This window comes from Rhizobium sp. 01N447_2 (assembly GCF_056399245.1).
Genome location: NZ_JBFTQY010000014.1, coordinates 115343 through 228054 on the forward strand (window position 1 = coordinate 115343; position 112712 = coordinate 228054).

110 protein-coding genes and 2 pseudogenes (1 of these 112 cut by a window edge) are annotated in these 112712 nt (G+C 60.8%); 50 read left to right on the top strand and 62 right to left on the bottom strand.

Features of this window, described 5'->3' with window-relative positions; genetic code table 11:
• Positions 1-5: 5 nt before the first annotated feature.
• The 5 genes from AC1ECN_RS11600 to AC1ECN_RS11620 form a co-directional block, all read right to left on the bottom strand.
• A complete protein-coding gene (locus AC1ECN_RS11600; RefSeq protein ID WP_130662061.1) occupies positions 6-710 on the bottom strand; it encodes a hypothetical protein in 705 nt (234 codons plus the stop codon).
• Positions 710-2986: a polysaccharide biosynthesis tyrosine autokinase gene (locus tag AC1ECN_RS11605; RefSeq protein WP_018073790.1), complete on the bottom strand. Its 2277-nt coding sequence runs from the start codon at positions 2984-2986 to the stop codon at positions 710-712. The genes AC1ECN_RS11600 and AC1ECN_RS11605 overlap by 1 nt, the downstream gene beginning before the upstream one ends.
• 51 nt (positions 2987-3037) lie before the next feature.
• Positions 3038-3742, bottom strand: coding sequence for a hypothetical protein (locus AC1ECN_RS11610; RefSeq protein ID WP_029767213.1), 705 nt, complete (start codon positions 3740-3742; stop codon positions 3038-3040).
• A gap of 80 nt (positions 3743-3822) precedes the next feature.
• A complete protein-coding gene (locus AC1ECN_RS11615; protein WP_032988630.1) occupies positions 3823-5034 on the bottom strand; it encodes an SLBB domain-containing protein in 1212 nt (403 codons plus the stop codon).
• Between the two features lie 288 nt (positions 5035-5322).
• On the bottom strand, positions 5323-6747 hold the full coding sequence (locus AC1ECN_RS11620) for an O-antigen ligase family protein (protein ID WP_024319422.1): 1425 nt from the start codon (positions 6745-6747) through the stop codon (positions 5323-5325).
• Between the two features lie 308 nt (positions 6748-7055).
• Here AC1ECN_RS11620 and AC1ECN_RS11625 point away from each other — a divergent pair, with 308 nt between their 5' ends.
• A complete protein-coding gene (locus tag AC1ECN_RS11625) occupies positions 7056-7655 on the top strand; it encodes a transglutaminase-like cysteine peptidase (RefSeq protein ID WP_024319421.1) in 600 nt (199 codons plus the stop codon).
• Positions 7656-7924: 269 nt separating this feature from the next.
• Positions 7925-9253 carry a UDP-glucose dehydrogenase family protein gene (locus AC1ECN_RS11630; protein WP_018073786.1) on the top strand — a complete coding sequence of 443 codons (1329 nt, stop codon included), beginning with the start codon at positions 7925-7927 and terminating at the stop codon, positions 9251-9253.
• A 119-nt stretch (positions 9254-9372) separates the two neighbouring features.
• Here the strand turns inward: AC1ECN_RS11630 and AC1ECN_RS11635 are convergent, their stop codons facing one another.
• Positions 9373-10164, bottom strand: a complete 792-nt coding sequence (locus tag AC1ECN_RS11635; RefSeq protein WP_130672969.1) for a metallophosphoesterase — start codon at positions 10162-10164, stop codon at positions 9373-9375.
• Positions 10165-10806, bottom strand: a pseudogene (locus AC1ECN_RS11640) (TolC family protein); the annotation flags it as partial.
• Positions 10807-11138: 332 nt separating this feature from the next.
• Here AC1ECN_RS11640 and AC1ECN_RS11645 point away from each other — a divergent pair.
• Entirely contained in the window at positions 11139-11342 is a 204-nt protein-coding gene (locus tag AC1ECN_RS11645) for a KTSC domain-containing protein (RefSeq protein WP_018446824.1), read from the top strand.
• A 206-nt stretch (positions 11343-11548) separates the two neighbouring features.
• Here AC1ECN_RS11645 and AC1ECN_RS11650 read toward each other — a convergent pair whose 3' ends face one another.
• The 3 genes from AC1ECN_RS11650 to ung all read right to left on the bottom strand — a co-directional run bounded on the left by AC1ECN_RS11650 (position 11549) and on the right by ung (position 13939).
• Positions 11549-12154: an alpha/beta hydrolase gene (locus AC1ECN_RS11650; protein WP_130662064.1), complete on the bottom strand. Its 606-nt coding sequence runs from the start codon at positions 12152-12154 to the stop codon at positions 11549-11551.
• 11 nt (positions 12155-12165) lie between these two features.
• A complete protein-coding gene (locus AC1ECN_RS11655) occupies positions 12166-13098 on the bottom strand; it encodes a VOC family protein (RefSeq protein ID WP_130672971.1) in 933 nt (310 codons plus the stop codon).
• Positions 13099-13237: 139 nt separating this feature from the next.
• On the bottom strand, positions 13238-13939 hold the full coding sequence (ung, locus tag AC1ECN_RS11660) for a uracil-DNA glycosylase (RefSeq protein ID WP_027689247.1): 702 nt from the start codon (positions 13937-13939) through the stop codon (positions 13238-13240).
• 237 nt (positions 13940-14176) lie between these two features.
• Here ung and AC1ECN_RS11665 point away from each other — a divergent pair.
• From AC1ECN_RS11665 to AC1ECN_RS11675, 3 genes and pseudogenes are all read left to right on the top strand, one after another.
• A pseudogene (locus AC1ECN_RS11665) lies at positions 14177-15589 on the top strand (phosphomannomutase); the annotation flags it as partial.
• Positions 15590-15640: 51 nt separating this feature from the next.
• Entirely contained in the window at positions 15641-17068 is a 1428-nt protein-coding gene (locus tag AC1ECN_RS11670) for a mannose-1-phosphate guanylyltransferase/mannose-6-phosphate isomerase (RefSeq protein ID WP_018074644.1), read from the top strand.
• Positions 17069-17186: 118 nt separating this feature from the next.
• Positions 17187-17492, top strand: a complete 306-nt coding sequence (locus tag AC1ECN_RS11675) for a hypothetical protein (RefSeq protein WP_027689248.1) — start codon at positions 17187-17189, stop codon at positions 17490-17492.
• A 57-nt stretch (positions 17493-17549) separates the two neighbouring features.
• Here AC1ECN_RS11675 and AC1ECN_RS11680 read toward each other — a convergent pair whose 3' ends face one another.
• On the bottom strand, positions 17550-18506 hold the full coding sequence (locus tag AC1ECN_RS11680; protein WP_130672973.1) for an endonuclease/exonuclease/phosphatase family protein: 957 nt from the start codon (positions 18504-18506) through the stop codon (positions 17550-17552).
• A 246-nt stretch (positions 18507-18752) separates the two neighbouring features.
• Here AC1ECN_RS11680 and AC1ECN_RS11685 point away from each other — a divergent pair, with 246 nt between their 5' ends.
• The gene (locus AC1ECN_RS11685) at positions 18753-19769 is read left to right on the top strand and encodes an NAD-dependent epimerase/dehydratase family protein (RefSeq protein WP_018073778.1); all 1017 of its coding nucleotides are present in this window, start codon (positions 18753-18755) and stop codon (positions 19767-19769) included.
• Between the two features lie 78 nt (positions 19770-19847).
• Here AC1ECN_RS11685 and AC1ECN_RS11690 read toward each other — a convergent pair whose 3' ends face one another.
• Complete coding sequence (locus tag AC1ECN_RS11690) at positions 19848-20162, bottom strand: hypothetical protein (RefSeq protein WP_130672974.1); 315 nt, start codon at positions 20160-20162, stop codon at positions 19848-19850.
• A 226-nt stretch (positions 20163-20388) separates the two neighbouring features.
• The gene (locus AC1ECN_RS11695) at positions 20389-20541 is read right to left on the bottom strand and encodes a hypothetical protein (protein ID WP_018073776.1); all 153 of its coding nucleotides are present in this window, start codon (positions 20539-20541) and stop codon (positions 20389-20391) included.
• Between the two features lie 395 nt (positions 20542-20936).
• Here AC1ECN_RS11695 and AC1ECN_RS11700 point away from each other — a divergent pair, with 395 nt between their 5' ends.
• The 6 genes from AC1ECN_RS11700 to AC1ECN_RS11725 all read left to right on the top strand — a co-directional run bounded on the left by AC1ECN_RS11700 (position 20937) and on the right by AC1ECN_RS11725 (position 27151).
• A complete protein-coding gene (locus AC1ECN_RS11700) occupies positions 20937-21638 on the top strand; it encodes a CerR family C-terminal domain-containing protein (protein ID WP_130664976.1) in 702 nt (233 codons plus the stop codon).
• Positions 21635-22648, top strand: a complete 1014-nt coding sequence (hlyD, locus tag AC1ECN_RS11705; RefSeq protein WP_130672975.1) for a secretion protein HlyD — start codon at positions 21635-21637, stop codon at positions 22646-22648. The genes AC1ECN_RS11700 and hlyD overlap by 4 nt, the downstream gene beginning before the upstream one ends.
• Entirely contained in the window at positions 22645-24390 is a 1746-nt protein-coding gene (locus AC1ECN_RS11710) for an ATP-binding cassette domain-containing protein (RefSeq protein WP_130672976.1), read from the top strand. The genes hlyD and AC1ECN_RS11710 overlap by 4 nt, the downstream gene beginning before the upstream one ends.
• Positions 24387-25514 (top strand): ABC transporter permease, encoded by a 1128-nt coding sequence (locus AC1ECN_RS11715; protein ID WP_130662070.1) that lies wholly within the window; start codon positions 24387-24389, stop codon positions 25512-25514. The genes AC1ECN_RS11710 and AC1ECN_RS11715 overlap by 4 nt, the downstream gene beginning before the upstream one ends.
• 1 nt (position 25515) lies before the next feature.
• Positions 25516-26625, top strand: a complete 1110-nt coding sequence (locus AC1ECN_RS11720) for an ABC transporter permease (RefSeq protein ID WP_130656055.1) — start codon at positions 25516-25518, stop codon at positions 26623-26625.
• 130 nt (positions 26626-26755) lie between these two features.
• Positions 26756-27151 (top strand): DUF1236 domain-containing protein, encoded by a 396-nt coding sequence (locus AC1ECN_RS11725; protein ID WP_018481635.1) that lies wholly within the window; start codon positions 26756-26758, stop codon positions 27149-27151.
• Positions 27152-27244: 93 nt separating this feature from the next.
• On the opposite strand, the gene AC1ECN_RS11730 is transcribed toward AC1ECN_RS11725, so the two are convergent.
• The 4 genes from AC1ECN_RS11730 to AC1ECN_RS11745 all read right to left on the bottom strand — a co-directional run bounded on the left by AC1ECN_RS11730 (position 27245) and on the right by AC1ECN_RS11745 (position 30198).
• Positions 27245-28288 carry a Gfo/Idh/MocA family protein gene (locus AC1ECN_RS11730; RefSeq protein WP_075225024.1) on the bottom strand — a complete coding sequence of 348 codons (1044 nt, stop codon included), beginning with the start codon at positions 28286-28288 and terminating at the stop codon, positions 27245-27247.
• A gap of 9 nt (positions 28289-28297) precedes the next feature.
• Complete coding sequence (locus AC1ECN_RS11735) at positions 28298-29083, bottom strand: ThuA domain-containing protein (RefSeq protein WP_130672977.1); 786 nt, start codon at positions 29081-29083, stop codon at positions 28298-28300.
• Positions 29084-29274: 191 nt separating this feature from the next.
• Complete coding sequence (locus AC1ECN_RS11740; RefSeq protein WP_130672978.1) at positions 29275-29616, bottom strand: SMR family transporter; 342 nt, start codon at positions 29614-29616, stop codon at positions 29275-29277.
• A gap of 18 nt (positions 29617-29634) precedes the next feature.
• The gene (locus AC1ECN_RS11745) at positions 29635-30198 is read right to left on the bottom strand and encodes a TetR/AcrR family transcriptional regulator (RefSeq protein WP_130672979.1); all 564 of its coding nucleotides are present in this window, start codon (positions 30196-30198) and stop codon (positions 29635-29637) included.
• A gap of 168 nt (positions 30199-30366) precedes the next feature.
• Here AC1ECN_RS11745 and AC1ECN_RS11750 point away from each other — a divergent pair, with 168 nt between their 5' ends.
• Both AC1ECN_RS11750 and AC1ECN_RS11755 read left to right on the top strand, forming a co-directional pair.
• Complete coding sequence (locus tag AC1ECN_RS11750; protein ID WP_130672980.1) at positions 30367-30756, top strand: group II truncated hemoglobin; 390 nt, start codon at positions 30367-30369, stop codon at positions 30754-30756.
• Positions 30757-30759: 3 nt separating this feature from the next.
• Positions 30760-31131, top strand: a complete 372-nt coding sequence (locus AC1ECN_RS11755) for a DUF423 domain-containing protein (RefSeq protein ID WP_018073762.1) — start codon at positions 30760-30762, stop codon at positions 31129-31131.
• 377 nt (positions 31132-31508) lie between these two features.
• On the opposite strand, the gene hmuQ is transcribed toward AC1ECN_RS11755, so the two are convergent.
• The 5 genes from hmuQ to AC1ECN_RS11780 all read right to left on the bottom strand — a co-directional run bounded on the left by hmuQ (position 31509) and on the right by AC1ECN_RS11780 (position 34434).
• A complete protein-coding gene (hmuQ, locus tag AC1ECN_RS11760; protein ID WP_018073761.1) occupies positions 31509-31823 on the bottom strand; it encodes a heme-degrading protein HmuQ in 315 nt (104 codons plus the stop codon).
• 9 nt (positions 31824-31832) lie between these two features.
• On the bottom strand, positions 31833-32105 hold the full coding sequence (locus AC1ECN_RS11765; RefSeq protein WP_018073760.1) for a hypothetical protein: 273 nt from the start codon (positions 32103-32105) through the stop codon (positions 31833-31835).
• Positions 32102-32509, bottom strand: coding sequence for a DUF2325 domain-containing protein (locus AC1ECN_RS11770; protein ID WP_027689261.1), 408 nt, complete (start codon positions 32507-32509; stop codon positions 32102-32104). The genes AC1ECN_RS11765 and AC1ECN_RS11770 overlap by 4 nt, the downstream gene beginning before the upstream one ends.
• A gap of 108 nt (positions 32510-32617) precedes the next feature.
• Entirely contained in the window at positions 32618-33955 is a 1338-nt protein-coding gene (locus AC1ECN_RS11775; RefSeq protein WP_130672981.1) for an energy transducer TonB, read from the bottom strand.
• A 56-nt stretch (positions 33956-34011) separates the two neighbouring features.
• A complete protein-coding gene (locus tag AC1ECN_RS11780) occupies positions 34012-34434 on the bottom strand; it encodes a hypothetical protein (RefSeq protein WP_130662832.1) in 423 nt (140 codons plus the stop codon).
• A 176-nt stretch (positions 34435-34610) separates the two neighbouring features.
• Between AC1ECN_RS11780 and hemP the strand changes: the two genes are divergently transcribed.
• From hemP to AC1ECN_RS11815, 7 genes are all read left to right on the top strand, one after another.
• The gene (hemP, locus tag AC1ECN_RS11785; protein WP_018073757.1) at positions 34611-34793 is read left to right on the top strand and encodes a hemin uptake protein HemP; all 183 of its coding nucleotides are present in this window, start codon (positions 34611-34613) and stop codon (positions 34791-34793) included.
• Between the two features lie 8 nt (positions 34794-34801).
• Positions 34802-35851 carry a hemin-degrading factor gene (locus AC1ECN_RS11790; protein ID WP_130672982.1) on the top strand — a complete coding sequence of 350 codons (1050 nt, stop codon included), beginning with the start codon at positions 34802-34804 and terminating at the stop codon, positions 35849-35851.
• Positions 35852-35862: 11 nt separating this feature from the next.
• A complete protein-coding gene (locus AC1ECN_RS11795; RefSeq protein WP_130656063.1) occupies positions 35863-36792 on the top strand; it encodes a heme/hemin ABC transporter substrate-binding protein in 930 nt (309 codons plus the stop codon).
• A 2-nt stretch (positions 36793-36794) separates the two neighbouring features.
• Positions 36795-37907, top strand: coding sequence for a FecCD family ABC transporter permease (locus tag AC1ECN_RS11800; RefSeq protein WP_130656064.1), 1113 nt, complete (start codon positions 36795-36797; stop codon positions 37905-37907).
• Between the two features lie 31 nt (positions 37908-37938).
• Positions 37939-38733, top strand: a complete 795-nt coding sequence (locus tag AC1ECN_RS11805; protein WP_130673551.1) for a heme ABC transporter ATP-binding protein — start codon at positions 37939-37941, stop codon at positions 38731-38733.
• Between the two features lie 147 nt (positions 38734-38880).
• Positions 38881-39225: a DUF883 family protein gene (locus tag AC1ECN_RS11810; protein ID WP_017965788.1), complete on the top strand. Its 345-nt coding sequence runs from the start codon at positions 38881-38883 to the stop codon at positions 39223-39225.
• A gap of 9 nt (positions 39226-39234) precedes the next feature.
• A complete protein-coding gene (locus tag AC1ECN_RS11815) occupies positions 39235-39636 on the top strand; it encodes a hypothetical protein (RefSeq protein WP_130672983.1) in 402 nt (133 codons plus the stop codon).
• A 257-nt stretch (positions 39637-39893) separates the two neighbouring features.
• Here the strand turns inward: AC1ECN_RS11815 and AC1ECN_RS11820 are convergent, their stop codons facing one another.
• Entirely contained in the window at positions 39894-40451 is a 558-nt protein-coding gene (locus AC1ECN_RS11820; protein ID WP_477953025.1) for an RNA polymerase sigma factor, read from the bottom strand.
• A gap of 9 nt (positions 40452-40460) precedes the next feature.
• On the bottom strand, positions 40461-40667 hold the full coding sequence (locus AC1ECN_RS11825; RefSeq protein ID WP_024319398.1) for a NepR family anti-sigma factor: 207 nt from the start codon (positions 40665-40667) through the stop codon (positions 40461-40463).
• Positions 40668-40935: 268 nt separating this feature from the next.
• Here AC1ECN_RS11825 and AC1ECN_RS11830 point away from each other — a divergent pair, with 268 nt between their 5' ends.
• The 4 genes from AC1ECN_RS11830 (at position 40936) to preA (ending at position 46017) form a co-directional block, all read left to right on the top strand.
• Entirely contained in the window at positions 40936-41730 is a 795-nt protein-coding gene (locus AC1ECN_RS11830; RefSeq protein WP_003542253.1) for a response regulator, read from the top strand.
• A 193-nt stretch (positions 41731-41923) separates the two neighbouring features.
• Positions 41924-42919, top strand: a complete 996-nt coding sequence (locus AC1ECN_RS11835; protein ID WP_197727438.1) for a sensor histidine kinase — start codon at positions 41924-41926, stop codon at positions 42917-42919.
• A gap of 407 nt (positions 42920-43326) precedes the next feature.
• Positions 43327-44688, top strand: coding sequence for an NAD(P)-dependent oxidoreductase (locus AC1ECN_RS11840; RefSeq protein ID WP_130672985.1), 1362 nt, complete (start codon positions 43327-43329; stop codon positions 44686-44688).
• Between the two features lie 15 nt (positions 44689-44703).
• Positions 44704-46017 (top strand): NAD-dependent dihydropyrimidine dehydrogenase subunit PreA, encoded by a 1314-nt coding sequence (preA, locus tag AC1ECN_RS11845; protein ID WP_130672986.1) that lies wholly within the window; start codon positions 44704-44706, stop codon positions 46015-46017.
• A gap of 76 nt (positions 46018-46093) precedes the next feature.
• Here preA and ftrA read toward each other — a convergent pair whose 3' ends face one another.
• A complete protein-coding gene (gene ftrA, locus AC1ECN_RS11850; protein WP_130672987.1) occupies positions 46094-47095 on the bottom strand; it encodes a transcriptional regulator FtrA in 1002 nt (333 codons plus the stop codon).
• A 68-nt stretch (positions 47096-47163) separates the two neighbouring features.
• Between ftrA and AC1ECN_RS11855 the strand changes: the two genes are divergently transcribed.
• The gene (locus tag AC1ECN_RS11855; protein WP_018073746.1) at positions 47164-47574 is read left to right on the top strand and encodes a rhodanese-like domain-containing protein; all 411 of its coding nucleotides are present in this window, start codon (positions 47164-47166) and stop codon (positions 47572-47574) included.
• Between the two features lie 57 nt (positions 47575-47631).
• Here the strand turns inward: AC1ECN_RS11855 and AC1ECN_RS11860 are convergent, their stop codons facing one another.
• Complete coding sequence (locus tag AC1ECN_RS11860; RefSeq protein ID WP_130672988.1) at positions 47632-48654, bottom strand: zinc-dependent alcohol dehydrogenase family protein; 1023 nt, start codon at positions 48652-48654, stop codon at positions 47632-47634.
• 101 nt (positions 48655-48755) lie between these two features.
• Between AC1ECN_RS11860 and AC1ECN_RS11865 the strand changes: the two genes are divergently transcribed.
• From AC1ECN_RS11865 to AC1ECN_RS11875, 3 genes are all read left to right on the top strand, one after another.
• Positions 48756-49655, top strand: a complete 900-nt coding sequence (locus AC1ECN_RS11865) for a LysR family transcriptional regulator (RefSeq protein ID WP_130672989.1) — start codon at positions 48756-48758, stop codon at positions 49653-49655.
• Positions 49656-49796: 141 nt separating this feature from the next.
• Positions 49797-50333, top strand: coding sequence for a biliverdin-producing heme oxygenase (locus AC1ECN_RS11870; protein ID WP_130672990.1), 537 nt, complete (start codon positions 49797-49799; stop codon positions 50331-50333).
• Positions 50330-52897: an HWE histidine kinase domain-containing protein gene (locus AC1ECN_RS11875; protein WP_130672991.1), complete on the top strand. Its 2568-nt coding sequence runs from the start codon at positions 50330-50332 to the stop codon at positions 52895-52897. The genes AC1ECN_RS11870 and AC1ECN_RS11875 overlap by 4 nt, the downstream gene beginning before the upstream one ends.
• Positions 52898-52902: 5 nt before the next feature.
• On the opposite strand, the gene AC1ECN_RS11880 is transcribed toward AC1ECN_RS11875, so the two are convergent.
• Positions 52903-53580: a TetR family transcriptional regulator C-terminal domain-containing protein gene (locus tag AC1ECN_RS11880; protein WP_018073741.1), complete on the bottom strand. Its 678-nt coding sequence runs from the start codon at positions 53578-53580 to the stop codon at positions 52903-52905.
• A gap of 276 nt (positions 53581-53856) precedes the next feature.
• Between AC1ECN_RS11880 and AC1ECN_RS11885 the strand changes: the two genes are divergently transcribed.
• From AC1ECN_RS11885 to hydA, 3 genes are read left to right on the top strand one after another with little or no spacing between them, the layout of a single operon-like run.
• Positions 53857-55110, top strand: a complete 1254-nt coding sequence (locus tag AC1ECN_RS11885; RefSeq protein WP_130672992.1) for a Zn-dependent hydrolase — start codon at positions 53857-53859, stop codon at positions 55108-55110.
• Complete coding sequence (locus tag AC1ECN_RS11890) at positions 55110-55694, top strand: endonuclease domain-containing protein (protein ID WP_130672993.1); 585 nt, start codon at positions 55110-55112, stop codon at positions 55692-55694. The genes AC1ECN_RS11885 and AC1ECN_RS11890 overlap by 1 nt, the downstream gene beginning before the upstream one ends.
• A 2-nt stretch (positions 55695-55696) precedes the next feature.
• Positions 55697-57151: a dihydropyrimidinase gene (hydA, locus tag AC1ECN_RS11895; protein ID WP_130656075.1), complete on the top strand. Its 1455-nt coding sequence runs from the start codon at positions 55697-55699 to the stop codon at positions 57149-57151.
• A gap of 58 nt (positions 57152-57209) precedes the next feature.
• Here the strand turns inward: hydA and AC1ECN_RS11900 are convergent, their stop codons facing one another.
• Entirely contained in the window at positions 57210-57623 is a 414-nt protein-coding gene (locus AC1ECN_RS11900; RefSeq protein WP_018073737.1) for a cupin domain-containing protein, read from the bottom strand.
• A 94-nt stretch (positions 57624-57717) separates the two neighbouring features.
• On the opposite strand from AC1ECN_RS11900, the gene AC1ECN_RS11905 reads away from it, so the two are divergent.
• The 6 genes from AC1ECN_RS11905 to AC1ECN_RS11930 all read left to right on the top strand — a co-directional run bounded on the left by AC1ECN_RS11905 (position 57718) and on the right by AC1ECN_RS11930 (position 66672).
• The gene (locus AC1ECN_RS11905; protein WP_020397631.1) at positions 57718-58494 is read left to right on the top strand and encodes an ABC transporter ATP-binding protein; all 777 of its coding nucleotides are present in this window, start codon (positions 57718-57720) and stop codon (positions 58492-58494) included.
• A 58-nt stretch (positions 58495-58552) separates the two neighbouring features.
• Positions 58553-59482 (top strand): ABC transporter permease, encoded by a 930-nt coding sequence (locus tag AC1ECN_RS11910; protein WP_018073736.1) that lies wholly within the window; start codon positions 58553-58555, stop codon positions 59480-59482.
• Complete coding sequence (locus tag AC1ECN_RS11915; protein WP_130662093.1) at positions 59479-60606, top strand: ABC transporter permease; 1128 nt, start codon at positions 59479-59481, stop codon at positions 60604-60606. The genes AC1ECN_RS11910 and AC1ECN_RS11915 overlap by 4 nt, the downstream gene beginning before the upstream one ends.
• Positions 60607-60664: 58 nt before the next feature.
• A complete protein-coding gene (locus AC1ECN_RS11920) occupies positions 60665-61636 on the top strand; it encodes an ABC transporter substrate-binding protein (RefSeq protein WP_018073734.1) in 972 nt (323 codons plus the stop codon).
• 506 nt (positions 61637-62142) lie between these two features.
• Positions 62143-63333 (top strand): efflux RND transporter periplasmic adaptor subunit, encoded by a 1191-nt coding sequence (locus AC1ECN_RS11925; protein WP_130672994.1) that lies wholly within the window; start codon positions 62143-62145, stop codon positions 63331-63333.
• Between the two features lie 12 nt (positions 63334-63345).
• Entirely contained in the window at positions 63346-66672 is a 3327-nt protein-coding gene (locus AC1ECN_RS11930) for an efflux RND transporter permease subunit (RefSeq protein WP_130672995.1), read from the top strand.
• Positions 66673-66876: 204 nt separating this feature from the next.
• Here the strand turns inward: AC1ECN_RS11930 and ureG are convergent, their stop codons facing one another.
• The 18 genes from ureG to AC1ECN_RS12020 form a co-directional block, all read right to left on the bottom strand.
• Positions 66877-67488 (bottom strand): urease accessory protein UreG, encoded by a 612-nt coding sequence (ureG, locus tag AC1ECN_RS11935; RefSeq protein ID WP_017965817.1) that lies wholly within the window; start codon positions 67486-67488, stop codon positions 66877-66879.
• A gap of 190 nt (positions 67489-67678) precedes the next feature.
• Positions 67679-68350 carry an urease accessory protein UreF gene (locus AC1ECN_RS11940; RefSeq protein ID WP_018073730.1) on the bottom strand — a complete coding sequence of 224 codons (672 nt, stop codon included), beginning with the start codon at positions 68348-68350 and terminating at the stop codon, positions 67679-67681.
• Positions 68351-68356: 6 nt separating this feature from the next.
• Positions 68357-68992: an urease accessory protein UreE gene (gene ureE / locus AC1ECN_RS11945; RefSeq protein WP_018073729.1), complete on the bottom strand. Its 636-nt coding sequence runs from the start codon at positions 68990-68992 to the stop codon at positions 68357-68359.
• Positions 68993-69078: 86 nt separating this feature from the next.
• Complete coding sequence (locus tag AC1ECN_RS11950) at positions 69079-69942, bottom strand: GGDEF domain-containing protein (protein WP_018073728.1); 864 nt, start codon at positions 69940-69942, stop codon at positions 69079-69081.
• Positions 69943-70273: 331 nt separating this feature from the next.
• Positions 70274-70945, bottom strand: coding sequence for a TIGR02117 family protein (locus AC1ECN_RS11955; protein WP_075225008.1), 672 nt, complete (start codon positions 70943-70945; stop codon positions 70274-70276).
• A 30-nt stretch (positions 70946-70975) separates the two neighbouring features.
• On the bottom strand, positions 70976-72688 hold the full coding sequence (ureC, locus tag AC1ECN_RS11960; RefSeq protein WP_130672997.1) for an urease subunit alpha: 1713 nt from the start codon (positions 72686-72688) through the stop codon (positions 70976-70978).
• 3 nt (positions 72689-72691) lie between these two features.
• Positions 72692-73315: a hypothetical protein gene (locus tag AC1ECN_RS11965; RefSeq protein WP_024319379.1), complete on the bottom strand. Its 624-nt coding sequence runs from the start codon at positions 73313-73315 to the stop codon at positions 72692-72694.
• A 16-nt stretch (positions 73316-73331) separates the two neighbouring features.
• The gene (locus tag AC1ECN_RS11970; protein WP_018073724.1) at positions 73332-73739 is read right to left on the bottom strand and encodes a lysozyme inhibitor LprI family protein; all 408 of its coding nucleotides are present in this window, start codon (positions 73737-73739) and stop codon (positions 73332-73334) included.
• Between the two features lie 22 nt (positions 73740-73761).
• Positions 73762-74067: an urease subunit beta gene (locus AC1ECN_RS11975; protein ID WP_024319378.1), complete on the bottom strand. Its 306-nt coding sequence runs from the start codon at positions 74065-74067 to the stop codon at positions 73762-73764.
• Positions 74064-74327 (bottom strand): DUF1272 domain-containing protein, encoded by a 264-nt coding sequence (locus AC1ECN_RS11980; RefSeq protein WP_130672998.1) that lies wholly within the window; start codon positions 74325-74327, stop codon positions 74064-74066. Before AC1ECN_RS11980 ends, AC1ECN_RS11975 begins: the two co-directional genes overlap by 4 nt.
• Positions 74328-74337: 10 nt before the next feature.
• Positions 74338-74640 carry an urease subunit gamma gene (locus tag AC1ECN_RS11985; protein WP_003561955.1) on the bottom strand — a complete coding sequence of 101 codons (303 nt, stop codon included), beginning with the start codon at positions 74638-74640 and terminating at the stop codon, positions 74338-74340.
• Positions 74641-74751: 111 nt separating this feature from the next.
• Positions 74752-75573, bottom strand: coding sequence for an urease accessory protein UreD (locus tag AC1ECN_RS11990; protein WP_020051339.1), 822 nt, complete (start codon positions 75571-75573; stop codon positions 74752-74754).
• Between the two features lie 151 nt (positions 75574-75724).
• The gene (gene urtE / locus AC1ECN_RS11995; RefSeq protein WP_003542323.1) at positions 75725-76420 is read right to left on the bottom strand and encodes an urea ABC transporter ATP-binding subunit UrtE; all 696 of its coding nucleotides are present in this window, start codon (positions 76418-76420) and stop codon (positions 75725-75727) included.
• 256 nt (positions 76421-76676) lie between these two features.
• Complete coding sequence (urtD, locus tag AC1ECN_RS12000; RefSeq protein WP_020397630.1) at positions 76677-77432, bottom strand: urea ABC transporter ATP-binding protein UrtD; 756 nt, start codon at positions 77430-77432, stop codon at positions 76677-76679.
• A 5-nt stretch (positions 77433-77437) separates the two neighbouring features.
• Positions 77438-78601, bottom strand: a complete 1164-nt coding sequence (gene urtC / locus AC1ECN_RS12005; protein ID WP_018073720.1) for an urea ABC transporter permease subunit UrtC — start codon at positions 78599-78601, stop codon at positions 77438-77440.
• Entirely contained in the window at positions 78598-80235 is a 1638-nt protein-coding gene (gene urtB / locus AC1ECN_RS12010) for an urea ABC transporter permease subunit UrtB (protein ID WP_130672999.1), read from the bottom strand. Before urtB ends, urtC begins: the two co-directional genes overlap by 4 nt.
• A gap of 115 nt (positions 80236-80350) precedes the next feature.
• Entirely contained in the window at positions 80351-81643 is a 1293-nt protein-coding gene (gene urtA / locus AC1ECN_RS12015) for an urea ABC transporter substrate-binding protein (RefSeq protein ID WP_018073718.1), read from the bottom strand.
• A gap of 193 nt (positions 81644-81836) precedes the next feature.
• Entirely contained in the window at positions 81837-83741 is a 1905-nt protein-coding gene (locus AC1ECN_RS12020) for an acid phosphatase (protein WP_024319376.1), read from the bottom strand.
• 179 nt (positions 83742-83920) lie between these two features.
• On the opposite strand from AC1ECN_RS12020, the gene AC1ECN_RS12025 reads away from it, so the two are divergent.
• Positions 83921-87307 (top strand): hybrid sensor histidine kinase/response regulator, encoded by a 3387-nt coding sequence (locus AC1ECN_RS12025; RefSeq protein WP_130662097.1) that lies wholly within the window; start codon positions 83921-83923, stop codon positions 87305-87307.
• Positions 87300-88220, top strand: coding sequence for a response regulator transcription factor (locus AC1ECN_RS12030; protein WP_017965834.1), 921 nt, complete (start codon positions 87300-87302; stop codon positions 88218-88220). The genes AC1ECN_RS12025 and AC1ECN_RS12030 overlap by 8 nt, the downstream gene beginning before the upstream one ends.
• A gap of 134 nt (positions 88221-88354) precedes the next feature.
• Here AC1ECN_RS12030 and AC1ECN_RS12035 read toward each other — a convergent pair whose 3' ends face one another.
• From AC1ECN_RS12035 to AC1ECN_RS12065, 7 genes are all read right to left on the bottom strand, one after another.
• Positions 88355-89326 (bottom strand): 2-hydroxyacid dehydrogenase, encoded by a 972-nt coding sequence (locus AC1ECN_RS12035; RefSeq protein ID WP_130673000.1) that lies wholly within the window; start codon positions 89324-89326, stop codon positions 88355-88357.
• Between the two features lie 135 nt (positions 89327-89461).
• Entirely contained in the window at positions 89462-90583 is a 1122-nt protein-coding gene (locus AC1ECN_RS12040; protein WP_003542332.1) for a branched-chain amino acid ABC transporter substrate-binding protein, read from the bottom strand.
• Positions 90584-90703: 120 nt separating this feature from the next.
• Positions 90704-91057: a DUF6867 family protein gene (locus tag AC1ECN_RS12045; protein ID WP_003561969.1), complete on the bottom strand. Its 354-nt coding sequence runs from the start codon at positions 91055-91057 to the stop codon at positions 90704-90706.
• A 19-nt stretch (positions 91058-91076) separates the two neighbouring features.
• Positions 91077-91820, bottom strand: coding sequence for an ABC transporter ATP-binding protein (locus tag AC1ECN_RS12050; protein ID WP_018243304.1), 744 nt, complete (start codon positions 91818-91820; stop codon positions 91077-91079).
• Positions 91820-92695, bottom strand: a complete 876-nt coding sequence (locus AC1ECN_RS12055) for an ABC transporter ATP-binding protein (RefSeq protein WP_012758697.1) — start codon at positions 92693-92695, stop codon at positions 91820-91822. The genes AC1ECN_RS12050 and AC1ECN_RS12055 overlap by 1 nt, the downstream gene beginning before the upstream one ends.
• The gene (gene livM, locus AC1ECN_RS12060; protein WP_018073713.1) at positions 92695-94086 is read right to left on the bottom strand and encodes a high-affinity branched-chain amino acid ABC transporter permease LivM; all 1392 of its coding nucleotides are present in this window, start codon (positions 94084-94086) and stop codon (positions 92695-92697) included. Before livM ends, AC1ECN_RS12055 begins: the two co-directional genes overlap by 1 nt.
• Positions 94087-94090: 4 nt before the next feature.
• Entirely contained in the window at positions 94091-94993 is a 903-nt protein-coding gene (locus AC1ECN_RS12065) for a branched-chain amino acid ABC transporter permease (RefSeq protein WP_017965841.1), read from the bottom strand.
• 546 nt (positions 94994-95539) lie between these two features.
• Between AC1ECN_RS12065 and cysQ the strand changes: the two genes are divergently transcribed.
• Both cysQ and AC1ECN_RS12075 read left to right on the top strand, forming a co-directional pair.
• Positions 95540-96337, top strand: a complete 798-nt coding sequence (cysQ, locus tag AC1ECN_RS12070; RefSeq protein WP_130673001.1) for a 3'(2'),5'-bisphosphate nucleotidase CysQ — start codon at positions 95540-95542, stop codon at positions 96335-96337.
• 637 nt (positions 96338-96974) lie between these two features.
• Complete coding sequence (locus AC1ECN_RS12075; RefSeq protein ID WP_130673002.1) at positions 96975-97700, top strand: sugar transferase; 726 nt, start codon at positions 96975-96977, stop codon at positions 97698-97700.
• A 32-nt stretch (positions 97701-97732) separates the two neighbouring features.
• Here the strand turns inward: AC1ECN_RS12075 and AC1ECN_RS12080 are convergent, their stop codons facing one another.
• Positions 97733-98479, bottom strand: a complete 747-nt coding sequence (locus AC1ECN_RS12080) for a helix-turn-helix transcriptional regulator (protein ID WP_130673003.1) — start codon at positions 98477-98479, stop codon at positions 97733-97735.
• A 400-nt stretch (positions 98480-98879) separates the two neighbouring features.
• On the opposite strand from AC1ECN_RS12080, the gene sciP reads away from it, so the two are divergent.
• Entirely contained in the window at positions 98880-99155 is a 276-nt protein-coding gene (gene sciP, locus AC1ECN_RS12085; protein ID WP_007533628.1) for a CtrA inhibitor SciP, read from the top strand.
• A gap of 23 nt (positions 99156-99178) precedes the next feature.
• Here the strand turns inward: sciP and AC1ECN_RS12090 are convergent, their stop codons facing one another.
• Positions 99179-99745 carry a paraquat-inducible protein A gene (locus tag AC1ECN_RS12090; RefSeq protein WP_197727414.1) on the bottom strand — a complete coding sequence of 189 codons (567 nt, stop codon included), beginning with the start codon at positions 99743-99745 and terminating at the stop codon, positions 99179-99181.
• Positions 99746-99800: 55 nt separating this feature from the next.
• Here AC1ECN_RS12090 and AC1ECN_RS12095 point away from each other — a divergent pair, with 55 nt between their 5' ends.
• A complete protein-coding gene (locus AC1ECN_RS12095) occupies positions 99801-100079 on the top strand; it encodes a GNAT family N-acetyltransferase (protein ID WP_017965846.1) in 279 nt (92 codons plus the stop codon).
• Positions 100080-100543: 464 nt separating this feature from the next.
• Here the strand turns inward: AC1ECN_RS12095 and AC1ECN_RS12100 are convergent, their stop codons facing one another.
• Entirely contained in the window at positions 100544-100852 is a 309-nt protein-coding gene (locus AC1ECN_RS12100) for a flagellar export protein FliJ (protein ID WP_477953042.1), read from the bottom strand.
• Positions 100853-101106: 254 nt separating this feature from the next.
• Between AC1ECN_RS12100 and ctrA the strand changes: the two genes are divergently transcribed.
• On the top strand, positions 101107-101808 hold the full coding sequence (gene ctrA, locus AC1ECN_RS12105) for a response regulator transcription factor CtrA (protein ID WP_003542362.1): 702 nt from the start codon (positions 101107-101109) through the stop codon (positions 101806-101808).
• Positions 101809-102047: 239 nt separating this feature from the next.
• Here ctrA and AC1ECN_RS12110 read toward each other — a convergent pair whose 3' ends face one another.
• Both AC1ECN_RS12110 and chpT read right to left on the bottom strand, forming a co-directional pair.
• Positions 102048-102410: a response regulator gene (locus AC1ECN_RS12110; RefSeq protein WP_003542364.1), complete on the bottom strand. Its 363-nt coding sequence runs from the start codon at positions 102408-102410 to the stop codon at positions 102048-102050.
• Between the two features lie 120 nt (positions 102411-102530).
• Complete coding sequence (chpT, locus tag AC1ECN_RS12115; RefSeq protein WP_130673005.1) at positions 102531-103178, bottom strand: histidine phosphotransferase ChpT; 648 nt, start codon at positions 103176-103178, stop codon at positions 102531-102533.
• A gap of 194 nt (positions 103179-103372) precedes the next feature.
• On the opposite strand from chpT, the gene AC1ECN_RS12120 reads away from it, so the two are divergent.
• Both AC1ECN_RS12120 and AC1ECN_RS12125 read left to right on the top strand, forming a co-directional pair.
• Positions 103373-103960, top strand: a complete 588-nt coding sequence (locus tag AC1ECN_RS12120; RefSeq protein ID WP_018073704.1) for a DUF1134 domain-containing protein — start codon at positions 103373-103375, stop codon at positions 103958-103960.
• A gap of 116 nt (positions 103961-104076) precedes the next feature.
• The gene (locus tag AC1ECN_RS12125; RefSeq protein WP_130673006.1) at positions 104077-105237 is read left to right on the top strand and encodes a coiled-coil domain-containing protein; all 1161 of its coding nucleotides are present in this window, start codon (positions 104077-104079) and stop codon (positions 105235-105237) included.
• A 97-nt stretch (positions 105238-105334) separates the two neighbouring features.
• Here AC1ECN_RS12125 and AC1ECN_RS12130 read toward each other — a convergent pair whose 3' ends face one another.
• Positions 105335-106159 carry a TrmH family RNA methyltransferase gene (locus AC1ECN_RS12130; RefSeq protein ID WP_130673007.1) on the bottom strand — a complete coding sequence of 275 codons (825 nt, stop codon included), beginning with the start codon at positions 106157-106159 and terminating at the stop codon, positions 105335-105337.
• A 7-nt stretch (positions 106160-106166) separates the two neighbouring features.
• The gene (locus tag AC1ECN_RS12135) at positions 106167-106553 is read right to left on the bottom strand and encodes a hypothetical protein (RefSeq protein ID WP_130673008.1); all 387 of its coding nucleotides are present in this window, start codon (positions 106551-106553) and stop codon (positions 106167-106169) included.
• Between the two features lie 43 nt (positions 106554-106596).
• Between AC1ECN_RS12135 and AC1ECN_RS12140 the strand changes: the two genes are divergently transcribed.
• Together AC1ECN_RS12140 and rpoH are read left to right on the top strand one after the other, a co-directional pair.
• Positions 106597-107622: an RluA family pseudouridine synthase gene (locus AC1ECN_RS12140; RefSeq protein WP_130665001.1), complete on the top strand. Its 1026-nt coding sequence runs from the start codon at positions 106597-106599 to the stop codon at positions 107620-107622.
• A gap of 189 nt (positions 107623-107811) precedes the next feature.
• The gene (rpoH, locus tag AC1ECN_RS12145; RefSeq protein ID WP_003542378.1) at positions 107812-108720 is read left to right on the top strand and encodes an RNA polymerase sigma factor RpoH; all 909 of its coding nucleotides are present in this window, start codon (positions 107812-107814) and stop codon (positions 108718-108720) included.
• A gap of 122 nt (positions 108721-108842) precedes the next feature.
• Here the strand turns inward: rpoH and AC1ECN_RS12150 are convergent, their stop codons facing one another.
• Positions 108843-111356, bottom strand: a complete 2514-nt coding sequence (locus AC1ECN_RS12150) for a hypothetical protein (RefSeq protein WP_130673009.1) — start codon at positions 111354-111356, stop codon at positions 108843-108845.
• Between the two features lie 60 nt (positions 111357-111416).
• Positions 111417-112712 carry the 3' portion of an adenylosuccinate synthase gene (locus AC1ECN_RS12155; RefSeq protein WP_130665003.1) on the bottom strand. It continues 3 nt past the right edge of the window, so 1296 of the gene's 1299 nt are visible here — the last part of the coding sequence; its start codon lies off the right edge, out of view; its stop codon occupies positions 111417-111419.

Below are 112712 nucleotides of genomic sequence, written 5' to 3' on the forward strand. Positions count from 1 at the left end.
GTGATTTACTCGCTGCAACGCTGTCGGAACCGCGCCGTCGCAGCCTCTCCAACGCTCGTCCAGGTTTGATCGAAGATTGGACGAAGCTGTGGGCTAATCTCTTTTATCGTAGCGTTGACCCTGCAACGATCGCCCAGTTTCAGCATCGTCGTAAGATCGCTATCGAGCGCGCTCTTTGCCGCGGCAAGCGTTGCATCGGTAAAATCGTTCCAGAAATAAAACCGCGTCAGAATCATCACCTGGTCGTGGGGGGCGAGCACAACCGAACGCTTCATCATTCCCGCAATCGCGACCGGCTCTTCCGCAATTGTCGACTGCACGGCCGCAAGGCGAAGCCAAAAATTGCTGTTCGTCGGCATGCACGAAAGCGCATACCGCAGATACTCGCGCGCACTCGACGCTGCAACGGCCCAGGCGTCGTAGTTGACATTGACATTCTGCCGATCGAGTTGCGCCAGAACGAGGGTTACGCCAGCAGCCACAATGTCTGATCGGCAATAATGTCCGTCAACGACGTCGACACTACGCACCGCATATTTGGTCACGACTTCATCCGCGACCGTCTCTCCACGCTCGATCCTTTCGGCGACGATCGAGATGCTGGCCGTTCTTATCGAAGCGGAGAGCTCTCGACCGGCCAGCACCACAAAGACGACGGTGACGATAACGAAAGCGATCCTGGTAACCGAAACGAACTGACCGCGGAACATCAGCTTTCGGTATAGTATCGCGAATAACGCTTATAATAATACTCGCTCGAACCGAACGTCCGGTAAAGTTTCATCTGCGACGGGTCGACCTTGGTCAATATAGTACCGACGCATTTCGCATAGAGTTCCGGCTCGGAAAGCAGGGTCGACTGCACGACCTTGCGCGATGTCTTTCCCCACTCGATAACGAAAACCACCGCATCCAGCTTCGAATTGATGGCGCGTGCATCCACAACCGGCGCCAAGGGCGGCAGGTCGACGATAATATAATCGAAGCTTTGACGTGCCGTTTGAAGAAGCTGATCCATGCCGCGTGACGCAAGCAGCTCCGACGAATGCGGAACACGATACCGTGCCACCGTCGGCAAAAATGCGAGCTTTGTTTTGGGATCGAGAAGGATCAGATCCTTGAGCGGTCGGCTGTCAACGATCGCCTCGAGCAAGCCGGCCTCGGCATGGCGGCCGATCGCCCGGGTGGCACCGGGATTGCGCATGTCGCCGTCGATAAGCAGGCAACGCGCACCCTGCATTGCCAGGAGCTTGGCAAAATTGATGGATGTCGTCGACTTCCCCTCGCCGGGCAAGCTCGACACGACGCCGATGACCTTGCAGCGCTGATCGGCAGCACTGAGGTCGATGGCTATCTTGGCGCTTCGAAGCGTCTCGGCAAATGCCGAGAGCGGATGCTCCTCGACATAGGTCGTGGTCTTCCCGCCCCTGGCAATGCTTCGCGGATTGCCGGGATCAACGAGCGTCGGATCGTCGACGTTATTTTCAATCAGCGGCATGACACCGAGAGACTCGACATCGAGCACGTCCCGGACATCGTCGCCGGTGCGGAAGAACCGATCCCGGAATTCGCGGAAGGCGGCTATACCACTTCCAAATGCACATCCCACGAACATCGCGAAAGCCACGACGAGAGCTCTCTTCGGAGCGCTCGGCTTCGTCGGCGTCTCCGCCGTCGTGATGATGCGAGCAGCGGTAATCGGAAAGCTCTGCTGTTGAATTGCTTCCTGATAGCGCGTCAAGAAGCTCTGATAGAGATTCTTATAGGTATCGCGCGTGCGCTCCAGCTCGCGAAGCTGCACCTGCGTTTCGCCGGCCGTTGCGGCTACGCCCGTCGCCTGTGTCACACTGTCGCGCAGAGAATTTTCCCGCGATTTCGCGACCTGCAGCTCGCTTTGGTAGCTTTCGGCGATGCGATTCAACTCATCGAACATGAGCCTCTTATATTCTTCCATTTCCGCACGAAGCCGAACCGCCTGGACGTGATCGGGACCGAGCCGGGCCTCAATTTCGGTCTCTAGCTTGGAAGCTTCCAGATATTTCTTGCGTAGGTCGTTCGAAATCGAGCTGTCGAGCACATCCGTGACGATCGCATCGGTCTGCTTGGCGTCGATGATCGACTTGACGCGGGCATATCTTGCCTCGGCCTTCGCTGTCTCGGCCTGCGCATTGATCAATTGGGTGTTGATTTCGGAAAGCTGCTGCTCGCTAATCAGCGTACCGGATCCGGCCTCGACAAGCCCATGCTCGCCGCGGAATTTTTGAACCGCAAGGTCGGTGTCCAGCGCCTGCTGCCGGAGCTCTTCGATGCGCTCCTGCAGCCATTGGCCGGCCCGGCGCGTCGCCTCGTATTTGGAATTGAGCTTGTCGACCAGATAGACGTCGGCGATCCCAGCCGCGATATCACGCGCCAGGCCGGGCGACTGCGCGGTATAGCTGACATCGAGGACGTAGGAGCGGCCGACGCGTTCGACATCGATATTGCCAGCGACAGTCTCCGCAGCGCCTCGCCGCCTCATTTCCGGGTCGGGGGCGACGACTGCGTCGTCGGCAAACCACGACCGAAAATTCATGAAGGATTTCAACGTTGAGACAGAAAAAAGCGAGCTCTTCGGTCCCATGAACTCCGGATTGTCGACGAGTTTCAGCTTGTCGACAACAGCATAGGCGATCGTGTCGGACTTCAAAAGCTCAACCTGACTGAGGACAGTACCTTCGTCATCGTCCATCTGGCCGAAAGCCGCCAGCTGATTGATCACCTGACTATCGCTGCGGTCGATCAGCACGCTCGTGTCGGCGGTGTAGACAGGCACCGAAGTCAGGACATACACAATGCCCAGAATGGCGAAGGCGAAACCGCACGCCGCAACCATCCGCCACTGTCGGCGGGCGATTGCGATGAGCTTGTCGAAATCGATGAAGTCAGCTTCGTTTCCCGTATCGCGGGAGGGGTCGATACGCGGCGTAAGTTTATCTGGCGATAGCAATTTCGATCTCCAACAAAAGCGTCAAGTGCTAAGATCTACGGGCAATTCCAGCTATTGTATGACCGGGACACTCTGACTCGTCGACTGCGTCGGATCGGTGGACGACTGCCCAGCCGCTCCGATGCTGACGATCGTCGTCGTTGAAGTCGACGATGAATCATCTGCGCCGGCATTCGAGACCTTCAGTGTACCCGCAGTTGTGGCAGCGCCGTCGAACGGCGTACCATCGTCCGCTCCAGGCCCGGTTTGTCCAACTTGCCCATCATTGCCGATGCCGGATGCGGCGGCGGCACTTGCACCCGGACCAAGAGCTGCGGTCCCGCCTTCGGCAAGGACCTTTGCAAAGGCGGCAAGCAGCGGCGCGAGGTTGGGATCGGCAATAGTCGCCTCGGCAACGGCCTTTTCGATCGCCAGCTTGAATTGCGGATCCGTTACCTGGCAGCTGTTTGCGGCCCGCGCGAGACCGGAGCCGATAGCCGCCATCTGTGCAGCACTGGCCTTCTTTGCCTGCTCGATCACTGGCGACAGCGCATCATTGCTGCTTCCGACCAGCGCGCGAACACGCGATGACAAAACCAACGGATCGGACATGTCGAGCAGAACGGCAGGGCTAGCGGTAAATCCGCCGACATCGACGGAAGTCAGACTTGCCGGACCCAAACAAGCTGCCGCAAAAGCGCTTGAATTCATGCCGGCAAACATCGCGACGACGATTCCGCTATACGCAAGCTTACGATAAACACCAGACCTTGCCATAACCACAGTCCTTCATCAAATCCGCTATATAGGCCGCCCTCACTGATCATTCGCGATCGATGACGGCCCGCCTATGTCAATCAATTTCCAAGATCCTGGACCGCATTGCTGGTATCGTTCGCATCGTCGGCCACTCCGGAAATAGTGGACGATACCGAGTTTACGATGTCAAGGAACTTGACCAGTTCAACAGAGGCCGAATTGGAAATATAGATAATATCCTTGTCTTCCATCTTGAATTGCTGAACAGCAAACAAGGTTGCCGGATCGCGAAGATTCGCGCGGATGATTACCGGAACCGTTTCACCCGTAAACCTCGTCGCGTCCACGTGCATCGCTGCAACCGTTTTCTTGGGGACAAGGCGGTAGAGCAGGACCTGTGCCGGATCAGCGCGGTCGTCGCGCAGGCCGCCCGCCTTGGCGATTGCCTCTCCAAGGGTCAGATCAGACTCTTCGAAATCGAAGCGACCGCTGGTGCCTGCGGCGCCGAGCGCAAGATATGTGCGACGCTCATGATCGATCGAAATCGTGTCATCCGGCGCAACATAAATATTTTCGGCCGGGTTCTTCAATAGCGTAGTGTAGGCGACGGTTGCCGTCTTGCCACGACGCTGCAGCGTCACATTCGTTTCGATATTGTTGGTCGTCAAACCACCCGCGGCGGAAATGACATCCAGAACGCGCTCACCGGCCGGGCTGATCTCGACGCGCTGGGGATTGTTGACATCACCGAGCACGGCAACCTGACTGGAGCGGCTTGTGGTTGTGGTTATAACCACCTGCGGCTCGATCGCGCGGCTTGCCAGGCGATCCTCGACGTCCTGCTCTACGGTCTCCTTCAGGCGACCGGCAGCCGGAACCCGGCCTGCATAGGGAATTGTGATCGTTCCGTTTCTATCGATGGTCTGCTCTGGCAGCGAGATGTAATTGCCGGGTCGGCTACCTGCATCGGACGGAATGAAAAGACCGCCCGACTGAGCCTCGAAGATGGCAACCGAAACGACATCACCGAAACCGAGCGGAATTTCGGGCGCCCCGCCTCGACCACCACCAAAACCTTTGAAGGATGTTGGCTGGGGAGCGGTAAAATACGACAGGACGTTCTTGCTGAGATCAATCAGGGCGTAGTCGATACCGACGCGACGCTCCTTGGTTGTCACTTTCACGGCTGCATCGCGATCAACATCTTTGTGATCGGGACCGGATCTTGGCAACGATGTGCAGCTTGCCAATATAGTCGTTAGCGCTACAACAATGGCGACGCGTGTACTACTGATACGAGAACAACCCATAGAATACCCTGTGTTGACGCCTCTGAAGCTACTGCTCCGCAATCTGACAAAATACAAGACGATCCCCGATCAATAACACTGAAAGCCGATTAACATTCCCCTAACTGTGGCAGGCTGGCAACGTCGAGCCCTTAGGAAGCGAAAAACGGCCCCGGTGCGACTTTTCTTGCGCCGCAACAATCCGAAGGCTGCACCCGCTATAAAATTTCTTGGGTTTCAGAGTCAACCGTTCGCACCTGCACAATCGATCTTTTCCGAAAATCTTATTAAAATCCATCCATTTAAACTTTAAGTGGTTAACGGCCGCTCATATGCCATGTCCGCCTCTCCGTTGCTACGCCCGAGGCTTATCGCGACAACCGCACTGAGGAAGGCGGAGTAAAACACCGCAAAACCCGGTATCTGCAGCGAAAAATCGACCGCCGCATGAAGGGCGACCAAAACCGTCGCCGCTAGACCAAGAAGAACATAGTGCCTCAGACGCCGCCTTTGGACGAGCCCGCGCCAAAACACTCTTGCAAGTACCGAGAGGACAAGGACGGCCGCAATGGGGAACAATATTCCGAGGCCCAGAAACCCTTCGAGATAGAAATTGTGTGCGCGATCGAAGATCCCGAAAATTCCACAGGCCGGATCGCGGTAGGCAGAAAACACGGTCCGAAAGGTACCGAGCCCGGTTCCCGTCAACCAATGATCCGAAATGGCACGCCATATGCCCGGCAGGATGCAAAACCGATCATCATCCTCGAGCAGCCGCTCTTGCGCACGCAAAATCGCCTGGCCTGCAAACATCGTCAGTAACACTACGATGAAACCAATCGCCGAGAGGAGCTTCAGCATCGAACGCCATCTTGACGCCGGTCTCAGATGACGCCTCGAGCCGTTCCAATTGATGACAAGCCACGGAAAATAGATGAGAGCGGCAACAAAGGTCGCAAATATCCCGGCGCGCGAGCGGCTGAGCATCAGCGCGGTGAAGCATGCGCACAAGAGCAGGATATAGACCCACGATCGCAAGAGAAGCGCGTTTCGGCCCGGCTCACCGGGCGGATAGTTCGAATAGGCACGGGCAATGTCCCTGACCAGGGTCAGCATGAGCAGCGTTCCAAGCCCGAGGAAGGTCGCGGCGGTATTGCGGTTGACGAAGACCGCGGTCAGGCTGTCGAGGTAGGCATGTTTCTCGATGACGATCAGGATGCTGGGAAACAGCAAAAACTGCAGCAGGCCGAAAACAGCGATGATGCCCGCCGAAAGCCCGAGGCCGGCAAGCACTTTTCTCGCGCGCTGATCGGTATCGCATAAGAGGAGCCCGGTCAGGAACGTGACGAAAGGCAGGGCGACCCGGAGGATCGACGCGAACGTGTCGGCCGGTTCGACCGAGATCGCCGCGGACTGGGCACCTGCCAGGTCACGCGCGGCATTCCAGGCGGGATTCGCCAACCAATTGGCGGGCAGTTCGATGGTTTGGATGAACGCCCAGCCCGCCAGGACGACGAGTAGAAACAAAGCGATACTGAAAACCCATCTGCTTTGTCTCGGCTCTCCGAACAGCAGTCCCGAAATGATGGCGAGGGCAAACATCCCGATCGCGGCGAAGGCGAAAGGAAAGGGTGTAACGCTCCCGAACGGTATGAGCGTCAATATAACGAGGCCGATGAAGGCAAAAAGCAAAACCTCTCGCAAGACCCGCTTATTGATGAGGTTGGAGAACATGTGAATTCGTTTACCAGAGTAGGCGGCGACCAAAGCCATTGCAACCGAAGAGATTAATTTACTCGTACTAACATAAGTTGAACATCAAGCACTTGCGTGCTAAAGTGTAACAGAATTCCACATCGTTTAAAATTGTCGCGAAAGGTTTAAGCCAATCGAGACAAGGCCCGGCTATGCTCCTTCCAAGCAGCAGAAACGGGACAGATATTCTGCGCCCAATACTTGGCAGATCATCAGATCGCCATGCCATTGACCGAGAAAAAAGGCAAGCCTGATCTCAATCGGTTGTCCTGACGGGGATTTAAGAGATGAAGAAAACTTTCGTTACACTTCTGGCACTGGCCCTTACAGCAGGCAATGCGTGCTCGGCATTTGCCGCCGGTCCCGCAGGTTTTGCCCGCGGTCTGACCGGTAATTCGGCGGTCAGTTATATCTCTGAAAAAGGCAAGATCATTCCGCCTTTCGCCCAGGTGCTGTTCTGCGCCCAGAACCCGACCGAATGCCGCGACAACAATGGTTTGGCGGTCGTTGCACTGACGGACAAGCAAATGCTGCAACTAAAGGATGTCAACACCGCCGTCAATCGTACGATGATCGGCCGGAACGACTCCCGCAACGAACTGAATGGCGACGTCTGGAAGGTGAATGTTCGCAGCGGCGATTGCGAAGATTTCGCGTTGACCAAGCGCAGTCGGCTGATCGCGATGGGCTGGTCGTCGCGCGCTTTGCGAATCGCAACGGCATATACACCCTCCGGTGAAGGACATGCGGTCCTCGTGGTCAGAACCGACAAGGGCGACCTCGTGCTCGACAACAGGAAAAGCAGCATCAAGAACTGGCGCGATACCGATCTGCGCTGGGACAAGATTCAATCGGGAACAGACCCCTACGTCTGGTACCGGCTATAACAACCGAGGCAGCGACATAGACTGATTGATCCTGTTTCCGGATTGAAGTCGAGCCGGCTCTGACGAGCCGCTCGACTTGTCATATTGCCCACACAAACCTATGTTTTGGCTATCGACGGGGCAGCGCGCGGCAAGCTGCGGTGCCCGGAGTTCGATTTTCGATGTGGGTTTCAGGCGATCTTCGGTATTGTCTTTTCGTCCAGATTAACTATGACGAACGTCATGCTGCGACGCAGCATGACGTTCTACTCTAATGATTTGAGGGAAATATGCGCATCACGATGATTGGATCAGGCTATGTCGGCCTCGTTTCAGGCGTTTGCTTTGCGGATTTCGGCCACGACGTCATCTGCGTCGACAAGGATCTGAGTAAGATCGAAGCCCTTCGCGAAGGCCGCATTCCGATCTACGAGCCGGGTCTCGAGCAACTGGTCGCCGAAAATACCAGCACCGGCCGGCTGTCCTTTTCGACCGATGTCGGCGAAAGTGTCCGCAGCGCCGACGTCGTGTTCATCGCTGTCGGCACACCGTCCCGACGCGGCGACGGCCACGCGGATCTCTCCTATGTCTACGCCGCTGCACGCGAGATCGCCACCTATGTGGAAGGCTTCACCGTTATCGTCACCAAGTCGACGGTGCCGGTCGGCACGGGTGACGAGGTCGAGCGGATCATGCGCGAAACCAATCCCGCGGCAGATGTCGCCGTCGTTTCCAATCCGGAATTCCTGCGCGAAGGCGCCGCCATCGAGGATTTCAAGCGTCCTGACCGTATCGTCGTCGGGCTGAACGACGACCGGGCACGCGAAACCATGACCGAGGTCTATCGCCCGCTTTACCTCAACCAGGCACCCCTGGTCTTCACCACTCGCCGCACCTCGGAACTGATCAAATATGCGGCCAATGCATTTCTCGCGATGAAAATCACCTTCATCAACGAGATTGCCGATCTCTGCGAGCGGGTCGACGCAAACGTCCAGGACGTTTCGCGCGGCATCGGTCTCGATGGCCGTATCGGCTCCAAGTTCCTGCATGCCGGCCCGGGTTACGGCGGCTCGTGCTTCCCCAAGGATACGCTTGCTCTTGCCAAGACGGCGCAGGATTACGACGCGCCGATGCGTCTCATCGAGACGACGATCTCGATCAATGACAACCGCAAGCGGGCGATGGGACGCAAAGTCATTTCGGCCGTCGGCGGAGACATTCGCGGCAAGAAGATCGCGATCCTCGGCCTGACTTTCAAACCGAACACCGACGACATGCGCGACAGCCCGGCGATCGCGGTCATCCAGACCCTGCAGGACAACGGCGCGCAAGTGGTCGGCTACGATCCCGAGGGCATGGAAAACGCCCGCAAGGTGATCGAGAACATCGAATATGCGAGCGGACCCTACGAGGCGGCAGCTGGTGCGGATGCGATTGTCATCGTCACCGAATGGAACCAGTTCCGCGCGCTCGATTTCAATCGCCTGAAGCAGTCGATGCGCACTCCGATCCTGGTCGATCTGCGCAATATCTACCGCAGCGACGAGGTCCGCAAACACGGCTTTACCTATACCGGCATCGGCACCAACCTTTATCAGGACGTGACCGGCGCCTGAGATAGCCTCCTGAACATCTGATCGTCCTGACGCCGCGGAGCAAATCCCGCGGCGTTTGGTTTTAAAGCATGTCGCGCCAAAGCGTGCAGTGGTTTTCGGACGACCCCATGCTCGCCGATTTAAAGGATGCCGACCCGCGTCCCCTTTATCGTCAGCACCGTCAGCCGGCCCGTCGCCGAAACCGCAGTGTCGATACCGATGCGTTGCGGCCCGAATGTCGGGATTCGCGCCGGGGTATGCCCGTGGATCACGAGGACAGGGAGCTGCGGGCCTTCATCCAGGAAGGGCTGACGGATCCACATGAGGTCGCTGTCTTTCTGCTTATTGAGGTCGATGCCCGGCTTGATGCCCGCATGAACAAAGACGACTCTTCCTATCCGCAGCATGATCGGCAGCGATTCCAGGAATTTGATATGCCGCTCGGGTATCATGTTGCGGATGACGCGGGCAATTGTTTCGCTTCCGGCCGCCGACTGCAGCAGATGCTCGATGTCGATACCGTATGAGTGCAGCGTCTCCGTTCCGGCAAAGCCGAGCCATTCGAGAATGCGCGCCGGCTTGCGGTAGAGTTTGACCAGCTCCGCGTCGTGATTGCCGCACAGGACGAAGCGCTGAAATCCCGGCGGCGGGGTCTTGCTCAGGAACTCCAGCACCGCACTCGAATCAGGCCCGCGATCGACATAGTCACCGAGCATGACGATGAGTTTCGGCCCCGGGAAGCGCGCGGCATCCTCGACGATGCGGCGATGCGCCTCGACCAGCTCGTTATAACATCCGTGAACATCGCTCATCGCGTAGACCGCAGCGAATTCGCCTTCGGCAAACGTCAGCCGAGCGCGTCTGTTAAGGTTGCCGGCCAGTATCGGTATGTGTCGTCGCCACGGCCCTAGATAGTTAAACATGTAACCCATTTATGAGACCCGACTGAATGGCGGGCTGCCGGAAATAATCCATCTCTTATCCATCGCTGCCACGGCATGAGGCTCAGTCTGCATAAGAAAATTGGCCGGATCGCGGCCCCATCGAAGTTGTAACCGGATTGCCATATTCAGAACGACATAATCCTTCGCCATCTGCTGCACCGCCTGCGCCAAGCTCGCCTGGCTGGTCGCGACCGAGGGCTGCGCATCCAGCACATCATGCAAGGATGATTGTCCATCCTTGTAGCTCCCGATCGAAAGCGCAAGAGTCTCCTGCGTCGTCCTGACCTGCGCCCGCAGCGCCTGAACGGTTTGCGCGTCGCGGTGAACGGATGATAGCGCGCGCTCAACCTCTTCGAGGGCGGTCAGAACAGTCTGCTTCCACACGAGATACTGCACCTTCGCACCGGATCTCGTCATCTCCGCATTCGCGCGCAGCCGTCCGCCATCGAAGATCGGCAGGTTGAGGGTCGGCCTGAAGGACCAGGTGGTCAGGCCACCGGCCGCGCTACCCGCTTGTTTTATGAATGACGGCGAGATCGAAGCACTGAGAGTGATGCTCGGATAAAGCTGCGACTCGGCAGCTCCGATATTGGCCGTTGCAGCGGCGAGGTCACGCTCCGCCTTGCGGATGTAATCATTCATGCTTGGGAGGGTGCTGCGGTTAATATTACGCTATAGTTTGCTATATGATGATTAATCCGGCGTTAAGCCGGCGATTATTGCGTTTCTCGCGACATTATCGGCTAATATTCCCCAAATGGGGGAGCCACAGGTATTGGATTTCCACAGGCGTGACCTTCGAAAAGCTGCAAAAATCAACTATAACGAGAGACCGCAGGAAAAAATGAACGTTAAAGCAGATCACGCTTGACGCCATTGCGGCGCAGCATAATGATGGCGCGTTGCGAGCGTGAATGACATTCTTGATCAGGAATCTCAGATCCTAAACTGCGGGGTGCAAAGTGGAAACTGCGGTTGATTCGAAGCTTATCGAGGCGATCACCTACGACGAAGACAGCCGGCATCTAAGGGTCTATCTGACCAACGGTCAGAGGCGAGAATATGAAGGCGTTCCCAAGGGTGTCGTCGTCGGATTGACGATGGCGGAATCGCCAGGAAATTTTTATATGAAGGCAATCAGGGGCAAATATCCTCCCCGTCCCTAATGCCTTATCGAGAACGGACGATGGTATCATCGTTCCAGCAAAGATGCGGGACCGGCATTCGCCGGTCCCGCAAATCAGTCTCCCGCCAGCTACTTGCATAATTCCTTGAATCGGAATCGATTGAAGGACAAATTATGTTGCACTTCAAAATGCTACAGCGTCCTTTGCGCGTCTAAAAAGACGCGGCGCTGCCGCGGCGCGCGCGGTCAATAATTGCCGAGGAAATCGCGGACCGCATCGATCTCGAGCGGCGCAATTTCGTGACCGCCGGGGTGCCAGACCACCCTGACCTCCGCCTCTCGGTTTTTCAGATGTTCGGACAGCGCCTCGGTCATGGAGACGGGAGCGATCGGATCCCGTTGTCCCGCCGTCACCAGCACCTTTCTTCCCACAAGCGTTACCTGGGCTTCGGGCTGAAACGGAATGAGCGGGTGCATCAAAACCGCGGCATCGAAGATACCCTTCTCGATCAGCACGTTGGCAAGAATATTTGCACCGTTCGAAAATCCCAAACCGAGAATCTTGGAAGCCTGGTACTCGTCAGCGAATGCCTTGACGTAGGCAGCCATCTTCTCGGTCGCGCGCGAAAGGTCGGGCATGTCGTAGACCCCTTCCCCGGTGCGGCGAAAGAACCGCGCCGCGCCGTGTTCGGAAACATCGCCGCGCGGGGAGAGAATCGTCGCTTCCGGCAGCAGGCGCCGACCGAAGTCGAAAAACTGGTTTTCGTCGCCACCGGTGCCGTGCAGCACCAGCAGGATAGGTTTATCAGGTGCACCGGCATGCAGCCGGTGCACATATCCAGTTTCGGTCATATCGCCTCTCCTTACGCTTCGAGCGGCTGCAGGTGCTGCTCGAGCAGCGCGCGAAGATGGTTGTGCTGCTGCGGCAGTTTCAGGGCTTCGCCGAGATGGGCAGTGTCCTCGTCGTGGTCGAAACCTGGCTCATTGGTCGCGACCTCGAACAGCACGCCGCCCGGCGTGCGAAAATAGATCGCCCAGAAGTAGTCGCGGTCGATCACCGGCGTGACCTGATAACCCGTGTCCATCAGCGCCTTGCGCACTTCGAGCTGCTTCTCGCGGTTTTCGACGGCGAAGGCGACATGATGAACCGAGCCGGCGCCGGGAAGCGCGCGGGCGATGTTCGGCATGGTTTCGAGATCGATGAGATGGGCGCCATTGCCGGAGGGCTTGATCAGCCGCTTGACGCCGTCCCTTTCTTCAGCGACCTCGTAGCCCATGAACTTCAAGAGTTCGGCCGTGGCGCCCTCGTCCCGCAGCCGCATGGCAACGGAATGGAAGCCGCGAATGGCAAGGTCCTCGCTGATGCCGCCATGCGTCCAGGGCTGGCGGTTATCGTCCTCAACTTCAACAAGCGCGAAACCGTCACCGTCGGGACCGGAAAAATTCAGGCGTTTCTCGCCGAAACTTTCCTCAGCCTTCAGCCCGTCGATACCAAGCGTGCTGAACCGATCGCTCCAGAAACCGAGCGAACCCTTGGGAACGGAAAACACCGTCGTGCCGACCTCGCCTGTGCCGGGACGACCCTGCGCCATCTTCGGGAACGGGAAATAGGTCATTACGCTGCCGGGTGTGCCGGTCTCGTCACCGTAATAGAGGTGATAAACGTCAGGCGCGTCGAAATTGACAGTCTTCTTGACGCGGCGCAGGCCGAGCGCATTGGTGAAAAACTGGTTGTTGGTGCGGGCGTCCTGCGCCATCGACGTGACGTGGTGCAGACCCTTGATCTGATCGAGCATTTGAGACCCCTTTCATGCCCGCCGTTGCGGGCTTTCGATGGGCCATAAATGCGCTTTCCGGCGCCCGCGGAATAGACCCGCCGACCACAACGCATCGTCTTCTTTTTGTGAACGATCCGCGGTCAGCGTTCAGGAAAACTCAGAAATCCTGCGGATTGGCCGGCAATTGCCAGTCGATCGGCGTGCGCTCGCGCGACTGCAGAAAGGCATTCGCCTTTGAAAAATGCCCGCAGCCAAAAAACCCGTTATGGGCCGAAAGCGGCGAGGGATGTGGCGCCCTGAGCACGAGATGTCGCGTCGTATCGACGAAGGCGGCCTTGCGCTGGGCATAGGAACCCCAGAGCATGAAGACGACGGATTCACATTCATCGTTGACCTTGCGGATGACGGCGTCGGTGAAGCGCTCCCACCCCTTGCCCTGATGGGCCGCTGCCTGCCCTTCCTCGACGGTCAGCACGCTGTTCAGCAGGAGCACGCCCTGTCTTGCCCAATGTTCGAGAAAACCGTGCCGTGCCGGCGCTATGCTGAGATCCGTCTCCATCTCCTTGTAGATATTGACGAGGGACGGCGGTATGCGCACGCCCGGCCGGACACTGAAACACAGCCCATGGGCTTGCCCGAGTCCATGATAGGGATCCTGGCCGAGGATGACGGCCTTGACGTTGGAGATCGGCGTCAGATCAAGGGCGCGGAAATATTCGCTGCCCTTGGGGAAAATCCGCTTGCCGGCCTGCTTTTGCGCGACGAGGAAAGACTTGAGCTGTTGCATGTAGGGGCTGGAAAATTCCCCCTCCAGCGCAGCCTTCCAGCTCTCCTCGAGACTGACGGATGTATCGCTCATCTGGGAAAATCCTTCGCATAGGACAAAACAACGGACACACGGTTCTAGCAAAATCGATATAGGCTGCAATGCCTGTCGCCTTGGCGATGGTCTATGTCTTGCGAACTCGGCGAGTGAAGATTGTAAAAGCCTGCTCGAAACATCGTCGTCCGTGTTTAACTATATGACAGCTTCGGTATTTACGCCGGCGGGCGGCCTGAGTAGAACCTTGATGGTAAAACCGGAGCATCTCTTCAAATGAAATTCGGCACGAGCGGCCTTCGCGGACTTTCAGTGGATCTAAAGGGCCATGCCTCTGCCCTTTATGCCACGGCGTTCGGCAAATATCTGCTCGGCACCGGCAGGGCCAAAGCCGGCGATGCCATTCTGATCGGCCGCGATTTTCGCGATTCGAGCCCTGAAATTTCGGGAAATTGCGCCGGTGCACTCGCCGCACTCGGCTTCCGGATATTCGACTGCGGCAATGTGCCAACACCTGCACTCGCTCTTTATGGTCTTGAAAGAAACGCCGCCTGCCTGATGATCACGGGCTCGCATATTCCGGCGGACCGCAACGGCATCAAGTTCTATCGCCCGGATGGCGAGATCGACAAGTCGGATGAGGCAGCGATCACCAGTTTGGCAGCCGAGATCGAACGAACCGGTGAAACGGTGGTGCAAGCACCGGCCGAGACGGAAGACCACGAAGCCGCTTGCCGTCAGCTCTTTTTCGAGCGCAATGCGGCGCTGCTTCCGCAAGGCGCGCTTGCCGGTATGAAGATCGGCGTCTATCAGCACAGCACCGTCGCCCGCGACCTGCTGGTGGACGTTCTCGCCCATTACGGCGCCGAGATCACCGCTCTCGGACGCTCGGAGAGCTTCATTCCCGTCGACACCGAGGCCGTTTCCGACGAGACGATCACGCTGATGAGAGGCTGGACCTCCGATCAGAAATTCGATGCGATCGTCTCCACCGATGGCGACGGCGACCGCCCGCTGGTCGCAGACGAAACCGGCACGCCGCTGCGCGGTGACCTTCTCGGCCTTGTGGCAGCCAATTTCCTCGGTGCCGGCACGGTGGTGACACCGGTTACCTCCAATTCGGGCATCGAGGCCGCGGGCTCTTTCGCCGTGCGGCGCACCCGCGTCGGCTCACCCTTCGTCATTTCAGGCATGGAAGAGGCCGTGGCGGCCGGCAAGGATCATGTCATGGGCTTTGAAGCCAATGGCGGACTGCTGACCGCAACCGCCTTTGATATCAACGGCCGGAACGTGCGTGCCTTGCCGACACGCGATTGTTTTATCCCGATGCTCGCGATCCTGTCGCTCGCCGCCACCCGCAAGCAACCGCTTTCGGCCGTTGCCGCCTCCTATCATCTGCCATTTGCCGCCGCCGACCGCCTGGAGAATTTTCCGGTCGAGACGAGCGCGGCGCTGATGCAGTATCTGCGTGCCACCGATGAAAATCTTTCGGCTTTCCTGCAGCCGATCGGCGAGGTGGCTGCGAAGTCCGACATCGACGGACTTCGCGTAACACTGAGGGACGGCAGGATCATCCATTTCCGCCCGTCCGGCAATGCGCCGGAAATGCGCTGCTACGTGGAAGCCGAGAGCGAGACCGCAGCCCTGGATCTTCTGACCGCCGGGCTGACCCGTATACGAGACTGGGCGGAGACACCCGCTAAACATGCGACGAACACGCTTTTTTCAAGGAACCCGCCTATGACGCAGAAAATCGTTCCCGTGATCATGGCCGGCGGCAAAGGCACCCGGCTCTGGCCGCTTTCCCGTGCCACCGCACCGAAACAGTTCATCCAGTTCGTCGGTGACAAGACGCTGTTTCAGGAGACCCTCGACCGCGTTTCCAATCCGGATCTCTATGAAGCCGCGATCGTCGTCACCAATGAGGAATTCCGCTTCCTAGTCGCCGAGCAGGCCCGCGAGCTCGCCATCCCGCTCGCCGCCGTTCTGCTCGAACCGGTTGCCCGCAACACCGCGGCAGCGGTGGCCGCCGCCGCTACGCTTGCCGGCGAGCTGTTCGGCAAGAACACCATCATCCAGATGCTCGCCTCGGATCACGAGATCCTGGCCGATGAGACCTATTTCGATTGCATCCGCATCGCCCGCGATGCCGCAGCCGACGGCAAGCTCGTGACTTTCGGCATCACTCCGACGGAGCCGGCGACAGGTTACGGCTATATCGAGATCGGCGATGCGCTCAAAAACGGTGCGCACAAGGTCAAGCGCTTCGTCGAAAAGCCGGCACTTGAGAAGGCCGAGCAGATGCTCGCCGCCGGCGGCTTCTACTGGAACTCCGGCATCTTCATGTTCCCGGTGGCGGAACTCGTTGCCGAACTGCAGGAATATGCGCCTGACGTGCTGAAGGCGGCCAGCAAGGCCGTTTCGAAGGCAAGCCGCGACCTCGATTTCACCCGCCTCGACGCCGACCATTTCGCCAAGAGCCCCGACATCTCCATCGACTACGCGATCATGGAAAAGACCTCCAAGGCCGCCGTTGTCCCCTCGCCCTTCAAATGGTCTGATATGGGAAGCTGGGATGCCGTCTGGAAATCAGGCGCACGCGACGGTAACGGCAACGTCGCCGCCGCAAACACCACCGTGGTCAATACCCGCAACTCGCTCGTCATGACGCATGGCGTGCATCTTGCCGTCCAGGGCATGGATGATGTCGCCGTCATCGCCAGCGAAGACGCCGTCTATGTCGGGCCGCTCAAAGACAGCCAGAACGTCGGGCAATTGGTCAAGCTGCTGGCGTCCACGTCCGCCACCGCGAAATTCACCGAAACCCATCCGACATCCTATCGCCCCTGGGGCGGCTATACCTCCATCTTCAACGGCGATCGCTTCCAGGTGAAGCGCATCTTCGTTACACCGGGCAAGAAGCTTTCGCTGCAAAAACACCACCATCGCTCCGAACACTGGATCGTCGTCAAGGGAACGGCCGAGGTGACCGTCGGTGAGACAGTGCGGATGCTGCGTGAGAATGAGAGCGTCTATATTCCGCTCGGCGAAGTCCACCGCCTCGCCAACCCCGGAAAGATCCTTCTCGAGCTCATCGAGGTGCAGACGGGTTCCTATCTCGGCGAGGACGACATCATCCGTATCGTTGATGAGTTCGGAAGAACGTAAAATCGCAACCGGAGCGATGGTCGGGCCTTTTCCGGCGCGACCATCTCGCTGTTGAATTTCCTCTTGGGGTTCTCGTAGAATGGATGTACCGACAGACATGACCGGAGATACCCCCCTGATGCGTACCCTGACCGTCCTTGCTGGATTTCTTGCAATCATGGTGCCGGGAATGGCGTTTGCCGAAACGGCAAGCATGAGAGCGGCAAGCGAGTCGGAAATTCGCCAGCACCTGCCCGGCACGTCCGAACTGAAAGAAGGCAAGAACGGCTACGAATATCGCGACGGCAATAAGAATGGCTACAAGATAAACAATGGCCAGGTGTGCGTCCTGTTCCCCAGCAAGAAGACCGACTGCGTCAACGTGAAGACCGACGGCAAGACCTTTCAGATGATCGACAAAAAGGGCGGCCGAACCAGATTCTGATTTAGACCCCCAGCAAGCTTGCCTTGCTCGGTCAAGCTTATCTTGCCCCAGGCAAAATCATTTTGCCGGCGACGTTTCGCCATCCCTGTCGAGAACGAAGTCAGCGATCAGGCCTGAATGGTTCGAGCCGAGATTGTCATCGAGACGTTTCAGCGATGTCAAATGAAGCGGCGCGCGCGCAAATATGTGATCGATGGCGATCCCGAGCGCGCCGGCGCCGACCGGCCATGTTGCCGGTTCTGGCGTGATCGTCTTCAGCTTCTGTTCGCGCAGGAAACCTTGGATGCTCGGGGCGATCACCGAGGAGTTGAAATCACCTGACAGCACCAGAGGCCCGTCGATCGAACCAAGCGCTTTGGTAAGATCTTCCAATTCAGCCATCTGGAAATCGTCGAAATATGGTTTGGTCAGGTGCGCCGAAACCAGATTGATGGTCTCGCCGCCGAAGTCGACGCTTGCTATCACAAGCCTGTTTTTTCGAAGACTGCCCATGCTTTCGACCTGCCGGCTGACGAACGGGCGTTTGGAGAGCACCAGCGTATCGCAGGTATCCTTTCCGGTGTCACAACCGATATGATAGGGATAGGCCTTGAACAATTGCTGCAGGTGAAACGTCAGCGGCTTGGCTTCGAGCAGATTGACGACGTCGGCATTCGACGCGATCACCAGGTCGGTGATTTCAGTCGAGTTTTTCCAATTGTCGATCGCGATGTTGAACGACATGAGACGGAAAAGCGGCGACGTGTCGGTGCTTCTGTCGCCCTCCGCGAATTCGCGCAGCATGATGATGCCGTGAGCGATGAGAAGAAGCGAGGCAAGCAGAAGGATAAAGCCGTAGATCTGCCTTTTGATAGCCAGAATGATGAGACTGGCGGCGACGAACACGACGCCGAGGTGAACCTGAAAGCTGTAGACGAAGGACAGAAGCCAGAAGTTCGTGACATAGCGTAACGATACGATCGCGATGGCAACGGTCAGAAACGCGCAGAGAATCCAATAAATTATATCTCTCATCGATCCTGACCTGCTTGCAGACGACCGCCCGGCCATAACATGCGATCAGTTATGGTGCAATGCAGCATAACAGCCGGGAGCCGGCATCCGGCAAAACAGCGGCGGATAGACCAACGGCAGCGGAGACGGTGCTGTGGCCTTCTCTTTCAAAGACCTATCGACTCGGCCTCTTCTTATCTTGTAAGTGGGGTCACTTGATACGGAATCGGCTCTTTGCCGTCGGCAGGGAGCCGAGAAAAGGTGGGAATGCGCTACTTCATTACAGGGACTGCCGGCTTTATCGGTTTTCATCTGGCCAGGCGCCTGCTGCAGGAAGGGCACGACGTCACAGGCTTCGACGGCCTGACTCCCTATTATAACGTCAAGCTTAAGGAGATGCGCCATGCGGCACTCTCCCAGTTTCCGGCTTTCAAACCCGTCATCGCTATGCTTGAGGACCGCCCAGCGCTGGAAGCGGCCGTTCTGGAGGCCAAGCCCGACATTCTGATCCACCTCGCCGCACAGGCTGGCGTCCGCTACAGCCTGGAAAATCCAGAGGCCTATCTTCGTTCGAACGTTGAAGGCTCGTGGAACATCATGGAAATCGCGCGGCGCGTCGAAATCCGCCATCTGATGCTGGCCTCGACATCATCGATCTATGGCGCCAATGCGACCGTCCCCTTTCACGAGACCGATCGCGCCGACGAGCCGCTGACCATTTATGCCGCAACGAAGAAATCAATGGAACTGATGGCGCACAGTTATGCCCATCTTCACAAGATTCCGACCACGGCTTTTCGCTTCTTTACGGTTTATGGCCCATGGGGCCGGCCCGACATGGCGCTGTTCAAATTCACCAAGAACATGCTCGAAGGCCAGCCGATAGAGATTTACGGCGAGGGCAATATGAGCCGTGACTTCACCTATATCGACGATCTCATTGAAGCGATCGTCAGGCTGTCGGCAATCGCCCCAAGTGAGGAAAACCGTCTTGACAACGTAGCTGTCGAAACGCTTTCGCGCCAAGCGCCCTTCCGCGTCGTCAATATTGGCGGAGGCCAGCCGGTCAGCCTGATGGATTTCGTCGAAACGGTGGAGAAGGCGCTCGGCCGTCCTGCAATCCGCAAGATGCTGGCGATGCAGAAGGGTGACGTGCCGCGCACCTTCGCAGCCCCCGATCTGCTTGTCGCGCTGACGGGGTACAAGCCGGATACGACCTTGGATGTCGGCGTCAGGGCCTTCGTCGACTGGTATCTCGACGTACGCGGCCAGCTTGACGCCTAGCCGATCCCGGCGGTCGCGGAGGATGCGACAAGCCGAACTATTTCCAGCCGGCCCAATGTTTCAACAAAGACCGGTGTTTCAGCGAAGAAACGTGACGGCGTCCACAGCAGCGACCGCTTTCGAGAACATATAGTCGACGACAACGGTCAGCCTCTGCGAATAGATCTTGAGCTGGTTGCCCTCGCCCTCGATTTGAGCCGGGCTGCGCAGAACGAAAGGAACGCCTGGGCGCACGAAACCGGCGTGAGTCGTCAGCGGAACCTCGCTCGAATGGCCGATGGCGGAGGTGTACATCAGGTCGCGGGCAAGGCTGGCGGGACCGATGGCGAATGCCGGCCCGGCAGCGGCAGTGATGGTCAGGCTCAAGGCGATGGCGGCGAGAGTTCTGTGCATGTCGAAGTCCCCGTTTACGGATCGTCGGGCTTTCCGCCCGGCTCCAAGCGATCGACGCGTCTGTCCACGCTTCGGTCGCATTCATGAGACCACTCTACACATCAGTATTTTCAGAGCTTTTAAGCAGATCGGTCAAATTTTACGAAATTTGATTTTCCGTTCTCACCGGTTCGGAATCCACGGGAAAAACGCGGAAATGCCGATGGCCTCGACGCTGCATAGCAGTCTACAGGACGCGATCCAGCTTCTTGTTGATGTGCAGGTTCGGCATCAATCCCGCACTTTGCGCAGCATGATAGGATTCTCGCGCCGCATCGAACGAGATCGACCACGTGATGGCGCTGAGCAGCAGTGCGATAATATAAATCTGAATACGCATCGAACTGGCGATACGGAAAGAGCAAGGCAGTTTTGTGTCAAAACATGGCCGTTGGAATGACGAAAACAACCGACAAGCTTTTTGTTCGCAACCACTCCGCCAGATATATTGGCGTCGCGAAAATTAGCGATAATGCAGCGTTAACTGCTAGCAGCCAACGCCGAGGCTTGGTTCCTCTTCCCCACCCCGAGAACCCTGAAAGGTCCGTTCCCCACGGGCCTCTTTGCGTTGTCTTCCAGTGTGTTTTTCGGGTGGATGGCTGAAATCACCTAATGCGCATGACGCATGCCCTCTTCTCGTTCGCGACCTGTGTATCGGAAACCTCGCTTAAGCAGCGCTCAAAACATACAAATCAATCGATTGACTTATTTTATTATCGGTATTATAAAATTCTCATGGCCCAAGAACACGACAACCAGCCACCGGCCTCCGCCCGCGCCGAGATCGCGCGCCAGAAGATGCTATCCGCGGCTCTCGACGTCTTCGGCCGCTACGGCTTTGACGGCGCGTCGACGCGTCAGCTTACCGAGGCGGCGGGGGTGAACCTGCAGGCAATCCCCTATTATTTCGGCAGCAAGGAAGGTCTTTACATTGCCACCGCCGAATATCTGATGGGCCGCATCGACACGCATGTCGGTGACATGAGGGCGCGCGTCGGCGCGCATCTGCTGGCGCTCGACGCTGCGGGCAAACCGCTTGGTGAAGCTGAGGCCCGCCTCTTCCTGACCGAAATCCTCCGGACCATGGTGACGCTGTTCGTCGGCAAGGAATCCGAACCCTGGGCGCGCTTCCTGATCCGCGAGCAAATGGAGCCGACAGAAGCCTTCACACGAGTCTATCAGGGCCTCATGCGTCCGATGATCGAGATGGGCCGGCGGCTGATCGGCGCCATCCTTCATGAGGATCCCGCCTCGGAACATGTGCGCCTGCGCACCTTCACCCTTCTCGGCAGCATCCTCGTCTTTCGTGTCGCCCATGCGGCCGTGCTCGCCCAGATGGAGTGGGACGGCGTCGGCCCGGAACAGGTGGAAACCGTGCGCGGCCTTGCCGCAGAGCTGGTCAATGCCATCGGCCCGCTGAAAGGAGGTGCAGCGTGAAACGCGTCCTTTCCATTGTCATCCTTCTCCTCGTTGTGGTGGGTGCCGCCGCCTGGTGGTACGGCCTGCCCGAAAAGCTCGGCTGGTGGCCTGAAGCCCGCCACGAGTTCGTCCTTTACGGCAATGTCGATATCCGCCAGGTCTCGCTCGGTTTCCGTGTCAGCGGCCGTCTCGCCGAACTCCACGCCGACGAAGGCGACGTCATCAAAACGGGAACGGTTCTGGCGAAGCTCGATGCAGCACCCTATGAGTTCGCCGTCCGTTCGAGCGAGGCCAATGTCGCAGCCCTCCAGGCAACGCTCGACAAGCTGAAAGCCGGGCCGCGCCCAACTGAGATCGCCCAGGCACGCGCCGCCTATGACGAAAGTCTCGCCGATCTGGCGAATGCCAACCTCGCCTATGACCGCGCCCGCCAGTTGCGCCCACAGGGCACGATTTCCGAGGCCAGTCTCGACCAGGCAACCGCTGCAAGGGCAATGGCCGCCGCACGCGCCGATTCCGCCAACGAGGCGCTGAAACTGCTGCAGGAGGGCTCGCGCGTCGAGGATATCGCCGCCGCCGACGCCCAGCTGAAGGCGGCTCAGGCGACCCTCGCCTCCGCCCGCACTTCGCTTGATGATACCGAGCTGCACGCCCCGAACGACGGCGTTATCCTCTCCCGCGTCCGGGAAAATGGCGCGATCGTCTCGCCGGCAGACACCGTCTTCGTATTGTCCCTGACCGAACCTGTCTGGGTGCGCAGCTATGTCGCCGAGCCCAATCTCGGCCGTATCCATCCCGGCATGAAGGTTTCTGTTGCCTCCGATACCTCGCCCGACAAGCCCTATGAAGGCACCATCGGCTTCATCTCGCCGGTCGCCGAATTCACCCCGAAATCGGTGGAGACGCCGGAACTCAGGACCGACCTCGTCTATCGTCTGAGGATCGTCATCAACAGGCCCGGCCCGGATCTACGTCAGGGCATGCCGGTTACCATGCGTTTTCCCACACTGACGGCAAGCGGACAATGACCGCCGCCGAGACCGGCCGAGACGACAAGCCGCTCGTCCGGATCGACGGCGTCACCAAACGCTTCGGCGCCGCGCCAGCCGCACTTGACGCCGTCTCCGGCGTCATCGGCGGCGGCGCAATCACCGGCCTCGTCGGCCCTGATGGCGCCGGCAAGACGACGCTGATCCGGTTGATGACCGGTCTGATGCTGCCCGACACGGGAACGATGGAGGTTCTCGGCTTCGACACCAGGAAGAATGCCGCCGGCATCCAGGCGGCGATCGGCTATATGCCGCAGCGCTTCGGCCTCTATGAGGATCTGTCGGTGCAGGAAAACCTCGACCTTTATGCTGATCTGCGTGGACTGCCGAAAAGCGAGCGGGCCGGCGCTTTCGACGAATTGCTGACTTTCACCGATCTCAAGCGTTTCACCGGCAGGCTCGCTGGAAAACTCTCCGGCGGCATGAAGCAGAAGCTCGGTCTTGCCTGCGCCCTTCTGAAGAAGCCGCGCCTGCTGCTGCTCGACGAGCCCGGCGTCGGCGTCGATCCGATCTCGCGCCGCGACCTCTGGAAGATGGTCGAGAATCTGACCAAGGAAGGCATCGGCGTCCTTTGGTCGACCGCCTATCTGGACGAAGCGGAGGCCTGCGACCACGTGCTCCTTTTGAACCAGGGCAAGCTGCTCTTCTCGGGAAAACCCATGGAGATGACCGAGCGCGTCAAAGACCGGGTCTTCCGGGTATCCGGTGTCACCGGCCGCCGTCGGCAGGTGCTCGCCGAACTCCTGCAGGCCGATGGCGTCATCGACGGCGTCATCCAGGGCGAGGCGATCCGTCTCGTCACGGCGAAGGACAAGAAGCCCGATATCGGCAAGGCCGGCGATGGCGCAACACTCGCTCCTGCACCGCCTCGCTTCGAAGATGCCTTCATCGATATGCTGGGTGGTGGTCCCGGCGGCCGATCCAGGCTCGCAGAGGCGCAGCAACCGCTGAAGGGTGAGGACATCAGGCCGGTGATCGAGGCTAAGGGACTGACCAAGCGCTTCGGCGATTTCACCGCTGCCGACAATATCAGCTTCGATATCCGCCGCGGCGAGATCTTCGGCCTGCTCGGCCCGAACGGCGCCGGCAAGTCCACCACCTTCAAGATGCTCTGCGGCCTGCTGAAACCAACAGGCGGCGAAGGCCGCGTCGCCGGTTTCGACCTTCGCCGCGATGCGGCCGAAGCCCGCAACCAGCTCGGCTACATGGCGCAGAAATTCTCGCTCTATGGCGATCTCACCGTCATGCAAAACCTCGAATTCTTCTCTGGCGTCTATGGCCTTGGCGGAAAACACCGGCGCGAACGCATCGACCTGATGGCGAGCATCTTCGATTTCGGCCGCCATATCGGCCAGCCCGCCAAGGATCTGCCGCTCGGCCTGAAACAGCGCCTGGCGCTTGCCTGCGCCGTCATGCACGAGCCGCGCGCCCTCTTCCTCGACGAACCAACCTCCGGCGTCGATCCGATCACCCGGCGCGAGTTCTGGACGCATATCAATGCGTTGGTCGAAAAGGGCGTCACCGTGCTCGTCACCACCCATTTCATGGACGAGGCGGAATATTGCGATCGCATCTCGCTGATCTATCGCGGCCGCTCGATCGCGCTCGGTTCGCCTGACGAATTGAAGGCCCGGGTCGCGACCAGGGAGCAGCCGGACCCGACGATGGAGGACGCCTTCATTGCCCTGGTGCAGCAATCCGAGAAGGAGGAGGCAGTATGAGCACCTCCTCCGGCCGGATGCGACGTCTCTTAGCCCTCGTGCGCAAGGAAAGCTTCCAGGCGATCCGCGATCCGAGCAGCATCCTCATCGCCTTCGTGCTGCCGCTGATCCTGCTTTTTCTCTTCGGCTACGGCGTCTCGCTCGATACCACTCGCACCCGCATCGGCCTCGTGACCGAGGAAATGACGCCGCTGACGCAGGATCTGTCGGCCAGTTTCCAGGCTTCGCGCTATTTCGATGTGGCCATGGGCCGCGACCGGCGTCTGTTCGAGGAAGACCTCGTGCTCGGCAAGGTGCGCGGCATCGTCATCATTCCCGCCGACTTCACCACGCGCTACACCGCCGGCAACCGGCCCGATATCCAGGTGATCGTCGACGGCTCCGATCCGAACACCGCGAATTTCGTGCAGAATTATGCCCAAGGCACTGTTGCCAACTGGGAGCGGCAGAGGCAGGCGGACGTTGCCTCCCATAGTCCTGCCATCTCGGTCGAGCAGCGCTTCTGGTTCAACCCTGAACTGACCAGCCGCAATTTCCTCGTGCCCGGCTCGATCGCCATCGTCATGACGCTGGTCGGCACGCTTCTGACCTCGCTCGTCGTCGCTCGCGAATGGGAACGCGGCACCATGGAGGCAATGATGGCGACACCGGTGACGGCGGCAGAACTGCTCGCCGGCAAGATCCTGCCCTATTTCCTGCTCGGCCTCACCTCGATGACGCTATGCGTGCTGCTTGCGGTCTTCCTCTTCGGGGTGCCGTTCCGCGGCTCCGTCGCCGCTCTTTACGCGCTGTCGGCCGCTTTCCTGATCCCGGCTCTCGGCCAGGGCCTGTTGATCTCGACGGTCACGAAGAACCAGTTCCTCGCCTCGCAGCTGGCACTGATCTCGGCCTTCCTCCCGGCCTTCCTGCTGTCTGGCTTCCTCTTCGAGATCAATTCCATGCCGACCGTGATTCAGTGGATCACCTTCATCGTGCCGGCGCGCTACCTGATCCCCAGCCTGCAGACGGTATTCCTCGCCGGCGACATCTGGCCGATGTTTTTGCAGGCGATCGGCGTGATGCTGACGATCGGCGCCATCATGTTCGTGCTAGCAGCCCGCAGCACCAGAAAGAGGATCGGCTGAGATGTGGACAAGGCTTTACGCCCTGATCGTCAAGGAGCTGCTCGCCGTGCTGCGTGATCCGAAGGGCCGCGCCATCCTGATCGGCCCGCCGATCGTCCAGCTTCTCGTCTTTTCCTATGCGGCGACACTCGAAGTCCGAAATGTCGACGTGATGATCCTCAACCGTGACAGCGGCCACTGGGGCCAGGAACTGATCGAGCGCATCGATGGCTCGCCGACTTTCCGGAAGATCGAGATCGCCTCCAGCCAGGCGGAGGTCCGGGTGGCAATCGACAACCAGACGGCCATTGCCGCCGTTGAGATCGGCCCTGACTTTTCCCGCAATATCGAGGCGGGAGCGCCTGGTGATCTGCAGATGGTGCTCGACGGCCGGCGCTCCAACGCCTCGCAGATCGTCGCGGGCTATCTCTCGCAGATCGGTGCCGCCCTCGCCGCCGAGACACCGGCCGGCAAACGTGCCGGCGCCGACATTGTCTCGACAGTGCCGCGCAACTGGTTCAACCCGAACCTCACCTACCAATGGTTCATGGTGCCGAACCTGATCGCCAGCATCGCGCTGCTGATCGGCCTGATCGTCACGGCATTGTCGATCGCCCGCGAGCGCGAGCTTGGCACATTCGACCAGCTGATGGTCTCGCCGCTGCGTATGCACGAGATTCTGATCGGCAAGTTGATTCCACCGATGATGATCGGCTTCTTCCATATCACCGTCTATATCCTGGCTGCTGTGTTCCTCTTCGAGGTGCCGCTGCGCGGCTCGCTCTTCCTGCTTTACGGCAGCGCGATCTTCTATCTCGGTTCGGTCGCCGGCCTCGGCCTCTTCATCTCGGCGCTGTCGATGACGCAGCAGCAGGCGATCCTCGGCGCCTTCCTTTTCATGGTTCCAGCCATGCTGCTCTCCGGCTTTGCGACACCGATCGAAAACATGCCGGGATGGCTGCAGCCGGTGACCCTGATCAATCCGCTGCGCTATTTCCTGGTGATCGTCAAAGGCGTCTTCCTCAAGGATATCCCCCTGGGCGAAGTGGTGAACCAGACAATCCCATTAGCGCTGATCGCCGCCGTCACGCTCAGCGCCGCCGCTTGGCTCTTCCGCCGGCGGCTGGAATAACGCCTCCCAACCCATGCTTCCGCCGCCTCACATAATGTGAACCGGCCTTCCAAAGCGTGACTCTCTCCTGCTGGAACCTCGGATTGGCGTGGTCGTTACCCAAACGCAACCCCAGCAAAGGAGAAGCAAAATGTACAAGGTCCTACTTGTCTCCAGCGCCCTTGCGCTGTCGTCATTTGCAACCAATGCGCTCGCTGATGGAGCCGTGACCGGTGCAGCCGGTGGCGCCATCACCGGCGCAATCGTCGGCGGCCCCGTGGGTGCTGCCATTGGCGGCGTGGCCGGCGGTGTCGCCGGTGCCGTTGTCGATCCTCCGCCGCGCGAGGTCGTTACCTATGTCCAGCAGCAGCCAGCCCCGACCGCCTCCGTGGTGGTCCAGGAACCGATCGTCGTCGGCAAGCCGCTTCCGGCAGACGTCGTCGTGACGCCGGTGCCTGACAATCCGAAATATGCCTATACGGTCATCAACAATCAACGCGTGATTGTCGAACCGCGCACCCACCGCGTGGTGCAGGTGATTGAATAAACGAGAAGAAAGGGTCCGCCTCCGGACCCTTTCTTCTCTAAGCGAAAACCGCCGCCCCGAAAGGACGGCGGTCGTGCCGTTTGATCGGGCGGATCAGACCTTCAGCTCGCGCCGCTCGCGCTCGGTCACCATTGCAAGATCGAGCACCTTCTGCAGGTTGGCAGCGTGACGGAAGTTCGGATCCGGCTGGACGCCGCTTGCCACGGCCTCGGCAAAACGCTCGTAGTTGGTCGCCACCGGTTCAACCTCGATCTTCGTCCAAGTGGCAGTTTCGACATCCTCGCCGAGGCAGCCATGCAGCTCGGAACCGGTGGGACGATGGATGACCTCAAGGCTGCCCCGCTCGCCATAGATACGCAGCTTCAACTCGTTCAGATGCCCTGTCGCCCAGCGGCTGGCATGGATGACGCCGAGCGCGCCGTTGGCGAAATCGACAGACATGGTGAAGCTGTCATTGGCATCGAGCAGATATTCGCCGATCTGGCCGCCCGGCGCCTTGTTGAAGGTCTTCAGCCGCGCAAAGACGTGATCGATGTCGGTCGCCGCGCCATAGGCGGCGAAATCCAGAATATGGATGCCGACGTCGCCGAGCACGCCGTTCGAACCATGGCCGGTGGAAAGCCGCCACAGCCAGGTCGATTCCGTGCGCCAGTCGCCCCAGGCGCGCGACACCAGCCAGCTCTGGAGATAGGAGGCTTCCACATGTCTGATCGTGCCGAGCTCGCCGGCGAGCACCATCTCACGGGCGCGCTGCAACGGCGCGACGTTGCGATAGGTGAGGTTGACCATGTTGATGACGCCGGCCCTTTCGGCCGCCTCCGTCATCTCCAGCGCCTTCGCATAGTTCTCTGCCAGCGGCTTTTCGCAGAAAACGTGCTTGCCCGCAGCAATCAGCGCCATCGTCGTCGGGTGATGGATGCGGTCAGGCGTGACATTTGTCGCCGCATCGAATTCACCCCAAGCGATCGCCTCCTCCAGCGAAAGAAACCGTTTTTCGATGTTGAACTTGTCGGCGAAGGCCGAAAGCCGTTCGGGATCGGTGTCGACGGCGCCGACCACCGTCACGCCGTCGATGAGGGGGAAGCGGGCGAGCTGGTTTTTCGCCATCACCCCCGTGCCAAGAACGAGTAGTCGCATGGATGCTCCTCAGCGGTAACCGGCTTCGCCGGCCTGGTGCAGTCTCGGGCCGCGTTCGACGATCGGCTCCAGTGCTTTTTCTACCGGCACATTTGGAGCATCGGTAATGCTCTTCAATGCACCCTCGGGATTATAGGCCCACTTCACACCGTTGATCAGCACCTTCTGGACATTGACGTCGTGATAGGTCGGATAGGTCTCGTGGCCGGGACGGAAATAGAAGATGTTGCCGGCGCCGCGGCGCCAGGTCAGGCCCGAGCGGAACACTTCGCCGCCCTGGAACCAGGAGATGAACACCGTTTCGAGCGGTTCCGGCACCGAAAACTGCTCGCCGTACATTTCCTCGTTCTCAAGCTCGAAATGTTCGCCGATACCGGCGGCGATCGGATGGCGCTGGTTGATCGTCCACAGACGCTCGCGCTCACCTGCCTCGCGCCATTTCAGCGCGCAGGGCGTGCCCATCAGCCGCTTGAAGATCTTAGAGAAATGGCCGGAATGCAACACCAGCAGGCCCATGCCTTCCCAGACCCGCTTGGCAACCCGCTCGACGACGACGTCGGAGACCGCGCCGTGATCCTTGTGGCCCCACCAGGTCAGCACGTCGGTTTCGGCAAGGCGGGCTTCGCTGAGACCGTGTTCCGGCTCCTGCAGCGTCGCTGTCGTCGCCGAGATACCGGGATCGGTGTTCAGCGCGTTGGCGATTGTCGTGTGCATGCCTTCGGGATAGATCCCCCGGACGACGGCATTGGTATTCTCGTGGATATTCTCTCCCCAGACGACGGTGCGAATGGCCATGATGTGCTCCTGTAGAACCTGGAAGTATCGATAGGCGGGAAGGCAGGATTCAAAGCGCTTTGGAAAACGGCGCTGGCTGCGCCTCGTCTCCTCCACGTCCAAGGAACACATAGACCTTTGTCAGTATTTTGACAAAGGGGAAAATTTACCGGCCGAAGACGGAAAAACCGCCTGGCAATATAGCAGCAATATCAATGCGAAACCGATTTAGAAAATAGATTGACGACCAAAACGCCTGTTATAATCAGCCCGAGCCCGACGATTGCCGGCAGGTCGAGGCGCTGCTTGAAGAACACCAGACCGACCGAGGAAATCAACACGATTCCCAAAGCGCTCCAAATCGCATAGGCGATGCCGACGGGGATGCTTTTCAGGGTCAACGACAGGCAATAGAAGGCAGCCGCATAACAGGCGACGACGAGTGCCGTCGGCCCGATGCGGGTGAACTGCTCCGACAGTTGCAGCGCGGTCGTGCCGATGACTTCGAGCACGATGGCTGCAAACAGCAGCCCGTAGACGGCGGCCTGGCTCATGGCGAATTCCTTTTCGAATTACTTGCCGGTCAGTTCGACAAGGCGATCGATGAGATCCCGCCTCAGAACGCCGTTGATATCATGGCTTTCCAACGTATCTGCGAACCAAAGTCCGTCGGCGGCGAAACGCACGACTTGTGCGTCGAGGGAGGAGTCGGTGCCGATATATTCCTCCGCCCGCGCCTGCACCCATTGGCGCCAGCGAAGACGCAGCCGGGGTTCGGCAAGAAGCGCGATCGTCACCTGCGTCCAACTCCGGGAATCGTCGGGACGCTCCTTGAGACCGGATACCGCCCTGAGATAGGCGCGGGTGAAGCGGCCCTGCGGCAGAGGATCGCCGCGCATCAATTCCTCTATATCGGCATCGAACTTTTCGAGCAGGCTCACGAACAGCGCATCGAGCAGCGCATTCTTCGTTGGGAAGTGATGCAGCAGCCCGCCCTTGCTGACGCTGGACGCGGCGGAAACCGCATCGAGCGTGACGGCGGCCATGCCGTCGCTGGCAGCAAGGCGCGCGGCGACATCCAGCAACTGCTGGCGCACGAGGGCGGGCTGCTTCTTGCGATGATGCGCGTTCGACATTCAGATAAAAGATACCGTCCGGACGGTTTTGTCAAGCAGAATCGGCCGCGATCCCTACCGTCCCGGCATTATGCGCGAAATGCCGCGGCGCCTTGATGACAGTTGCGATCATTTTCCGCCCGGTGCATGAAGAGTCCGGGGAACGGTTGAGGCAATGGGGATGGTTTTGTGACGGAGAAGGTCACCACCTTATATCAAGCGATCGGCGGCGATCCCGTCGTGCGGGCGCTGACGCACCGCTTCTACGCGCTGATGGACACGCTGTCGGAGGCGAGGAACGTGCGCGCCGTGCATCCGCCGAGCCTTACGGGCAGTGAAGAGAAATTCTACGAATATATGAGCGGTTATCTCGGCGGCCCGCCGCTCTATACCGACAAGCGCGGCCATCCGCGCCTGCGCAGCCGCCATTTCGTCGCCGAGATCGGCCCTGTCGAGCGGGACGAATGGCTGCTCTGCTTCCGCCGCGCCCTGGACGAGACGATCGCAAGCCAGGCGCTGCGCGATCTCATCTGGGCGCCGGTCGAACGGCTCGCCTATCACATGCAGAACAAGGAATAGCCGATGCACCTCAACGACCGTTTCGTGCCGCTGTTTTACCTGTTGTCCGGTCTGTTCGGTTTTGCCGGCGTGGCGCTCGCCGCAGCGGCCGCGCATGGCGGTGGCGACGCCCACCTGCTCGCCTCGGCATCCACCATGTGCCTGGCGCATGCGCCCGCCCTGCTGGCATTGGCGCTCGCCGCCGACAGAATCAAAACCGCCTGGCTGGCCGGTTTACTGATCGGCATCGGCACGCTGCTCTTTTCAGGCGATCTCGTTTCGCTGCGTTTTGCCGGTTCCGGCCTGTTCCCGATGGCCGCCCCGACCGGCGGTTTCGCCATGATGTTCGGCTGGCTGGCCGTTGCGGCAGGAGCGGTTTTGCGCGTTCGGGCCTAGGATTGACGGTTCGGCATAGCGCTCTGCCGATATTGCTCAGGGGGGCTTAATGAAGGTTCACAGAGTAGATATACCATCCCGAGGGATGACTGGGGCGGCGGCTTGCTCCCTCTTCTCCCCTCGGAGAGAAGGTGGCCCGAAGGGTCGGATAAGGAGGCCGCACGGCACGCCATCCATTATTGCCCTTCGCTTACGCTCAGTGCATTCGCGGCTTAGCCGCTCACCCCCTCATCGCCTCGCTATCGCTCCGGCACTTCTCCCCGCTGGGGAGAAGAGACCTGTGGCAGCGCCTCAGGCTCCTTTCTCCGCTGGAGCTGACAGAGATCAAAAAAATCAAGATTTTAGCGAAGAGCCAAGTCGCTCTTAATCAACCGCAATTAAATCCCGTCGACCACGTTGAAGCCTTCAAAAACAGGCGGCCCTTTGTACATGGCCTTGTGATCGCCGGCATTGCGGTGCGCTGCGCGAAAACTCTCGGACTTCGTCCAGTTCTGAAAATCCGCCTCGCTTTTCCAGACCGTGTGCGAGGAATAGAGCGTATAGCCCTCCTCGTCGTTGACCTTGCCGCGCAGCAGGCGGAATTCGACGAAACCAGGCACCCCGGGCAGGCTGGAATCGCGGTTGCGCCAGACCGCCTCGAAGTCACCCTCGCTCCCGGTCGCCACCTTGAAGCGGTTCATTGCGATATACATGAAATCTCCTTACGCCTTCCTCTTGCCCGTCCTTGCTACGCGTGAGGGAAAGGCGAGGATATTATCGCCGTTTGCCGCCGCCTGTCCAAGCGGTCTTGTTGTCACTTCCCCGGGCATGCGCGCTTCCCAGGTCGGGAACAGCGTCACATTCTGGCAGATCTGCTGCCGTTCGGCATGCTGCTGGAAAAGTTCGTAGAGTTCGGGCACGAGGCCCTCGCCTGTCTGCGCGGCAAGCTTATGCAGGCCGATCATGGTGACGCCGTCGGGGCGCTGGTCGTTCATCGGGAATTGTCTCGTTCGTTCATCGTATGCAACGCACGCTCCAGGCTGGACTTGCTGCCGTTGCGAAGCGGGATGAAGGTCTTGCCGAACTTCTTGCAGCCGGTCTTCACACGCAGGCAGGCATCGTGGCTGATACAGTCGATCGGGCAGAACACGCAGTCGACCGAGGGAAGGACGGTATCGATGCGGGAAACCGCTTCGCGTAAGCCACCGTCGTGATGAATGAGTTCTGCACCGAAATTGCTGCAGATCTGGCGAAGATGCGCCACCTGGCAGTCGCGGCCGCCGACATAGAGGAAACTGCGGCCATCCAGTTTGGATCGCCCGGAGGATGCCTGACCGGCGTCCTCGCCCGCGCTGTCGCGGACCTCCCGGTTCGAACCCTTATTGCCCTTGCGAGCCATATGCCACCCGTTCGCTCGTTGATCGTCACACGATTCCTGCGTGTGCGAGCGGACCTTATTAAACTTGATTTTTAGAGTAAAGTATAAAGTTGATTATTTTTATCATATTTATTTCCTCCCGATCTCGAAGACCTGCGTGAAGCTCATCGAGATTCCGCCTGGAGGCGGACTGAAGGGTGATGCACGCCGCACAGCGTCGGCAGCCGCCTGATCGATCTCCGGAACGCCCGAGCTTCTGAAGATGACAGCAGAGACAAGATTACCGCTTCCAGTGATGGTCAGCCTCACTCCGGCCGTCCCACTAACATTCTTCGGCTCACGAAGGGCGCGCCGGATGCGTGCACGAACCTTTCCGCCATAGTTGGCGCGGGCAGCTGTGCCTACCCCGTTATTATTGCTGGCGGCTTGCGAATTACGGTCTGACTGGGCTGACGGATCACCTTCGGCAATGCCGCGCTCCGAATTCTGTTGCTGCTCGCCATTCCTGCCCGCTGCCTTTTGCGGCGGCCGCTTCTTCTCGACCGGTTTCGGCTTCTCCTGCGTGATCACCTTGGGCTTCGGTGTCGGCGTGACAATTTCCTCAGGCTGTTCCGGCTCCGGCTGGACTTCGGCGGTTTCGACAGGCTTCACCTCTTGTGGGGTCTCCGCGACTTCCGGCTGGGTGGCGGGCTGCACTTCGGTCGGTTGGACCGCAGTCGGCTGTATCTCAGGCGAAACCGTATCGACCGGCACCTGCTGCTGTTCGGGAACGACCGTCGACATCGGCTGCGCGACGGACTCCTCCGCCAGCACTTCGGACACCAGGATCTCAGGCTCGACAGCCGCAGCCGTTTCCGGCGAAACACGCGTCACTTCCGGCGCAGGAGCCTGCTGAATGGGATCCTGCGTTTCGACAGGGGCAACCTCGGTCGGCTGCACATCCGCCGTTTCCGTCGGCTGGATCGTCTCAGGCTGCACAGGCTCCGGAATAATTTCCTGCTGCACGGTCGTTTCGGTTTCGCCGGCTGCCGTCTGATCGACATCGAAATCACCGTACATGACGACGCTCATCGCCTGACCGGCTTCTTCGACCGCCTCCTCCGGCGCCTTGGGAAAGGCAACGATCAGCACGGCGGCCAATGTCGCGTGGAAGATCAGGGAGCAGATGCAGGTCAGCGCCACCCGTCGCCGCACCGGCTTCTTCTCGTCTTCCTGCTTTTCCACTGCCGCATCCATCGGCGGCGCAGGGACAGAGGCTGCCGGTTCGGTTTCCGGATGATCGGGAAAGGAGGAGATCTGTGCGAAGCGCGCGTAGTGGACCACCGCTTCGCCGGCCGGCTGCCGCTGCACATTGCGCAGGTCGGAAAGCTCGTGGCCGGGATGCATGGTATTGTCGTTCAGACCGCCGTCAGCGTCCGGCTCCCCGATGAGCACCTGTCTCGATCTGGTCTTCGCTGAAATTGTCATTTGTATGCCTCGGACAGCCTGAAACATGTCCGCCGGGGATCATTCCCGGCGTATCCTTAGCCCTCGAAGGGAACGGAAATCTGTGAACGGGTGACGAGACCCTTCATGCATTCGCCCGCCGCCGGGCCGTCGCAGACCGGCGTGTCGTTGATGATGATGCGCGTGACCGTCTCGCACTTCACATTCGGCATATCGAACTGGCGCACGCGTTTCTTGCCTTGCGGCAGATCGCGGAAGTCGAGCACGGTGATGCGGTCGACGGCATTCTTGTCGTTGAAGAAAGCGAGCTCGAAGGAGATCTTGTTGATCGGCGCCTGGAGATTGTTCTCGGCGACGAAGGTCATCATGCAGCCCTTTTGCGACGGCGCCAGAGCGTTGAGTTCGACATCGAGCTTGGCTGTTGCCGCATCCTGCGCCTGGCATACGCTTGAAACCGCCATCACCATGCCGGCTGCAACAGCCGCAAACCTCACCATCATCATCTTCTCCGCCATTGTCGCGAACCGCCGCCAGGCGGCTTCATATCAGCAATCTCAAAAACTTGACTGTATTAGTCTCCTATTGCGTCTTTAAAAAACTATGAGTAAGAAAGTCAAGATAATTGTCATCACAACCGGGGACCCTGATCACCGGTCTCACGGAATTGCCAACTGAAATGATGGTTGAAAAGCCAGATAACTTTAAGCACGTTCCGCTGCAGAGCGAGCCTGCGGCACAGCACCGGATCGTCGAAAGCGCGGATCTCTTCCTCGGCACGAACGAGATCATGATTCGACACGACGGCTTGGTCTATCGCCTGAAGATCACCCGTCAGGGCAAGCTCATTCTCAATAAGTAGGGTAGGACATGACCGAACAGACAAGACCGGCGCCAGCCGAAATCCGTGCGTTTCGCGCTGACAATCCGAAGATGCGCGAGCGCGATATCGCCGCCCAGCTGAAGATTTCCGAGGCAGCCCTCGTCGCCGCCGAAACCGGCATCAGCGTGACCCGCATCGATGGCAGCGCACTGAAGCTTCTCGAACGCGTGGCCGGCCTCGGCGAAGTGATGGCGCTGTCGCGCAACGAAAGTGCCGTGCACGAGAAGATCGGCGTCTTCGAAAACATCAAGAGCGGCGCGCAGGCCGCGATCGTTCTCGGCGAGAATATCGACCTGCGCATCTTCCCGAGCCGCTGGGAGCATGGTTTCGCCGTATCCAAGAAGGATGGCGATCAGGAGCGCCTCAGCCTGCAATATTTCGACAAGGCCGGCAACGCCGTGCACAAGGTGCACCTGCGCCCAAGCTCGAATGTCGAGGCCTATCACGCGATCGTCGCCGAGTTGAAGCTGGAAGACCAGTCGCAGGAATTTGTCGAGGCTGAAACCTCGAACGCCGCCGATGATACCGCCGACATCAGCCGCGACGAACTGCGCGACAACTGGAGCAAGCTCACCGATACGCACCAGTTCTTCGGCATGCTGAAGCGCCTGAAGATCGGCCGCCAGGCGGCCGTGCGCACTGTCGGCGACGACTATGCCTGGAAGCTCGACAACAGCGCGACGGCAGGGATGATGCATGCCTCTGTGAAATCTGGCCTGCCGATCATGTGCTTCGTCGCCAATGACGGCATCGTCCAGATCCATTCCGGCCCGATCTTCAACGTGCAGTCGATGGGACCGTGGATCAATATCATGGACCCGACCTTCCATCTGCATCTGCGCCAGGATCACATCGCCGAGACCTGGGCCGTGCGCAAGCCGACCACGGACGGCCACGTCACCTCGCTGGAGGCTTACAATGCCGAAGGCGAGATGATCATCCAGTTCTTCGGCAAGCGGCAGGAAGGTTCCGACGAACGCGCCGCATGGCGCGAGATCATGGAAAACCTGCCGCGGGCAGCAAGCGTGGCAGCATAAGGATCGCAACGATGACGATGCGTAACAATCTGCGCCGGATCCGTGCTTGGGAACTAGCCCTGACGGCGGCCGTCATGGCGCTGCCGCTGATCCCGATGGCGCCGACGGACGAAGGCTTCGCCTTCGTCCGCGCAGCCCATGCTGACGAAAAGAAGCTCGACACCTCGCGCCTGGTTTCGGTCGGCGGCGACATCACCGAGATCGTCTATGCGCTCGGCGAAGAAAGCCGGCTGATTGCCCGCGACACCACGAGCATGTATCCGGAGGCGGCGCTGAAGCTGCCCAACGTCGGTTACATGCGCGCGCTCTCGCCGGAAGGCATCCTCGCCATGAACCCGACGGCGATCATCGCCGTCGAAGGTTCAGGCCCGCAGGAAGCGCTGACCGTGCTGAAGAATGCCAGCGTGCCCTTCGAGACCGTGCCGAGCGCCTTTACCCGCGACGGTATCATCGCCAAGATCGACCGCGTCGGCACGCTGCTTGGCGTGCCCGACAAGGCGAAGGCGCTTGAAGAAAAGGTCGCAGCCGATCTCGACGCGGCGATCACCGATGCCGAAAAGCGCCCGGAGGCCGAGCGCAAGCGCGTTCTCTTCATCCTCAGCGCCCAGAACGGCCGGATCATGGCATCGGGCACTGGCACGGCCGCCGATGGCATCGTCAAGCTCGCCGGCGCCATCAACGCCGTCGGCGCATTCCCGGGCTACAAGCCGCTGACGGACGAGGCGATCATCGAAGCCAAGCCCGACATCATCCTGATGATGAACCGCGGCGATGGCGCCGGCACCAAGAACGAGGACCTGCTGGCTCAGCCGGCGATCGCACTGACGCCGGCAGGCGAGAAGGAAGCGATCATCCGAATGGATGGCGTCTACCTGCTCGGCTTCGGCCCGCGCACCGCAGCCGCCGCGCGTGAGCTCAACACGGCGATCTACGGGGGCTGATCATGGCCCTGCCGCAAGCCATGACGGAACGAAGGCGACCATTTCCGATGCCGGACATCCGCGAAATCAGGCAGGCAGGCGACAGGACGCGGCTCGCCTTGCTGGCGATCGCGCTGCTCGTCGTCGGCTCGGTCTTTTCGATGCTGTTTTCGGTGACGACAGGCGCCTCGGATGCCTCGATCCTCGACGTCATCAGCAACATGGCCGGCTCCGAGACGGCGCTTAGCACGCGTGACCGGATCATCATCTTCGATATCCGCCTGCCAAGGGCGATCCTCGGCTTCCTGATCGGCGCCTCGCTTGCTGTCTCCGGTACGGTGATGCAGGGCCTGTTCCGCAATCCGCTGGCCGATCCCGGCCTCGTCGGCGTCTCATCCGGTGCAAGCCTCGGCGCAGTCGCGATGATCGTGCTCGGCAGCGGCATCGCTGCTCCGCTTCAGGCGCTTCTCGGCATCTACGCTCTGCCGGCGGCCGCTTTTGGCGGCGGCCTCGTCACGACGCTGCTGCTCTACAGGATTGCCACCCGTCATGGCCAGACCTCGGTGGCAACGATGCTGCTTGCCGGCATCGCGCTCGGCGCACTCGCCCTCGCCATCACGGGGCTGCTGATCTACATGGCCAACGACCAGCAGTTGCGCGACCTGACCTTCTGGAGCATGGGCTCGCTTGCCGGCGCTACGTGGACGAAGATCGCCGCTGCCAGCCCGATCGTCCTGTTGTCCTTCACCGCCCTGCCCTTCATGGCCCGCGGCCTCAATGCCATCACGCTCGGCGAGGCGGCCGCCTTTCATATGGGGGTGCCGGTGCAGCGGCTGAAGAATGTCGCGATCGTCGGCGTCGCCGCGGCGACCGGCGCCTCCGTCGCCGTCAGCGGCGGCATCGGCTTCGTCGGGATCGTCGTGCCGCATATCCTGCGCATGGCGATCGGCCCCGACCATCGTTTCCTGCTGCCGGCCGCAGCTCTTCTCGGCGGCTCCCTGCTGATCTTCGCGGACGTCCTGGCACGCACCCTGGTCGCCCCGGCCGAGCTGCCGATCGGCATCATCACCGCGGCAGTCGGCGGGCCGTTCTTCCTGTGGATCCTGCTGAGGCAGCGTTCGCGCCTTGCCCTGTGAGTCGTGAGTGACCCCCGTGAGTGACATTGAGATGATCGAAGTTTCCGGCGTCTCCGTGCGCCTTTCCGGCAAAACCATCATCAGCGACGTCGCATTCACGGCAAAGGCCGGCGAACTGACGGCGATTGCCGGGCCGAATGGTTCCGGCAAGACGACGATGATGAAAGCCATCTCCGGCGAACTTGCCTATGTCGGCTCGGTGCGGATCGGCGGCGACGAGGTGAAGAGGCTGAAACCCTGGCAGCTTGCCGCCATTCGTGGCGTGCTGCCGCAGGCAAGCACGATCTCCTTTCCGTTCACCGTGCGCGAGATCGTCCGCATGGGCCTGACTTCGGGCCTCAACTTGCATCCCGACACGGCCGAGCAGACGGCGGCCTCAGCACTGGCCTCCGTCGACTTGACCGGCTTCGAAGGCCGTTTCTATCAGGAGCTCTCCGGCGGCGAGCAGCAGCGCGTGCAGCTTGCCCGCGTGCTCTGCCAGATCGCCGAGCCCGTCGTCGACGGCAAGCCATGCTGGCTGCTGCTCGACGAGCCGGTCTCGAGCCTCGACATCAGCCATCAGCTGACCATCATGACGCTTGCCCGCAATTTCTGCGAACGCGGCGGCGGTGTCATCGCCGTCATGCACGATCTCAACCTGACGGCGCTCTTTGCCGACCGCATCGTGCTGATGAAATCCGGCCGGCTCGCGGCCGCCGGCAGCATCGCTGACGTGCTGACGAACGAAACGATGCTCTCGGTGTTCGGCTGCGCGCTGCGCATCAACCAGGTGCCGGCCGATGGCACGCCCTTCGTGCTCGCCCACAGCGCCGTTTCCCGCCCCTGAGCACCGCGCGAGCGGAACTTTTGATCGCCCGGCACGTTTCCGGCATGATCTGGGTCAATGCCGGGCGATATCATTCATGCAACGGACGGTGGTGACCCTCGTGCGAAACAGGCGGGCTTGTGCGCGCCCCAGCCAATGGAGAAAGCCATGAGCTATTCTATCTTCCAGTCCGGCCGCAGCCGCCGCAACGGCACCTTCCACAATCTGGAATCCGGCATCGAGGAGCAGATCGAAGCGCTACGCGACGAACTCGCAGAACTGACGCGCCTCGTCGGCAAGAGCTCGCGCCACCAGGGCGAGAAAATCCGTAGCCAGGCCGGTGCCGGCTACGAGGAACTGCTCGGCCGCAGCGAGGATCTGCTGCGCGAATTGCAGCACGGCTATGAGCGTGGAGCGACGGAAATGCGTGAGACGGTGCGCAAGCATCCGCTAGCAACCATCGGCGCTGCAGCCGCTTTCGGCCTTGCCATCGCCTTCCTCGCCCGGCGCTGAGGAAGCGCGATGCTCTTCTCGATCCTCAGCCTATTGACGGGCACAAGCGTGCACCGAACCGTTGGGCGCGCCAAGCGCAATGGCATCTTCATTGCGCTTGCCGTGCTCTTCCTCCTTACTGCCTACGCGCTGGTCGTCACTGCCGGCGCCATCTGGCTCGCCGGCATATACGGCCCGGTCGGCGCTGCTCTTTTCCTGGCCGCCTGCGCGCTGCTGATCGCCATCATCGCGCTGGTGGTAATGTCAATCACCAACGCCCGGGAAGCGCGCCGCGCCCGGGAACGCCGCGCGGCGCTGGAATCGCTGGCAACGGTCGGGCTCGGCCTTATCCGTGCCCAGCCGCTCCTGACCGCCGGTGTTCTGGCGGCAATTGTCGCAGCCAATCTGGTGGGATCGAAGCGCGAGGATTGATGGTTGGGGTATGCGGCAAGCGGCTGCCCCTCACCCTAACCCTCTCCCCGTAAAAAACGGGGAGAGGGGACGTGCCAAACGGAGCGTCAAGATTGAGCAAGCCGGCACTGCATGTCCGTTCGCCCCGCCTGCGGGGAGAAGGTGCCGGCAGGCGGATGAGGGGCGCATACTCGCAATTATATCAATGACATAACAAGCAACGCAAAAAAGCCGGCGCCCCGAAGGGCGACCGGCTTTCCTCCCAAATATAACTGTTGTCAGAATGCGAACGCTTTCGATGTCAGCGGCGCCGAGGTCGCGTCGGGGCCGAAATCGGCCTCGCCTGATATCTGCAGCAACTCCTGCAGCCGCTGGCGGGCCCGGTTGACGCGGCTCTTGATGGTGCCCACGGCACAGCCGCAGATTTCGGCCGCCTCTTCGTAGGAAAAGCCCGAGGCGCCGACGAGGGTGATCGCCTCGCGTTGATCCGGCGGCAGTTGGTCGAGCGCCTTCTTGAAGTCCTGCAGATCGAGAGCGCCATATTGCGAGGGGTGCATCGCCATCGATTCGGTGAACAGCCCGTCGCTGTCCTGCACTTCACGGCCGCTCTTGCGCATTTGGCTGTAGAGTTCGTTGCGCAGGATCGTAAAGAGCCAGGCCTTCATATTGGTGCCCATCTCGAAATGATCCTGTTTGGCCCAGGCTTTCATGATGGTGTCCTGGACGAGATCGTCGGCACGGTCGTGCCGCCCGATGAGCGAGATCGCGAAAGCGCGAAGACTTGGGAGTGCCGCCAGCAGTTCCCGCTTGAAGCTGGGTTGCGATTTGTCTTCCATGCGGCGATCCTATTCGGCCATCTTGGCAGAAGCCATCATTTCAGCATGGTCGAGCTTTTCGAGAAGGTCGAGAAAACGATCGGGGATCGCCTCATCCTGTGCAGCCGCATAAAGCGACCGCAGCCTGACGCCGATCTGGTTGTTCGGGTCCAGGATGTCGCTTGCCCGCAGCTCCAGCTTTCGCTGATCGGCTGCTTCTTTCTTGCGTGTAGTCATCAATTCGTCTTCTCGCCGGTTGTCTGTTCGAGGGGCGTGTCGAGGGGCGTGGATGGGATCAAAAACGATTTCAACCATCGACATCAAACGTTCGATTGTCGATGTCGCTGGTATTTGCCGCTGCATGGGTCAAAACGCTACGCCCTTTCTTCGTCGGCTGGAATAATGCGGCGCGACGAAAAAAGTTCCTGCCGTTCCGGAACTTTTTTATCAAGGCGACGTTAACCGCTCATTGAAGCCAATGCCGGCCTGTATGCAGGAGCCATTAATGACACTTTCTACTCGGATTGCGCCGCACCTTCCTTATCTGCGCCGCTATTCCCGCGCCCTTACCGGCACTCAGACTTCGGGCGACGCTTACGTCGCCGCCGTTCTCGAAGCCATCATCGCCGATCTGTCGATTTTCCCGGATACGGCGAATGACCGGGTCGCACTCTACAAACTGTTCACGCAACTGTTTGGTTCCACCGCAGTCCAGATTCCAGAGCCGACCTCGCCTTATGCCTGGGAGCAACGCGCCACGCTGAACCTTTCCAAGGTTTCGCCGCGCGCCCGTCAGGCCTTCCTGCTCGCCTCCGTAGAGAATTTCCGCGTCGCTGAAATCGCCGAAATCCTGGAAACTGAAGAACAGGATGTCATGCATCTGCTCGACGTGGCGTCGCAGGAGATTTCTCGTCAGGTCGCAACCGATATCATGATCATCGAGGACGAACCGCTGATCGCCATGGATATCGAGCAGATGGTCGAGAGCCTCGGCCACCGCGTCACCGGCATTGCCCGTACACATGCCGAGGCCGTGGCGCTCTACAATAAGACCAAGCCGAGCATGGTGCTGGCCGACATCCAGCTTGCCGACGGCAGCTCCGGTATCGACGCAGTCAACGACATCCTCAAGACGTCGAGCGTGCCGGTGATCTTCATCACCGCTTTCCCGGAACGGCTTCTGACCGGCGAGCGCCCGGAACCGACTTTCCTTGTCACCAAGCCCTTCAATCCCGACATGGTCAAGGCGCTGATCAGCCAGGCTCTTTTCTTCAATGAATCGACCAGAGTAGCCGCCTGAGACGCAATTTTCCGGCCTTCGGAACCAAATCGCCAAAGCAGGCGTTCCGGTGCTACCGGGACGCTCCGGTGGCTTTAACGGTTTTTTGCAGCGCTTTGTTCTAGAGTTGGCAGGCGGTGTCTGTAAGGGCGCTCCCTTCAGCGACGTTCAAGATGTCACAAGGAAAGGCGGCCGAGTGAATACGACTGAACCATTGTCCGGCATGCCTTTCACCTTCGAAGGCAAAGCCGCAATGATGGAACGCGCGCTCGGCAGCGCCGGGATTTCGATCCTCTGCCAGGACGCCCGACTGTCGATCTTCTACGCCGAAAATCTGCCGCCGCATTTCGCAGCGCTCTTTATGCCCGGCGGCAGCGACGCCGCCCTTTTCGGCGACGCCCATGGGCGATATCTGACAGCGCTGAAACACAAGGTGCTGGAAACCGGCATCCCCAACAATGCCGAGGTCGAGATCGATGTCGACGGCGAAAGGCGCACTTATGAACTGAAGATCCAGCGCACCGGCGAACACGGCGCACATGGACTTCTGTCCGTCATGACTGAAGTCACCGAAAGCCGGCATCGCGAAAAAGTTCTGAAATCGCTGCTGCGCGAACTCTCTCACCGCTCGAAGAACCTTCTCGCCATCATCCAGGGCATTGCCACGCAGACGGCGCGCAACACGCTCTCTCTCGATAGCTTCCTCCTCAAGTTCCGCGGACGGCTGCAATCGCTTTCCAATTCGCAGGACCTGATCACGGATTCGAGCTGGCGCGGCGCCTATCTCTTCGAACTCGCCGAAAAGCAGTTCGCCCCCTATTGGCCGGAGACGGCCGGCTCCATGCCGATCTATGGCATCAACGCTCATCTGACACCGAATGCCGCCGTGCATCTCGGGCTCGCCCTCCACGAACTCATTGTCAACTCCGCCTCCTTCGGCGCGATATCAGGCGGCGCTGCCTCCATCACGCTGAATTGCCGCGAAGCCACGATCAACGACAGGAAGGCGATCGAAGTCGCCTGGGCGGAAGTTCTGCGTGATCAGTCGGAAGTCCACGAATTCAGCGACAACAGCTTCGGCCGCACAGTGCTGGAGCGTGTCGTGCCTTCGTCAGTCAATGGCAAAGCGGAGTTGCACCTCATTCCCGGCCGCATCGAATACCGTCTGACCATTCCGGAAACCGAATTCGAGATCTTCAAGCGGGTGTGAAAGCCCTGGAGACAGCCGAGAACCGAAAAACAGCCGGTGCGAGGGCGGCGCACCGGCTGTCTTCACTCACCGGGAGGGGACCGTGAGTACGTCCGGATAGTGGGTTGGGGGCGCGCATGTTGGGTCGATGCGATCACCATCCGGATATCGCAATAACGGCGACATTAAACTTTGGTTCCCTTCCATCCGAAAAAAATTCGACTTTTTTGAATCTTTTTTCGGATGCCCTTCCCTCATCGCGTGCTCAGCCGTTTCACCGATGTAGGTCGAATAAATTTTCCCTTTAAAAACAGCGGATTACTTGCGAGGCAGCAAGGGAAAATCGTCAAAATTTTACCGTTTGATAAATTTTTAAACCTGAGTTACGCTTCCCTCACAGGCCGTTTACCAATAATGAGGGAACTTCAATGGAACGACTGGAAACCGGGATCCATGCCGGCCGGCTTTCGCCCGCCGAGTATGATGCTAATTTTTCCGATCTACATCCACGCCTCGACAATCATGAGGCGCTGGTCGCCGCCGACCGCTGTTATTTCTGCTATGACGCGCCGTGCATGACGGCCTGTCCCACCTCGATCGACATTCCGCTGTTCATCCGCCAGATCTCGACCGGCAATCCGATCGGTTCGGCAAAGTCGATCTTCGACCAGAACATTCTCGGCGGCATGTGCGCGCGCGTCTGTCCCACCGAAGAACTCTGCGAGCAGGCCTGCGTGCGCAACACGGCTGAAGAGCGGCCCGTCGAGATCGGCCGCCTGCAGCGCTACGCCACCGATGCCGCCATGCAGGCCGACAAGCAATTCTATGCCAGGGCCGAACCGACTGGCAAGACGATCGCCGTCATCGGCGCCGGTCCTGCCGGACTTGCCGCCGCCCATCGCCTGGCCGTCAAGGGCCATTCGGTCGTCATCTATGACGCCAGGGAAAAATCCGGCGGCCTCAACGAATACGGCATCGCCACCTATAAGACGGTCGACGATTTCGCCCAGAGGGAAGTCGACTACGTCCTCTCGATCGGCGGCATCGAGGTCCGGCATGGGCAGCGTCTCGGCCAGGATCTCTCGCTTGCCGATCTGCAGGCGCAGTATGACGCCGTCTTCCTCGGCATCGGCCTTGCCGGCGTCAACGCGTTGCGTGTCGAAGGCGAGAACCTTGCAGGCGTCGATGACGCCGTCGATTTCATCGCGGCACTCCGCCAGGCCGAAGACAAGGGCGAAATCGCCATCGGCCGCCGCGTCGTCGTTCTCGGCGGCGGCATGACGGCGATCGACGCCGCGGTGCAGGCGAAGCTGCTCGGCGCCGAGGAGGTGACGATCTGTTACCGTCGCGGCAAGGAGCACATGAACGCCTCCGTATACGAGCAGGATCTGGCAAGCTCCAAGGGCGTCATCATCCGCCATTGGCTGGCGCCGAAATCGATCCTGTCGCAGGACGGCAAGGTCGCCGCGATCGAGGTGGAATACACCAAAATCGTCGATGGCCGCCTCGTCGGCACCGGCGAGACCGGCGTGATTGCCGCCGACCAGATCTTCAAGGCAATCGGCCAGACCTTCGAAGCCTCGGGCCTGGGTCAGCTGCGCATGGAGAGCGGCCGTATCGCCATCGATGCGGAAGGCCGCACCTCGCTCGACGGCGTCTGGGCCGGCGGCGACTGCGTCTTCGGCGGCAACGACCTCACCGTCTCCGCCGTCGCCCATGGCCGCGATGCGGCCGAATCCATCACTCGTGCCCTTAATGCCGCAGCCGCTCCGGCTGTCGCGGTTGCTTGAAGGGGAGAATGAACAATGGCTGATCTCCGCAATAACTTCGTCGGCATCAAGTCCCCCAACCCGTTCTGGCTGGCATCGGCGCCGCCGACCGACAAGGCCTACAATGTCGAGCGCGCCTTCAAGGCCGGCTGGGGCGGCGTGGTCTGGAAGACGCTGGGCGAGGAAGGCCCGCCCGTCGTCAACGTCAACGGCCCGCGCTACGGCGCGATCTGGGGCGCCGACCGCCGTCTACTCGGTTTGAACAATATCGAGCTCATCACCGACCGCGACCTCTACACCAACCTGCGGGAAATGAAGCAGGTGAAGATGAACTGGCCGGATCGGGCACTGATCGCCTCGATCATGGTGCCCTGCGAGGAAGAGGCCTGGAAGGCGATCCTGCCGCTGGTCGAAGAGACCGGCGCCGACGGCATCGAGCTCAATTTCGGCTGTCCGCATGGCATGTCCGAGCGCGGCATGGGTTCCGCGGTCGGTCAGGTGCCGGAATATATCGAGATGGTCGTGCGCTGGTGCAAGCAGTACACCCGCATGCCCGTCATCACCAAGCTGACGCCCAACATCACCGATGTCCGCCGCCCCGCCCGCGCCGCCAAGGCCGGCGGCACCGATGCCGTCTCGTTGATCAACACGATCAATTCGATCGTCTCCGTCGATCTCGACAACTTCGCCCCCAACCCGACGGTCGGCGGCAAGGGCAGCCATGGCGGTTATTGCGGCCCGGCGGTGAAGCCGATCGCACTCAACATGGTGGCCGAGATCGCCCGCGATCCCGAAACCTACGGCCTGCCGATCTCGGGCATCGGCGGCATCACCACCTGGCGCGACGCGGCCGAATTCCTCGTCCTCGGCGCCGGCAACGTTCAGGTCTGCACTGCGGCGATGACCTACGGCTTCAAGATCGTCCAGGAGATGATCACTGGCCTCTCCGACTGGATGGACGAAAAGGGCCACCGCAGTCTCGACGACATCACCGGCCGCGCCGTGCCCAACGTCACTGACTGGCAGTATCTGAACCTCAACTACATCGCCAAGGCGAAGATCAATCAGGACGCCTGCATCAAATGCGGCCGCTGCTACATCGCCTGCGAGGACACCTCGCACCAGGCGATCACCAACTTCGTCGATGGCGCTCGCCATTTCGAGGTGATGGACGAGGAATGCGTCGGCTGCAATCTCTGCGTCAGCGTCTGCCCGGTCGAGAACTGCATCACCATGGAGCAGCTTCCCGCCGGCGCCCTCGACAAACGCACCGGCCGGGTCGTCGACCCCAACTACGCCAACTGGACCACGCACCCGAACAACCCGATGGCGCGCCAGGCGGCGGAGTAAGAATCTGCAACGCCGCGGAGTAGATCGATCCGCGGCGTTGTATCCTGTCGCCAACATTCGAAGCGTCAGGGCCAGTCTAACCGCCGAATGACTTCCGATAGGCATTGGGGCTCGTCCCGAGCCGCCTGCGGAAATGATGCCGCATCGTCGCCAGTGTTCCAAAGCCGCTGGCGGCGGCGATGTCGTCGAGCGAAACGGCAAGTTCCTTCTCCAGCAGATCGCGGGCATGCCGCAGCCGCTCCTTCAGCAGCCATTCGCCGACGCTGAGGCCCGTCGTCGCTTCGAAGCGCCGCTGGAAGGTGCGCATGCTCATGCCCGCTCTTTTCGCAAGCAGGCTGATCGGCTGCTCCTCGGAAAGGCTTTCGCGCATCCATTCGATCAGCGGCCCGAGGCGGATGCCCTCGCGTTCCTCGGGAACCGGCGCGTGAATGAACTGCGCCTGTCCACCTTCGCGGTGCGGCGGCACGACGAGGCGGCGGGCAACGCTGTTTGCGGCTTCCGAACCGAAATCGCCGCGCACCACATGCAGGCAGAGATCGATGCCGGCAGCACTGCCCGCCGCCGTCAGCAGGCTGCCTTCGTCCATGTAGAGAACGTCGGCATCGAGTGCGATATCGGGATAACGCGCGGCGATCAAGGCGACATAACGCCAATGCGTCGTCGCCCTGCGGTTCGCTAGCAGACCCGACCCGGCAAGAACGGCAACACCCGAGCAAAGCGACATGATTCGTGCACCGCGTTCATGCGCTGCCTGGAGTGCTGAAACCAGCGGCTCGGGAACGGCGGCATCGATCGACCGCCAACCCGGCACGACGATCAGGTCCGCTTCGTCAAGCACTTCCAGTCCCTTGTCGACTGCGACCGTCAGCCCTCCCGCAGCGCGAAGCGGACCCGGTTCGATGCCGCAGACCGAGAAACGATACCAGTCTTCGCCCATTTCCGGCCGTGGCAGGCCGAAGACCTCGTAGGCGATGCCGAATTCGAATGTGCAGAGCCCGTCATAGGCTAGTGCGGCGACCAGCGGTCCTTTGGTCTGCTGCGACGATGAGTTTGGCATGATCTTTACGCTGTCGGTCATGATGGCCAATTTCGCAAAGCTTTAGCATCGGCGATACCGGGCGGCAACTTCAGAAAAAGGAAAAACCGATGCCAAGCCCCGTTTCCCAAATACCTGCTGCAGCCCCGGATGCCGCTGTCGCTCACTTTGCCGCCAAGCTCGCTTTCGAAACCGATTGCTCGGACGTGCATGCCGCCTTTGCGGCCGGGAAAGTCGATTTCGTTCTCCTCGACGTGCGCTCGCCGCAGCTCTTCGCAGAATCCCACATTCCCGGAGCCATCAACCTGCCGCACGGCAAGATGACGGCGCATCGAATGTCGACATGGGCAAGCGATACCCTATTCGTCGTCTATTGCGCCGGTCCGCACTGCAACGGCGCCGACAAGGCTGCCTTCCGGCTCGCCAATCTCGGCCTCCAGGCCAAGCTGATGATCGGCGGCATGACCGGCTGGGCCGATGAAGGCTTCGCCTTCGAACAAGGCATCCCCGCTGCCGCCTGATGGCCTCCCGTCTCCCCCTACAATTACTGCAGCGGGGAGAAGGGAAAATCGCGACCGTCAGAACTCGACGACCACCTTGCCGAAAGGTCCGCGATAGAGATGATCGAGTGCCTCAGGGAATTCGTCGAAGGCGTAGCGCTTGTCGATCACAGGCTTCAGCCCGGTCTGGTCGATTGCCCGCACCAGATCTTCAAGCGCACGGCGATGGCCGACGGAAATGCCCTGCACGACAGGCGCCTTGAGCAGCAGCGGGCCGGCCGGGCCGGAAACCTCGAACCCCTCGAGCACGCCGATGACGGAAATGCGGCCATTGATCGCCACCGCCTTCAACGCCTGGCCGAGATGCGGGCCGCCGACGATCTCAAGCACGTGATCGGCGCCATAGCCGCCGGTCAACTGATAGAGTTGTTCCACCCAGTCGCCCTCATGGCGGTTGATCGCGTGATCGGCGCCAAGGGCAACGGCACGCTCGAGCTTCTCTGCGCCACCTGATGTGATGAAGACCTCCGCACCATGCGCCTTGGCGATCTGCAGACCGAAGAGCGCCACCCCGCCTGTGCCTTGCACCAGCACCTTGTCGCCGGCCTTCAGACCGCCGCGTTCGATCAGTGCGAACCAGGCAGTCAGCCCGGCGCAGGGCAAGGTGCTCGCCTGCGCCGCATCGAGCGTGTCAGGCGCGCGTGAATACCATTCTTCGGAAAGCACGGTGTATTGCGAGAGGACGCCGGGATAAAAGCCGCCGCGCGTCTTGTAAGGTGGCGTGCGCGCATCGCCTAACCCGCGTCCGTCGATCCAGTCGGGCGAAAACGTCGAGATGACCCGATCGCCCGGCTTGAAACGGCTGACCTCGGGTCCGACTGCCTCGACGACCCCCGCCATATCGGAAGCCGGCACGAAGGGAAATTGCAGTGGCAACCCCATGCCGCTCTCCATCACCAGCCGGTCGCGGAAATTGAGCGAGACAGCTTCCGTCCGGACCAGAACCCTGTTTCCCGAAACCGGTTCGAGCCTCCGCTCGCCGATCGTCAGCTGGCGCTCCGGCCCAACCGCATCGATCTGCCATTGCCGTGTTGTTTGCATTGCCTTGCTCCTTGTTCATTGCGGGGAGGACAAGGATATCGTTGAATATTTCGCACCAGTTGCGATATTAATTCACCAGAATGGTTCCAAAGAGGAAACAAATGGAACAGCTGAAGGGTATCTCGATCTTTGTCGAAGCCGTCGAGGCAGGTGGCTTTTCGGCTGCCGCCGAGCGGCTCCATCTCACGCGTTCGGCCGTCGGCAAGACGATCGCACGTCTGGAACAGCGTCTCGGCGTGCGCCTCTTCAACCGTACGACACGCATGCAGAGCCTTACCGAGGAAGGCCGCTTCTTCTACGAGCGCTGCTTGCGGGCGGTTGAGGAAATCCGCCTCGGGGAAGCCATGCTGGAATCCGGCCGGCGTGACGTACGCGGCCGATTGCGCATCTCGATGCCCGTGCTTTTCGGCCGCCATTGCATCGCGCCGATCCTCGCACGCCTGCTCGATGAACATCCGAACCTCGAACTCGACCTTTCCTTCAACGACCGTATCGTCGACCTGCTCGAGGACGGGTTCGATCTTGTCATCCGCAACGGGCCGCTGAAGGACAATCCGGATCTGATGGCCCGGGCGATTGCCCGCCAGCGCATGACGGTCTGCGCATCGCCCGCCTATCTGGAAAAACATGGCGCGCCACAGACGGTCTTCGATATTCCGCGGCATGAAGGCATCGTCTACAGGCGGGGCGATGATGACAAGGGTTGGATCTTTCCGACTGCAGCCGATCCCGGGCGGCGGCTGGCGCCACAGGCGCGACTGCGGCTCGACGACCTCGCTTCGATTTCCGATGCGGCCGTCGCCGGGCGCGGTCTTGCCTGGCTCCCCTGCTGGCTGGTCCGCGAGGAGGTGCTGGCAGGCCGGCTCATTCAGGTGTTGAAGCACGAACCGGCCAATGTCTTCGATGCCCATGCCGTTTGGCTGCGCTCGCCGGTCATGCTGCCGAAGGTGCGGCTCGCGATCGATACACTCGCTGCGGGACTGCTAGCAATGATGGGCTGACGCGCTCGCCGCGTGTCTGCGAGCGACGAGAAACCTATGTTCTTCCTAGGCGTTTCTCTGGAAATAACGCGATGCCGCAGTATATCCGCTCATTCACCGTCCTTTTTGGACGGCCGCCATATCACTCGGAAAAACGTCAGCATGTTACTTCGCAGCGCCCTCCGCGTACAAACTGCAGATTGCCACGCCGCGGTGGACACCCTCTTCGGCAGTTTCAACCTCTCACGCACCCACGATTATAAGGCTTTCTTGCGCGCGCATGCGCGGGTCGTACCGGCTATCGAACATGCGCTTGAGAATGGAGGAATCGGCCGTCTGCTGCCGGACTGGCCGGAGCGAAGGCGCGCGCATCTATTGGCTGCCGACATAAGGGAACTCGATGATCGATTGCCGGTATTGCTTCCGCAACCGGCATTGCGCAGCGAAGCAGCGGTCTGGGGTGCCGCCTATGTTCTTGAAGGCTCCAAGCTCGGCGGCGCGCTGCTCGCCAAGGTCGTGCCCGACTACTTGCCCAACAGCTACCTGAGCCCCCAAGGCCCGAAGGGCGCCATGCGGCTTTTTATGGATCGTCTTGACGCGAGCAAAGTGGAGGATCCCGATGCGGCTGTCGCCGCAGCCCGCGATGTCTTCAAGCTCTTCCTCAAAGCCGGGCAAGCCGAATTGGAAGCCGTCCCATGAACGGCACGCACGAACCGGTCGATCTCACCAATTGCGACCGTGAGCCGATCCACCAGCTCGGCTCGGTCCAGCCCTTCGGCTTTCTCCTGGCGGTATCCTCGGACTGGATTGTCACGCGCGCCTCCGCAAATCTGGCGGAGTTCCTTGGTGTTGCGCAGGCCGACGCGCTCGGCCGTCCCGTTATCTCTCTGATCACACCCGAGGCACTCCACGCAATCCGCAACAAGCTTACCACGCTGCGCGGTTCCGACGTTGTCGAGCGCATTTTCGGCACTGCCCTGATTCCCGATCAAAACAGGTTCGACCTTGCCGTGCACCTGAACGGAGGTCAGGTCATCATCGAAGGCGAGCGCTGCCAGGAAGACAGGCACGACGCCGCGTCGCTCTCCATGCGCAGCATGATGTCCCGCCTCGACCACACCGAAACACTGGAAGCTTTCTTCCGTGAGGGTGCAAGACAGGCGCGGGCGCTCACCGGTTTCGATCGAGTCATGGTCTATCGTTTCGACGAAAGCGGTTCCGGCGAAGTGGTGGCGGAAGCCACCCGGGCCGGCATCGGATCATTCCTCGGGCTGCACTATCCGGCTTCCGACATTCCGGTACAGGCGCGCGCGCTTTATCTGCGCAACCTGTTCCGCATCATTGCCGATGTCGACGCCGTCGCGGTCCCGATCCTGCCGCAGCGCGACGAGCACGGTCAGCCGCTCGACCTCTCCATGTCGGTATTGCGTTCGGTCTCGCCGATCCATATCGAATATCTGAAAAACATGGGCGTTGGCGCTTCGCTTTCCATATCGATCGTCGTGGATGGCAAGCTCTGGGGCCTGTTTGCCTGCCATCACTACGGCCCGCGTCTGCCTTCGGCCCAAAGCCGCTCCACCGCCGAACTCTTCGGTCAGATGTTTGCTTCGCGCCTTGAAAGCCGCGAACGGCGGCTGGCTCTCGACTACGAGACCAAGGCGCGCCGCATTGCCGACCGGCTTCTCACCTCCGTGGCAGACAATGCGAGCCTGCTCGACGATCCTGCCTGGCTGATCGAAGCGCTCGCCGATGCCATTCCTGCCGACGGGATCGGCGTCTGGATCAACGGTCGCCTGGCCCTTGCCGGAATCGGCCTGGACGAGAGAGGCTTCGCAGCCCTCGTCCGCCACCTCAACCGCAGCGCCACCGGCCGCATTTATGCCGTGGACAGGCTCACGGAAGCCTATCCGGATCTTGAGGTCGACGATGCGGTGGCAGGCATGCTCGCCATCCCGATCTCGCGTTCGCCGCGCGATTATGTCGTGCTTTTCCGTCAGGAATTGGTGCGCACCGTCCGCTGGGGCGGCGACCCGCACAAGCCGGTGGAATACGGGCCGAATGGCCCGAGGCTGACGCCGCGCAAGAGTTTCGAAGCCTGGTCGGAACTGGTGCGTGGCCGCTCCCTCGCCTTCACGGAGGCCGAGCGCCGTGTCGCCGAAACGATCCGCGTCACACTGATCGAGGTGGTGTTGCGCCTCACCGACGAAGTCAGCATAGCCCGCCAGACGGCAAACGAGCGCCAGGAGCTGCTGATCGCCGAGCTGAACCACCGCGTCCGCAACATATTGAGCCTCATCACCGGTATCATCCGGCAGTCGCAGGCAACGTCGGTCGGCCTTGGCGACTACATCCGCCAGCTCGAGGGCCGCATCCAGTCGCTCGCGCGCGCCCACGACCAGATCACCCGCGATCACTGGGCGCCCGCTTCGCTCCGGCAATTGCTGCTGGCAGAGACCGCCGCCTATCTCGGGAAAAGTGCGCAACGCATCCAGATGAGCGGCGAGGATGTACTGCTGGAACCGCACGCCTTTTCCACCGCCGCCCTTGTCTTCCACGAGCTGATCACCAACAGCGCCAAATATGGCAGCCTTTCCGGCACCGGCAGCGGCACGGTCCAACTTGGCTGGCAGCGCGACGACGAGGGCAATCTGCGCATTGGCTGGCGCGAAAAGGATGGTCCGCCCGTTGTCGAACCCACACGCCATGGCTTCGGTTCGACGATCATCCGCCGCTCGATCCCCTATGACCTCGGCGGCAAGGCGGAGGTCCGCTACCTCGGGGATGGGCTCGAGGCAGATTTCTCTATTCCGGCGCGACATGTCGTCGGCCCGGCGAGCGAACGGTCAAATCCGCCTCCGGTCGGAGCAACCGGACGCAAGACGATTCCCGACGATCAGCCGCTCTCTGGCCTGAACGTGCTGTTGGTGGAAAACAATCTGATCATCGCCATGGATGGCGAGGACATCCTGCGCCGCCTGGGCGCCGACGTCGCAACGGCACCAAGTGTCACTGAGGCGATGGAAATTCTGGCCGGCCGGTCCTTCGATCTGGCGCTTCTCGATGTCAATCTTGGCGAGGAGACGAGTTTCGGGATTGCCGACCGGCTGGCAGCTGATGGCGTGCCCTTCGTTTTTGCCACGGGCTATGGGGAAGGCATCGCCCAGGCAAACAGCCACTCGGACGCACCCGTGCTGCAGAAGCCTTATACGATGGAAGGCGTTACGGATATTCTTGCCCGGGTGCAGCTCCTGAGGAGAGGGTAAAACTCTCACCCCCCAAGAGGATCCGGTCGCAGCCCGCCGATGAAGAGCTGCTCCAGAAACCGCGCCGCATCCTCGAAACGCCCTTCGCCCGAATGTTCCTGCCCCAGCACCGCGCGCACCTGGACGTCGAAATCCGCGTAATGCTGCGTCGTCGACCAGATGGAGAAGATCAGGTGATAGGGATCGCATTTGACGATCTTGCCTGATTTCGCCCAGGCGCGGATGACCTCCGCCTTCTCGTCGACCAGTTCCTTCAGCGGGCCCTTCAGCTCGTCCTCGATATGCGGCGCGCCCTGCAGCACCTCGTTGGCGAAAAGCCGGCTCTCGCGGGGGAAATCACGGGCCATCTCCAGCTTGCGGCGGATGTAACTGCGGATTTCCGTCTCCGGATTGCCTTCGGCGTCGAAGGCGCGGAGCGGCTCCAGCCAGGTATAGAGCACCCGGTCGATCAGCGCCCGGTGCATGGCTTCCTTGGTGCGGAAATAATAGAGCAGGTTGGGTTTCGACATGCCGGCCACTTCGGCAATCTGGTCGATTGTTGAGCCGCGAAAGCCGCTTGCCGAAAACACATCGAGCGCCGCTTCCAGAATCTGCTCTTCCTTCTCTTCCTGGATTCGCGTCCGCCTCAGGGTTTTCGCTGCTCTCGGTATGGTCACAGGCTGTCGTTTCCCCTTGAAATTCAACTTCTTCGCTCAAGTTTGGGTTGGGGACGACCCTCGCCGCTTCCTTGAGCAACTGCCCGCATTTTTATCGGCGATTTTCGTGATTTTCGTCTTGAGCCCGGCGGTGGAAGTTGTAATGTTTACCAATCGGTCAAATTATCCGTCAGATGTAAAACAAAGGCAACTGGCGATTTTCCGGCGCTCGACAAAACCAATAAGGGGGCGCAGGAAAGGACCACGGGAACAGGCGGGCATGCCTCTTTGCATGACTGCCGCAAACAGGTGAGGGCATAAAGAATGGTGGCAGCACCAGGCGAGAACATGCGCGTCAATGGCGACCGTCTCTGGGACAGTCTCATGGACATGGCGAAGATCGGCCCCGGCATAGCAGGCGGCAACAATCGCCAGACGCTGACGGATGCCGATGCGCAGGGCCGCAGCCTCTTCAAGACATGGTGTGACGATGCCGGTTTGACCTTGGGTGTTGACCGCATGGGCACGATGTTTGCCACCCGCCCCGGCTCCGATCCCGATGCCTTGCCCGTCTATGTCGGCTCGCACCTCGACACCCAGCCGACCGGCGGCAAATATGACGGCGTGCTCGGCGTACTTGCGGCCCTCGAAGTCGTGCGCACGATGAACGATCTCGGCATCAAGACCAAACATCCGATCGTCGTGACCAATTGGACGAATGAGGAAGGCGCGCGTTTTGCCCCTGCCATGCTGGCGTCAGGCGTCTTCGCCGGCGTGCACAGCCTGGACTTTGCCTATAATCGCAGGGACCCCGAGGGCAATCTGTTCGGCGACGAATTGAAGCGTATCGGCTGGGTCGGCGACGAAGAAGTCGGCGCCCGCAAGATGCACGCCTATTTCGAATATCACATCGAGCAGGGGCCGATTCTCGAAGCCGAGGAAATGCAGATCGGCGTCGTCACCCATTGCCAGGGCCTCTGGTGGCTGGAATTCACGTTGACCGGCAAGGAAGCCCATACCGGCTCGACGCCGATGAACCTGCGCGTCAATGCCGGCCTCGCCATGGCCCGCATCCTGGAAATGGTCCAGGACGTGGCGATGAGCGAACAGCCGGGCGCCGTCGGCGGCGTCGGCCAGGTGTTTTTCTCGCCAAACTCCCGCAACGTCCTGCCGGGCAAGGTCGTCTTCACCGTCGACATCCGCTCGCCCGACAAGGAGAAGCTCGACCGCATGCGGGCAAAGATCGAGGCGAAAGCGCCTGAGATCACCGATGCACTCGGCGTCGGCTGTTCCATCGAGGCGATCGGCCACTTCGAGCCGATCACCTTCGATCCCAAACTGGTCACATCGGTGCGCGACGCCGCCGAGCGGCTCGGCTACAGCCACATGAACATCATCTCCGGCGCCGGCCACGACGCCTGCTGGGCCGCCAAGGTCGCACCGGCAACGATGGTCATGTGCCCCTGCGTCGGCGGGCTCTCGCATAACGAGGCGGAAGAAATCTCCAAGGAATGGGCGACCGCGGGCGCCGATGTGCTGTTTCATGCGGTGGTCGAGACGGCGGAGATCGTGGTGTGATGGCTAATGTCGCGCCCGGAGCCCCCTCATCCGACCCTTCGGGCCACCTTCTCCCCGCTGGGGAGAAGGGAACGGTGAACGTTGCGGCTTCCCCCTTCTCCCCTCGGGGAGAAGGTGCCCGAAGGGCGGATGAGGGGGCTGCGGGCGCGACGAAAATTATCAAGCAGGATATCCGGAAACATCGCACCAACAAGACCGACCAGGCCAGAATGCTTCGTCGCCACGAAACTGAAGAGGAATACCACCTCTGGAGCGACCTCCGCGCCCGCCGCTTGAACGGCTATAAGTTTGCAAGGCAAGTTCCCCTCGGCCCATTCATCGTCGATTTCCTCTGTCGTGAACAACGATTGATCGTCGAAGTCGACGGCTTCCAGCATGCCGATAGCGTGTCCGATCAGCGCCGAACTGAATGGCTCAATGTGAATGGCTATGCCGTGCTGCGCTTCTGGAACCAGGAAATCTCGCGCGAACGTCGCTCAGTACTCGAAACGGTTCTAGCCGCCTTACAGGGCCGGATCGAGGTCAGCTCAGAACTGCTCGGCTTCTATTCGCCGGCCCAATCTACAGACAAGAACGGGGAATGATCATGACCACAGTCATCAAGAACGGCACCATCGTCACCGCCGACCTGACCTATAAGGCTGACGTGAAGATCGACGGCGGCAAGATCATCGAGATCGGGCAGAATCTCTCCGGCGACGAAACACTCGACGCCTCCGGCTGTTATATTATGCCCGGCGGCATCGATCCCCACACCCATCTCGAAATGCCCTTCATGGGCACCTATTCTTCCGACGATTTCGAGAGCGGCACCCGCGCCGCCCTTTCCGGCGGCACGACCATGGTGGTCGATTTCGCCCTGCCCGCCCCCGGCCAGTCGCTGCTCGAAGCGCTGACCATGTGGGACAACAAATCGACCCGCGCCAATTGCGATTATTCCTTCCACATGGCGGTCACCTGGTGGAGCGAGCAGGTCTTCGAGGAGATGGAGACCATCGTTCGCGATAAGGGCATCAACACCTTCAAGCACTTCATGGCCTATAAGGGTGCGCTGATGGTCGACGATGACGAGATGTTCGCCTCTTTCCAGCGCTGCGCCGAACTCGGCGCCCTGCCGCTGGTGCACGCAGAAAACGGCGACGTCGTCGCCTCAATGTCGGCAAAGCTGCTCGCCGACGGCAACAACGGCCCCGAGGCGCATGCTTATTCCCGCCCGGCCGAAGTGGAAGGTGAAGCCACCAACCGCGCCATCATGATCGCCGACATGGCCGGCTGCCCGGTCTATATCGTTCACACCTCTTGCGAACAGGCGCACGAGGCGATCCGCCGCGCCCGCGCCAAGGGCATGCGTGTCTATGGCGAACCGCTGATTCAGCACCTGACGCTCGATGAGAGCGAATATTCCAATCCCGACTGGGATCATGCGGCCCGCCGGGTGATGTCGCCGCCCTTCCGCAACAAGCAGCATCAGGATTCACTCTGGGCAGGGCTTGCCTCCGGCTCACTGCAGGTCGTCGCCACCGACCATTGCGCCTTCACCACGGCGCAGAAGCGCTTCGGCGTCGGCGACTTCACCAAGATCCCGAACGGCACCGGCGGCCTCGAAGACCGCATGCCAATGCTCTGGACGCATGGCGTCAACACTGGCCGGCTGACCATGAACGAATTCGTTGCCGTCACTTCAACGAACATTGCCAAGATCCTCAACATCTATCCGAAGAAGGGCGCGATCCTTGTCGGCGCCGATGCCGATATCGTCGTCTGGGACCCGCAACGTTCCAAGACCATTTCGTCCAAGGCCCAGCAGTCGGCGATCGACTACAACGTCTTCGAAGGCAAGGAAGTGACCGGCCTGCCGCGCTATACGCTGACGCGCGGCGTCGTCGCGATCGAGGAAGGCGCGATCAAGACCCGCGAGGGCCACGGCGAATTCGTCAGGCGCGAGCCGGTCACGGCTGTCAGCAAGGCGCTTTCCCAGTGGAAGGATATCACCGCGCCGCGCAAGGTGACGCGGAGCGGTATTCCGGCAAGCGGCGTATGACGATGGCGCATGACGATACGGCCATCAACCGGGGACCGCTGCCTCTATGCCAATGACCTCACGCTGGCACCAAAGCGTCCAACTCCGGCAGAAGCACGACGCTTTCCTGCTCGTTCGGATCGGTGCGCGCGATGATCGCCGTGCACGGCGTGCTGCTGAGGTTCGCCGGCAGGTGCGGCACGCCGGCCGGGATATAGAAAAGTTCGCCGGCATGGACGATAACGTGATGCTCGAGCCGATCTCCGTACCAGGTATGGGCCTCGCCGGAGAGCATGTAGATCGCCGTCTCGTGCGCCTCGTGCAGATGCGCCTTGGCGCGCACGCCGGGCGGGATCGTCAACAGATGCATGCAGATGCCCTTGGCGCCGACCGTTTCGGCGGCGATGCCTGCGAAATAGCTCAGCCCCTGCTTGCCGTCATAGGCATGATTGGGGCGAACGATGTGGCAGGTGGGCTTTGATGTCACGTCCATCCTCATCCTCCATGGAGTGTGTCGTCGATAAAACCGGCGGTAATAATAGCACGCAAACCGCGTTCCCGCGGCGAAAACAAGACTGGTCGCATTGATGCAAGCACCCTCCGTCGTATCCGCCAAGGATCTCTGTCTCACCTACCAGGCCAATGATGGCCCGGTGAGTGCACTGAGCAATGTCAATCTCGATGTCCGCAAGGGCGATTTCGTCTCTTTCATCGGCCCGTCGGGCTGCGGCAAGACCACCTTCCTGCGTGTCATCGCCGATCTCGAAAAGAGCACCTCGGGCGAGATCTCGATCAACGGTATGACGCCGGAGGAGGCGCGCAAGGCCCGCGCCTACGGCTATGTCTTCCAGGCGCCGGCGCTCTATCCCTGGCGCACCATCGAAAACAACATCGCCCTGCCCTTGGAGATCATGGGCTATTCCGGCGCCGACCGGACGCGGCGCATCGCCGAAGCGCTCGATCTCGTCAGTCTTTCGGGCTTCGAGAAGAAATTCCCCTGGCAGCTTTCCGGCGGCATGCAGCAGCGCGCCTCGATCGCCCGCGCACTCGCCTTCGACGCCGATCTGCTGTTGATGGACGAGCCCTTCGGCGCCCTGGACGAGATCGTCCGCGACCATCTGAACGAAGAGCTGCTGAAACTCTGGACCCGCACCAACAAGACGATCTGCTTCGTCACCCATTCCATCCCCGAGGCAGTCTACCTCTCGACCAAGATCGTGGTGATGTCTCCGCGCCCGGGCCGCGTGACCGATGTGATCGACTCGACTCTGCCGGCCGAACGACCGCTCGACATCCGCGAAACCCCCGAGTTCCTGGAGATCGCCCATCGCGTCCGCGAAGGGTTGAGGACGGGACACGCATGAGGAATAGGGGTTTGATTTCCGGGCTTTGCGAGCCAAACACCACATGGGAGCGAATCCTATGAAACCCGACACCTTCAAGGACAAGATCGTCCCCGTCACCACCATCCTGCTGGCCCTCGTCGTCATCTGGTATGTCGCCGCCATCCTCATGAACGCGCCGTTCCAGCGCGACATGGACGGCCGCGCCGGCGTCACACCTTCGACCCTCGAATTCATCGGCAAGACGCTGGCGCAGCCGAAGCCGATCCTGCCGGCGCCGCATCAGGTGGCGCAGAACGTCTACGAGAACACCTTCCTGCGCAGCCTTTCGAGCAACCGCAGCCTCGTCTATCACAGTTGGGTAACGCTCTCCTCCACCCTGCTCGGCTTCGGCTTCGGCATGCTGCTCGGCATCCTTCTCGCCGTGCTGATCGTCCATAACCGCGCCATGGACCGCTCGCTGATGCCCTGGCTGGTGGCGAGCCAGACCATACCGATCCTCGCCATCGCGCCGATGATCGTCATCATCTCCTATAACGTGCTGACCGGCGACAATGCCATTGCACATCTCCTCAATCTCGATTCCGACGCTTCCCGGCTCGTGTCGAAGGCGCTGATCTCCACCTACCTCTCCTTCTTTCCGGTCGCCGTCGGCATGGTGAAGGGGCTGCGTTCGCCTGAGATCATGCATCTCGACCTGATGCGCACCTATTATGCCAGCCCGATGCAGACTTTCTGGAAGCTGCGCGTTCCAGCCTCGATCCCATTCCTTTTCACCTCGATGAAGGTCGCGATCGCCGCCAGCCTCGTCGGCGCCATCGTCGGCGAGTTGCCGACGGGTGCTGTCGCCGGCATCGGCTCGAAGCTGCTCGCCGGCTCCTATTACAGCCAGACCATCGATATCTGGGCGGCCCTCGTCGCCGGATCGCTGCTTGCCGGCATCCTGGTCGCGATTGTCGGTGTTGCGGCGAAAATCGTTGACCGCGCCATGGGCGGGAGGCCGGCATGAGACATCTGACCTTCTCCTGGCAAGGCGTGGTTGCCCTCTTCCTCTGCGTCGGAGCGCTGACGGCCTTGCCGCTCCTGGCCGACGGCGCGACGCGACCCCTCACCGATGGCACGGCAAGCCTCATTTTCATCATCGTCGTCGCGGCTGCCCTGCTGTCTCTAGCGCCGCAGCCGCCGGCCTATCGTGCCACCGTGCTGTTTATCGGCGCGCATGGGGCTGCCTGGATGCTGCTTTCGGCTCTTTCCGGCAACGAGGGCGCGGCGACGCGGGCTTTCTTCCTGCTGCTCTTCGCCTGCTGGCTGCTTGCCTGGCGATGTGTCACCGAGCTGTCGAAACTGCAGCCCGTCACCACTTCCGGCAAGTCGGCACTCCAGCTCCTGATCCCGGCGATCTTCGGCGCCTGGATCCTCATTCTCTGGGAGGCGGTCACACGTGGCGCCGGCGTTCCCTTCATCCTGCTGCCGCCGCCGAGCGCCATCGGCGCGCGGTTCATGGCATCGCTGCCGATCCTCGGCGCGGACGTCAGGCAGACGATCTTCAAGGCGGTGCTGATCGGTTATATCGTCGGCTGTCTCAGTGGCTTCGTCGTCGCGGTGCTGGCCGACCGCATCGCCTTCCTGCGCCGCGGCCTTCTGCCGATCGGCAACATGGTTTCAGCGTTGCCGATCATCGGCGTCGCCCCTGTCATGGTCATGTGGTTCGGCTTCGACTGGCCGTCGAAGGCCGCCGTCGTCATCATCATGACCTTCTTCCCGATGCTGGTGAATACCGTCGCCGGCCTTGCCGCCTCCGGCAGCATGGAGCGCGACCTGATGCGCACCTATGCCTCCGGCTATTGGCAAACGCTGCTGAAACTCAGGCTTCCGGCGGCAATGCCCTTCATTTTCAATGCACTGAAGATCAACTCGACGCTGGCGCTGATTGGTGCCATCGTTGCGGAATTCTTCGGGACGCCGATCGTCGGCATGGGCTTCCGTATCTCCACCGAGATCGGCCGCATGAATGTCGACATGGTCTGGGCGGAAATCGCCGTCGCGGCGCTGGCCGGCTCGATCTTCTATGGCATCATCGCCCTGACCGAACGGGCGGTGACGTTCTGGCATCCGTCTATCCGTGGTGGCTAGGCGCGCGCGGGCTCCAGAAACGGGTCCGGGCATAACTTCAGAGGGTAAGGATAAGAAAATGAGAAAGTTGATGGTTGCAATGATGGCGAGCGCGATGTCGCTCGCATCGGCCCATGCCATGGCCGCCGACAAGGTGGTGCTGCAGCTGAAATGGGTCACGCAGAGCCAGTTCGGCGGTTACTACGTCGCCAAGGAAAAGGGCTTCTATAAGGAAGAAGGCCTCGACGTCGACATCAAGCCGGGTGGCCCCGATATCGCCCCCGAGCAGGTGATCGCCGGCGGCGGCGCCGATGTCATCGTCGACTGGATGGGCGGGGCCCTGGTTGCCCGCGAAAAGGGCGTTCCGCTCGTCAACATCGCCCAGCCCTACCAGAAGGCGGGCCTGGAAATGGTCTGCCGCAAGGACGGCCCGGTCAAGACCGAAGCCGACTTCAAGGGCCACACGCTCGGCGTCTGGTTCTTCGGCAACGAGTATCCCTTCTTCGCCTGGATGAACAAGCTCGGCCTGTCCACAGAAGGCGGTCCGAACGGCGTCACGGTGCTGAAGCAGAGCTTCGACGTGCAGCCGCTTGTCCAGAAGCAGGCCGACTGCATCTCCGTCATGACCTATAACGAATACTGGCAGGCGATCGATGCCGGCTTCAAGCCGGAAGAACTGACGGTCTTCAACTACACTGAAATGGGCAACGACCTTCTCGAAGACGGCCTCTATGCGATGGAAGACAAGCTGAAGGACCCCGCCTTCAAGGAGAAGATGGTCAAGTTCGTCCGCGCTTCGATGAAGGGCTGGAAATATGCCACCGAGAATCCGGACGAAGCCGCCGAGATCGTCATGGACAATGGCGGCCAGGACGACAACCATCAGAAGCGCATGATGGGTGAAGTCGCCAAGCTGGTCGGCGACAGCTCCGGCAAGCTGGACGAGGCGCTCTATGCCCGCACGGCAAAGGCACTGCTCGACCAGAAGATCATCAGCAAGGAGCCGTCGGGCGCCTGGACGCACGACATCACCGACGCCGCTTCCAAATAATTTCGGCAGGATTGCGAAGCAAAACGCGCGGGAGATTTCCCGCGCGTTTTGTCTTTTTCTGGAGCATGATGCCGAAAAGTGTCCGCGGCATTCGGACGACATTCTCTATCTATTTGATTTAGATGATGATTCAGATTTCCGGTCGGTCGGCCTAAATCATCTGCATCCAACAACCGAAAAAAATGCCTTGCAACTGTCGCATTTATCGGGCGTCAAACGTCTTAGGGATGAGGCGCGATCAATCTTCGTAATGTTGACATAACCTTGCGGTGATTGATTGACGTCGGAATGGTAATTATTATCGCCTAATGGGGAATTGTTTTCTGCCGGACTTGTAGATCGAGCAAATCGATACCACCTACAAGCCGAATTTGCCGGCGAGGGATGAAGACGGCAAAGGATCGGCGGATACCTCTGAGAATGCAGGAAGGACAGTGGCCTGATCGCGCGCTGAGTGGCAGACGCTCGAGTTCGGCCAACCTTATCACAAGATTGGACGAAGACGCATGGCACGCAAGCCGATTGGAATTCTAGGCGCCTCTACTCTTTTTGCAGCGGCACTTGCTGCATCCACCGCATTTTCGCAGGAGACGCCGGTCGCAAAGCCGCAGCAGAACCTGCCGGCGATCGTCGTCACCCAGGCGACGAACCGGACCCTCGTCGACCGCGTCATCGGCACGGGAACGGTCAAACCCGTCGAGGAAGTCTATATCCAGCCGCAGGTCGAAGGCCTCTCCATCCGCACGCTGAAGGCCGATGTCGGCGACAAGGTTGAGGCGGAAAGCACGCTGGCCACGCTGAACGACGACGCGCTGATCCTGGATCAGAGCCAGATGCTGGCGACGAGAGCCAAGGGTGAGGCAAGCCTTGCCCAGCTGCGCGCCCAGCTCATCGAGGCGCAGGCCAATGCCGAACAGGCAAGACAGCAGCAGGCCCGCGCCCAGGAAATGGGTAAGAAGGGCACGGTCTCCACCGCCCAGGTCGAACAAGCCGATGCGACTGCCGCCGCCGCCAATGCCCGCGTATCCTCCGCCGAACAGGCGATCGAAGTTTCCGTAGCCGATCTCAAGGTCTTCGACAGCCAGATCGCCGATGCCGATCTGAAACTGGCGCGCACCGATGTGAAGACACCGGTCTCCGGCACGATCTCGGCCAAGAACGCCAAGGTCGGCGCCATCGCCGCCGGCAACGGCGATCCGCTCTTCACCATCATTCGTAACGGCGATATCGAACTCGTTGCCGAAGTCGCCGAAAGCGACATCGTCAGGGTCATGGCCGGTCAGAAGGCGACGATTTCGCTCTCCGGCAGCCGCGAGAAGCTGTCCGGCTCCGTGCGCCTGGTCTCGCCGACCGTCGATCCGGTCACCCGCCTCGGGCTCGTCCATATCTCCATCGACGACGACAGCAAGGCGCGCTCGGGCATGTATGGCAGCGCCGAGATCATCGTGCGCGAGACTGAGGGCGTATCGCTTCCGCTGACCGCCGTGCTGACCAGCAATGAAGGCTCCTCCGCTCGCAGGGTCAAGGATGGGGTGGTGAAATACGCCAAGGTCGAGACCGGCATCCAGGACGGTGCCTATGTCGAGATCGTCAATGGATTGAAGACCGGCGATGAGGTCGTGGCCAAGGCGGGCGCCTATGTCCGTGACGGTGACCACATCACTCCGGTGCGTGAACAGCCCCCGGCTTCCAACTAAAGAGACCATCCGATGAATTTTTCAGCCTGGTCCATTCGAAACCCCATCGCACCGCTGCTGGCCTTCTGCCTGCTGGTGTTCATCGGCATGCAGTCCTTCAACTCGCTGCCGATCACCCGCTTTCCCAACATCGACGTACCGCTGGTTTCGATCAGCGTGACTCAAAGCGGCGCTTCGCCTGCTGAACTCGAAATGCAGGTGACGAAGGAGATCGAAGACGCCGTCGCCTCGATCACCGGCATCGACGAGATCCAGTCGACGGTGACCGACGGCAGCTCGCAGACCAACGTCATGTTCCGCATGGAAGTGCCGACCGAACAGGCCGTGCAGGACACCAAGGACGCGATCGACCGCATCCGCAGCGATCTGCCGGCAAACGCCGAAGCACCGATCGTCTCCAAGGTCGATGTCGAAGGCCAGGCGATCCAGACCTTCGCCGTTTCCTCGCCTGCCCTGTCGCTGGAAGAACTCTCCTGGTTCGTTGACGACACGATCAAGCGTTCGCTGCAGGGCCAGGCCGGCATCGGCCGCGTCGACCGCTACGGCGGCGCCGAGCGCGAAGTGCGCATCGAACTCACCCCCGACAAGCTCAACGCCTATGGCATCACCGCCGCAAGCGTGAACGAGCAGTTGCGCGGCACCAACATCGATCTCGGCTCCGGCCGCGGCCAGGTGGCCGGCAGCGAACAGGCGATCCGCGTTCTGGGCGACGCCCGCAACGTCGCCGAGCTCGCCGACACGACGATCGCGCTGCCGAACGGCCGCTTCGTCAAGCTGTCCGATCTTGGTGTCATCAAGGACACCTATGAGGAGCCGAAGTCCTTCTCGCGCTTCAACGATACGCCCGTCGTCACTTTCGGCGTTTTCCGTTCCAAGGGTGCCAGCGAGGTCAGCGTCGCCGAAACCGTGGGCCAAAGCCTCGACAAGGTGCGGGCCGAAAACCCGAACGTGAAGATCGAACTGATCGACGATTCGGTTTATTTCACCTATGGCAACTACGAAGCCGCCATCCATACGCTGCTCGAAGGCGCGCTGCTCGCCGTTATCGTCGTCTTCCTGTTCCTCAGGAACTGGCGCGCGACGCTGATTTCGGCAATCGCCCTTCCCCTGTCCGCGATCCCGACCTTCTGGATCATGGACCTGATGGGCTTCTCGCTGAACCTCGTCAGCTTCCTCGCCTTGACGCTCGCGACCGGCATCCTCGTCGACGATGCGATCGTCGAAATCGAAAACATCGCCCGCCACATCAAGATGGGCAAGACGCCTTATCGAGCGGCGATCGAGGCGGCTGATGAAATCGGCCTTGCCGTCATCGCCACCACCTTCACCATCATCGCCGTCTTCGTGCCGGTTTCCTTCATGCCGGGCATTCCGGGCCAGTATTTCATCCAGTTCGGCCTGACCGTCGCCTTCTCCGTCTTCTTCTCGCTGATGGTCGCGCGCCTCATCACCCCGATGATGGCCGCCTATCTGATGCGCGCCGAAGACGGCATGGAAGATCATCACGACAATGACGGCCTGCTGATGCGCGGCTACACCCGTCTCATACGTGGCACGACGGGACGCTGGTACACGCGTTATGCGACGCTGATTGTCGCGTTCGCCTTCCTGGTCGGCTCCGTTATGTTGCTGATGCAGGTTCCCGGCAGCTTCCTGCCGCCGGAAGACGCTTCACGCATCGTTCTCTCCGTCGAACTGCCTCCCAATGCACGGCTTGACGACACCGAGAAGACGACGGATGCGATCTACGACAGGGTCAAGGACATTAACGGCGTCGATAGCGTCTTCGTTCTCGGCGGCGCATCGCCGAAGGGCGATCTCGAACTGCGCCGGGCGACCGTCACGCTGGCACTCGACAAGCTCGACCAATCGCTGGTCAAGAAGATGGTCAACGACGTGCTCGGCCATATCCCGGTCATCGGCCCAATGCTGCCGAAGGTGGAAGTCCACGGCCGCGAACGTCCGCAATGGAATATTGAAAAGGAAGTCTTCGCCAAGCTGCACGACATTCCCGACGTCCATATCCTGAAGCTCAATGACCGCGGCGAACGCGACCTCTCCTTCAACTTCCTCTCCAAGAGTGACAAGGACCTGAACGACGCCATCGGTATTCTGGAAGCCAAGCTCCGCGCCGATCCGCTGCTTGCCAATGTCAGCGCCGACGGCGCCCTGCCCCGTCCGGAACTGCAGGTTCATCCGCGCAAGGATGAGGCGGCCCGCCTCGGCATCACGCCGCAGCAGATCTCCGAGACGATCCGCGTCGCCACCATCGGCGATGTCGACGCAGCCCTTGCCAAGATCTCGCTCGACGATCGCCAGATCCCGATCCGTGTCCAGACCTCGCTCGACATGCGCCGCGATCTCGCAGCCATCCGGGCGCTGAAGATCCAGACCGCCAGCGGCGGCACCGTTCCGCTCGCAAGCGTCGCCAATATCGACTATTCGGAAGGCGTAAGCTCGATCAAGCGTAACAACCGCTACCGCGTCGTCTCGATCGGGTCCGACCTGCCGCAGGGCGTGGCGCTCGACACGGCTTCGGCCCGCTTCCGCGAGATCGTCAATGGGGCCAACATCCCCGCCACGGTGCACCTTGCCGAAAGCGGCGACACTAAGGTGCAGACCGAGATGCAGCAGAGCTTCGTCAACGCCATGCTGATGGGTCTCATGCTGGTGCTGACGGTGCTGATCCTGCTCTTCAAGGACGTGATCCAGCCCTTCACCATCCTGTTCTCGCTGCCGCTCGCCATTGGCGGCGTCGCGGCCGGCCTGCTCGTCACCAGCAATCCGCTGTCGATGCCCGTCATGATCGGTATCCTGATGCTGATGGGTGTCGTCACCAAGAACGCGATCCTGCTCGTCGACTTCGCGATCGAGATGCGCCACCGGGGCATGCCTCGCGTCGAGGCCATGGTCGAAGCCGGCCGCAAGCGCGCCCGTCCGATCATCATGACCTCGATCGCCATGTCGGCCGGCATGCTGCCCTCCGCGCTCGGTGTCGGCGAAGGCGGCTCGTTCCGCGCGCCGATGGCGATTGCGGTGATCGGCGGCATCATCGTCTCGACCGTGCTCTCGCTCGTCGTCGTGCCCTCCTTCTTCCTGATCATGGACGATCTGTCCCGCCTGCTCGGCTGGGCTTTCGGCCGCCTGGTCGGCAGGAAGGACGAAGAGGAACTGCCGCTGTCGCGCGAGGATCTTACCCGCGTCACCCGCGAGAACAGCAGCGACATCGACTCGCTGGAAGAGCGCCTGACCGCGATCGAAAAGCCGGAAAGCAAACGCAAGAGCGCCAAGGGCAACGACACCAACGTGCTCCGCCTGCCGCCCTTCGCGGCGGAATAAGCAAAACCCAGGAAATGAACGGGCCGGGGGCGATCTCCCGGCCCGTTTCGTTTTTCGTTCATTTCCAACGCATGTCGCGCAAAAGTGTGCAGCGGTTTTTAGAGCATGATGCCGAAAAGTGTGAGCGGTTTTCGGACGACATCATGCTCTAATTCTTTGATTTTGATCCGGATGTTTTTAGGCCGATCCGGCCTAAATCCGGATCTAGAGCCCGCCCTGCTCCCTGAGGAAGCTGACGATCGAGCTGACGCCGTCGCCGCGCTTCATGTCGGAGAAGACGAAGGGGCGCGAAGCGCGCATGCGCGTCGCATCCCGGTCCATCACGTCGAGATCGGCACCGACATAGGGTGCCAGATCCTTCTTGTTGATGACGAGCAGGTCCGACCGGGTGATGCCGGGCCCGCCCTTGCGCGGGATTTCCTCGCCCTGACAGACGGAGATAACATAGATGGTGATATCGGCAAGATCAGGCGAAAAGGTCGCCGCCAGATTGTCGCCGCCGGATTCGATGAAGACGACGTCGAGATCGGGGATCCGCTGGTTGAGGCCGGCGATCGCCTGCAAATTGATCGTCGCATCCTCACGAATGGCGGTATGCGGGCAGCCGCCTGTCTCGACGCCGACGATGCGGTCCGAAGTCAATGCCTGCATCCGCACCAGCGCCTCGGCATCCTCGGTCGTATAGATATCGTTGGTGACGACGGCGACGGAATAGTCGTCGCGCATCGCCTTGCAGAGCTTTTCGGTCAGCGCCGTCTTGCCCGAGCCGACCGGCCCGCCGATGCCGACACGCAAAGGTCCGTTTCTTGATTTCATGTGCCTTACTCCAATCGAACCCCGATGATAACGAAGCCGCCCGCCCGCGCCACCGTCAAATGACTTAGAGCGCTTGTTTTTCTTCGAATCACGGAAGCGCTCTATCTTTTTGTTTTCACGCAATTCCGGACGCAAAACCGCTGCGCACTTTTGCTGGAATTGCTCTCGCCGCAGCGATAATTTCGGACAATCACGAGCGGAACAGCCGCGTCGCCTGCGTCTCGTGGCGCAGGCTGGCAATATCGGCCTGCACCGTCGCCGAACCCAGATCATCGAGCGTCGAGGTCGCCGCCCGCCGGGCGATCTCCGCGAGGTGCTCTTCGAGGCCGGCAAGCACGGCAACGCCACCCCTTTGCCCAGCGACGCCGAGGCGGATGCCTGATGAAACCGCTTGTGAGGCATAGGCATGCAAGAAGACGACGAGCGCCTTCTCAGGCCTGATACCGTGCGCGCCCGTCACCGCCCCGACCGCAATGGGATAAGCGACCTTGTCAGGTAGCCGCTCGAACACGCCGTCCGGCCAGGCCCGCGCCGCCGCGAGGAAAGCCTCGCCGAGCAGCATCGTTTCCTGATGCCTTTCGCGCGATCCGGCCAGCGCCTCAGCGAGTGCAGCGACTTCGGCAAGGCGTGCGGGTTCTGCCTGTTGCCTGTGGCTTTCGGCCAGAAGCACCGCATCGTTCCAGACCGAACCGTTGCCGACCAAAGTGCCGATCCAGGCCGCAAGCGAGGTCGCATCCGTAACGAACCCGTCGGCTACCGCCCGCTCCAGCCCTCCCGAATAGGCAAAGCTACCGATCGGAAAGGCCGGTGAGAGCCATGCCGTCAGGCGCAGCAGTGCCTGCATCTCGCGATCCCTGGTCATCAAGGCTCAGTCGTGCTTGTGGTCCTGATGTCCGTGGACATGACCATGATCCTGCCCGTGGTCATGATCATGACCGCGATCGTGGCGGTGCTCATGCTCATGCTCGTAGCCATGTTCATGATCATGGTCATGGCCGTGATTATGATCAAGGTCGTGATCATGCCCGCGGTCATGATTGTGATCGTGATCATGCCCATGAGAATGCCCACCTTGGGAATGATAGGCCCCGCGCGCCGGCTGGAACGGCTCATCGATCTCGAGGACGACGGCGCCGAGGCCCTGCAGCATGGTGCGGATGACATGATCGCGCAGGATGACGATGCGGTCTTCCTCGATCTGGGCCGCAAGATGCCGGTTGCCGAGATGCCAGGCGAGCTCGACCAGATGCGTTCGGTCGCGTCCGCGAACCTCGAAGAGCTTCTCGTCGGCGGCGAGGATCTCGATCAGTTCACCGTCGTCGCGCACCAGCAGGTCGCCATTGGCGAAAAGCACCGGATCCTTGAGATCGAGCATGACCATTTCGCCATTTTCCAGATGCAGCAGTTTGCGGCGCAGATGGCGCAGATCATGCGGCAGCTTGACCTGGGCGATCGGATGGGAGGAAGGGGTTCCGGCGGGAAGATAAGAGGTGACGCGCTGCATGATATGTCCGTTTTGCTGAGAGGACGACCATGCAAAATAGCTCTTCCCGATGCAAGCACCAATGCCCTTTCGTCCGGGTGCGGCTTTTATATTCCGTAAGCCTGCATCACATTGTCGCTCTCCGGGCCTCTGTTCTCGCCATCGACGCCGTTGTCGACAAGCCCGTGCCAGGCGTGATGCAGACCTTCCCGTTCGTGGACGACGCGATTGCGCCCAAGTGCCTTGGCGAGATAGAGCGCCCGGTCGGCGGAGGCATAGGCCGCCTGCTTGGTGCGCCCGGCGACGAGATCGGCAACGCCGCCGGAAACGGTGATGCGGATATCGTGCCCCTCGGCTTTCATGGCGCCGCCGGCGATCCGGGCTCGGACGCTTTCGACGCGCTCCATACGCGCCTCGAGCGGCTCCCCGGAGACGATGACGCCGAACTCCTCCCCACCCAGCCGTGCGACGACGGACATCTCATCGAAGGCGGATGTCAGCATGGCCGAAACGGCGATGATGACGGCATCACCGCAGCCATGGCCGAAGCGGTCGTTGATCGTCTTGAAACGGTCGACGTCAAAAATGACCAGCGACGCGTTGCCATCGGTATTCTCAAGCGCCTCGGTAAAAGCGCGCCGGTTGAGCAGTCCGGAAAGCGTATCCGTGCGGCTGAGCTTTTCGAATTCCGCCCGCGAGAGCGCGAGATCGCGCATGGCAAAGCCGGCAAACAGCGAGAGCATGCCGGAAACGGTACCGCCGATCAGCCAGGAGAAGATCGCGCTGAAGCCGATTGCATGGGCGAGCGTCACCGGTAGAAGCCCGAGAAGATCGAGCGACGGCATCGTCAATGCGATAATGACTCCTGAGAGAATAACGGCAAGAAAAGCCATCTTCAGGGCGAAGACATAGACGTTCTTGCGGTATTGAAGATCGCCAAAATCGGCCTGCAGCGAAATCCAGTTTCTCATGAGAATCAACCTTCCTGCTCGGCGTTTCCAGGCATTGATAAGAGCCCAATTGCTGCGGGTGTCTTAATTGACTCGTTAAAATTCGAACGGTTTCGGACGTTTCGATGGACAGAATTTTTCTAGCAGGGGATGCAGCTTTCCAATCCCTGAATCGAACAGTGGGGAGAGACAGTTAAACGATTGATATAAAAGGGGTTTATCAAGCTTCCCGATGCAGCTGTTCCAGAATGGCTTAGCTTGAGAAAATACCGGGTTTTCCACCGATTTTTACAACCATATGGAGAGTGCTATTCACAATTCACTTTAAGAGCGGACCGGCCCGACGGCTGCTTCAATTGTAGACAGCAACAGACAATCGCAATGCTTGTGGAAGCGGGTTCCATATGCCGGTTCGAAGCCCAGCCGAGCGCAGGGCAGCGGCAGTCCAGGTGTTGCAGCCGAAGAGGGCGTTGAAGTATCCCCTGGCCTCAAAGAACCGGTCGATCTCGCCGTAACCCGCATCCGGAATCGGCACCACCGCGCCCGCGTCGCGGACGAAGCTCTCGGAGATAAAATCGCGCAGCTGCACCAATTGATCCTCACTGACATTGAATGCCGTAACGGTGGACTGCGGCTCCGTGATATGACCGGCAAGGTCCACATGCAGCACCGAACGGTCGATCGTCAGCGCGCGTAACACCGGCAGCGGCTTCAGCTCCGCCCATGTGGGAGTTTCCAGATAGAACGCACGACCGCCCCAGCCGATAATGAGCCACTCCGCATTCGGATGGCCGAGCGGAAAACCAGTATTGTCGAGGAAGGAAAAGGCCGCCCGCGTTTCCGCGTCGAGCGGAATGGCAATATCGGTATGGATCGGGCCCGACAGCAGCAGAATCCGATGCGTCACTGCGGCAGACGACGCCTCGACCGGCGCAATCAACGGCCGGGGAATAAAGGTCCCACAGGCCGCCGAAAGCACAAGCAGAAATACGATCCGCAACAACCAGCGGATGCCTGTCCTCATAGGAACCGTCCGTCGCACATGGGCGCGGGCTTAGAACAGGAAATAGCGCTGCGCCATCGGCAGCAGCGTCGCCGGCTCGCATGTCAGCAATTCGTCGTTCGCCCTGACCTCGTAGGTCTCCGGATCGACCTCGATCTCGGGTGTCAGGTCGTTGTGGATCATCGATGCCTTGGAGATGCCGCCGCGCGTATTCTTCACCGCGACCAGTTCCTTGGCAACGCCGAGCCGTCCCTTCAGGCCGGCATCGAGCGAGGCCTGGCTGACGAAGGTGACGGAGGAATTGGTGAGGCTCTTGCCATAGGAGGCAAACATCGGCCGGTAGTGTACCGGCTGCGGCGTAGGGATCGAGGCGTTCGGATCACCCATCGGCGCGGCCGCGATCGACCCACCGAGCAGCACCATATCGGGCTTGACGCCGAAGAAGGCAGGATTCCACAGCACGAGGTCGGCGCGCTTGCCGACTTCGACCGAGCCGATCTCACGGCTGAGACCATGGGCGATCGCCGGATTGATCGTATATTTGGCGATATAGCGGCGGACGCGGAAATTGTCGTTGTCGCCCTTTTCCTCCTTCAGCCGGCCGCGCTGACGCTTCATCTTGTCGGCCGTCTGCCAGGTGCGGATCGCCACCTCGCCGACGCGGCCCATGGCCTGGCTGTCGGACGAGATGATCGAGAAGGCGCCGATATCGTGCAGGATGTCTTCGGCGGCGATCGTCTCCTTGCGGATCCGGCTTTCGGCAAAGGCGATATCTTCGGGGATCGACGGCGACAGATGGTGGCAGACCATCAGCATGTCGAGATGCTCGGCGATGGTATTGACCGTATAGGGACGCGTCGGATTGGTCGACGACGGGATGACGTTCGGCTGGCCGCAGATCTTGATGATGTCAGGCGCATGCCCGCCGCCGGCTCCTTCCGTGTGGAAGGCATGGATGGTGCGGCCCTTGATGGCGCCGATCGTATCCTCGACGAAGCCGCTTTCGTTCAGCGTATCGGTGTGGATCATCACCTGCACGTCGTATTCGTCGGCAACCGACAGGCAGCAGTCGATGGCGCCGGGCGTCGTGCCCCAATCCTCGTGCAGCTTCAGCGACGTGGCGCCGGCCAGTACCATTTCGGTCAGCGCCCCCGGCAGCGAGGCATTGCCCTTGCCGGCAAAGGCGAGGTTCATCGGAAAGGCGTCGGCCGCTTCGATCATGCGCGCGAGATGCCAGGGACCGGGCGTGCAGGTGGTGGCAAGCGTGCCGTGCGCCGGTCCCGTGCCGCCGCCCAGCATGCAGGTCATGCCGCTCATCAGCGCTTCCTCGATCTGCTGCGGTGCGATGAAATGGATATGGCTGTCCATACCGCCAGCGGTGACGATCTTGCCTTCGGCAGCGATCGCCTCCGTGCCGGGGCCGACGATGATGTTGACGCCTGGCTGCATGTCGGGATTACCGGCCTTGCCGATCGCAACGATGCGCCCGTCCTTGAGGCCGATATCGGCTTTGTAGATGCCCGAATGATCGACGATCACCGCATTGGTGATGACCGTATCGACCGCACCGTCCGCCCGCGTCACCTGGCTCTGGCCCATGCCGTCGCGGATCACCTTGCCGCCGCCGAACTTCACCTCCTCGCCATAGGTGGTGAAATCTTTCTCGATCTCGATGAAGAGCTCCGTATCGGCAAGGCGCACCTTGTCGCCGGTGGTCGGTCCAAACATGCCGGCGTAGGCGGCGCGCGAGATCTTGTAGGGCATCTATCAGGCTCCTTGGGAGGAAGAGACGAGTGTTTCTCCGCCGAGCCGCTTGAGGCGGCCAGCGGCAATATAGCTATCGACAAGCTGTCGTTCGGCCGAAAACGGGTGCCATTCCCAGCCGACGTGGCCAAAGCCGGCAAGTGTCGCCTCGGCTTCGGCATATGTGTTCAGCACCTCGGCAATGACGATCATCCCGCTGCTCGGCACGACATAGGGCGAAGGAGCAAAGGCCGAAAGCGAGGCATCGACGGCCTCGTGAACCGCCTTGCCGATGACGACGTGCCTTTTGCCGGTGTCTGCGCAGAAGGCGCTGAACTCAGCGGTATAGTCGTCGCAGAAATCGTCGAGTTCCGGATGAGAGACGGCAAGCGGCGCCCGCATCGCGGCGAATTTTTCCGGGTCGCGTACGCTCCAGATTTCGCCAGCCGAAACGACGCCCGGATGGGCCCGCCACTCACGCGAACCGACCATCGCCTTTGCCGGCCTGCCGGTATTGCAGACCGCGACGGCATCCGTGCGGCTGCCGCCGGCGCCATAGGAGCGGCAATCATTGAAGCGGATGACGATATCGGCGGCATCGATGATGCCAGCCCCGCCCTCCTCGATGTCGCCATTGCCGACGATCATGATTTTCCTGATCACCCTAGTTGCTCATCGTATCTTCGAGCTCTTTCAGCTCTTTCGTGCGTTTGTCCGTAATGTTGGCGAGACACCCCGCGACCAGCATCGGCTCCATCGTGCCGCCACGGGCCTGAAATCCAAAGGCGTCGCATTCGGCGTCACGATAGTCGATCCAGGCGCGCTGCGCCTTGACCAGCGCCTGCTCTGCGCCCTTCATGTCGCCATCCAGGTCCTTGTCGATCGCCGCCAGGGCGGCGCGCGTCTTCTTATACTGCGCATTCAGCGCCTTGTCGGCAGTCTCGTGGCGCGCCGCCTCGCAGCCAGTCATGTCCGATTGCGTCTTGGGATTGTTGCAATTCATATCCTGAGCAGAGGCAGCACCTGCCGTCAGCAGCATCGCCGCCCCGACGAGGCAGATATTCAAGCGCATGCACTTCTCCCGTATTTTGTTCTTAAAGCTCGCCCATCACCAGCTGACGGAAACCGTAGACCTCGCGCTTGCCGGAAAGCGGGATCAGCGTCACCGAGCGCGTCTGCCCCGGCTCGAAGCGCACCGCCGTCCCCGCCGGGATATCGAGCCGCTTGCCGTGTGCTACCGCGCGATCGAAGGAAAGCCCGGCATTGGTCTCGGCGAAATGATAGTGGCTGCCGACCTGCACAGGCCGATCGCCGGTATTGGAAACCTCCAGCGTCACCGTCGGCGCGCCGGCATTCAGTTCGATGTCGCCGCTTGCGGCAATGATCTCGCCTGGAATCATCTCGTCCTCCTTAAGCCGCCTTGGGCGCAGCCCTCGGCCTTCAGTACGCGCTTCGTCGATGCCGGATTTTTGGCGAGCATCACCGCCGGCCGAATAGGCCTGGCGACGAGATTGCCCCCGCAGTTCGGGCAGACACCCTTCAGCACGCCGTCCACGCAATCGGCGCAGAAGGTGCATTCATAGGTGCAGATCCGTGCCTCAATGCTATCAGGCGGCAGATCCTTGTCGCAGCATTCGCAATTGGGCCTGAGCGCGAGCATTCTTCTCTCCTCAACGGATCGGCTCGTGCACGGTGACGAGCTTGGTTCCATCCGGGAACGTCGCCTCCACCTGCACGTCGTGGATCATCTCTGCAATCCCCTCCATCACCTGGTCGCGGCCGATCACATGGGCGCCTGCTTCCATCAACTCGGCAACCGGGCGGCCGTCGCGGGCGCCTTCGACGACGAAGTCGCTGATCAGCGCGATCGCTTCGGGATAGTTCAGCTTGACGCCGCGCTCCAGCCGCCGCCGCGCCACCATCGCCGCCATGGAAATCAACAGCTTGTCTTTTTCTCTCGGAGTGAGGTTCATCGCTTATCCATCTGCTTCATGCCTAGAACAGGATGATCCTGTTCTACATTAAAGAGTTAGAGCACGATGTCGCCCGAAAACCGCTCACACTTTTCGGCATCATGCTCTGGTTCATAGATTCCAGACTTTCGGCACAGGCGCACCATTGCGCAAGGCGGAAATGACGGGGATCAGGATTTTTCTGAGTGAGAAGCCGTCGGCTGCTGCAAGACGGACGACGAGCTTGCCATTCCAAGCGCTCGCACCGCCCATCGATCCTTCGACGAGCGGCCGGACCTTGCCGAGATAGGCTTCTGAAAGCGGCCCGGCATAAAGCAACGTCGCAAAGGCCACCTGCCCGCCGAGCACGGCCTGCCGCGCCGCCAGCGCCGCCACGCCTTCGGAAAGTCTGAGTTCTTCGGCGTGGATGAGTTGGCTCGAACGGCGGATGCGCCAGCGGTCGCGGAAGAGCCCTGATACCACCGCCTCACCCATAGCCTTGCGGCCGAGCAGCACGGCTTCGACGGCCAGAAATTCGGCGCTCTCGTCAAGATCGACATCCAGCCGGCGGAAAAGTGCGGCCCGGTCGAAGAGGATCGTTTCCTGCGGCAGCCAGTCGACGCGGGCTTGGGCTCCGACCTTGATGCTGGTCGCCACCTCGGCGATGCCGGCCGATGCCTTGTAGATCTTCTCGCAAGCCTGAGTGGTGACGTCGATGCGCGTGCCGGCGCCGGCATCAACGCTCCAATCCATCCGATCGCCGCCCGTCAGCCCGCCGGCGGTATTGATGATGACGGCTTCCATGGAGGCATCGAAGGTATCGGGCAGGCGAATTTTCGCTGCCCCCTCCTGATAGAGTTCACGGATGCGCGTGCGGCCATCGAACAGCTTTGCCGCCAGATGCCCGCGCCCTTCCGCTCTTTGCGGTCTCGTGCCTGCCGCCGCGATCGTCATATCGTCCCTTTCGGTCGCGCCCCTGGTTTTCATTCAAGCGCGCGGATAGCGGAAAGCAAGCAATTCCTATGCCGCCCCGAGCAGGCCTCTGGCGGCGGCGGACGGTTTTCCAGGCGCCGCGCCCTCTGCTGCAAAATGCGGCATCTGCCGGTCAGACAGTCAGATGGCGGCGGGCCTCTGGCGTATCCAGCGTCTCGGCAAGCCCTTCATGCACGATTTCGCCGCGGTCCATGATATAGACGTAGTCGGCAAGCTCGCGGCAGAAATCGAGATACTGCTCGACGAGCAGGATCGCCATGCCTGTGGAGTCGCGCAGATAGCGGATCGCCCGGCCGATATCCTTGATGATCGACGGCTGGATGCCTTCGGTCGGCTCGTCGAGCACGAGAATCCGAGGCCGCGTCACCATGGCTCGCCCGATCGCCAGCTGCTGCTGCTGCCCGCCAGAAAGATCGCCGCCGCGACGTGACAACATCGACTTCAGCACCGGGAAGAGACTGAAGATGTCATCGGGGATGTTGCGGTCGCGGCGGCCAAGCGGAGCAAAGCCGGTTTCGAGATTTTCCTTGACGGTGAGCAGCGGGAAGATTTCACGCCCCTGCGGCACATAGCCGATGCCCTGCTTGGCGCGGGCAAAGGGCGGCAGGCCGTTGAGCTTGGTATCATTGAAGGTGACGGTGCCGGCCGACAGCGGATGCTGGCCGGTAACGGCGCGCAGAAGAGAACTCTTCCCCACGCCGTTACGCCCCAGCACGCAGGTGATCTTGCCCATCTCCGCTTTGATCGAGATGCCGCGCAGCGCCTGAGCGGCGCCGTAGTGGAGGTTTGCGTTTTCGACTGTCAGCATGATGCGACATCCTTGTTTGCCGTGCCGGCGATGCGAGCACCCTCTTCTCCCCCGCGAGGAGAAGTGCCGAGCGCAGCGAGGCGATGAGGGGGCTGAGAAGCAACAGCGACGAGCACCTCGAGCGAAGGCGAAAGGTTATCAGCGGCGTGCCGTGCGGCCCCCGCATCCGACCCTTCGGTCCACCTTCTCCCCGCTGGGGAGAAGAGGGAATATGTCGCTCCCCTTTCAGACCAATCCAGAAACATCGACCGCATCATCACCGCCCCAAATAGTTCTCGATGACCTTCGGATCCGAACTCACAAAGTCGATCGAGCCTTCCGCCAACACCGATCCTTCAGCAAGGCAGGTCACCTTGACGCCGAGGTCTCGGATGAAACCCATGTCATGTTCGACGACGACGACTGACCGGGTTTTGGCGATATCCTTGAGCAGGATCGCAGTTTCCGCCGTCTCCGCATCGGTCATGCCGGCCACCGGCTCGTCGACGAGCAGGAGCTTCGGCTCCTGCGCCAGCAGCATGCCGATCTCCAGCCACTGCTTCTGCCCGTGCGAGAGATTGGCGGCGAATTCGTCGCGGCGATGCGTCAGCCGCACGGTTTCGAGGATTTCCTCGATGCGCGCCTTGTCCTCGCCAGAAAGCCGGTAGAACAGCGTCGAGAACACGCCGCGACGGCGGTTCAGCGCCAGCTCCAGATTGTCCCAGACCGTATGGCTCTCGAACACCGTGGGCTTCTGGAACTTGCGGCCGATGCCGAGCTGGGCGATATCGGCCTCGTCCTTCTTGGTGAGGTCAATCGTGCCGTTGAAGAAAACCTCGCCCTCGTCGGGCCTGGTCTTGCCGGTGATGATATCCATCATCGTCGTCTTGCCGGCGCCGTTCGGGCCGATGATGGCTCTGAGTTCACCGGGTTCGATGACGATCGACAGCGAATTCAGCGCCTTGAAGCCATCGAAGGAAACCGAGACGCCGTTGAGATAAAGTACGCTGTTGGGTTTGACGTCGGGGATCATGGTGCTCACTCCGCTGCCTGTATTTTCGGCTCGATGCCATCTTCCTGCACCGCCGGCGGAGCAGAATTGGAGACCTTCTTCCGCTTTCCGAGATATTGGGCGATCGTGCCGACGACGCCCTTGGGCAGGAACAGCGTGACGGCAACGAAGAGGCCGCCGAGCGCAAACAGCCAGAACTCCGGGAAGAGGCCGGTGAAGATCGTCTTGCCGCCGTTGACGAGGATCGCGCCGATGATCGGGCCGATCAGCGTCGCCCGCCCGCCGACAGCCGTCCAGATGACGACTTCGATCGAATTGGCAGGCGCGAATTCGCCGGGATTGATAATGCCGACCTGCGGCACGTAGAGCGCACCGGCAATACCAGCCATCATCGCCGAGACGACGAAAGTGAAGAGCTTGAAGTGCTCGACGCGGTAACCGAGAAAGCGGGTGCGGCTTTCCGCATCGCGCACGCCGACCAGCACCTTGCCGAACTTCGAGCGCACGATCGCCGAGGCGAGCAGCAGCGACAGAGCAAGGAAGATAGCCGTTGCCGCAAAGAGGACTGCACGCGTACCGTCAGCCTGGACGTTGAAACCGATAATGTCCTTGAAATCGGTAAGGCCGTTATTGCCGCCGAAGCCCATGTCGTTGCGGAAGAAGGCCAGCAGCAGCGCGTAGGTCATCGCCTGGGTGATGATCGAGAGATAGACGCCGTTGACGCGTGAGCGGAAGGCAAACCAGCCGAAGACGAAGGCGAGCAGGCCGGGCACGACGAGCACCATCAGCGCCGCAAACCAGAAATGGTTGAAGCCGTACCAGAACCAGGGCAGATCCTTCCAGTTCAGGAACACCATGAAGTCGGGCAGAACAGGGTCTCCGTAGCTGCCGCGCGTGCCGATCTGGCGCATCAGATACATGCCCATCGCATAGCCGCCGAGCGCAAAAAAGGCCCCGTGGCCGAGCGAGAGGATGCCGCAGAAGCCCCAGACGAGATCAAGCGCCAGCGCCAGCAGCGCATAGGTCAGATACTTGCCGAACAGCGACATGATATAAGTCGGCACGTGTAGCGGATTGGTCGGCCCCGTCATCAGGTTCAGGACCGGCACAAGGACGGCGACCAGAAGCAGGAGGGCGATGGCAATGACGATCTTGCGATCGAGTGATCGGAGAAGGAAGGCCGTTATCATGCTTCCACCGCCCTTCCTTTGAGTGCGAAGAGTCCGCGGGGACGCTTCTGGATGAAGAGAATGATGAGGACGAGCACCAGGATCTTGCCGAGCACGGCACCGGCGAAGGGCTCGAGGAACTTGTTGACGACGCCGAGCGACAGTGCACCGACCAGCGTACCCCAGAGATTGCCGACACCGCCGAAGACGACGACCATGAAGCTGTCGATGATGTAGGATTGACCGAGGTTCGGCGAGACATTGTCGATCTGGCTGAGCGCCACGCCGGCGATGCCGGCAATGCCCGAGCCGAGCGCGAAGGTGAAGGCATCGACCCAGCCGGTGCGGATGCCCATCGACGACGCCATGCGCCGGTTCTGCGTAACGGCACGCATCTGCAGGCCGAAGGCGGACCGCTTGAGCAGCAGAAGCAGCGCTACAAAGACCACCATCGAAAAGACGATGATCCACAGTCGGTTCCAGGTGATGGAGAGCCCGCCGAGATCGAAGACGCCGGACATCCAGGTCGGATTGCGGACCTCGCGGTTGGTCGGGCCGAAGATGCTGCGCACCGCCTGTTGCAGGATGAGCGACACGCCCCAGGTGGCGAGCAGCGTTTCGAGCGGCCGGCCGTAGAGATAACGGATGACGGCGCGCTCGATCACCAGGCCGACGAAGCCGGTAAAGACGAAGGCCGCAGGCACGGCAAAGGCCAGCGAATAATCGGCAAGTTCAGGAAAGGCGGAGGTGATGTATTCCTGCACCACATAGGTGGTGTATGCGCCGATCATCACCATTTCGCCATGCGCCATGTTGATGACGCCCATGACGCCGAAGGTGATGGCAAGGCCGATCGCGGCAAGCAGCAGCACCGAGCCGAGAGACAATCCGTACCAGATGTTCTGGACGATATCCCACAGCGCCAGGCTGCGATTGATGGAGCTGATATCCGCCTGGATCGCCGGCTTCAGGTCGTCAGGCGCGGTTTCGAGTGTGGTCGTGAGGATGGTCAGCGCATCGCGATTGCCGCGCGCCGCGATCGTATCGATCGCAGCCTTCTTGTCTTCGACGCTCGCATCCGTCTTGAGCAGCAACACTGCGCGGGCCGCTTCCATCGTATTCTTGATCTCAGCGTCCTTTTCGGCCGCAAGCGCCGAGTTCAGCAGGTCGAGATTGGCGGGATCGGCATCTTTCAGAAGGCCCTGCGCTGCGGCAAGCCGCGCGGAACGGTCCGGGCTCATCAGCGTCAACTGGCTGGTGGCGGCGCCGATGACGCCGCGAAGCGCGTTATTGATCTTGACCTTCGTCATCAGATCCGGATCGACATCGGCAGCGGCTTCGCCGGTGATCGGATCGGAATAAGTCGGTTCGTCATCGGTACCGCCCTGGAGAAGAACGGGTCCGCCATCGGAATTGACGTAGAGAAGGCCGTCGCTCAACTGCTGCAGGATCTGGCTGACATGCTGGTCCTTGGAAGCGACCAGCGCTTTGATGGCCGCTTCTCGTTCCGGGAAGTCGCCGACGCCGAGCGCGTCGATAAGCACGCGGATATCGTCCTGGGCCTGGACTTCGCTCGAGATTATCACGCCCGAAAATGTCAGGCCCGAAAATGTCAGGCAAACCGTGATGAGGAAAATCTTTATGGCGCGATACATCGGCTTTCTCGCCCTTGATAGTGTTGGCCTCGCGGCGCAATCGCTGGGACGGAGCTTCCGCCCGGGATCAAACCCGGACGGAATCCTTCAGGCAATCATCGGATCGGGGTCGTACTCAGGAGCCCTTGCCACCGCACTTGCCCGTAGCGACGTTGAAGTTGCCGCAGGACATCGGCTTGCGCCAATCGGAGATCAGATCCTTGGAGTCAGGCAGGAAATCTGACCATTCGTCGCCGACGACGGCAGGTGTCTGCTGGACGATTTCGAACTGGCCGTCGGCCTGGATTTCACCGATCAGCACCGGCTTGGTGATGTGGTGGTTCGGCATGACGGTCGCATAACCGCCGGAGAGGTTCGGAACGCTGACGCCGATGATGGTGTCGAGAACCTTGTCGGTATCGGTCGTGCCGGCAGCCTGGACGGCCTTAACCCATGCATTGAAGCCGATATACGCAGCTTCCATCGGGTCGTTCGTCACGCGCTTGTCGTTCTTGGTGAAAGCGTGCCAGTCCTTGATGAACTTCTTGTTGGCAGGGCTTTCGACCGACTCGAAATAGTTCCAGGCAGCGAGATGGCCGACCAGCGGCTTGGTGTCGAGGCCGGCAAGCTCTTCTTCGCCAACCGAGAAGGCGACGACGGGGATGTCGGTTGCCTTGATGCCCTTGTTGCCCAGTTCCTTGTAGAACGGAACGTTGGCATCGCCGTTGATCGTAGAGACGACGGCGGTCTTCTTGCCGGCCGAACCGAATTCCTTGATCTTGGAAACTTCGGTCTGCCAATCGGAGAAGCCGAACGGCGTGTAGTTGGTCATGATGTCTTCTTTCGGAATACCCTTCGAAATCAGGTATGCCTCGAGAATCTTGTTGGTCGTGCGCGGATAAACGTAGTCCGTACCTTCGAGAACGAAGCGCTTGACGCCTTCTTTTTCCATCAGGTAGTCGACGGCAGGAATGGCCTGCTGGTTCGGAGCAGCACCGGTGTAGAAGATGTTGCGCGAGGACTCTTCGCCTTCATACTGGACCGGGTAGAAGAGGATCGAGTTGGTCTCTTCGAAAACCGGCAGAACGGACTTGCGCGACGAGGACGTCCAGCAACCGAAGACGGCGGCAACCTTGTCCTTCTGGATCAGCTCACGTGCCTTTTCGGCAAACAGCGGCCAGTCGGAAGCCGGGTCGACGACGACGGCCTCGAGCTTCTTGCCGAGAAGGCCGCCCTTCTTGTTCTGCTCGTCGATGAGCATCAGCATGGCGTCCTTGAGCGTCGTCTCGGAGATGGCCATGGTGCCGGAGAGCGAGTGCAGAATGCCGACCTTGATCGTGTCATCGGCGGCAACTGCACCGCCGAAGGCGGCCGACGCCGCCATGACGGCGCCGAGCGCTGCGCCCGTAATAGTGGATTTGAGATTCATCTGGTTGAACTCCCCTCTTCTTGTTCCGCAACAGACCGGAAACGGAGATTAACTGTTGCTTAAAGAACTATCGGGTGCTGCTGCGCGAAAACACATACGTCGATTGACGTAGGCGCGGGGGGCAAACAGGCAGCAGGCCGGAAGAGGTGGCATCCCCACCGCGGGAGATGCCTTGTCGATCCTCTCGGAGGAATTATCCGTCGATCGTCAAGACGATAGCCGTCGGACCGTAAGAGAGGCTCGCCCTATGGCCTGCGACGGTCAGCTTTTCGAAGGCGCCAGTCACGGCGCTCGCCTTCAGGATCTCGATCTTCGTTCCAGGCGTCGGGACAAAACCGTCGGCAAGCGTCACATCGAGCTCGCCGGCCAGCACCGCCTTGCCATGGACGATCAGCGTACCCTCGCCGTTCACGCCGAGCCTCTGCTTCATCACGGCCGTGGCAAGCTGCTGATAGTCGCCGCCGATGGTCACGGGCTTGTCCGCTGCCAGAACGAGCGAACCGCGGTCAGCCGTCAGGCCGCCGGTACCGAAGGCCGACGGCGAGAGGGCCACCAGCGCGCCCTCTTCCAGCACGGTACCGCCGGCATAGCTGTTGGCGCCCGACAGCCCGAGGATGCCTTCGCCGCGCTTCACCAGCCTGCCCTTGCCGGTGATGTCGTTCCGCCAGGTGTCGATCGCATTGAAACCGCCCTTTGCCGCGTCCATCGTCACGGTCACGTCCTGCTCGAACGCACCATAACCGTCGGCCGCGGCAAAGAGGTTGAGACGGCCGTAACCTTCCGCATCGTCGAGGAGCGGATAGCCGGAGGCGACTTCCGTTGTCTTCAGCACGTCGCGGCGCTGCTCGCCGCCCAGATAGGGCAGACGCGTTTCGAGAAGCGCTTCGGCGCCCTGCGGCACGCGCGCCGGCTGATCGGTCGCATGGATCGTCGGCAGGCCGTAGCTCAAGCGCTGCAGCACGTAAGCGCGATTGGCGTCATGATCGGCGAAACGATCTGTAGCCAGCGGTGCCGCATGGGCAGCGACTTCGAGCGCGCCCGCATCCGCAACGCCTGATTTGGCGATAAGCCATGACTGCGCTTGGCTGTAAGCGTCGTTCTTCAGCGCGGCATTATCGGGCTTATTCAGATTGTAGACGACCGTAGCCGTGCCGAGCATCCGGCCGCCCATCACGTCGAGAGGAGAATGCATGCCGGCGAGGATGCGGTCTTCACCCAGTTCGCTGGCGCGCGTGATCATTTCCTGAAAGCGCTGCGGCACGAGATAGGCCATGGCCAGCGCATCCCGCCAGGCTTCCGCCGTATGCCCGCTCGGGAAACCGCCGTCCTCGACCGGCTTGCCGCTCTTGGCGGGCTCCAGCGTCGGGACGACCGACACGTCCTGGCTCCAGCGGTAGGGACGGCCATACTTGAAATAGCGCTTGGCCGGCTCCGTCGAGCCATCACCGCTTGCGGCGTTGATGAAGTCGATTGCAAGGCCCATGTCGGGGTTGGCATCGGTCTTGTTTTCCGCGTCCGGCTTGCTGCCGGCGCCGCGATTGTTGCCCTTGTCGTCATATTTGACCGTCGTCGCGTCGGCCGCCACCTCGGTGATCGTGGTGATCTGCTTCGAGCCGGCCTTCCAGGCATCTGTCAGCGGACCGAGGCCATCGACGATGCTGGCATTCTTGCCGCGCCGATCGTCGAGATAGGCGGCCACCGCCTGATCGGCAGTCCGCGCCCGCGTCGCTTTGACGACATAGGCGATGTTGGCGTCATGGACGGCCTGGTTGACGATATGGCCGTCGGTCTTGCTAGAAGGAATGCCGTCCCAATCCGTCTTGGCGACCGCCGGGCAATTATCCTTGGCCGGGGCTTCGACACCCGCATCGACGAAAGGCGTGCGCGGGGTCCAGATTTCGAGGAAGCCGGAGAGAAGATGAACGGCGGCGTTGCTGTCCACCGTCGAGAAGCAGGCGTCACCACGCTTGTTGGTGTTTCCGGCCTGCGCATAAGGCGCTTTCGCCGCCGTGGTCTGCTCGGCGCTGGCAAGCGATGGCACGATCGAAAGAAGGCAGACGAGGGCGGTGCTCAGGCGGCAAAGGCTTAAAGCAGACATGGCGATACCCGAAATGATTGAACGAACGCCGGGAGAGTTAGAGCCCTTATGTGACAGATCAATTGCAAAAATATTGCCATTCTGTGAACCAGTCGGTGCCCGCCTCTTGCCTTTCCCAACCATCCCGCCAAAACTGCCGGAGAGACGATGAGCCCAACCGGAATGCCGGAAAGGAAGACATGGCAGCGCGCCAACGCATCATTCCGGTGAGACGCGAATATAATCGCTGGGTCGCCAACCAGACGCTGGAAGATTACGCGTTGCGCTTCACCGCAAAGAGCGCTCGCCATTTCTCCTCGCAGCGCATCTCGCAGACGGCGATCGGCGCGATCTCCTTTCTGGCGCTGGAGGCGATCGGCGGGGCGATCACTCTCTCCTACGGCACCACCAACGCCTTTTACGCCATTATCGTCGCCTCGGCCGCCATGCTGGCGATCGGCCTGCCGATCAGCCGCTACGCCATCCGCCACGGCGTCGACATCGATCTTCTGACGCGTGGCGCAGGCTTCGGCTATATCGGCTCGACCATCACCTCGCTGATCTATGCGAGCTTCACCTTCATGCTGTTTGCGATCGAGGCATCGATCATGTCCGGGGCGCTGGAGCTCACCCTCGGCATCCCGCTCTGGATCGGCTACATCATCAGCGCCGTCATGGTGATCCCGCTGGTGACGCACGGCGTGCGGCTGATCAGCAAGTTCCAGCTGATGACCCAGCCCTTCTGGATCGTGCTGAATATCCTTCCCTTCATCTTCATCGCCTTGTTGGACTGGGAAAAGTTCGATCTCTGGCGCGCCTTCGCCGGCATCCGCCATGCCTCCGGCCCGCCCGGCACCATCGCCGAATTCGATCTGGTGGAGTTCGGCGCCGCCTCCGCCGTCATCCTGGCGCTGATGTCGCAGATCGGCGAACAGGCCGACTTCCTGCGCTTCCTGCCGCCGGACCCGCAGCGCAAGTGGCGCCACCGCTTGGCGATCTTTCTCGCCGGGCCCGGCTGGGTCATCATCGGCGCGCCGAAGCTGCTTGCCGGTTCATTTCTGGTCGTGCTGACCTTCACCTCGGGCGTCCCCCTCGATCGCGCCGCCGACCCGGCGCAGATGTATCTGACTGCCTTCGGCTACATGGTCCCCTGGCATAATGCCGCGCTGCTGTTGATGGCCGCCTTCGTCGTCGTCTCGCAGCTGAAGATCAACGTGATGAATGCCTATGCCGGTTCGCTCGCCTGGTCGAACTTCTTCTCGCGGCTGACCCACAGCCATCCCGGCCGCGTCATCTGGCTGGTCTTCAACGTCGCGATCGCCCTGCTTTTGATGGAACTCGGCATCTACCGGCTGCTGGAGGAAACGCTCGGCATCTTCTCGATCATCGCTATGGCCTGGCTCTGCACGATCTCCGCCGATCTCTTCATCAACAAGCCGCTTGGCCTTGCTCCCCCCGGCATCGAGTTCAAGCGCGCCCATCTCTACGACATCAACCCCGTCGGCCTCGGCGCCATGACGTTGTCGGCGGCCGTGTCGCTGATCGCTCATTTCGGCGCCTTCGGCGATATTGCCGCCTCGCTCGCGCCCTATATCACCCTCGTCGTCGCATTGATCGCCTCGCCTGTCATCGCCTGGGCGACCAAAGGCAAGTTCTATCTCGCCCGCAAGCCGCGCCACAGCTGGAAGAACCTGACGAGCATCACCTGCTCGGTCTGCGAACATCCCTTCGAACCGGAGGACATGGCCTGGTGTCCGGCCTATGCCGCGCCGATCTGCTCGCTCTGCTGTTCGCTCGACAGCCGCTGCCACGACATGTGCAAGCCGGCCGCCCGTTTCAACGCCCAAGTCGGCACCGTCGCCAAGGTGCTGCTGCCTCAGACCATCATCGAGAAGCTGACGACACGCCTCGGCCGCTACGGCATCGCCGTCGTGCTGGCATTGACCGCCATCGGCGCTATCCTGGCGATGATCGCCCATCAGGTCGCCGCCGCTTCGCCTGAAACGGCCGAGGTCGTCAACCGCACCATCCTCATCGTCTTCTTCGTCTTCTCGGTGATATCAGGCGTCGTCTGCTGGTTCTATGTGCTTGCCCATGACAGTCGCGTCGTCGCCGAGGAGGAATCCTCGCGCCAGAACACGCTGCTGCTCAAGGAAATCGCCGCCCACAAGAAGACCGACGCCGCCTTGCAGAACGCCAAGGAAACCGCCGAGGCCGCCAACCGGGCAAAGAGCCGCTATGTCGTCGGCTTGAGCCACGAGTTGCGCACACCGCTGAACGCCGTGCTCGGCTACGCCCAGATCCTCGAGCGCGACGAAACGATCCCGACGCCGCGCCAGTCTTCGATCAAGGTCATCCGCCGCAGCGCCGAACATCTCTCCGGCCTGATCGACGGCCTGCTCGATATCTCGAAGATCGAGGCCGGCCGCCTGCAGGTCTATTCGAACGAGATCAACATCCAGGATTTCCTCGACCAGATCGTCGATATGTTCCGCCCGCAGGCGCAGGCGAAGGGGCTCGTCTTCATCCATGAGCGCTCGCCGGCGTTGCCGCAATTCGTCCGCACCGACGAAAAGCGCCTGCGCCAGATCCTCGTCAACCTGCTCTCCAATGCCATCAAATTCACTGACGAAGGCAGCGTCACCTTCGATGTCGGCTATCGCAGCCAGGTCGCGACCTTCACCGTTGCCGATACCGGCCGAGGCATCACGGAGAAAGACCTCCCCCGCATCTACGAACCTTTCCAACGCGGTGAGGCCGAAAGCGTGCGGCCAATGCCAGGGCTTGGCCTCGGCCTCACGATCACCCGGCTTCTGACCAACACGCTGGGTGGCGAGATTTCGGTTTCGAGCGTGAAGGACGAAGGCTCGACCTTCCGCGTCCGGCTGATGCTGTCCGCCGTCATGCGCGCCGTGGCCGCCGCACCGCAGGAAAAGCGCATTGTCAGCTATGACGGCCCGCGTCGGACGGTCGTCGTCGTCGACGATAACGAGGACCATCGCGAGATGATGCGCGAAATCCTGGCGCCGCTCGATTTCATCGTGCTGACGGCAGCGAGCGGCGGCGAATGCCTGACGCTGATCGAGGGCATTATGCCGGACCTCTTCCTTGTCGATATCCTGATGCCCGGCATGAACGGCTGGCAGCTCGTCTCGCGTCTGCGTGAGGCCGGCCAGACGGCGACAGTGCTGATGCTCTCGGCCAATATCGGTGACGCGGCTGTTCTCAGCGACAGCGACGACAGCCACAATGATGCAATCGGCAAGCCGGTCGACATCCGCCAACTCCGTGACAAGCTCGCCCTGCATCTTGGCCTGAAATGGATCTATGCCGATGCCGCGCCAGCCGTTCCCGTTAAGATCGAAGCGCCGATGCTGAGCCCCGGTGCTGCCCATGTGCAGGAACTGCTGCGGCTCGGCGAGATCGGCTATATCAGAGGCATCGAAGCCAAGCTTTCGGACCTTGCCAAGGTGGAGGCAAATCAGCCATTCACAGAGGAACTTCGCGCCTATGTCGCCGCCTTCGACCTCGCCGGCTTCATGACCTTCCTGCACGACTTCGACGAAAAGGTGGAATCCATTGGCTGAGCCGGCCTCCCTCCCCCGCGACATCGTTCTGCTCGTCGACGACTCGGCCGAAGCACTCGGCTTCTTGACCGACGCACTCGAACAATCCGGCTTCTCCGTGCTGATCGCCACGTCGGGCACGGCGGCACTTGGTATCGTCGAGCGCATCACGCCCGATCTCATCCTGCTCGACGCGGTGATGCCGAGCATGGACGGCTTCGAGACCTGCCGTCGGCTGAAGGCGAACGCCGCGGCGGCGCAGGTACCTGTCATCTTCATGACCGGTCTGACCGAGACCGAGCATGTCGTGCACGCGCTGGAATCGGGCGGCGTCGATTATCTCAGCAAGCCGATCAACATCGACGAACTGCGCGCCCGCATCCGTGTCCATCTGCGCAACGCTCGCTCAGCCCAAAGCGCCCGCATCGCGCTGGACGCGGCCGGCCGCCATCTGCTGGCAGTCAAGGGCGACGGCGCCATTCACTGGTCAACGCCGCAGGCGACACGGCTGGTCAATGCCGCCATGGGCAGCGACGACGGTATGGAAATCGTCGTCCGCCATATCGCCGGCTGGATGCGCGACCGCGTCGCGGCCGTGCGCGATGGCATCATCTCGATCGCCCATGCTGGCCAGGCGGCGCTGCAGCTCGCCTTCCTCGGCGCAATCGGCCCTGACGAATATCTCTTCCGCCTCACTGCCGCCAATCAGCGCAGCGACGACGAGGTGCTGCGCCAGCGCTTTTCGCTTACCCAGCGCGAATCCGAAGTGTTGCTCTGGATCGCCAAGGGCAAGGCCAACCGCGACATCGGCGAAATATTGGGACTGTCGGCGCGGACGGTAAACAAGCACCTCGAACAGATTTACGTGAAGCTCGGCGTCGAGAACCGGGCCTCGGCCGCCGTGAAAGCCACGCATGTACTGTACGAGATGTAAGATGGTGTTCGAGGCTAGAACAGGATGATTTTAGGCCTGTTCGGCCTAAAATCTGAATCCTGTTCTAAATTAAATAGTTAGGGCATGATGTCGTCCGAAAACCGCTCACACTTTTCGGCATCATGCTCTAGGCGCTAAACCACCCGATCCGGCGCATCCCTGCCGTCGAAAAACGCCGTCACGTTGTCAACCACCTTCATGCCCATGGCGGTCCGCGTCTCTTCCGTAGCGCTGCCGAGATGCGGCAGCACCATGACGTTCTCCATCCGCCGCAGTGCCTCCGGCACATCAGGTTCCGCCTCGTAGACGTCAAGCCCGGCGCCGCGGATTGTGCCCGCCTTGAGCGCTGCAATCAGCGCCGCCTCATCCACCACGTCGCCACGCGCCGTATTGATGAGAAAGGCCCCCGGCTTCATCGCCGCAAGCCGTGCCGCATTCATCAGGTGTCGGTTCTCTGCTCCACCAGGGCAATGCAGCGAGACGAAATCGGCCACCGCCAGCACGGCCTCGATCGTCGGCAGCTGCCGCGCGCCGTAACGCGCCGCCTCCGCCGGATCGATCGGCGAACGGTTGAAGAACACCACATCCATGCCGAAGCCGAAATGGCAGCGTTGCGCGAAGGCCTTGCCGATTCGGCCGAAACCGATGATGCCGACCGTCTTGCCGGTCACCTTGGTGCCGACCATATGCGTCGGGCACCAGCCCTTCCATGCACCAGCGCGTACTTGCCGCTCGCCCTCACCGCCGCGCCGGGCAACGGAGAGCAGCAGCAGCATGGCGATATCGGCCGTGCAGTCGGTCAGCACGCCCGGCGTGTTTGTGACCGCAATGCCTCTCTCCTTGGCAGCTGATATATCGATGTGATTGTAGCCAACGCCGAAATTGCCGAGGATCTTGGTGACGACAGGGGCGCCGTCGAAGACGGCGGCGGGCAACCGATCGGAAACCGTCGGCAATACGGCATCATAGGTCGAGAGCGCCAGCCGCAGCTCGTCTTCGCCGAGCGGAATATCGTCACGATTGAACGTCACATTGAAACGCGCGGCAAGGACAGTTTCCACCGTGGCTGGCCAGCGCCGGGTGACGAGAATGCGGGGTTTGGACATGGAGGGTTCCGCTCAATGCTTCAAAACGATGCCAAGAGTTAGACCAGCCAGGCGAAAATTGAAACGTCCGCAAAAAGAAAGAAGCCCGGTCGGAACCGGGCTTCGATAATCATATCCCATAAAGGGGAGCGAGGCTTACATGCCCTGCGGGAAGTAGCTGTACTTGCCGTCCGGACCCTTCTTCCATTCGTACATGATGTAGCCAGGAATCTTCGGGTCGCCCTTTTCGTCGAACGAAATGTCGCCGAGAACGGTCGGGAACGGGCCCTTTTCCTTCATGGCCTTGGCAACGGCCTCAGGATCCAGCGAACCGGCAGCCTTGGCGGCCCCGGCAATCGTCTGCATCGCAGCGTAGGAATAGAGCGTGTAGGCTTCCGGATTGAAACCAGCGGCCTTGAACTTTTCGACGAGTTCCTTGTTCGCAGGATTCGCCGTCGGATCGGGGCCGAAGGTGTTCAGAGTACCGGCGACGGCGTCGCCAGCAATCGAGGCCAGTTCGTTCGAAACGATACCGTCGCCCGAAACCAGCGTCGCCTTCAGGCCCTGGTCAGCCGCCTGGCGGATGATGAGACCGGCTTCGGTGTGCAGACCACCCCAATAGATGATCGAGACGCCGGCTTCCTTCATCTTGGCGATGAGGGCCGAGAAGTCCTTGTCGCCGACATTGATGCCTTCGTAAATGACTTCCGTGACGCCGGCGGCGTTCATAGCCTTCTTGGTTTCGTCGGCAAGGCCCTGACCGTAGGGGGTCTTGTCGTGAACGACAGCGATCTTGGCGTCCTTGAAGTGATCGGCAAGATATTTGCCGGCGATGGCACCCTGCTGGTCGTCACGGCCGCAGGTGCGGAACGTGTTCCAGAGGCCCCGTTCCGTGAAGGTCGGGTTCGTCGCGGCCGGGGTGATTTCGAGGATGCCGTTTTCGGCATAGACTTCCGAAGCTGGGATCGAAACGCCCGAGTTGAAGTGGCCGATGACGAACTTGACGCCGTCAGCAGCGAACTTGTTGGCGACCGAAATGCCCTGCTTCGGGTCGGAGACGTCGTCGCCGAGTTCGATCTTGATCTGCTCGCCGTTGATGCCGCCAGCCGCGTTGATGTCGGCGGCTGCCTGTTCAGCACCCTTCTGGAGCTGAGCGCCGAACGCGGCGTTCGGGCCAGTCAGCGGACCAGCGACAGCGATGAGAACGTCGGCCCACGCGTTGCCGCTGAAGGCGACCATCGCCGTCAGAGCCACTGCCGACAGAAGAGACTTCTTCATATTATTACTCCCAATTTTTGGGCGGGTTCCGGTCCAAGGCCCAGCGCACTACCCACCATTGACTGCGCCAGGAAAGCTGTTCCACTCGGAAGGCAATTCATGCCTAGTTTCAACGGACTGTCAATGTTTGTCCTTCCACGAAAACGCGGAAGTTTTTTCGTACAGCCAGTAATAGTTGTTAACCATCTGATTGGTGCGGCGGTAGCGGAAGCCGGCCGTAGAGAACACCAGCAGCGTCACGAAGTCGAGGATATAGTAGAAGGCGTTGAGCATCGGACCATTGAACAGGGCATGATGCAGGAACTGCATCGCCCAGGCGAGCAGGAATGTATAGACGATGACCAACGGATAGTCGGCCCAGCCTTCGGCAACCGCTTTGCCGGCGCGCCAAGCCGTCCAGAAGCCTAAGAGCAAGACGATGACACGGATCGCCACAAGGGGGCCGGCATCCGCTTCGAAGAAAAGTCCCTGCATGTCAAACTCTCCTTTCGACCTAGTGTCTTCCGCCTTCGAGATAGGCGGCGCGGACCTCGGGATTGGCAAGAAGCTCCTTGCCGGAGCCGCTCATCGTCACCTTGCCGTTCACCATCACGTAGGCGCGGTGAGAAAGCCTGAGGGCGGCGAACGCGTTCTGCTCGACGAGGAAAACGGTCAGCCCCTCCGCCTCGTTGAGCTTCTTGATCGCCTCGAAGATGCCCTTGACGATCAGCGGCGCAAGACCGAGCGAGGGTTCGTCGAGAAGCAGCAACTTCGGGCGCGCCATCAGCGCGCGGCCGATCGACAGCATCTGCTGCTCACCGCCCGAAAGTGTTCCGCCCCGCTGGGCATGACGTTCCTTGAGACGCGGGAAGAGCGTGAAGATCTTCTCGACGTCTTCGGCGAAGTGTTTCAGATTGTCGAGGCCTGCGCCCATCTGAAGATTTTCCAGAACCGTCATGCGCGGGAAGATGCGGCGGCCTTCCGGCGACTGTGCAATGCGTAGACGGGCGATTTCATGCGTCGGCATGCGGGTGATGTCGCGGCCCTCGAAGACCACCGAACCGGTGCGGGCCTGCGGGCTGCCGCAGATCGTCATCATCAGTGTCGACTTGCCGGCGCCATTGGCGCCGATCAGGCTGACGATCTCGCCCTTGTTGACGTGGACATCGACGCCGGCCAGCGCCCGGATATTGCCATAATAGGTTTCGACGCTATTCACCTGAAGGAGCGGTTGACCCGTCATTACTTCATCGCCCATCAGTTTGCGCCTCCTTCGAGCTGCTCGACGGCTGCGATCACCTCTTCCACTTCTTCATCCTCGACACCGAGATAGGCCGCGATGACCCTCGGATCGTTCTTCACGTGATCCGGCGTGCCATCGGAAATCTTCTGACCATATTCGAGGACGACGACGTGGTCGGAGATTTCCATGACCACCGACATGTCGTGCTCGATCAGCAGGATCGACGTTCCTGTTTCGGCGCGAATGCTCTTCAGCAGCGCGTTGAGCGTTGCCGATTCCCGTGGGTTGAGGCCGGCAGCCGGTTCATCCAGGCAAAGCAGCTCCGGACCGGTGCACATGGCGCGGGCAATTTCGAGACGCCGCTGGGCGCCATAGGGCAGATCGCCGGCGGGGTCGTCGGCGCGGTCGATCAGGTCGGCCTTCTCGAGCCAGAAACGGGCGAGCTCGATTGCAGCGGCCGCTTCCCGCCTATAGGGGCCGACACCGATAAGGCCGAGGATCGTATAACCCGATGCCTTCATCAGCTTGTTGTGCTGGGCAACCAGCAGGTTTTCGAGAACGGTCAGGCCGGAGAACAGCCGGATGTTCTGGAAGGTACGCGCAACCTTGGCTTCCCTGGTGATGCGAAAGTCCGGCAGGCGCTCCAGCAGATATTGCTTGCCGCTCTTCTGGTTGAACGTGATCATGCCCATCGTCGGCTTGTAGAAGCCGGTGATGCAGTTGAAGACGGTGGTCTTGCCGGCGCCGTTCGGCCCGATCAGCGCGGTGATATCGCCGCGCTTGGCTTCGAAGGAGAAGTCGTTGATGGCCATCAGGCCGCCGAACTTCATCGACAGGTGTTCGACCTTGAGAAGAGTGTCGTCAGACATCGTATTCGTTACGGGGCTCATCAACCATGGCCCTCCTTGATGAAGCTTCCGGATATCGCCTTGCGCTCTCTGAGGAAGGCTGTCGGCTCACGCGAGCCGACGAAGCCGCGCGGCTTGAACAGCATGACGACGACCATGGCGAGGCCGAAGATCAACATGCGGTAGAGTTCCGGCGTAAAATCGGGTCCGAAGATCAATTTTAGGAAGTCCATGCTGCGCAACAACTCGGTGCCGCCGACCATGACGATGGCGGCGATCGCGATGCCGGTCAGCGAACCCATGCCGCCGAGAACGACGATGGCGAGAATGACGGCCGATTCCAGGAAGACGAAGGATTCCGGCGAAACGAAGCCCTGGCGGGCGGCGAAGAACGAGCCGGCGAAACCGGCAAACATCGCGCCCGTCGCAAAGGCGGTGAGCTTGGTCGTCACCGTATTGATGCCGAGCGAACGGCAGGCGATCTCGTCTTCGCGCAAGGCTTCCCAGGCGCGTCCGATCGGCATGCGGCGCAGCCGGATGGTGACATAGGCCGTCAGCATGCAGAGCGCCAGGATCAGATAAAAGAGGAAGATCTTGTAATAGGCCGAGGAGATCGGCAGGTGAAAGAGCTTGGCAAAGCCGCCGGCCGTCGCATCGAAGGGAATGCCGAAGAGTGTTGCCTTCGGGATGCTCGAGATACCGAAGGTGCCTTTCGTCACTTCAGTCCAGTTGATGAGGACGAGGCGAATGATTTCACCGAAGGCAAGCGTCACGATGGCGAGGTAATCGCCGCGCAGGCGCAGCACCGGGAAGCCGAGAATGACGCCCCAGAGTGCCGCGAAGATGCCCGAAAGCGGCAGCAGCACCCAGAAGGACAGGCCGAAATAGCTCGAAAGCAGCGCGTAGGAATAAGCGCCTACGGCATAGAAGGCGACATAGCCGAGGTCGAGCAGGCCGGCGAGGCCGACGACGATGTTCAGCCCCCAAGCCAGCATCACATAGATCAGGATCTGGATGCCGAAATTGTCGACATATGTCAGCGAGCCCTGAGGGCCTTTGAACGCCACCACCACCATGGGATAAAGCAGCAGCGCGATCAGCGCGATCTTCAGGAAATGCCGGTGGAAGAAGCTCTTCTCGGTTGAGATGTCGAGTTCGCCCTGTCTCGCCTTCGCCAGCTTGCGGTTGTCGAGATGCGGCCGCAGGAAAACCACCGTCGCGAAGCGGCCGATGGCGGCGACCGCGACGAAGATCGCAAGCAGGCCCCAGCGCTGGACAATGATCAGCTCGTTGCTGATGTTCTGGTCGGTCTTGAGGCCGACATAGAGAACGAACATGCCGAACGACAGGACGGCGGCGAAAAGAGCTTCGGTAAGGCCTTTGCGGACAAGTCCGGCATCGGGCTTGCCTGCAGAATTTTCGATGTTTGCCATGACGTTATACCTTCTCGACTTCCGGCCGCCCGAGGATACCGGTCGGCTTGAAGATCAACACGAAAGCCAGGATCGCAAAGGTCGCGACGTCCTTGTAGGCAATGGTGAAGTATGCCGACCACAGCGACTCGATAAGGCCGATAAGGAGGCCGCCGAAGACGGCGCCGGGTAACGAACCGATACCGCCGAGAACGGCTGCCGTGAAGGCCTTCACACCAGGCGTGAAGCCGTCGTTAAACGAGGCGACGCCATAATACATCAGATACATCGTGCCGGCGACGGCTGCGAGTGCCGCACCCATAACGAAAGTGATCGAGATCGTCTGGTCGACGTTGACGCCAAGCAGCGCCGCCATCTTGCGATCCTGCTCAGTGGCGCGCTGGGCACGGCCGAGTGCCGTACGATTGACGATATACCAGAAGATCGTCAGCAGCACTGCCGTGATCACGATGATGATGATCTGTTTCAGCGACACCGAGATGTTGCCGAACTGATAGACCGAGCTCACCATCGGCGGGATCGGCTTGTTGCGTGGACCCTGCGTCACCTGGATGAAGTTGGACAGCGTGATCGACATGCCGATCGCGGTGATCAACGGCGCCAGGCGGAAGGAACCGCGCAGGGGACGGTATGCGACACGCTCGATCGTCCAATTCCACAAACTCGTCATCAACATCGCGACGACAAGCATCGCCAGCAGCAGAACTGCCACCGGGAGACCTGCGAAGATGGATGTGAGGACGAGGAAGACGATAAGAGCGGCGAAACCACCGAGCATGAAGATGTCGCCATGGGCGAAATTGATCATGCCGATAATGCCGTAAACCATCGTATAGCCAATAGCCACAAGGCCATAAATGGATCCGAGCGTCAGCCCATTTAAGAGCTGCTGGACGAAATACTCCATATGTCGTTTTCCCCTGGATGCGAGCCTAAAATGCTGCATCTCTTTTTGGTTCTTCAGTTCTCCGTTTCAGAGAACCTCATAGGCCGAATGCATAGCGGTTTCGTTGGAAATGTGAAGACAAAAAGGATTTACTCCGACAGATTCTTGTCAGAACAGGCCTAAATGGCGCGTTTTGAACCAAAATCCACAGAAAAACGGCAAAGCAGGACCTATTTTTAGCCAGAAACTGCCACTGGGTTAACCATACAGAGATGTCGCCGTCGATTTCCTGCGCTGCTTGCTGCGTAAGCTATTCCACAGAATTGGAAGATGGAGCAAATTCAGACCCCAAGGCAGCCTTTTTGACGAATGCCATTTCATAGGCAAATGCCCGCCATCTTCGTCTGACAAGGCTGAAAACTTATGGTAGCATCATCAAGCTGTGTATTGAGGGATGCAGAGCACGACGGGGAACACCATATAAAATTAAGTATCTGGATGTGACAGGGATGGTTTGCGGACGAGCGACAGCGGGGTGCTCGCCGCGTGGCGAACGGCAAAAGGACAATGCTGAGGACATTTGAAAAGGCGGCGCTCGAAGCCGGCAGGGCCATCATCACGGTCTTGCGCGAAGGCTTCCCGGTCGCCATGAAGGCGGATGCAAGTCCGGTCACGGTCGCCGACGAGGAGGCCGAACGCATCATCCTCGCTCATCTCGCCAGAGATTATCCCGAAATACCCGTCGTGGCGGAAGAATCAGTTGCCGCCGGCAAGGTGCCCGACATTGCCGGCCGTGGCTTCTTCCTGGTCGACCCCCTCGACGGCACGCGCGAGTTCGTCGACGGACGGCAGGAATTCACCGTCAACATCGCCTATATCGAAAACGGCGCCCCGGTGGCGGGCATCGTCTACGCGCCAGCGCTCGGGCTTGCCTTCTCGGGAGAACGCGGCCACGCCGAAAGGCTCGTCGTCACGGACGATTTCGCAGTTGGCGCTCGCAGCACAATCACTGTGCGCGAACAGCCCGCCGACAGGCTGGCGCTTGCAAGCCTTCGCCACAACAGCCCGGAGACCGGAAGCTTCCTCGCCGACCACGCGATCTTCAAATGCACCAATATCGGCTCCTCACTGAAATTCTGCCTGCTGGCCGAAGGAAAGGCCGACGTCTATCCGCGCTTTACCCGCACGATGGAATGGGACACCGCGGCCGGCGATGCAGTGCTGCGCGCCGCCGGCGGTTCGACGGTGACGCTGGACGGAGCGCCGCTGACCTACGGCAAGACGGGAACGGCGGCCGATTTCGACTTCGCCAACCCGAACTTCATCTCCTGGGGCGGCAGGAAACGCGTCCTCGAACCGGCGTGACCACCCGTGCGAATCGCTGAATAGCGGCAAGCGGCGCGATTCTCTGCATCGTAACCATGAGCTCAGACCTGTCGCGTCAATCCGCGACCGGCCTCCGGCATGCGCGCCGCAAGCCTCCCCTCCTTAAAGCGTGTCCACAATCCCATTCCAGCTGTGAAGTGATTCGCGTTATCGGGCCTCATTGAGCGATTCGGGCCGCTAATTCGTTGCCCTGCATCTTTCCAAGACGCTGCACGCCATCAAATCTGCCTTGATTTTGTCACATTTCAGCACGCCTTCGACAGTGATCGATATCTTCATCCGAAAAATTTCACCGCGTGTTCGGTTAAGAAATATGCTTAAGAGACCCGGTGCACGTGTCGAAACAGCACGTCGCCAACCCCCGGTGAACCCCTGCCAAAGGCCTAAAAACTTTGACAAAATTCCAATTATTAACGAAATATCATGAGCTTGCCTCAACTTAACGCAAGTGCGAAAGATTTGTTGCGATGCGATATTTCTCTGGACACCATTACACAATTGTCGCATTTTTCCGTTTTAGTAGGGTTACCAAGACCTGAGTGCAGCCCTGGTGACAGGGTTAACCATTGATCGCCTATTGCCGCCGCGCCCCCTCGAAGACAACAGAGTACGATCCTTGAGCATCACGGAACTAAACAACAGCATTTCAACAGAGTCCTTCCGGCCGAGCCGCCGCCAGCAGCCGAGCCTGAAGATCCAGACCCCTGTTATCCATAGCGATGCGCCGCAGGCGCCGTTGGTGGATCTGGTCCTGAAGCGGGCGTTCGACATTTTTTCGTCGTTGAGCGCCCTCCTCGTCCTCGCCCCGTTCCTTCTGTTCGTCGCCCTGCTGATCAAGCTCGACAGCCCGGGACCGGTGCTCTTCAAGCAGACTCGCTGGGGCAAGAACTGCAAGGCCATCAAGGTCTACAAGTTCCGTTCCATGCGCACCGACCTCTGCGACGTCTCCGGCGTTGCCCAGACGGTCAAGGATGACCCGCGCGTCACCCGCATCGGCGCCATCCTGCGCCGGACGAATGTCGATGAGTTGCCGCAGCTGCTGAACGTGCTGCTGGGCCACATGTCGGTCGTCGGCCCGCGTTGCCATGCAATCGGCATGCGCGCCGGCGGCGTGCTCTACGAAGAGCTCGTACCGGAATACCATCAGCGCCATGCGATGCGCCCAGGCATGACGGGTCTTGCCCAGATGCGTGGCCTGCGCGGTCCGACCGATCGTCCGGCCAAGGCGCGCGCCCGCATTGCCAGCGATCTCTACTACGTCGGGAATTTCTCGATCTGGATGGACATGCGCATCATTGTCGGAACCGTCGTGTCGGAGCTGACCGGCGGTAAAGGCTTCTAAGCTTTAAGCTTTGTGATAAAGGGCCGGCTGCCTCAGAGCAGCCGGTACCGGAATGCTCTGGCGACCGCCTGCATGCGGTTGACCGAATCGAGCTTGCGCATCGCGCTCTTCAGATAACCCGCCACCGTATGCGACGAGAGATCGAGAATGATCGCGATCTCGTCGCTGCTCTTGCCGGCCGCCGACCAGCGCATGCATTCGATTTCGCGCCGGGTAAGCGTCTCCGACGGACCGTCTTCCCCGCTGCCATTGCGCGAAACCTTGTCCAGAAGCTCCATGCAGCCGTACAACAGCGCCATCGCCTGCTCTCGTGCGGGCATAGGACAGCCGCCTGAGAAGGCGAAGATGTATTGTTTCAGGTCAGCGTCATGCAGCGCGAAGGCGAAGGTATTCTTCAGCCCTTGCATCTGAAAGAGCGTGTTGAGTCTGCGGTTTTCCTGATTGGCGGCACTGCCCGCAAACGCCCCCTCCTCGCAGAAGATCGGCACGATCGTCCGCTTCATCGCGGTCACCACTCTGCTGCAATAAAAGAGATCGGCGGCCTCGTAAAAGCCGACCAGGCTTTGCGGCCAGTTGCTGATCAGCCGGTTTTCGGTGAAAGCCGTACGGTCGCCCCGCGGGAAAGCCGAGAGCAGATAGAAATCGAAGCCCGCAAGCTTCGCCATCTCGCCGAGCCGTTCCTTGCCGTCGTTGAACGAAAACCCGGCGCCACCGGCCTGCGAAGGCGAAAATGCAGCATCCTCAGCGCAGTCGTCGACTGCGCGCTCACGTCTTTTCATCTTCGTATCCTTCGTATGGCCAGCTTCGGCTCGGCCTCGCTGCCGGCGGCGAGAAGCTCGCGCCGGAGCATCAGCAAACACGCCGTCTGCCCCGCATCCCGAGGACACGAAGCATCAAAAGCGCGACTGGACTGATACAGCGGGAAGAACGGAGACGAAGTCTTTTGCTCATTCTTATGTTGCAGCGCTTATAAGATCATCCCGGGAAATCAGCTAATATTTATTCCGCATGGCTCCCATGCAGGCGCCACAAATTGACGTAGCGGCAGGCGGCCGCTCCAAATCGCCGGCCAGGGTGGGCGTCTAAATTTGTTATCAAAGTCTTACGATGGGTTTAGGCAATTTTTAAATGTGGCAGGCTAGAGTGGGGCTCGTGGTCTTGCGTTGTGTAGAGAGTCCAATGACCGAAATGATACGTCCCCGAGTAAAATATGTCATCGGCCCCGATGGCAGCCCCCTGACGATTGCGGATCTTCCGCCGCCCAATACGCGGCGCTGGGTGATTCGCCGGAAGGCAGAGGTTGTCGCGGCTGTTCGCGGTGGCCTGTTGAGCTTGGAAGAGGCCTGCGAGCGTTATACGCTCACGGTCGAAGAATTCCTCTCCTGGCAGTCGTCGATCAACAGTCACGGTCTCGCTGGCCTGCGCACCACGCGCATTCAGCAATATCGTCACTGATCACACGCCAGCATCGACGACATCTATTTCGGGCCGGACGCATCTCCCATGAGGGAATGAAGAAGGCCCGAAACCATTGACGAGGCCGCGTAGCACCAGAGGCCGGGCTGCGTGAAGGCATCCGCCAGCCCCGTCGTCTTCGCCGCCGCAATGACGATCGCGACCAGCAGCACGTCCATCATCGACCACTTGGACAGATGCGGTACGACGCGACGATAGAACAGGCTGCCGACCCCGTCGCCGGCGGCCGCCGCTTCTGCGGTGATCCCCATCGCCTCCGCGGTGATGCCGATCATCTTCAGAAACGGGAGCAGGATCGAAACCAGTGCGACGATCGCCGCCAACAGCCCATCCCCGCCTTGCCAAAGCGAGACGATGATTTCGGTGAGCGACGGCGTATCGTCGAAGAAATATAACGTCTCGAAACGGACCAGCGGTAAGACGAGGCCGAGCGCCAGAAAGAACGGCGCGGCCACGAGAAGCACGGGGCGAATCATCGCAAGCGCCTTCATTGCCCCGAACCTCGTATCGACCCGATATTTTGCATGAACACTCCGTCTCCTGCCTCTATTGCCTCCACGGCTTGGCACGACCGCGCCGCCATGTCACGGTCCGCTACGACAATATCCGTTACGAGGAAAGACAATGGACATTCGAAACGAAGAAGGCGCCTCCGGCGGCCGTTATGCGGCCGAGGTCGAAGGACACGAAGCGGAGATGACCTATTCACGCACATCGCCGAAGCTCGTCATCATCGATCACACCGGCGTTCCCGATGCGCTGCGCGGCAAGGGTGTCGGCCAGGCGTTGGCGCTCCACGCTGTGGAAGCAGCCCGCACCGGTGGCTGGAAGATCATCCCGCTTTGCCCCTTCTTCAAGGCGCAGGCGCAACGCCATCCGGAATGGAAAGACGTCGTGAACTAGAGCACGTCGCGCAAAACCGTGCAGCGGTTTTGCGATAGCGACATGCGTAAAAACAAGGACCTAAAGCGCGAGGTGCGAATCTGAACGATCGCGACGCGCTTTAGGCCATCGGCCCGAAAATCGGAATTGATTTTCGGAAAAGTACAATGCGAGGATTGAAAGAGTTAGAGCGTCCTATGCGTGTCCGAAAGGACGCGCGGCACTCCAATGTGCGTCGCTCAAAGACATGCCGTGGTTTTGGGACACGCGCAAAAAACGCATGAATCGCGTCGCGTGAATCACGCTCGATGTGACCCGCTTTGGACGTAGCGTCTTCAATCGCTCGCGGCGTGACAACCTCGATTTCAGCGAGAGCCGCCCGAAGGCGCAAACACCAAAAGCCATGTATGACGGACAGCGCGCCCATCATACATGGCTTCTCAGTGGCGATCCCAGAGCGCCGAAGCCGGCGCCCGCCGTTTCTCTTACGCCCTTGCGCGGGCGGCGCCGTCACGCTCTTCCAGCGCTGTGGCCCTTGCATATTCCGCCTGCATCTCCTCGAGCGCCATTTCCAGCGTCTCTTCCTGCATCTTCAGTTCCTTGATCGAAACCTGCAGGTTGTCAGCCCGCTGACGCGCGGCCTTGGCGAAGGTCGGATAAGCAAAGTGATTCGGGTCGGAAATACCGGACTTCTTTTCCTCGACGACGATCTGGCTCTCCAGATCCTTCGTCATCCGTTCGAATTCGGACATCATCATCTGCAACTGCTGCAGCTGACGTCGTTTTTCGTTCACCTGAAATTCCCCTTTTCATTGGCGAGTCGGATGAATCACTTAGCGCTGTTTCCTAATGTTAAAGTTGAGGAACGCCTTTTTGAGATTCCTATTGGAAAACAGAGAAATGGAAAAATTATTTAATAAATTCGATACTCCTTGCCAGAGTGAATTAGAATTTGTTAACCATTTCGTGGCAGCTTCCAAATCACGTAGCGTGTTCGGTATCGTGTAGGGGGCCAGACCACCTTTCGGCGGCGGTAAAGGGGATAATTATGCGGGTACTTCTAATCGAGGATGACAGCGCGACGGCGCAGAGCATCGAGTTGATGCTGAAATCAGAGAGTTTTAATGTTTATACCACCGATCTCGGTGAAGAAGGCGTCGATCTGGGCAAGCTGTATGATTATGACATCATCCTTCTCGATCTGAACCTGCCCGACATGTCCGGATATGAGGTGCTTCGCACTCTCCGACTGTCCAAGGTCAAGACACCGATCCTCATTCTGTCGGGCATGGCCGGCATCGAAGACAAGGTTCGTGGCCTCGGCTTCGGCGCCGACGACTACATGACCAAGCCGTTCCACAAGGACGAGCTCGTCGCCCGTATCCACGCCATCGTCCGCCGCTCCAAGGGCCATGCCCAGTCGGTCATCATGACCGGCGAACTGATCGTCAACCTCGATGCCAAGACTGTCGAAGTCGGCGGCCAGCGCGTCCACCTGACGGGCAAGGAATATCAGATGCTGGAGCTGCTTTCGCTCCGCAAGGGCACCACCCTCACCAAGGAAATGTTCCTGAACCACCTCTACGGCGGCATGGACGAGCCGGAACTGAAGATCATCGACGTCTTCATCTGCAAGCTCCGCAAGAAGCTCGCCAATGCTGCCGGCGGCGCCAACTACATCGAGACTGTCTGGGGCCGTGGTTACGTTCTTCGCGAGCCGGATGGTGCCGAATACGCCGAAACCGCCTGATATTTTTTTCCGATCCCCCTTATCGGACAAACGAAGATCCCGCCTTTTCGGCGGGATTTTTCGTTTCTGCTTGCGGTTGGGAGAGACTACCCTGATGTAGAGGATCTTAGGCTGGATCGGCCTGAAGTGCCCTGTATCTCGGTGAAGAAAATAGAACGTTGCAGCCGTCGAACGTGCTTGCACTTTCGGCGTCATGCTCCAGGGACGCCGATATCGGCGAGGAAGAGGCTGTGTGCCGGTCAGGCGGCGATCGCGCGGTTTCCGAAAACGGCCGTCAGGATCTTGCGGTCGAACGGCTTCAGCAGGAAGTCGGTGGCACCGGCCCGTTTGCCTGCCATCAGCTTCTTCAGATCCGCCTCGACGACGCAGTAATAGATCTTGACCTCTTTGCCGCCCTCCATGGCGCGGATGGCGGCGATGAGGTCGAGCGCGCCTTCCATGCCGGAATCGACGATCAGATATTCCGGCAGCTCCGCCTGGCAGCGCTGCAGCGCCTCGCCGGCGTTGGAAGCTTCGCTGACGAGAAAGTCGAGTTCGGAGAGAATGCGCTTGCCGACCTTGCGGACGATGTCCGAATTATCGGTGATCATGAACCTTTGCATGGCCGCTCCTTTGCCCCCGCATTCGTCGTAGCAAGAGGCCTCTTACAACCCTGGAGAATAGGTCCATCAGGCTAAGGAATCGTTACCGGACGAGCGCAGGCACGCGTCCGCGCGCCGAAATCAGGCCGCCGCCGCCACCGCCGTGAACACCAGTTCGTCGGCGCTGGCGCTGTGCTCAAGGATCATTCCGCACTCCTGCGCCAGAAGCACGGTGTAATAGGGCTGGATCGAATGGGCGTCGATCGCCTCCTCGATGGTGCCGGTCGATATCTCGACGAATTTCGGCGGCAAGCGCATCAGTTTGCCTTTGACCGTGAGCTTGAACCTGGCGTCGAACTCGGGATTTTCGAGCGTTACCTCGAGTACGCCGCCGCGCGGAATGGCGGAATAGGCAACGAGGAAGAGGTTGAGCAGCAGCTTGACACGGTTCTTGGCGACGATGGCGCGCGGTCCGTTCCAGATCACTTCGGTCTTCTTCTCGGCGACGGCGAAATCCTTGGCAGCGCGTTCGGCTTCGCCGGTGTCGATCGAGGCGCCGACAGAACCCGATGCGCCGAAGGCCAGGCGTGCAAATTTCAAGCGGACGGAAGCGTTGAGCGCGCTGGTGCGGATCAGGTCCATCGCATCGGCATCGGCGCCGCCTTCATCCAGGAGTTCCAGCCCGTTATTGATCGCGCCGACGGGCGAGATGACATCGTGGCAAACGCGGCTGCAAAGAAGCGCGGCCAGATCCGGGCCGGACAGGGTAAGATTTGGGTTCTTGGACATCATCGTCTCCTGAGGGGCGGCAATTTCATCGCGCCCGGAATATGCTTCATCAAAATTGCGCGAAGTTTGCGATCGTACTTAGTGCCATAAAGACACCATATTTGGTAAACCGATTGTTAAGATCATCGGGGCAAAATGAACCAATCGCCGCGAGCGCTTGCCCGCTCTCAGCCAAACGACGAACGGATGACACAATGCGCCCTCGATTTCCGCACCGATTCATCGGCTTCTTCAGGTTGCTTTCGACCCTCGTTTTCTCCTCGCTGATGGTTGCCGGGCCGGCCGCCGCCCAGGACAACGGCCAGTACACGATGCAAGAAATCGTCGACGCCGGCCACTCCTTCTTCGGCTCCGCCAGCGGCGGACTTGCCAAGGTCGTCGAGAGTGCCTTCCAGAAATACGGCCTGCCGAACGGCTATATCCTCGGACAGGAAGGCGGCGGCGCCTTCATCGCTGGTCTTACCTATGGCGAAGGCCAGTTGAACACCAAGAACGCCGGCGAACATAATCTCTACTGGCAGGGACCTTCGCTCGGCCTCGATTACGGCGGCCAGGGCTCGCGCGTGATGATGCTGGTCTACGACCTGCCCTCCGTCAACGGCATCTATGCGCGCTTCGGCGGCGTCAGCGGCTCGGCCTATGTGATCGCCGGCTTCGGCATGACCTTGCTCAAGAACAACGACGTGCTGGTCGTGCCGATCCGCACCGGCGTCGGCGCCCGCCTCGGCGTCAATGTCGGCTATCTCAAGATCACCCAGGCGCCGACCTGGAACCCTTTCTGAGGCCGCAAAGCCACTGGAATCTGCCGCCGTTCACACCGGCGGCCTTGCCATGCGTGTCATGCGTGCTTAATCATCGCGGCTGACCCCGTATCAACCTTCTTACCGATGGCCGCGCCGTGATCGAATATGCTCTTTTGTTCGGATTGGGCTTCCTGACCGCGGCCTTCCTCGTCTTTTTGGTCTCGCCCGCCGTTCACCGCCGCATTGTCTGGTATACCGAGAACCGGCTGAAAGCGACGATGCCGCTGAGCCCTCAGGAGGTTCGCGCCCAGAAGGATATGGTGCGTGCGCTCTATGCCGCCGAAAACGCCCGCACGGCCCAGGACCTTCTGCGTGAGCGCGAGAAATCTCTGTCGCTCCAGCTTCGCCATGACGCACTCGCCGTCGATGCCGGCAGGCTTGCCGCCGAGATCGGCGAATTGCGGGCCCAGATCGGCGAGATGCATGTCGAGGCCGCCAACCAGCGCTCGCATCTGCGCAAGGACGAGAACTTTATCAGCCAGTTGAAGACCAATCTGCATATTTCCGAGCAGTCCGCTGCCAACAAGGACAGCGAACTGGCGACGATGCGGACGCGGCTGAGCAAACTCGGTGAACAGGCCGATGGGTTGAGGATCGACCTGGCTGCGCGCGAAACCGAGGCCGAGAGCCTGAAATTCCGCGTCAACGCACTGCGCGACGAACGCGATACGCTGCGCCAGGACGTCAGCCTGCTGCAGAAGCGCGCCAAGGATGCCGAACAGAAACTGACGCAACAGCAGCATATGGTGATCCGCCTGGAGGACAAGGCCGCGCGCGAGAGCGCTTCCGCCACCGAAAAGGAAACCCTGGTCGTTCGCCGCCAGCAGGAGATCGCCAAATTGAAGGAGCAGTTGAAGGCCGCTAACGCCGAGATCCGCAAGGTCAACCGGGTATTGCGCGACGCCGGCCTTGCCGGGATGGTCGCGGAGCTGCCGGCGGAAATGATGGCCGAAGACACGACCGCATCCGCGCTCGACACCGCCGCCGTCACGGCCGAGATGGGCGAGGATGTCCGCAAGCGCAGCGCCGCCCTTGCCGAGCGCCTGCAAAAGGCAAAGGCGGTAACCGGGCGCGATGGCGCGATCCGCGAGGATATCGCCTCGATCGCCGCCAATATGGTGGCGCTGACCGCACTCAACGAGGGACCTTCCTCGCCGATCCGCACGCTGCTCGTAGATGCCGCGGAAAAGAACCCCAACGATCGCGTCAGCCTTGCCGACAGGGCGGCGGCGATCATCGCCGATCCCCCGCGCTGACGCCTTAGCGCGGCGCGCGTCGGATAGGACGAGCGGCGCGCCATCATTTTGAATTGGCATGATCCCAAAAATCGATGGCGATTTTCGGGCGTATAGGCTAGATCCGCCCCATCGCGGAGGCCATGGAAAACAGCGCGATCCCCGTCGCCGTCGCGGCGTTGAGACTGTCGAGTTCCTCCGACTGCGGAATGCGCGCGCTCTGGAAGCGCGCAAGCAGCGCCTCCGGCAACCCCTCGCCCTCGGTGCCGACGACGAGCGCCATGCGCATTGAAGCCGGAATGGCGCGGATATCGGTCTTGCCGTGCGGCGAAAGCGTCCAGATGGCAAAGCCCCGCTCGGCAAGCGCCAGGAGCACATCCAAGGCCTTGCCGCCACGCCGGTGCGGAACACTCAGCACCGAACCGACCGAGACACGCAACGCCTTGCGGTACAGTGGATCACAGGAGGTTTCGTCGAGCAGCACCGCGTCCGCCCGGAAGGCGGCCGCATTGCGGAACATCGAGCCGGCATTGTCGTGATTGGAAATGCCGCAACCGATGAGCACCAGCGCCCGTTCCGGCAGCGCGTCGAGAAGTGCCGCCTCCCCGCGATCCTCCCGCCGGCCGAGCGCGAGAACGCCGCGATGCAGATGGAAACCGACGACGCCGTCGAGCACATCAGACCCGGCGACATAGACCGGCACATCGGCCGGAAACCGCTCCAGGATGGGCAGGACGCCCTCGACGCGGTTGCGCAGCAGCAGGATCTTCTCGGCGAAAAAGCCGCGGCCTGTCGCATGCGCCTCGGCGAGCATGCGCAGCACGACGGTGCCCTCGGCGATGAAGCGGTTCTCTCGGCCCGTCAGGTCGCGCTCGCGGATCTCGCGGAATTCGGCGACGCGTGGATCGTCGGCGCTGTCGATGTCGATCGGAACGGCGGCCATGCCGGCCTCAATTGCCCGCGACAGTGACGTCGGCAACGGTGCGGCCGGTCCTGAGATCGTAGACCAGCGCCTTGTTCTTGCCCTCGACCGTTTCACCGTAGAACAGGATCTGCCCTGATGAAAACGATGTGGACTGCACCTTGAAGCCGGGCGGCAGGGAAACGGTCGCCGCAAGCGGCGCATCCGACGGCACGCCGGAGGCGGCAACAGCGGATGCCGTCTCCTTCGGCTCGCTGTGCATCGCCTTGTAGACAACGGCGCCGAAGACCGCCATAAGGCTCACGAACATGATGGCGCCGGAAACGATCTGCAGGCGGACCATCTTGCGCCGGACACTTTCCATCGCCGGATCAAGGGGCTTCTCTTCCTGGTCGTCTGGCTCGATTGCTGTCATCTGTGCGTCCCGTTCTAAAAAAATACGTCGGAGAAGAAGCGTCTTGAGCGACCCCTTTAAACAAGCAGCCGGCAATAGAAAAGTCCTGACCGCCGATGAAAGCGCCGAAGGCCGGCTGGACGCCTGGTTGACGGGGCAGGTCGGCGAGGAATTTTCGCGCAGCCGCATCAAGACGCTGATCAAGGACGGCCAGGTTTTTCTGCGCGGCGAGCCCGTCACCGACCCACAGCGCAAGGTGCGCAGCGGCGATAGTTTCGAGATCACGCTGCCCGAGCCGGAAGACCCCACGCCGCAGGGCGAGGACATCCCGCTCGATATCCTCCATGAGGACGATGACGTCATCGTCATCTCCAAGCCTTCCGGTCTCGTCGTCCATCCCGGTCCTGGCAACTGGACAGGCACGCTGGTCAACGCCCTGATCCACCATTGCAGCGATACGCTCTCCGGCATCGGCGGGGTGCGCCGCCCCGGCATCGTCCACCGTCTTGACAAGGACACGACAGGCGTCATGGTCGTCGCCAAGAACGACATTGCCCATCGCCACCTCTCGCTGCAATTTGCCGACCATGGCCGCACCATGCCGCTGGAGCGGGCCTACCAGGCAGTCGTCTGGGGCCGGCCGCGCTCGCTGACAGGCACGGTCGACGCGCCGCTTGGCCGCGCCACCGGCGACCGCACGCGCCGCGCCGTCAAGCGCCCCGACAGTCAGGACGCCGACGAGGCGATCACGCATTACCAGGTGATCGAGCGCTTCCATGAGAAGCCGGATGCGACCGCGTTCGCCTCGCTGGTCGAATGCCGCCTCGAAACCGGCCGCACCCATCAGATCCGTGTCCATATGGCCCATATTGGCCATCCGCTGCTCGGCGACACGGTTTACGGCGCCGGCTTCAAGACCAAGGCCAATCTCCTGCCGGAAGAGATCCGCAAGATCGTCAACGGTTTTGGCCGCCAGGCGCTGCATGCCTTCATGCTGCAGTTCGAGCATCCCCGCACCGGCGAACTCATGCATTTCGAGGTGCCGCTGCCGGATGATATGGTCGAACTGATCGAAGCGCTGCGGCGATAAAGGCGGCTCCAAAATGTCGCCTGCCCGCCTCACACCTGCGTGAGCGGCATCTTGAACCGCTGTTTCGCCACACTTATCTGTACATTGACTTAGTGCGGGCTCGGAGAGAGCCGCACGTCCCGGTTTGCCTTTTTTAACGCGAGGATGCGTTTCCATTGGGAACCGGAATTCACTTTAGGAGGGTGCACTATGGCCCGAAATACCTTGCCGTCCATTACCGCCGGCGAAGCCGGTCTCAATCGTTACCTCGACGAAATCCGCAAGTTCCCGATGCTGGAGCCGCAGCAGGAATACATGCTCGCCAAGCGTTATGCCGAGCATGGCGACCGCGACGCTGCCCACAAGCTCGTCACCAGCCATCTTCGCCTCGTTGCGAAGATTGCGATGGGTTATCGCGGCTATGGCCTGCCGATCGGTGAAGTCGTCTCCGAGGGCAATGTCGGCCTGATGCAGGCCGTCAAGAAGTTCGATGCCGAGCGCGGCTTCCGCCTCGCCACCTATGCCATGTGGTGGATCAAGGCCTCGATCCAGGAATATATCCTGCGCTCGTGGTCGCTGGTGAAGATGGGCACGACTGCCAACCAGAAGCGCCTGTTCTTCAATCTGCGCCGGCTGAAGGGACGCATCCAGGCAATTGATGACGGCGATCTGAAGCCGGAGCACGTCTCAGAAATCGCCACCAAGCTGAACGTCTCGGAGGAGGAGGTCATTTCGATGAACCGCCGCCTCTCCGGCGACGCCTCGCTGAATGCGCCGATCAAGGCAGCCGAAGGTGATGGCGGTCAGTGGCAGGATTGGCTGGTGGACGACCATGACAGCCAGGAAGACGTGCTGATCGAACAGGACGAACTCGACACTCGCCGGCGCATGCTGGCGAAAGCGATGAGCGTGCTGAACGAGCGCGAACGCCGCATCTTCGAGGCTCGCCGCCTCGCCGAGGATCCGGTGACCTTGGAAGACCTTTCGACCGAGTTCGACATCAGCCGCGAGCGCGTCCGACAGATCGAGGTCCGCGCCTTCGAAAAGGTGCAGGATGCCGTGCGCAAGGAAGCCCTGGAACGCGCCAAGGCCGTCCGCGTCGTCGAAGCCACGGCATAAACCTGCCGCATGATAGAATTGAAGAAGGCGGGCCTTGCGGCCCGCCTTTTCTTTTCATTGCTCCCCGCTGCACCGCGGTCCGTTATCCGTTACCGGCTAAGCCGGCATTCCCGGAAAAGCCATCACTGGCTCGTCGAGACATCCCCGAGTGCGGTCCATTCCTTGATCGCGGTATTGAAGGCGTCCGTCCCCGTACCACCCTTCTCCATCGTCAGCAGCGCGCGGCGGCCGTTGCGGTAAGTAATCGGGATATCGATCCAATTGCGGGTCGCCATCAGGTCGAGATTGGCCTTGCGCGCATCCGGATAGTCGTTGAGCGCGATCATGTGGAAATCGTCGGTGATCTTGGCCGGAACCGCAATCAGCGCATCGCCGCGATCCTGTTCCGTGCGCTTCATCGAGATGCGCTGGACGCTGTCGATGCTGCCGCCTTCGAAATTCGGCGGCACCGAGAAGACGATCTCGACCAGATGGCTTGCCGGCAGCGACGGATCGGAATTGCGTTTGAAGGTGACGAGCGCCGAGAGATTGCGCTCGGGAACGGTAACGTTGCCCTGCACTGTCGCCTCCTGCCGGCCGTCCTGACCCGCCTCGTGCTGCACGCTCCAGACGACCGATCCCTCGATCGCCGTCGGCGAGCTCTGGCCGATGCGCTCCTCATAGAGAAACATCTTTTGCGACGAACCGACAGGTGCGGTCTGCTGCGGCGATGCCACCGGGCCGTTCGGCGTCTGCGTTTCGGCGGGTGCCGCGTCGCCCTGCGCGCTGGCAGGCGGCGTATCTGCTGCCGCGACATTCTGTTCGGCGACCGATTTTCCTTCCGCGGTCGGTGTTCCTGGCACAGTCGCCGGTCCACTGTCGACCTCGGTCCCATCGGTCAGCAGCCGCTGGGTGAATTTCGAATTGGCCGCAGCGCCATCATTGCTCACGGACGCGACCTGCGGGTTAGGCTGCGCCGGCGCCACTGGAGTATTCTGCGCTCCCGGTGTGGTCGGCTGGGCTGGCGTCACCGCGGCCGGCTGGGCAGGCGTCGCGGAACCAGCTGGCGGTGTTGCCGCCTCGTTCCTGGTCGCCTGCGACGGTGCCGAGCTGACGAGCCCATCGACCATCGCCACCAGCGCCTCTCTGTTCATCCAGCCGGCATAGGCGCCGCCACCGATCAGGATGAGCGCGAAGATGAGCGTGATCACGGTACCGATACCAAAGCGGCGGCGCTTCGGCTCCATACGGAAATTCTTGCCCTGCATCTTGGAGGCAACAATCTGATCGATATCCATTGCCGGATTGGCGTCATCGTCGTCAGCGGCGACCGAGCCGCGGCGGTCGTAGCCGCGCAGCGCCTTCGCCTCTCGCCAGTCCTCGCTCGGCGCGCCGCCAGCAGGCGCCGGCTTGCCGTTGTGCACTTCCGCGAAGATATCGACATCGTCGAAATGCGAGGCAACCGGCGCCTTCTTATTGCTGCCTGCCTCGATCGGCGGCAGATCGTCGAAGGCGGCCGTCTCCCAGGAGAAACTTTCCTTGGCGGCCGGCATGACGGCCGCGGGGGCCACTTTTTCGAGGCTCGATATCACCTCCTCGAAGGCGCGCGCCGAGGCATCGGCCGTAATCGGCGCCGGCGCCGTCTCCGAATATTGCCGGAGTTCCTCTTCGGCCCATTCGGTCTCCGCATCCTTGGGCGGCGGAGCCGGCGTTTCGGCAACGGGCTCGGCCCAGACGGGTTCGAAATGCGCCGCGGCGTCGGCCTGCAACGGCTCCTCGCGGCTGTGCTCGACAAATTCCTGCGGACGATCGAAATCGGCGACCGGCTCCACCAGCCGGTTGGATGCATGGTCTATGCCGCGGGTGATCGGCTGCAACGGCTCAACGGGCTCGTAAGCCTCCTCGGCCTCCGGCTCCCCGCTTTCCACCGCCGCCGGTTCGGCCGCGATCTCTTCGGCTTCCACGGGATGCTGCTCGTCAGCACGGTCTTCGTCGGCTTGCTCGCTGCGATGCTCGGCAGGCGCCTCCCCGCCGTCATGTTCGGCGGGCACATCTTCGGCAGCGACGTCGCGCGCCTCACTGGCATGCCATTCCTCGGCCGGCGCTTCCTCCTCATGCGAGGGGTGCCAGTATGTCTCGGCGGGACCGGATGTCTCCGGCAAAACCGCTGTCTCGGCGACAACTGGGATTTCGGCGGGAACAGGTTCTTCCGCGGAAAGGGGCTCCTCGGCAGCGACCTCTTCCTCAGCTTCCTCTGGCGCGGCGGCTTCCACGTGATCGGGCTCGTCGGCGGCCTCGGCCGCCTGTGGTTCCGCATAGGCCTCGTAGACCGGTTCATCGACAGCCGTCTCCGGCGCCGACGCCGGTTCGCTTTCGTCGTGAACCGCTTGTTCTTCGAAGGATTCCGACGCGGTGACCTCCGCAACCGGCGCATCGAGCGGCAAAGCCTCAGAATGTTCGCCTTCCACTTCGCGGATGGCGGCCTCGAGCTTTTCGAGCTGGCGTTGCAGCATGGCTTCCGGCGGACGCGGCTTCATGTTCTCGAGCTGCCGCTGCACTGCGCCGCGGGCACGTTCGTAGACTTTCACCCGCATCTCAGGGGTATTTTCAGCCAGGCCGTCGACGGCCCGCCGAATGACTGCAATAAAATCCGCCATTAGTACTTTCTCAAGAAGTCCGGCACTCTACCGAACCATCCTCCACAGTGACCCGTGAGCTTAATCCTCAAACGGATCGGTCACAAGTATGGTGTCATCCCGCTCCGGGCTGGTGGACAGGAGCGCGACAGGCGCCCCGATCAGCTCTTCAACCTGGCGAACATATTTGATCGCCTGTGCCGGCAGATCCGCCCAACTGCGGGCGCCGACGGTCGATTCCTTCCATCCCTCCAGCGTGATGTAGATCGGTTCGACCCTAGCTTGCGCTCCCTGGCTTGCCGGAAGATGATCAATCTGTTCGCCGTCGAGCATGTAGCCGACGCAGATCTTCAATTCCTCGAGGCCGTCGAGCACGTCGAGCTTGGTGAGCGCGATGCCGGTGATGCCATTGGTGGCGATCGATTGGCGCACCAGTGCAGCGTCGAACCAGCCGCAGCGCCGCTTGCGTCCGGTCACCACGCCGAACTCATGACCTTTTTCGCCAAGGAACTCACCGATCGCATCCTTCAGCTCGGTCGGGAACGGGCCTTCGCCGACGCGCGTCGTATAGGCTTTGGTGATGCCGAGGATATAGCCGAGCGAGCCGGGTCCCATGCCTGAACCGGCTGCTGCCTGACCGGCCACCGTGTTCGACGAGGTGACGAAAGGATAAGTACCGTGATCGATGTCGAGCAGGCTGCCCTGTGCACCTTCGAAGAGGATGCGGGAGCCCTTACGGCGCTCCTTGTCGAGGAAGAGCCAGACGGTATCACGGAACGGCAGCACCCGATCGGCGATCGAAGTCAGCTCTTCCATAATCGCCTGATGGCTGACCTCGGCGACGCCGAGGCCGCGGCGAAGCGCATTGTGATGTGTCAGAATACGGTCGACCTTGCCGGAAAGACTGTCGAGATCGGCAAGATCCATGACGCGGATGGCGCGGCGGCCGACCTTGTCTTCATAGGCCGGACCGATGCCGCGGCGCGTCGTGCCGATCTTGGTGCCGCTGTTCGACGCAGCATCCTCGCGCATCGCGTCGAGCTCGCGGTGCAGCGACAGAATGAGCGTCGCATTGTCTGCAATGCGCAGATTGTCAGGCGTAACCGTCACGCCCTGCGCCTCCAGCCGGCCAATCTCGGCGATCAGCGCATGCGGATCGACGACGACACCGTTGCCGATGACGGCCATCTTGCCCGGGCGCACGACGCCGGACGGCAAGAGCGAGAGCTTATAGCTGGTGCCGTCGATGACGAGCGTATGGCCGGCATTGTGTCCGCCCTGATAGCGCACAACGATATCAGCACGCTCCGAAAGCCAGTCGACAATCTTGCCCTTGCCTTCGTCACCCCATTGCGAACCGACCACGACTACGTTCGT

What these genes read in the sequence shown, in the direction of transcription:
- AC1ECN_RS11805 (WP_130673551.1), top strand. Translation starts at nt 37,939, where the DNA reads ATGATCGAAGTTTCCGGCGTCTCCGTGCGCCTTTCCGGCAAAACCATC.
- AC1ECN_RS11755 (WP_018073762.1), top strand. Translation starts at nt 30,760, where the DNA reads ATGCACCTCAACGACCGTTTCGTGCCGCTGTTTTACCTGTTGTCCGGT.
- AC1ECN_RS11620 (WP_024319422.1), bottom strand. Translation starts at nt 6,747, where the DNA reads ATGTTCTCCAACCTCATCAATAAGCGGGTCTTGCGAGAGGTTTTGCTT.
- AC1ECN_RS11955 (WP_075225008.1), bottom strand. Translation starts at nt 70,945, where the DNA reads ATGAGGACAGGCATCCGCTGGTTGTTGCGGATCGTATTTCTGCTTGTG.
- ureC (WP_130672997.1), bottom strand. Translation starts at nt 72,688, where the DNA reads ATGCCCTACAAGATCTCGCGCGCCGCCTACGCCGGCATGTTTGGACCG.
- AC1ECN_RS11675 (WP_027689248.1), top strand. Translation starts at nt 17,187, where the DNA reads ATGCGTACCCTGACCGTCCTTGCTGGATTTCTTGCAATCATGGTGCCG.
- AC1ECN_RS12040 (WP_003542332.1), bottom strand. Translation starts at nt 90,583, where the DNA reads ATGAAGAAGTCTCTTCTGTCGGCAGTGGCTCTGACGGCGATGGTCGCC.
- AC1ECN_RS11900 (WP_018073737.1), bottom strand. Translation starts at nt 57,623, where the DNA reads ATGGACGTGACATCAAAGCCCACCTGCCACATCGTTCGCCCCAATCAT.
- AC1ECN_RS11855 (WP_018073746.1), top strand. Translation starts at nt 47,164, where the DNA reads ATGCCAAGCCCCGTTTCCCAAATACCTGCTGCAGCCCCGGATGCCGCT.
- AC1ECN_RS11875 (WP_130672991.1), top strand. Translation starts at nt 50,330, where the DNA reads ATGAACGGCACGCACGAACCGGTCGATCTCACCAATTGCGACCGTGAG.
- AC1ECN_RS12025 (WP_130662097.1), top strand. Translation starts at nt 83,921, where the DNA reads ATGGCAGCGCGCCAACGCATCATTCCGGTGAGACGCGAATATAATCGC.
- livM (WP_018073713.1), bottom strand. Translation starts at nt 94,086, where the DNA reads ATGGCAAACATCGAAAATTCTGCAGGCAAGCCCGATGCCGGACTTGTC.
- AC1ECN_RS11810 (WP_017965788.1), top strand. Translation starts at nt 38,881, where the DNA reads ATGAGCTATTCTATCTTCCAGTCCGGCCGCAGCCGCCGCAACGGCACC.
- AC1ECN_RS11965 (WP_024319379.1), bottom strand. Translation starts at nt 73,315, where the DNA reads ATGATCGTCGGCAATGGCGACATCGAGGAGGGCGGGGCTGGCATCATC.
- AC1ECN_RS11630 (WP_018073786.1), top strand. Translation starts at nt 7,925, where the DNA reads ATGCGCATCACGATGATTGGATCAGGCTATGTCGGCCTCGTTTCAGGC.
- AC1ECN_RS11780 (WP_130662832.1), bottom strand. Translation starts at nt 34,434, where the DNA reads ATGATGGTGAGGTTTGCGGCTGTTGCAGCCGGCATGGTGATGGCGGTT.
- ureG (WP_017965817.1), bottom strand. Translation starts at nt 67,488, where the DNA reads ATGAAATCAAGAAACGGACCTTTGCGTGTCGGCATCGGCGGGCCGGTC.
- AC1ECN_RS11905 (WP_020397631.1), top strand. Translation starts at nt 57,718, where the DNA reads ATGCAAGCACCCTCCGTCGTATCCGCCAAGGATCTCTGTCTCACCTAC.
- sciP (WP_007533628.1), top strand. Translation starts at nt 98,880, where the DNA reads ATGACCGAAATGATACGTCCCCGAGTAAAATATGTCATCGGCCCCGAT.
- AC1ECN_RS11735 (WP_130672977.1), bottom strand. Translation starts at nt 29,083, where the DNA reads ATGGCCATTCGCACCGTCGTCTGGGGAGAGAATATCCACGAGAATACC.
- AC1ECN_RS11740 (WP_130672978.1), bottom strand. Translation starts at nt 29,616, where the DNA reads ATGAGCCAGGCCGCCGTCTACGGGCTGCTGTTTGCAGCCATCGTGCTC.
- AC1ECN_RS11710 (WP_130672976.1), top strand. Translation starts at nt 22,645, where the DNA reads ATGACCGCCGCCGAGACCGGCCGAGACGACAAGCCGCTCGTCCGGATC.
- urtA (WP_018073718.1), bottom strand. Translation starts at nt 81,643, where the DNA reads ATGAATCTCAAATCCACTATTACGGGCGCAGCGCTCGGCGCCGTCATG.
- AC1ECN_RS11670 (WP_018074644.1), top strand. Translation starts at nt 15,641, where the DNA reads ATGACGCAGAAAATCGTTCCCGTGATCATGGCCGGCGGCAAAGGCACC.
- AC1ECN_RS12080 (WP_130673003.1), bottom strand. Translation starts at nt 98,479, where the DNA reads ATGAAAAGACGTGAGCGCGCAGTCGACGACTGCGCTGAGGATGCTGCA.
- urtB (WP_130672999.1), bottom strand. Translation starts at nt 80,235, where the DNA reads ATGTATCGCGCCATAAAGATTTTCCTCATCACGGTTTGCCTGACATTT.
- AC1ECN_RS11825 (WP_024319398.1), bottom strand. Translation starts at nt 40,667, where the DNA reads ATGACTACACGCAAGAAAGAAGCAGCCGATCAGCGAAAGCTGGAGCTG.
- AC1ECN_RS12065 (WP_017965841.1), bottom strand. Translation starts at nt 94,993, where the DNA reads ATGGAGTATTTCGTCCAGCAGCTCTTAAATGGGCTGACGCTCGGATCC.
- AC1ECN_RS11940 (WP_018073730.1), bottom strand. Translation starts at nt 68,350, where the DNA reads ATGACCAGGGATCGCGAGATGCAGGCACTGCTGCGCCTGACGGCATGG.
- AC1ECN_RS11820 (WP_477953025.1), bottom strand. Translation starts at nt 40,451, where the DNA reads ATGGAAGACAAATCGCAACCCAGCTTCAAGCGGGAACTGCTGGCGGCA.
- AC1ECN_RS12110 (WP_003542364.1), bottom strand. Translation starts at nt 102,410, where the DNA reads ATGCAAAGGTTCATGATCACCGATAATTCGGACATCGTCCGCAAGGTC.
- AC1ECN_RS11860 (WP_130672988.1), bottom strand. Translation starts at nt 48,654, where the DNA reads ATGCAAACAACACGGCAATGGCAGATCGATGCGGTTGGGCCGGAGCGC.
- AC1ECN_RS11720 (WP_130656055.1), top strand. Translation starts at nt 25,516, where the DNA reads ATGTGGACAAGGCTTTACGCCCTGATCGTCAAGGAGCTGCTCGCCGTG.
- AC1ECN_RS11765 (WP_018073760.1), bottom strand. Translation starts at nt 32,105, where the DNA reads ATGAACGACCAGCGCCCCGACGGCGTCACCATGATCGGCCTGCATAAG.
- AC1ECN_RS11795 (WP_130656063.1), top strand. Translation starts at nt 35,863, where the DNA reads ATGACGATGCGTAACAATCTGCGCCGGATCCGTGCTTGGGAACTAGCC.
- AC1ECN_RS11790 (WP_130672982.1), top strand. Translation starts at nt 34,802, where the DNA reads ATGACCGAACAGACAAGACCGGCGCCAGCCGAAATCCGTGCGTTTCGC.
- AC1ECN_RS11725 (WP_018481635.1), top strand. Translation starts at nt 26,756, where the DNA reads ATGTACAAGGTCCTACTTGTCTCCAGCGCCCTTGCGCTGTCGTCATTT.
- AC1ECN_RS11745 (WP_130672979.1), bottom strand. Translation starts at nt 30,198, where the DNA reads ATGTCGAACGCGCATCATCGCAAGAAGCAGCCCGCCCTCGTGCGCCAG.
- AC1ECN_RS11625 (WP_024319421.1), top strand. Translation starts at nt 7,056, where the DNA reads ATGAAGAAAACTTTCGTTACACTTCTGGCACTGGCCCTTACAGCAGGC.
- ung (WP_027689247.1), bottom strand. Translation starts at nt 13,939, where the DNA reads ATGAGCGATACATCCGTCAGTCTCGAGGAGAGCTGGAAGGCTGCGCTG.
- AC1ECN_RS11830 (WP_003542253.1), top strand. Translation starts at nt 40,936, where the DNA reads ATGACACTTTCTACTCGGATTGCGCCGCACCTTCCTTATCTGCGCCGC.
- hemP (WP_018073757.1), top strand. Translation starts at nt 34,611, where the DNA reads ATGATGGTTGAAAAGCCAGATAACTTTAAGCACGTTCCGCTGCAGAGC.
- AC1ECN_RS11885 (WP_130672992.1), top strand. Translation starts at nt 53,857, where the DNA reads ATGGTGGCAGCACCAGGCGAGAACATGCGCGTCAATGGCGACCGTCTC.
- AC1ECN_RS11715 (WP_130662070.1), top strand. Translation starts at nt 24,387, where the DNA reads ATGAGCACCTCCTCCGGCCGGATGCGACGTCTCTTAGCCCTCGTGCGC.
- AC1ECN_RS11915 (WP_130662093.1), top strand. Translation starts at nt 59,479, where the DNA reads ATGAGACATCTGACCTTCTCCTGGCAAGGCGTGGTTGCCCTCTTCCTC.
- AC1ECN_RS11770 (WP_027689261.1), bottom strand. Translation starts at nt 32,509, where the DNA reads ATGGCTCGCAAGGGCAATAAGGGTTCGAACCGGGAGGTCCGCGACAGC.
- AC1ECN_RS11695 (WP_018073776.1), bottom strand. Translation starts at nt 20,541, where the DNA reads ATGCGTATTCAGATTTATATTATCGCACTGCTGCTCAGCGCCATCACG.
- AC1ECN_RS11685 (WP_018073778.1), top strand. Translation starts at nt 18,753, where the DNA reads ATGCGCTACTTCATTACAGGGACTGCCGGCTTTATCGGTTTTCATCTG.
- AC1ECN_RS11990 (WP_020051339.1), bottom strand. Translation starts at nt 75,573, where the DNA reads ATGACGATCGCGGCGGCAGGCACGAGACCGCAAAGAGCGGAAGGGCGC.
- AC1ECN_RS12120 (WP_018073704.1), top strand. Translation starts at nt 103,373, where the DNA reads ATGCGCCCTCGATTTCCGCACCGATTCATCGGCTTCTTCAGGTTGCTT.
- rpoH (WP_003542378.1), top strand. Translation starts at nt 107,812, where the DNA reads ATGGCCCGAAATACCTTGCCGTCCATTACCGCCGGCGAAGCCGGTCTC.
- AC1ECN_RS11870 (WP_130672990.1), top strand. Translation starts at nt 49,797, where the DNA reads ATGTTACTTCGCAGCGCCCTCCGCGTACAAACTGCAGATTGCCACGCC.
- AC1ECN_RS11690 (WP_130672974.1), bottom strand. Translation starts at nt 20,162, where the DNA reads ATGCACAGAACTCTCGCCGCCATCGCCTTGAGCCTGACCATCACTGCC.
- AC1ECN_RS11890 (WP_130672993.1), top strand. Translation starts at nt 55,110, where the DNA reads ATGGCTAATGTCGCGCCCGGAGCCCCCTCATCCGACCCTTCGGGCCAC.
- AC1ECN_RS11840 (WP_130672985.1), top strand. Translation starts at nt 43,327, where the DNA reads ATGGAACGACTGGAAACCGGGATCCATGCCGGCCGGCTTTCGCCCGCC.
- AC1ECN_RS12035 (WP_130673000.1), bottom strand. Translation starts at nt 89,326, where the DNA reads ATGTCCAAACCCCGCATTCTCGTCACCCGGCGCTGGCCAGCCACGGTG.
- AC1ECN_RS11865 (WP_130672989.1), top strand. Translation starts at nt 48,756, where the DNA reads ATGGAACAGCTGAAGGGTATCTCGATCTTTGTCGAAGCCGTCGAGGCA.
- AC1ECN_RS11700 (WP_130664976.1), top strand. Translation starts at nt 20,937, where the DNA reads ATGGCCCAAGAACACGACAACCAGCCACCGGCCTCCGCCCGCGCCGAG.
- AC1ECN_RS11775 (WP_130672981.1), bottom strand. Translation starts at nt 33,955, where the DNA reads ATGACAATTTCAGCGAAGACCAGATCGAGACAGGTGCTCATCGGGGAG.
- AC1ECN_RS11980 (WP_130672998.1), bottom strand. Translation starts at nt 74,327, where the DNA reads ATGCTCGCGCTCAGGCCCAATTGCGAATGCTGCGACAAGGATCTGCCG.
- AC1ECN_RS11910 (WP_018073736.1), top strand. Translation starts at nt 58,553, where the DNA reads ATGAAACCCGACACCTTCAAGGACAAGATCGTCCCCGTCACCACCATC.
- AC1ECN_RS11975 (WP_024319378.1), bottom strand. Translation starts at nt 74,067, where the DNA reads ATGATTCCAGGCGAGATCATTGCCGCAAGCGGCGACATCGAACTGAAT.
- AC1ECN_RS11610 (WP_029767213.1), bottom strand. Translation starts at nt 3,742, where the DNA reads ATGGCAAGGTCTGGTGTTTATCGTAAGCTTGCGTATAGCGGAATCGTC.
- AC1ECN_RS11800 (WP_130656064.1), top strand. Translation starts at nt 36,795, where the DNA reads ATGGCCCTGCCGCAAGCCATGACGGAACGAAGGCGACCATTTCCGATG.
- AC1ECN_RS12095 (WP_017965846.1), top strand. Translation starts at nt 99,801, where the DNA reads ATGGACATTCGAAACGAAGAAGGCGCCTCCGGCGGCCGTTATGCGGCC.
- AC1ECN_RS11680 (WP_130672973.1), bottom strand. Translation starts at nt 18,506, where the DNA reads ATGAGAGATATAATTTATTGGATTCTCTGCGCGTTTCTGACCGTTGCC.
- urtE (WP_003542323.1), bottom strand. Translation starts at nt 76,420, where the DNA reads ATGCTGACAGTCGAAAACGCAAACCTCCACTACGGCGCCGCTCAGGCG.
- urtC (WP_018073720.1), bottom strand. Translation starts at nt 78,601, where the DNA reads ATGATAACGGCCTTCCTTCTCCGATCACTCGATCGCAAGATCGTCATT.
- AC1ECN_RS11970 (WP_018073724.1), bottom strand. Translation starts at nt 73,739, where the DNA reads ATGCGCTTGAATATCTGCCTCGTCGGGGCGGCGATGCTGCTGACGGCA.
- AC1ECN_RS11920 (WP_018073734.1), top strand. Translation starts at nt 60,665, where the DNA reads ATGAGAAAGTTGATGGTTGCAATGATGGCGAGCGCGATGTCGCTCGCA.
- AC1ECN_RS12055 (WP_012758697.1), bottom strand. Translation starts at nt 92,695, where the DNA reads ATGAGCCCCGTAACGAATACGATGTCTGACGACACTCTTCTCAAGGTC.
- AC1ECN_RS12135 (WP_130673008.1), bottom strand. Translation starts at nt 106,553, where the DNA reads ATGACAGCAATCGAGCCAGACGACCAGGAAGAGAAGCCCCTTGATCCG.
- AC1ECN_RS11925 (WP_130672994.1), top strand. Translation starts at nt 62,143, where the DNA reads ATGGCACGCAAGCCGATTGGAATTCTAGGCGCCTCTACTCTTTTTGCA.
- AC1ECN_RS11600 (WP_130662061.1), bottom strand. Translation starts at nt 710, where the DNA reads ATGTTCCGCGGTCAGTTCGTTTCGGTTACCAGGATCGCTTTCGTTATC.
- AC1ECN_RS11655 (WP_130672971.1), bottom strand. Translation starts at nt 13,098, where the DNA reads ATGCTCGATCAGATCAAGGGTCTGCACCACGTCACGTCGATGGCGCAG.
- AC1ECN_RS11615 (WP_032988630.1), bottom strand. Translation starts at nt 5,034, where the DNA reads ATGGGTTGTTCTCGTATCAGTAGTACACGCGTCGCCATTGTTGTAGCG.
- cysQ (WP_130673001.1), top strand. Translation starts at nt 95,540, where the DNA reads ATGCTGAGGACATTTGAAAAGGCGGCGCTCGAAGCCGGCAGGGCCATC.
- AC1ECN_RS11650 (WP_130662064.1), bottom strand. Translation starts at nt 12,154, where the DNA reads ATGACCGAAACTGGATATGTGCACCGGCTGCATGCCGGTGCACCTGAT.
- AC1ECN_RS11730 (WP_075225024.1), bottom strand. Translation starts at nt 28,288, where the DNA reads ATGCGACTACTCGTTCTTGGCACGGGGGTGATGGCGAAAAACCAGCTC.
- AC1ECN_RS12045 (WP_003561969.1), bottom strand. Translation starts at nt 91,057, where the DNA reads ATGCAGGGACTTTTCTTCGAAGCGGATGCCGGCCCCCTTGTGGCGATC.
- ctrA (WP_003542362.1), top strand. Translation starts at nt 101,107, where the DNA reads ATGCGGGTACTTCTAATCGAGGATGACAGCGCGACGGCGCAGAGCATC.
- chpT (WP_130673005.1), bottom strand. Translation starts at nt 103,178, where the DNA reads ATGTCCAAGAACCCAAATCTTACCCTGTCCGGCCCGGATCTGGCCGCG.
- AC1ECN_RS12050 (WP_018243304.1), bottom strand. Translation starts at nt 91,820, where the DNA reads ATGGGCGATGAAGTAATGACGGGTCAACCGCTCCTTCAGGTGAATAGC.
- urtD (WP_020397630.1), bottom strand. Translation starts at nt 77,432, where the DNA reads ATGATCCCCGACGTCAAACCCAACAGCGTACTTTATCTCAACGGCGTC.
- AC1ECN_RS11815 (WP_130672983.1), top strand. Translation starts at nt 39,235, where the DNA reads ATGCTCTTCTCGATCCTCAGCCTATTGACGGGCACAAGCGTGCACCGA.
- hydA (WP_130656075.1), top strand. Translation starts at nt 55,697, where the DNA reads ATGACCACAGTCATCAAGAACGGCACCATCGTCACCGCCGACCTGACC.
- preA (WP_130672986.1), top strand. Translation starts at nt 44,704, where the DNA reads ATGGCTGATCTCCGCAATAACTTCGTCGGCATCAAGTCCCCCAACCCG.
- ftrA (WP_130672987.1), bottom strand. Translation starts at nt 47,095, where the DNA reads ATGACCGACAGCGTAAAGATCATGCCAAACTCATCGTCGCAGCAGACC.
- AC1ECN_RS11985 (WP_003561955.1), bottom strand. Translation starts at nt 74,640, where the DNA reads ATGAACCTCACTCCGAGAGAAAAAGACAAGCTGTTGATTTCCATGGCG.
- AC1ECN_RS12150 (WP_130673009.1), bottom strand. Translation starts at nt 111,356, where the DNA reads ATGGCGGATTTTATTGCAGTCATTCGGCGGGCCGTCGACGGCCTGGCT.
- AC1ECN_RS11950 (WP_018073728.1), bottom strand. Translation starts at nt 69,942, where the DNA reads ATGAGAAACTGGATTTCGCTGCAGGCCGATTTTGGCGATCTTCAATAC.
- AC1ECN_RS11930 (WP_130672995.1), top strand. Translation starts at nt 63,346, where the DNA reads ATGAATTTTTCAGCCTGGTCCATTCGAAACCCCATCGCACCGCTGCTG.
- hmuQ (WP_018073761.1), bottom strand. Translation starts at nt 31,823, where the DNA reads ATGTATATCGCAATGAACCGCTTCAAGGTGGCGACCGGGAGCGAGGGT.
- ureE (WP_018073729.1), bottom strand. Translation starts at nt 68,992, where the DNA reads ATGCAGCGCGTCACCTCTTATCTTCCCGCCGGAACCCCTTCCTCCCAT.
- AC1ECN_RS12020 (WP_024319376.1), bottom strand. Translation starts at nt 83,741, where the DNA reads ATGTCTGCTTTAAGCCTTTGCCGCCTGAGCACCGCCCTCGTCTGCCTT.
- AC1ECN_RS12130 (WP_130673007.1), bottom strand. Translation starts at nt 106,159, where the DNA reads ATGGCCGCCGTTCCGATCGACATCGACAGCGCCGACGATCCACGCGTC.
- AC1ECN_RS11635 (WP_130672969.1), bottom strand. Translation starts at nt 10,164, where the DNA reads ATGGGTTACATGTTTAACTATCTAGGGCCGTGGCGACGACACATACCG.